General features: G+C 58.4%; 115 protein-coding genes, 2 rRNA genes and 1 pseudogene (2 of these 118 only partly in view). 49 read left to right on the plus strand and 69 right to left on the minus strand.

The genetic code is table 11. The annotated features are described in order from the left end of the window. The 3 genes from purH to GOV38_RS16455 form a co-directional block, all read right to left on the minus strand. Window positions 1-1213: the 5' portion of a bifunctional phosphoribosylaminoimidazolecarboxamide formyltransferase/IMP cyclohydrolase gene (gene purH / locus GOV38_RS16445; protein ID WP_171213021.1), read on the minus strand. 377 nt of this gene lie to the left of the window's left edge; 1213 of the gene's 1590 nt are visible here — the first part of the coding sequence; the start codon lies at window positions 1211-1213; its stop codon lies beyond the left edge, outside the window. 22 nt (window positions 1214-1235) lie between these two features. After that, window positions 1236-2975, minus strand: coding sequence for a heparinase II/III family protein (locus tag GOV38_RS16450; protein ID WP_171101582.1), 1740 nt, complete (start codon window positions 2973-2975; stop codon window positions 1236-1238). 88 nt (window positions 2976-3063) lie between these two features. Then, window positions 3064-4323: an RsmB/NOP family class I SAM-dependent RNA methyltransferase gene (locus GOV38_RS16455; RefSeq protein ID WP_171209180.1), complete on the minus strand. Its 1260-nt coding sequence runs from the start codon at window positions 4321-4323 to the stop codon at window positions 3064-3066. An 89-nt stretch (window positions 4324-4412) separates the two neighbouring features. Between GOV38_RS16455 and GOV38_RS16460 the strand changes: the two genes are divergently transcribed. The 3 genes from GOV38_RS16460 to GOV38_RS16470 are packed head-to-tail and all read left to right on the plus strand — an operon-like array spanning window position 4413 to window position 6378. Next, window positions 4413-4595, plus strand: a complete 183-nt coding sequence (locus GOV38_RS16460) for a DUF1674 domain-containing protein (protein ID WP_171101706.1) — start codon at window positions 4413-4415, stop codon at window positions 4593-4595. 56 nt (window positions 4596-4651) lie between these two features. Next, complete coding sequence (locus GOV38_RS16465; protein WP_171209181.1) at window positions 4652-5788, plus strand: gamma-butyrobetaine dioxygenase; 1137 nt, start codon at window positions 4652-4654, stop codon at window positions 5786-5788. After that, window positions 5785-6378: an HD domain-containing protein gene (locus tag GOV38_RS16470; protein WP_171209182.1), complete on the plus strand. Its 594-nt coding sequence runs from the start codon at window positions 5785-5787 to the stop codon at window positions 6376-6378. The genes GOV38_RS16465 and GOV38_RS16470 overlap by 4 nt, the downstream gene beginning before the upstream one ends. Here GOV38_RS16470 and GOV38_RS16475 read toward each other — a convergent pair. Together GOV38_RS16475 and dapB are read right to left on the minus strand one after the other, a co-directional pair. Beyond that, the gene (locus GOV38_RS16475) at window positions 6375-7043 is read right to left on the minus strand and encodes a DUF2306 domain-containing protein (RefSeq protein ID WP_171213022.1); all 669 of its coding nucleotides are present in this window, start codon (window positions 7041-7043) and stop codon (window positions 6375-6377) included. The genes GOV38_RS16470 and GOV38_RS16475 overlap by 4 nt on opposite strands. Before the next feature lie 39 nt (window positions 7044-7082). Beyond that, window positions 7083-7892, minus strand: coding sequence for a 4-hydroxy-tetrahydrodipicolinate reductase (dapB, locus tag GOV38_RS16480; RefSeq protein ID WP_171131989.1), 810 nt, complete (start codon window positions 7890-7892; stop codon window positions 7083-7085). Window positions 7893-7982: 90 nt separating this feature from the next. Between dapB and rbfA the strand changes: the two genes are divergently transcribed. From rbfA to truB, 3 genes are read left to right on the plus strand one after another with little or no spacing between them, the layout of a single operon-like run. Further along, window positions 7983-8378, plus strand: a complete 396-nt coding sequence (gene rbfA / locus GOV38_RS16485) for a 30S ribosome-binding factor RbfA (protein ID WP_171101588.1) — start codon at window positions 7983-7985, stop codon at window positions 8376-8378. Continuing rightward, entirely contained in the window at window positions 8375-9115 is a 741-nt protein-coding gene (locus GOV38_RS16490) for a phosphodiester glycosidase family protein (RefSeq protein WP_171209184.1), read from the plus strand. Before rbfA ends, GOV38_RS16490 begins: the two co-directional genes overlap by 4 nt. Before the next feature lie 54 nt (window positions 9116-9169). Then, complete coding sequence (gene truB, locus GOV38_RS16495) at window positions 9170-10078, plus strand: tRNA pseudouridine(55) synthase TruB (protein ID WP_171209185.1); 909 nt, start codon at window positions 9170-9172, stop codon at window positions 10076-10078. A 6-nt stretch (window positions 10079-10084) separates the two neighbouring features. Here truB and GOV38_RS16500 read toward each other — a convergent pair whose 3' ends face one another. Continuing rightward, window positions 10085-11533 carry a pyridoxal-dependent decarboxylase gene (locus GOV38_RS16500; protein WP_171209186.1) on the minus strand — a complete coding sequence of 483 codons (1449 nt, stop codon included), beginning with the start codon at window positions 11531-11533 and terminating at the stop codon, window positions 10085-10087. A 106-nt stretch (window positions 11534-11639) separates the two neighbouring features. On the opposite strand from GOV38_RS16500, the gene GOV38_RS16505 reads away from it, so the two are divergent. From GOV38_RS16505 to rpsO, 3 genes are all read left to right on the plus strand, one after another. Next, the gene (locus GOV38_RS16505; protein WP_171209187.1) at window positions 11640-12143 is read left to right on the plus strand and encodes a DUF1643 domain-containing protein; all 504 of its coding nucleotides are present in this window, start codon (window positions 11640-11642) and stop codon (window positions 12141-12143) included. A gap of 95 nt (window positions 12144-12238) precedes the next feature. Then, entirely contained in the window at window positions 12239-13234 is a 996-nt protein-coding gene (locus GOV38_RS16510) for a calcium-binding protein (RefSeq protein ID WP_171209188.1), read from the plus strand. A gap of 135 nt (window positions 13235-13369) precedes the next feature. Beyond that, entirely contained in the window at window positions 13370-13639 is a 270-nt protein-coding gene (gene rpsO / locus GOV38_RS16515; RefSeq protein WP_068336567.1) for a 30S ribosomal protein S15, read from the plus strand. Window positions 13640-13729: 90 nt separating this feature from the next. Here the strand turns inward: rpsO and GOV38_RS16520 are convergent, their stop codons facing one another. Next, window positions 13730-14146 (minus strand): hypothetical protein, encoded by a 417-nt coding sequence (locus GOV38_RS16520; protein ID WP_171209189.1) that lies wholly within the window; start codon window positions 14144-14146, stop codon window positions 13730-13732. Window positions 14147-14311: 165 nt separating this feature from the next. On the opposite strand from GOV38_RS16520, the gene GOV38_RS16525 reads away from it, so the two are divergent. Together GOV38_RS16525 and pnp are read left to right on the plus strand one after the other, a co-directional pair. Beyond that, a complete protein-coding gene (locus tag GOV38_RS16525; protein WP_171209190.1) occupies window positions 14312-15949 on the plus strand; it encodes a winged helix-turn-helix domain-containing protein in 1638 nt (545 codons plus the stop codon). A gap of 265 nt (window positions 15950-16214) precedes the next feature. Continuing rightward, window positions 16215-18362 (plus strand): polyribonucleotide nucleotidyltransferase, encoded by a 2148-nt coding sequence (pnp, locus tag GOV38_RS16530; RefSeq protein WP_171209191.1) that lies wholly within the window; start codon window positions 16215-16217, stop codon window positions 18360-18362. 99 nt (window positions 18363-18461) lie between these two features. Here pnp and GOV38_RS16535 read toward each other — a convergent pair whose 3' ends face one another. Further along, window positions 18462-18851: a MerR family transcriptional regulator gene (locus GOV38_RS16535; RefSeq protein WP_171209192.1), complete on the minus strand. Its 390-nt coding sequence runs from the start codon at window positions 18849-18851 to the stop codon at window positions 18462-18464. A 164-nt stretch (window positions 18852-19015) separates the two neighbouring features. Here GOV38_RS16535 and GOV38_RS16540 point away from each other — a divergent pair, with 164 nt between their 5' ends. Both GOV38_RS16540 and GOV38_RS22400 read left to right on the plus strand, forming a co-directional pair. Continuing rightward, complete coding sequence (locus tag GOV38_RS16540) at window positions 19016-19264, plus strand: hypothetical protein (protein ID WP_254430570.1); 249 nt, start codon at window positions 19016-19018, stop codon at window positions 19262-19264. Window positions 19265-19268: 4 nt separating this feature from the next. Continuing rightward, window positions 19269-19487, plus strand: coding sequence for a GDCCVxC domain-containing (seleno)protein (locus GOV38_RS22400; RefSeq protein WP_254430571.1), 219 nt, complete (start codon window positions 19269-19271; stop codon window positions 19485-19487). A 102-nt stretch (window positions 19488-19589) separates the two neighbouring features. On the opposite strand, the gene GOV38_RS16545 is transcribed toward GOV38_RS22400, so the two are convergent. From GOV38_RS16545 to GOV38_RS16555, 3 genes are all read right to left on the minus strand, one after another. Continuing rightward, window positions 19590-20024 (minus strand): glyoxalase superfamily protein, encoded by a 435-nt coding sequence (locus tag GOV38_RS16545; protein ID WP_171101599.1) that lies wholly within the window; start codon window positions 20022-20024, stop codon window positions 19590-19592. Window positions 20025-20201: 177 nt separating this feature from the next. Continuing rightward, on the minus strand, window positions 20202-21071 hold the full coding sequence (locus GOV38_RS16550) for a cation diffusion facilitator family transporter (RefSeq protein ID WP_171209194.1): 870 nt from the start codon (window positions 21069-21071) through the stop codon (window positions 20202-20204). A 73-nt stretch (window positions 21072-21144) separates the two neighbouring features. Then, entirely contained in the window at window positions 21145-21996 is an 852-nt protein-coding gene (locus GOV38_RS16555) for a bifunctional helix-turn-helix domain-containing protein/methylated-DNA--[protein]-cysteine S-methyltransferase (protein ID WP_171209195.1), read from the minus strand. A gap of 116 nt (window positions 21997-22112) precedes the next feature. On the opposite strand from GOV38_RS16555, the gene nth reads away from it, so the two are divergent. Together nth and GOV38_RS16565 are read left to right on the plus strand one after the other, a co-directional pair. Then, a complete protein-coding gene (gene nth, locus GOV38_RS16560; protein WP_171101602.1) occupies window positions 22113-22757 on the plus strand; it encodes an endonuclease III in 645 nt (214 codons plus the stop codon). After that, a complete protein-coding gene (locus GOV38_RS16565; protein ID WP_171209196.1) occupies window positions 22754-23743 on the plus strand; it encodes an adenosine kinase in 990 nt (329 codons plus the stop codon). Before nth ends, GOV38_RS16565 begins: the two co-directional genes overlap by 4 nt. A 7-nt stretch (window positions 23744-23750) precedes the next feature. On the opposite strand, the gene GOV38_RS16570 is transcribed toward GOV38_RS16565, so the two are convergent. From GOV38_RS16570 to GOV38_RS16580, 3 genes are all read right to left on the minus strand, one after another. Next, window positions 23751-24590, minus strand: coding sequence for a DUF547 domain-containing protein (locus GOV38_RS16570; RefSeq protein WP_171209197.1), 840 nt, complete (start codon window positions 24588-24590; stop codon window positions 23751-23753). Continuing rightward, window positions 24587-25960 carry a radical SAM protein gene (locus tag GOV38_RS16575; protein ID WP_171209198.1) on the minus strand — a complete coding sequence of 458 codons (1374 nt, stop codon included), beginning with the start codon at window positions 25958-25960 and terminating at the stop codon, window positions 24587-24589. Before GOV38_RS16575 ends, GOV38_RS16570 begins: the two co-directional genes overlap by 4 nt. A 143-nt stretch (window positions 25961-26103) precedes the next feature. Then, a complete protein-coding gene (locus tag GOV38_RS16580; RefSeq protein ID WP_171209199.1) occupies window positions 26104-26589 on the minus strand; it encodes an RNA pyrophosphohydrolase in 486 nt (161 codons plus the stop codon). 132 nt (window positions 26590-26721) lie between these two features. Here GOV38_RS16580 and GOV38_RS16585 point away from each other — a divergent pair, with 132 nt between their 5' ends. Then, window positions 26722-28749 carry an NADPH-dependent 2,4-dienoyl-CoA reductase gene (locus GOV38_RS16585; RefSeq protein WP_171209200.1) on the plus strand — a complete coding sequence of 676 codons (2028 nt, stop codon included), beginning with the start codon at window positions 26722-26724 and terminating at the stop codon, window positions 28747-28749. Window positions 28750-28775: 26 nt separating this feature from the next. Here the strand turns inward: GOV38_RS16585 and GOV38_RS16590 are convergent, their stop codons facing one another. Next, window positions 28776-29216: a DUF4399 domain-containing protein gene (locus GOV38_RS16590; RefSeq protein ID WP_171101608.1), complete on the minus strand. Its 441-nt coding sequence runs from the start codon at window positions 29214-29216 to the stop codon at window positions 28776-28778. A 229-nt stretch (window positions 29217-29445) separates the two neighbouring features. Here GOV38_RS16590 and GOV38_RS16595 point away from each other — a divergent pair, with 229 nt between their 5' ends. Continuing rightward, window positions 29446-30351, plus strand: a complete 906-nt coding sequence (locus tag GOV38_RS16595) for a LysR family transcriptional regulator (RefSeq protein WP_171101609.1) — start codon at window positions 29446-29448, stop codon at window positions 30349-30351. A 68-nt stretch (window positions 30352-30419) separates the two neighbouring features. Here the strand turns inward: GOV38_RS16595 and GOV38_RS16600 are convergent, their stop codons facing one another. From GOV38_RS16600 to GOV38_RS16615, 4 genes are read right to left on the minus strand one after another with little or no spacing between them, the layout of a single operon-like run. After that, the gene (locus GOV38_RS16600; protein WP_171209201.1) at window positions 30420-31322 is read right to left on the minus strand and encodes an OmpA family protein; all 903 of its coding nucleotides are present in this window, start codon (window positions 31320-31322) and stop codon (window positions 30420-30422) included. Then, a complete protein-coding gene (locus GOV38_RS16605; protein WP_171209202.1) occupies window positions 31319-31891 on the minus strand; it encodes a peroxidase-related enzyme in 573 nt (190 codons plus the stop codon). The genes GOV38_RS16600 and GOV38_RS16605 overlap by 4 nt, the downstream gene beginning before the upstream one ends. A gap of 9 nt (window positions 31892-31900) precedes the next feature. Further along, entirely contained in the window at window positions 31901-32611 is a 711-nt protein-coding gene (locus GOV38_RS16610; protein ID WP_171209203.1) for a GNAT family N-acetyltransferase, read from the minus strand. Further along, window positions 32608-33330, minus strand: a complete 723-nt coding sequence (locus GOV38_RS16615; protein ID WP_171209204.1) for a molybdopterin-binding protein — start codon at window positions 33328-33330, stop codon at window positions 32608-32610. The genes GOV38_RS16610 and GOV38_RS16615 overlap by 4 nt, the downstream gene beginning before the upstream one ends. A gap of 50 nt (window positions 33331-33380) precedes the next feature. On the opposite strand from GOV38_RS16615, the gene sfsA reads away from it, so the two are divergent. From sfsA to map, 4 genes are all read left to right on the plus strand, one after another. Next, window positions 33381-34070 carry a DNA/RNA nuclease SfsA gene (gene sfsA / locus GOV38_RS16620; protein ID WP_171209205.1) on the plus strand — a complete coding sequence of 230 codons (690 nt, stop codon included), beginning with the start codon at window positions 33381-33383 and terminating at the stop codon, window positions 34068-34070. Window positions 34071-34128: 58 nt separating this feature from the next. Continuing rightward, complete coding sequence (locus GOV38_RS16625) at window positions 34129-34383, plus strand: hypothetical protein (protein ID WP_171209206.1); 255 nt, start codon at window positions 34129-34131, stop codon at window positions 34381-34383. A gap of 6 nt (window positions 34384-34389) precedes the next feature. Beyond that, complete coding sequence (locus GOV38_RS16630; protein ID WP_171209207.1) at window positions 34390-34779, plus strand: hypothetical protein; 390 nt, start codon at window positions 34390-34392, stop codon at window positions 34777-34779. Window positions 34780-34898: 119 nt separating this feature from the next. Beyond that, complete coding sequence (gene map / locus GOV38_RS16635; RefSeq protein WP_171101616.1) at window positions 34899-35714, plus strand: type I methionyl aminopeptidase; 816 nt, start codon at window positions 34899-34901, stop codon at window positions 35712-35714. Here map and GOV38_RS16640 read toward each other — a convergent pair. The 4 genes from GOV38_RS16640 to GOV38_RS16655 all read right to left on the minus strand — a co-directional run bounded on the left by GOV38_RS16640 (window position 35699) and on the right by GOV38_RS16655 (window position 38398). After that, the gene (locus tag GOV38_RS16640; RefSeq protein WP_171101617.1) at window positions 35699-35881 is read right to left on the minus strand and encodes a hypothetical protein; all 183 of its coding nucleotides are present in this window, start codon (window positions 35879-35881) and stop codon (window positions 35699-35701) included. The genes map and GOV38_RS16640 overlap by 16 nt on opposite strands. Before the next feature lie 23 nt (window positions 35882-35904). After that, window positions 35905-36540, minus strand: a complete 636-nt coding sequence (locus GOV38_RS16645; RefSeq protein WP_171209208.1) for an HAD family phosphatase — start codon at window positions 36538-36540, stop codon at window positions 35905-35907. 89 nt (window positions 36541-36629) lie between these two features. Continuing rightward, window positions 36630-37190, minus strand: a complete 561-nt coding sequence (gene rsmD / locus GOV38_RS16650; RefSeq protein ID WP_171209209.1) for a 16S rRNA (guanine(966)-N(2))-methyltransferase RsmD — start codon at window positions 37188-37190, stop codon at window positions 36630-36632. Next, entirely contained in the window at window positions 37187-38398 is a 1212-nt protein-coding gene (locus GOV38_RS16655) for an NAD(P)/FAD-dependent oxidoreductase (RefSeq protein WP_171209210.1), read from the minus strand. The genes rsmD and GOV38_RS16655 overlap by 4 nt, the downstream gene beginning before the upstream one ends. Before the next feature lie 99 nt (window positions 38399-38497). On the opposite strand from GOV38_RS16655, the gene GOV38_RS16660 reads away from it, so the two are divergent. From GOV38_RS16660 to GOV38_RS16675, 4 genes are all read left to right on the plus strand, one after another. Further along, a complete protein-coding gene (locus GOV38_RS16660) occupies window positions 38498-38983 on the plus strand; it encodes a peroxiredoxin (protein WP_171209211.1) in 486 nt (161 codons plus the stop codon). 81 nt (window positions 38984-39064) lie between these two features. Next, window positions 39065-39310, plus strand: a complete 246-nt coding sequence (locus tag GOV38_RS22505; protein ID WP_171101622.1) for a glycine zipper 2TM domain-containing protein — start codon at window positions 39065-39067, stop codon at window positions 39308-39310. Between the two features lie 11 nt (window positions 39311-39321). Then, the gene (locus tag GOV38_RS16670) at window positions 39322-39669 is read left to right on the plus strand and encodes an EF-hand domain-containing protein (protein WP_171131937.1); all 348 of its coding nucleotides are present in this window, start codon (window positions 39322-39324) and stop codon (window positions 39667-39669) included. 27 nt (window positions 39670-39696) lie between these two features. Further along, complete coding sequence (locus tag GOV38_RS16675; protein ID WP_171101624.1) at window positions 39697-40008, plus strand: hypothetical protein; 312 nt, start codon at window positions 39697-39699, stop codon at window positions 40006-40008. Here the strand turns inward: GOV38_RS16675 and GOV38_RS16680 are convergent. The 4 genes from GOV38_RS16680 to GOV38_RS16695 are packed head-to-tail and all read right to left on the minus strand — an operon-like array spanning window position 40005 to window position 42751. Beyond that, window positions 40005-40298, minus strand: coding sequence for a 4a-hydroxytetrahydrobiopterin dehydratase (locus tag GOV38_RS16680; protein ID WP_171101625.1), 294 nt, complete (start codon window positions 40296-40298; stop codon window positions 40005-40007). The genes GOV38_RS16675 and GOV38_RS16680 overlap by 4 nt on opposite strands. Next, window positions 40295-41482: a GNAT family N-acetyltransferase gene (locus GOV38_RS16685; protein ID WP_171209212.1), complete on the minus strand. Its 1188-nt coding sequence runs from the start codon at window positions 41480-41482 to the stop codon at window positions 40295-40297. The genes GOV38_RS16680 and GOV38_RS16685 overlap by 4 nt, the downstream gene beginning before the upstream one ends. A gap of 46 nt (window positions 41483-41528) precedes the next feature. Next, entirely contained in the window at window positions 41529-42299 is a 771-nt protein-coding gene (locus GOV38_RS16690) for a glycerophosphodiester phosphodiesterase family protein (protein WP_171209213.1), read from the minus strand. After that, window positions 42296-42751, minus strand: coding sequence for a RidA family protein (locus GOV38_RS16695; protein WP_171209214.1), 456 nt, complete (start codon window positions 42749-42751; stop codon window positions 42296-42298). Before GOV38_RS16695 ends, GOV38_RS16690 begins: the two co-directional genes overlap by 4 nt. Window positions 42752-43081: 330 nt before the next feature. Between GOV38_RS16695 and GOV38_RS16700 the strand changes: the two genes are divergently transcribed. Next, window positions 43082-43867 (plus strand): VacJ family lipoprotein, encoded by a 786-nt coding sequence (locus tag GOV38_RS16700; RefSeq protein ID WP_171101707.1) that lies wholly within the window; start codon window positions 43082-43084, stop codon window positions 43865-43867. Beyond that, on the plus strand, window positions 43857-44465 hold the full coding sequence (locus GOV38_RS16705; protein ID WP_171131928.1) for a phospholipid-binding protein MlaC: 609 nt from the start codon (window positions 43857-43859) through the stop codon (window positions 44463-44465). The genes GOV38_RS16700 and GOV38_RS16705 overlap by 11 nt, the downstream gene beginning before the upstream one ends. Before the next feature lie 50 nt (window positions 44466-44515). Here the strand turns inward: GOV38_RS16705 and fliP are convergent, their stop codons facing one another. The 5 genes and pseudogenes from fliP to GOV38_RS16730 all read right to left on the minus strand — a co-directional run bounded on the left by fliP (window position 44516) and on the right by GOV38_RS16730 (window position 48792). Next, window positions 44516-45247, minus strand: a complete 732-nt coding sequence (fliP, locus tag GOV38_RS16710) for a flagellar type III secretion system pore protein FliP (RefSeq protein ID WP_171209215.1) — start codon at window positions 45245-45247, stop codon at window positions 44516-44518. Next, complete coding sequence (locus tag GOV38_RS16715; RefSeq protein ID WP_171209216.1) at window positions 45247-45534, minus strand: FliM/FliN family flagellar motor C-terminal domain-containing protein; 288 nt, start codon at window positions 45532-45534, stop codon at window positions 45247-45249. The genes fliP and GOV38_RS16715 overlap by 1 nt, the downstream gene beginning before the upstream one ends. After that, a complete protein-coding gene (locus GOV38_RS16720; RefSeq protein ID WP_171209217.1) occupies window positions 45527-46123 on the minus strand; it encodes an ABC transporter ATP-binding protein in 597 nt (198 codons plus the stop codon). Before GOV38_RS16720 ends, GOV38_RS16715 begins: the two co-directional genes overlap by 8 nt. Continuing rightward, window positions 46123-47238: pseudogene (locus GOV38_RS16725) on the minus strand (flagellar M-ring protein FliF C-terminal domain-containing protein); the annotation flags it as partial. The pseudogene GOV38_RS16725 and the gene GOV38_RS16720, both read right to left, overlap by 1 nt. Window positions 47239-47439: 201 nt before the next feature. Further along, on the minus strand, window positions 47440-48792 hold the full coding sequence (locus tag GOV38_RS16730) for an MmgE/PrpD family protein (protein WP_171209218.1): 1353 nt from the start codon (window positions 48790-48792) through the stop codon (window positions 47440-47442). Window positions 48793-49175: 383 nt separating this feature from the next. Here GOV38_RS16730 and GOV38_RS16735 point away from each other — a divergent pair, with 383 nt between their 5' ends. After that, window positions 49176-49505: a hypothetical protein gene (locus GOV38_RS16735; RefSeq protein ID WP_171209219.1), complete on the plus strand. Its 330-nt coding sequence runs from the start codon at window positions 49176-49178 to the stop codon at window positions 49503-49505. 16 nt (window positions 49506-49521) lie between these two features. Here the strand turns inward: GOV38_RS16735 and GOV38_RS16740 are convergent, their stop codons facing one another. Together GOV38_RS16740 and GOV38_RS16745 are read right to left on the minus strand one after the other, a co-directional pair. Then, complete coding sequence (locus GOV38_RS16740; protein WP_171101641.1) at window positions 49522-50022, minus strand: potassium channel family protein; 501 nt, start codon at window positions 50020-50022, stop codon at window positions 49522-49524. Between the two features lie 65 nt (window positions 50023-50087). Then, a complete protein-coding gene (locus GOV38_RS16745; RefSeq protein WP_171209220.1) occupies window positions 50088-50993 on the minus strand; it encodes a rhodanese-related sulfurtransferase in 906 nt (301 codons plus the stop codon). Between the two features lie 97 nt (window positions 50994-51090). Between GOV38_RS16745 and pncA the strand changes: the two genes are divergently transcribed. Then, on the plus strand, window positions 51091-51684 hold the full coding sequence (pncA, locus tag GOV38_RS16750; protein WP_171209221.1) for a bifunctional nicotinamidase/pyrazinamidase: 594 nt from the start codon (window positions 51091-51093) through the stop codon (window positions 51682-51684). A 2-nt stretch (window positions 51685-51686) separates the two neighbouring features. Here the strand turns inward: pncA and GOV38_RS16755 are convergent, their stop codons facing one another. Next, entirely contained in the window at window positions 51687-52211 is a 525-nt protein-coding gene (locus tag GOV38_RS16755) for a hypothetical protein (RefSeq protein WP_171101644.1), read from the minus strand. A gap of 161 nt (window positions 52212-52372) precedes the next feature. Between GOV38_RS16755 and pncB the strand changes: the two genes are divergently transcribed. Continuing rightward, window positions 52373-53665 carry a nicotinate phosphoribosyltransferase gene (gene pncB, locus GOV38_RS16760; RefSeq protein WP_171209222.1) on the plus strand — a complete coding sequence of 431 codons (1293 nt, stop codon included), beginning with the start codon at window positions 52373-52375 and terminating at the stop codon, window positions 53663-53665. Here the strand turns inward: pncB and GOV38_RS16765 are convergent. The 5 genes from GOV38_RS16765 to GOV38_RS16785 are packed head-to-tail and all read right to left on the minus strand — an operon-like array spanning window position 53662 to window position 60047. After that, window positions 53662-55113 carry an aldehyde dehydrogenase family protein gene (locus GOV38_RS16765; protein WP_171209223.1) on the minus strand — a complete coding sequence of 484 codons (1452 nt, stop codon included), beginning with the start codon at window positions 55111-55113 and terminating at the stop codon, window positions 53662-53664. The two genes, pncB and GOV38_RS16765, sit on opposite strands and share 4 nt — an antisense overlap. A gap of 32 nt (window positions 55114-55145) precedes the next feature. Continuing rightward, a complete protein-coding gene (locus GOV38_RS16770; protein WP_171209224.1) occupies window positions 55146-56744 on the minus strand; it encodes a dipeptide ABC transporter ATP-binding protein in 1599 nt (532 codons plus the stop codon). After that, window positions 56741-57556 carry an ABC transporter permease gene (locus GOV38_RS16775; RefSeq protein WP_171209225.1) on the minus strand — a complete coding sequence of 272 codons (816 nt, stop codon included), beginning with the start codon at window positions 57554-57556 and terminating at the stop codon, window positions 56741-56743. Before GOV38_RS16775 ends, GOV38_RS16770 begins: the two co-directional genes overlap by 4 nt. After that, entirely contained in the window at window positions 57553-58500 is a 948-nt protein-coding gene (locus GOV38_RS16780) for an ABC transporter permease (protein ID WP_171209226.1), read from the minus strand. The genes GOV38_RS16775 and GOV38_RS16780 overlap by 4 nt, the downstream gene beginning before the upstream one ends. Before the next feature lie 59 nt (window positions 58501-58559). Then, window positions 58560-60047, minus strand: coding sequence for an ABC transporter substrate-binding protein (locus tag GOV38_RS16785; protein ID WP_171209227.1), 1488 nt, complete (start codon window positions 60045-60047; stop codon window positions 58560-58562). A gap of 168 nt (window positions 60048-60215) precedes the next feature. Between GOV38_RS16785 and panB the strand changes: the two genes are divergently transcribed. The 3 genes from panB (at window position 60216) to glpK (ending at window position 63454) form a co-directional block, all read left to right on the plus strand. Further along, window positions 60216-61055: a 3-methyl-2-oxobutanoate hydroxymethyltransferase gene (gene panB, locus GOV38_RS16790; protein WP_171132303.1), complete on the plus strand. Its 840-nt coding sequence runs from the start codon at window positions 60216-60218 to the stop codon at window positions 61053-61055. Beyond that, entirely contained in the window at window positions 61052-61903 is an 852-nt protein-coding gene (gene panC / locus GOV38_RS16795; RefSeq protein ID WP_171209228.1) for a pantoate--beta-alanine ligase, read from the plus strand. The genes panB and panC overlap by 4 nt, the downstream gene beginning before the upstream one ends. 72 nt (window positions 61904-61975) lie before the next feature. Beyond that, window positions 61976-63454, plus strand: a complete 1479-nt coding sequence (gene glpK, locus GOV38_RS16800) for a glycerol kinase GlpK (protein WP_171209229.1) — start codon at window positions 61976-61978, stop codon at window positions 63452-63454. 6 nt (window positions 63455-63460) lie between these two features. On the opposite strand, the gene smpB is transcribed toward glpK, so the two are convergent. The 10 genes from smpB to GOV38_RS16850 form a co-directional block, all read right to left on the minus strand. Beyond that, window positions 63461-63937, minus strand: coding sequence for an SsrA-binding protein SmpB (smpB, locus tag GOV38_RS16805; RefSeq protein WP_171101653.1), 477 nt, complete (start codon window positions 63935-63937; stop codon window positions 63461-63463). Between the two features lie 58 nt (window positions 63938-63995). Further along, the gene (gene idi / locus GOV38_RS16810) at window positions 63996-64538 is read right to left on the minus strand and encodes an isopentenyl-diphosphate Delta-isomerase (RefSeq protein WP_171101654.1); all 543 of its coding nucleotides are present in this window, start codon (window positions 64536-64538) and stop codon (window positions 63996-63998) included. A gap of 162 nt (window positions 64539-64700) precedes the next feature. Next, window positions 64701-65114: a cytochrome c family protein gene (locus GOV38_RS16815; RefSeq protein WP_171209230.1), complete on the minus strand. Its 414-nt coding sequence runs from the start codon at window positions 65112-65114 to the stop codon at window positions 64701-64703. A 56-nt stretch (window positions 65115-65170) separates the two neighbouring features. Next, window positions 65171-66202, minus strand: a complete 1032-nt coding sequence (locus tag GOV38_RS16820; protein WP_171209231.1) for a P1 family peptidase — start codon at window positions 66200-66202, stop codon at window positions 65171-65173. A gap of 82 nt (window positions 66203-66284) precedes the next feature. Continuing rightward, entirely contained in the window at window positions 66285-67019 is a 735-nt protein-coding gene (locus tag GOV38_RS16825) for an SDR family oxidoreductase (RefSeq protein ID WP_171209232.1), read from the minus strand. Between the two features lie 56 nt (window positions 67020-67075). After that, window positions 67076-67495: an alternative ribosome rescue aminoacyl-tRNA hydrolase ArfB gene (gene arfB / locus GOV38_RS16830; protein WP_171209233.1), complete on the minus strand. Its 420-nt coding sequence runs from the start codon at window positions 67493-67495 to the stop codon at window positions 67076-67078. Window positions 67496-67758: 263 nt separating this feature from the next. Beyond that, a complete protein-coding gene (locus tag GOV38_RS16835) occupies window positions 67759-68403 on the minus strand; it encodes a queuosine precursor transporter (protein ID WP_171131875.1) in 645 nt (214 codons plus the stop codon). A 91-nt stretch (window positions 68404-68494) separates the two neighbouring features. After that, complete coding sequence (locus GOV38_RS16840; protein ID WP_171209234.1) at window positions 68495-69379, minus strand: esterase-like activity of phytase family protein; 885 nt, start codon at window positions 69377-69379, stop codon at window positions 68495-68497. After that, entirely contained in the window at window positions 69352-70215 is an 864-nt protein-coding gene (mepA, locus tag GOV38_RS16845; protein ID WP_171131871.1) for a penicillin-insensitive murein endopeptidase, read from the minus strand. Before mepA ends, GOV38_RS16840 begins: the two co-directional genes overlap by 28 nt. Continuing rightward, a complete protein-coding gene (locus GOV38_RS16850) occupies window positions 70212-71579 on the minus strand; it encodes an MFS transporter (RefSeq protein WP_171209235.1) in 1368 nt (455 codons plus the stop codon). The genes mepA and GOV38_RS16850 overlap by 4 nt, the downstream gene beginning before the upstream one ends. Window positions 71580-71708: 129 nt before the next feature. On the opposite strand from GOV38_RS16850, the gene GOV38_RS16855 reads away from it, so the two are divergent. The 3 genes from GOV38_RS16855 (at window position 71709) to yaaA (ending at window position 74924) form a co-directional block, all read left to right on the plus strand. Then, window positions 71709-71996: a YggT family protein gene (locus tag GOV38_RS16855; protein ID WP_171101663.1), complete on the plus strand. Its 288-nt coding sequence runs from the start codon at window positions 71709-71711 to the stop codon at window positions 71994-71996. Window positions 71997-72074: 78 nt separating this feature from the next. Then, a complete protein-coding gene (gene recQ, locus GOV38_RS16860) occupies window positions 72075-74114 on the plus strand; it encodes a DNA helicase RecQ (RefSeq protein WP_171209236.1) in 2040 nt (679 codons plus the stop codon). Window positions 74115-74147: 33 nt separating this feature from the next. Continuing rightward, complete coding sequence (gene yaaA / locus GOV38_RS16865; protein WP_171209237.1) at window positions 74148-74924, plus strand: peroxide stress protein YaaA; 777 nt, start codon at window positions 74148-74150, stop codon at window positions 74922-74924. Here yaaA and GOV38_RS16870 read toward each other — a convergent pair. From GOV38_RS16870 to GOV38_RS16890, 5 genes are all read right to left on the minus strand, one after another. After that, window positions 74921-77131: a response regulator gene (locus tag GOV38_RS16870; protein ID WP_171209238.1), complete on the minus strand. Its 2211-nt coding sequence runs from the start codon at window positions 77129-77131 to the stop codon at window positions 74921-74923. The two genes, yaaA and GOV38_RS16870, sit on opposite strands and share 4 nt — an antisense overlap. 66 nt (window positions 77132-77197) lie before the next feature. Further along, window positions 77198-79240 (minus strand): hypothetical protein, encoded by a 2043-nt coding sequence (locus tag GOV38_RS16875; RefSeq protein WP_171209239.1) that lies wholly within the window; start codon window positions 79238-79240, stop codon window positions 77198-77200. Next, complete coding sequence (locus GOV38_RS16880; protein ID WP_171209240.1) at window positions 79237-81999, minus strand: DUF4159 domain-containing protein; 2763 nt, start codon at window positions 81997-81999, stop codon at window positions 79237-79239. The genes GOV38_RS16875 and GOV38_RS16880 overlap by 4 nt, the downstream gene beginning before the upstream one ends. Beyond that, the gene (locus tag GOV38_RS16885; RefSeq protein WP_171209241.1) at window positions 81996-82871 is read right to left on the minus strand and encodes a DUF58 domain-containing protein; all 876 of its coding nucleotides are present in this window, start codon (window positions 82869-82871) and stop codon (window positions 81996-81998) included. Before GOV38_RS16885 ends, GOV38_RS16880 begins: the two co-directional genes overlap by 4 nt. After that, window positions 82868-83875, minus strand: coding sequence for a MoxR family ATPase (locus GOV38_RS16890; RefSeq protein ID WP_171209242.1), 1008 nt, complete (start codon window positions 83873-83875; stop codon window positions 82868-82870). The genes GOV38_RS16885 and GOV38_RS16890 overlap by 4 nt, the downstream gene beginning before the upstream one ends. A 64-nt stretch (window positions 83876-83939) precedes the next feature. Between GOV38_RS16890 and GOV38_RS16895 the strand changes: the two genes are divergently transcribed. After that, window positions 83940-84515: a DUF1285 domain-containing protein gene (locus GOV38_RS16895; protein WP_171131855.1), complete on the plus strand. Its 576-nt coding sequence runs from the start codon at window positions 83940-83942 to the stop codon at window positions 84513-84515. On the opposite strand, the gene GOV38_RS16900 is transcribed toward GOV38_RS16895, so the two are convergent. Further along, the gene (locus GOV38_RS16900) at window positions 84498-85448 is read right to left on the minus strand and encodes a DMT family transporter (protein ID WP_171209243.1); all 951 of its coding nucleotides are present in this window, start codon (window positions 85446-85448) and stop codon (window positions 84498-84500) included. The genes GOV38_RS16895 and GOV38_RS16900 overlap by 18 nt on opposite strands. A gap of 174 nt (window positions 85449-85622) precedes the next feature. On the opposite strand from GOV38_RS16900, the gene GOV38_RS16905 reads away from it, so the two are divergent. Further along, window positions 85623-86381 (plus strand): hydroxypyruvate isomerase family protein, encoded by a 759-nt coding sequence (locus tag GOV38_RS16905; RefSeq protein WP_171209244.1) that lies wholly within the window; start codon window positions 85623-85625, stop codon window positions 86379-86381. Between the two features lie 65 nt (window positions 86382-86446). Continuing rightward, window positions 86447-86677: a DUF2798 domain-containing protein gene (locus GOV38_RS16910; protein WP_171209245.1), complete on the plus strand. Its 231-nt coding sequence runs from the start codon at window positions 86447-86449 to the stop codon at window positions 86675-86677. Between the two features lie 50 nt (window positions 86678-86727). On the opposite strand, the gene polA is transcribed toward GOV38_RS16910, so the two are convergent. From polA to GOV38_RS16925, 3 genes are all read right to left on the minus strand, one after another. Then, window positions 86728-89526, minus strand: a complete 2799-nt coding sequence (gene polA / locus GOV38_RS16915) for a DNA polymerase I (RefSeq protein WP_171209246.1) — start codon at window positions 89524-89526, stop codon at window positions 86728-86730. A gap of 70 nt (window positions 89527-89596) precedes the next feature. Continuing rightward, window positions 89597-90058, minus strand: coding sequence for a hypothetical protein (locus GOV38_RS16920; protein WP_171101676.1), 462 nt, complete (start codon window positions 90056-90058; stop codon window positions 89597-89599). Window positions 90059-90149: 91 nt separating this feature from the next. Beyond that, window positions 90150-90326, minus strand: coding sequence for a zinc-finger domain-containing protein (locus GOV38_RS16925; RefSeq protein WP_171209247.1), 177 nt, complete (start codon window positions 90324-90326; stop codon window positions 90150-90152). A gap of 87 nt (window positions 90327-90413) precedes the next feature. Here GOV38_RS16925 and GOV38_RS16930 point away from each other — a divergent pair, with 87 nt between their 5' ends. After that, the gene (locus tag GOV38_RS16930) at window positions 90414-91406 is read left to right on the plus strand and encodes an ABC transporter ATP-binding protein (RefSeq protein WP_171209374.1); all 993 of its coding nucleotides are present in this window, start codon (window positions 90414-90416) and stop codon (window positions 91404-91406) included. Here GOV38_RS16930 and GOV38_RS16935 read toward each other — a convergent pair. After that, window positions 91403-91867, minus strand: coding sequence for a DUF1203 domain-containing protein (locus tag GOV38_RS16935; RefSeq protein ID WP_171209248.1), 465 nt, complete (start codon window positions 91865-91867; stop codon window positions 91403-91405). The two genes, GOV38_RS16930 and GOV38_RS16935, sit on opposite strands and share 4 nt — an antisense overlap. Window positions 91868-92113: 246 nt before the next feature. Here GOV38_RS16935 and GOV38_RS16940 point away from each other — a divergent pair, with 246 nt between their 5' ends. Then, window positions 92114-93052, plus strand: a complete 939-nt coding sequence (locus GOV38_RS16940) for a DMT family transporter (RefSeq protein ID WP_171101678.1) — start codon at window positions 92114-92116, stop codon at window positions 93050-93052. Between the two features lie 27 nt (window positions 93053-93079). On the opposite strand, the gene GOV38_RS16945 is transcribed toward GOV38_RS16940, so the two are convergent. After that, a complete protein-coding gene (locus GOV38_RS16945; protein ID WP_171131841.1) occupies window positions 93080-94192 on the minus strand; it encodes an S-(hydroxymethyl)glutathione dehydrogenase/class III alcohol dehydrogenase in 1113 nt (370 codons plus the stop codon). 130 nt (window positions 94193-94322) lie between these two features. On the opposite strand from GOV38_RS16945, the gene GOV38_RS16950 reads away from it, so the two are divergent. After that, a complete protein-coding gene (locus tag GOV38_RS16950) occupies window positions 94323-94613 on the plus strand; it encodes an I78 family peptidase inhibitor (RefSeq protein ID WP_171101680.1) in 291 nt (96 codons plus the stop codon). A 34-nt stretch (window positions 94614-94647) separates the two neighbouring features. On the opposite strand, the gene GOV38_RS16955 is transcribed toward GOV38_RS16950, so the two are convergent. Continuing rightward, window positions 94648-95373, minus strand: a complete 726-nt coding sequence (locus GOV38_RS16955) for an SDR family oxidoreductase (RefSeq protein ID WP_171101681.1) — start codon at window positions 95371-95373, stop codon at window positions 94648-94650. A 180-nt stretch (window positions 95374-95553) separates the two neighbouring features. Here GOV38_RS16955 and GOV38_RS16960 point away from each other — a divergent pair, with 180 nt between their 5' ends. The 5 genes from GOV38_RS16960 to GOV38_RS16980 are packed head-to-tail and all read left to right on the plus strand — an operon-like array spanning window position 95554 to window position 99760. Beyond that, on the plus strand, window positions 95554-96876 hold the full coding sequence (locus tag GOV38_RS16960) for an NAD(P)/FAD-dependent oxidoreductase (protein ID WP_171209249.1): 1323 nt from the start codon (window positions 95554-95556) through the stop codon (window positions 96874-96876). Next, window positions 96839-97384, plus strand: coding sequence for a hypothetical protein (locus GOV38_RS16965; protein ID WP_254430572.1), 546 nt, complete (start codon window positions 96839-96841; stop codon window positions 97382-97384). The genes GOV38_RS16960 and GOV38_RS16965 overlap by 38 nt, the downstream gene beginning before the upstream one ends. Beyond that, on the plus strand, window positions 97384-98607 hold the full coding sequence (locus GOV38_RS16970; protein ID WP_171209250.1) for an MFS transporter: 1224 nt from the start codon (window positions 97384-97386) through the stop codon (window positions 98605-98607). The genes GOV38_RS16965 and GOV38_RS16970 overlap by 1 nt, the downstream gene beginning before the upstream one ends. After that, on the plus strand, window positions 98604-99221 hold the full coding sequence (locus GOV38_RS16975; protein ID WP_171209251.1) for a DUF3833 domain-containing protein: 618 nt from the start codon (window positions 98604-98606) through the stop codon (window positions 99219-99221). The genes GOV38_RS16970 and GOV38_RS16975 overlap by 4 nt, the downstream gene beginning before the upstream one ends. Then, on the plus strand, window positions 99218-99760 hold the full coding sequence (locus GOV38_RS16980) for a DUF3833 domain-containing protein (RefSeq protein ID WP_171131829.1): 543 nt from the start codon (window positions 99218-99220) through the stop codon (window positions 99758-99760). Before GOV38_RS16975 ends, GOV38_RS16980 begins: the two co-directional genes overlap by 4 nt. Window positions 99761-99772: 12 nt before the next feature. Here the strand turns inward: GOV38_RS16980 and GOV38_RS16985 are convergent, their stop codons facing one another. The 5 genes from GOV38_RS16985 to GOV38_RS17005 are packed head-to-tail and all read right to left on the minus strand — an operon-like array spanning window position 99773 to window position 105999. Continuing rightward, window positions 99773-100855 carry an ABC transporter ATP-binding protein gene (locus GOV38_RS16985; protein WP_171209252.1) on the minus strand — a complete coding sequence of 361 codons (1083 nt, stop codon included), beginning with the start codon at window positions 100853-100855 and terminating at the stop codon, window positions 99773-99775. A gap of 3 nt (window positions 100856-100858) precedes the next feature. After that, entirely contained in the window at window positions 100859-102505 is a 1647-nt protein-coding gene (locus GOV38_RS16990) for an alpha-glucosidase (protein WP_171209253.1), read from the minus strand. 9 nt (window positions 102506-102514) lie between these two features. Further along, the gene (locus tag GOV38_RS16995; RefSeq protein WP_171209254.1) at window positions 102515-103663 is read right to left on the minus strand and encodes a carbohydrate ABC transporter permease; all 1149 of its coding nucleotides are present in this window, start codon (window positions 103661-103663) and stop codon (window positions 102515-102517) included. Between the two features lie 3 nt (window positions 103664-103666). After that, window positions 103667-104674, minus strand: coding sequence for a carbohydrate ABC transporter permease (locus GOV38_RS17000; protein ID WP_171209255.1), 1008 nt, complete (start codon window positions 104672-104674; stop codon window positions 103667-103669). Between the two features lie 56 nt (window positions 104675-104730). Continuing rightward, window positions 104731-105999, minus strand: a complete 1269-nt coding sequence (locus tag GOV38_RS17005) for an ABC transporter substrate-binding protein (RefSeq protein ID WP_171101690.1) — start codon at window positions 105997-105999, stop codon at window positions 104731-104733. A 214-nt stretch (window positions 106000-106213) separates the two neighbouring features. Here GOV38_RS17005 and GOV38_RS17010 point away from each other — a divergent pair, with 214 nt between their 5' ends. After that, complete coding sequence (locus GOV38_RS17010) at window positions 106214-107239, plus strand: LacI family DNA-binding transcriptional regulator (RefSeq protein WP_171209256.1); 1026 nt, start codon at window positions 106214-106216, stop codon at window positions 107237-107239. 10 nt (window positions 107240-107249) lie between these two features. Beyond that, window positions 107250-108560, plus strand: a complete 1311-nt coding sequence (locus tag GOV38_RS17015) for a GH1 family beta-glucosidase (RefSeq protein ID WP_171209257.1) — start codon at window positions 107250-107252, stop codon at window positions 108558-108560. Window positions 108561-108643: 83 nt separating this feature from the next. Here GOV38_RS17015 and rrf read toward each other — a convergent pair. Both rrf and GOV38_RS17025 read right to left on the minus strand, forming a co-directional pair. Further along, window positions 108644-108758: ribosomal RNA gene (gene rrf / locus GOV38_RS17020) — 5S ribosomal RNA — on the minus strand. 249 nt (window positions 108759-109007) lie between these two features. Then, window positions 109008-110570: ribosomal RNA gene (locus GOV38_RS17025) — 23S ribosomal RNA — on the minus strand; it runs 1353 nt beyond the window's last position.

The raw sequence follows: 110570 nt of genomic DNA on the forward strand, positions 1-110570 counted from the left end.
CGGGTGTCGGCGCAACCTTGGTCACCACTTTCAAGTCGTCCAGATCGACAAAGCCGTTGTCCTTGTCTTGCACCAGCAAGCCTCCGGCAACCTGACGCACGGTTTTTCCCGCTGCCCGCACATCGGGCAAACCTTCAGTTGTCAGCAAACGCAGGTTTTTTTTGGCGGCAAAGACCGCCTTGGCCTCATCACTTGCACCCGGGGCGATCACCACTTCGGTGAAGATGCCCGTGATCTCTTGCGCCGTTTCAGCGTCCAAGGGCCGGTTCAGAGCGATGATCCCGCCAAAGGCCGAGGTGCGGTCACAGTCGAACGCCGCTTTGTACGCTTCGGTCAGGGTCGCTCCGGTCGCGACACCGCAAGGGTTTGCATGTTTGATGATCGCACAGGCTGCACTGTCACGTGGGTCGAATTCGGCCACCAGCTCGAACGCCGCGTCGGTGTCATTGATGTTGTTGTAACTCAGTTCCTTGCCTTGGTGCTGAACAGCGGTCGCAACACCAGGGCGATTGGTGCCATCGGTATAAAACGCCGCCGTCTGATGACTGTTTTCGCCATAGCGCAGGGTCTGTTTCAACTCACCCGCTAAGGCGCGGCGTTTTGGGGCCTCAAGCTGCAGCGCATCTGCCATCCAGTTCGACACGGCGCTGTCATAGGCGGCGGTGCGGGCATAGGCCTTTTGGGCCAGCCACTGACGGAATCCATAGGACGTCTTGCCATAGTTTTCTTCAAGCTGATCCAGCAGCGAAGAATAATCTTCGACATCCACAACCACGTTCACAAATGCATGGTTTTTTGAGGCGGCGCGGATCATGGCCGGACCACCGATGTCGATGTTCTCGATGCATTCGTCATATTCCGCACCTTTGGCGACGGTCGCCTCAAACGGATAGAGATTCACCACCAGCAGATCGATTGCTCCGATGCCGTGTTCCTCCATCGCGGCGACATGGGTGTCATTGTCGCGCAAAGCCAACAGCCCGCCATGGACCATCGGGTGTAACGTCTTGACCCGACCATCCATCATTTCGGGGAAACCGGTGACGTCGCTGACATCCTTCACCTCAAGACCCGCTTCGCGCAGCGCTTTGGCCGTGCCACCGGTCGACAACAGCTCGACCCCGCGCTCGGCCAGCGCTTTGCCCAGCTCGATCAGCCCGGTCTTGTCGGATACGGAAAGCAACGCGCGGCGCACGGGGTGAAGGTCAGTCATGGGTCCAAAGGTCCTTTTGGCGTCAGTCGAAATCGGGCTCGTCCCGATGCAGGTCGCGCACGGCATAAGCTGTGTCTTGGGCCTTACGCAATGTCCATCGGATGCGCGTCGCATACTCCATTGCGCGCGCAGAGAGAACGATCTGTTTTGTCGCGCGGGGCTTTAAGCGGCCTTTTTCCAGGTAAACACTTGGTTCCAAAGATAACTTTCCACCACCATCATGACGGAAAACCCAGATCTCACCGCTTTTGAGCGCCATCGAGACAGCCGCACCACCCAGATCAAGCGCTGCATCCACGTCGGGATGCAGGTGCAGGCGGATGTCAAAGGCCACGCCCTGACGGCCAGAACTGTCCAGCGCCCGCTCGAATTGACGCTTGGCTTTGTCATTGGCTGTCAGCAAAATATCCTCGACCGCCAGCTCTCGACCGTCAAAGCGCAGTTCAAAGGTGCGCGCATGGGTCAGGCCAAACACTGCATTGTACCCATCATGCCCGGCTGTCAGCCTTGCGCCTTCGTAAGCTCCCTCAAGCTCGACCGGTACGTTTCGCGGACCATCTACCAACGCTTCATAGTCCGAACCCTTGATGGGGTCGGCAAGCCGCGCGCTGGAATACCCGTCAACGCAAAGCGTCGAGTGCGACGGTGTCGCGCGTCCGGCCCGGCGCCATTCCCGTCCAAAGCTTGTGCCTGATCCGCAGTTCACGATTAACGGCCTGCGTCCCGAGGTCAGCTCGAACGCAAGGGTCGATGCGTGGCCGTTATACGACGCCGTACCCGTTGGCGGTGGGCTTGCGTCGATAATAACCGTCGTACGCGCCGCCGAAAGGCGCGCAAATCCCATCGCCAGGGCATCGGAATGCTTGTGCTTTACCCCGCTTTGCGCCAGCGCCTGATCCAGCCGCCCTTCGACACCGCGCCCACCGCCGTGAAACCGACCCAACGCTCCATCCGCGTGACGCAGGTTGCGCAAAGTTGGCGCGATGCGTCGGATCGCATCGGTCTGGGCTGCCGGTGTGCCGCGTCCGACCTCGCTCAGCGCCGCCGAGGTCCAGGACAGGAGGGTGAAAACCTCCAACAGCTCTTCAGGGTTGCGGGTCGGGATCCCGCCCTGCTTGTCGATCTGGCGTTCGCATTCCTTTGCCAAAACCCGCAAGGCCGGGTCTGCAAACGCCTCGAGCCCCTCAAGCGCCAGCCCGGAATGGACCAACCCGGCCAGGGCCTCGAACCGGGGCAAACCTGGATTGGCGGCCTTCCACCGTTTTGACAGAAACCAGGATTGTTGCGCCAGCGACCGAAAGAACTGTTTGCTTTGCTGCTCGTCGGCACCACGCAACAGGAAAATCGCGTGGTTGATCCAGCGGGTCACCCGGCGGCCGGTCAGGTCAGGCGCCCAGCCCGGGCCCATGCCCTTGCCATGGGCGTCAATCCAACCCCAGACCCAGCGCTGCGCCTTTTCACGCGCGCGCATGTCGCCAACTGCGGCCAGATCATCCAGCCAGGTAAATCCTTGGCGCTCATCCTCGAACTCGGCATTTGGGGCGGCCACATCCCATAGCCCGGTGTCTTCGGCCTCGACCAGATACCCCGAGAACAGCAGGTTTCCAGCCACCAACTGCCGCCCGCGCGCATAGGATCCAACGGTGCGCGGTTCGGGCTGCACCACAAACCCCGACGCCGGTCTCTGCCGCTGAGCCAGCCGTGCGTAGAGCCGGTTCTGAAACCGTGTCCATCGGTTTGCCAAGGTGTCTGACTGTGACATGTCGATTGTTACTCTGCCCCCGACGCTCTGCTGGCGCGTGACCCAACGATAGACGGGTCAAAAGGTCAAGTCATCGAAAAGCGTGCGTTCACTTCGATTTGTTGAGGCAGGCGATGTAAAACCCGTCCATCCCACCGCGTTCGGGCCAATAATCAGGCCGCAAACGCAGGCCGCCCTCATCGGTGATCCAGGCCGGGTCCACCCCTGAAATGTCCAGCGCCTTGCGATCAATCTGCGCGTCGGGAAGCTGTTCCAACGCCTCTTCGATCTGCACTTCGCCCTCGTCGGGAAGCAGAGAACAGGTGCAATAGACCAGCCGCCCGCCCGGTTTCAGCAGACGCCATGCATGGCTCAACATCCGGGCCTGCAAATCAATGAGCCCGCCAAATTCGGAACCGTCCTTAGCGAATGGCAGGTCGGGATGGCGGCGAATGGTGCCAGTGGCGGAACAGGGTGCATCCAAAAGAATCGCATCGTATTCGCCCTGATGATCCAGCGCGTCGCCAGCAACGACCTTGGCCGACAGATGCGTCCGCGCCAGGTTTTCACGCACATGCTCAAGCCGTGCATCCGAGATGTCCAGCGCAGTCACTTCTGCCCCGGCTGCTGCCAGTTGCAGGGTTTTGCCACCCGGCGCCGCGCAAAGATCGAGGATCTTCTCACCCGGCTGCGGCGCAAGGACCTGCACCGGTACGGCCGCCGCCGCGTCCTGCACCCACCACGCCCCGGCCTCATAGCCCGGCAGTGTTGAGACCTGCGGAGCATCGCGCAACCGCAGTGATCCGGTGGGCAGCGCCTCACCATCCGGTGCCTGCCCTCCGGGTTTGTAGGTGATATCCAGTGGAGCGGCGTTGAAATGCGACTGTTCCATAGCAGTTACGGCATCCGCGCCCCAAGCCATCACCAGCGGGTCGCGCAGCCAATCGGGCAAACGCGGGACACGCATTCTGGGCCAGGCCTCGGGACCCTCAGCCGCAACCTTGCGCAGAACCGCGTTGACCAACCCTTTTAGCCGCCCGTGTTTGCGTGAGCGGCTGATGATCTCGACCATCGAGTTCACTACGCCATGCGCCGCCGCACCGTGGCACAGCTCGACCGTACCCAGACGCAGCGCGTTGTGCACGGTCAGCGCCGGGGTACGCTTCAGGTGATTTTCAAGCAGGCGGTCCGCCCGTTCCAACCCGCGCAGGGTTTCCAGCGTCAGACGCTGCGCACGCGCCCGGTCTTCGGGGTCCAGCCGATCCAGCGCACCCGCCGCCAGACATTCCGACAGCAACCTGCCTTCGCCCAGAATCTGATCCAGCAAATAGATCGCGCTGCGTCGCGCCGCTGTTGCGCTGTCGGACATGGATTCGCCTTTCATGTGACTTGTGCCCGCATTGCCAAAGGCGGTCGCGGGCGTATATCAAGCCCATGCCCGGAAAGGAACCCAATGTCATGACCAACACGCGCAAAGACCTGCCGCCTGCCGCCCAGCGCGCCTTGGCCGAAGCTGAAGAGCGCCGCCGCAAGGCCGAGGCAGAGGCCAAGGAGCAGCCAAAGGAATTGGGCGGTCGCGACGGACCCGACCCTGCGCGCTATGGCGATTGGGAAAAGAAGGGCATCGCCGTCGACTTTTGATCGGGCAAATCAGGCACGATCTGTTATCCTGGGGTGGCATCGGATCAGAGGTCACCATGCTGCACAGTGCCAGTTTCACCCCGTCTGTCGTCACACTCACATTCGCGGATATGTCCCAATCGCGCTTTCACGCCGTCTGGCTGCGCGACAACGCGCTTGACCCGGAGACGCGCGCGCCGGGCAATGGGCAGCGTCTGATCACGATCGGGGACATCCCGGCAGATACCGAAGTCAGCGCCGCTGAGGTTGTGGATGGAGCCCTGCGTGTGACCTTCCAGCCCGAGGGCAAAACAGTCACCTTCCCCGGCCAATGGCTGGTCGATCACAGCTATGACCGGGACACCGCCCTTGAAACCGGGCGCGTCGCGGAAGGTATCACCACATGGGAGCAAGGGCTGACCGCGCCCAGCGCGGATTGGGCTGAAGTACATGCAAACCCAGTGGCCAAGCGCAATTGGCTCGCGGCAGTTGCCGAGTTCGGCTTTGCCAAGCTGACAGGAGGTCCGACCGACCCCGGCGCGCTGCTGAAAGTGGCCGACCTGTTCGGCTATGTGCGCGAGACCAATTATGGCCCGTTCTTTGAGGTTCGGACCGAGGTGAACCCCACCAACCTAGCCTATACCGGTTTGGGACTGCAGGCCCATACCGACAATCCCTACCGCGATCCTGTGCCGACGTTGCAGATCCTCTATTGTCTGGAAAACTCTGCCGAAGGGGGCGATTCAATTGTTGTGGACGGGTTTCGCGCCGCCCAGAGACTGAGGGATCAAAACCCCAATGGCTTTGCCCTGCTGGCCGGATATCCGGCGCGGTTTGAATACAGCGGGTCCGATGGGGTTTGCCTGCGCGCACGACGCCCGATGATCGAGCTTGCACCAGATGGCGAGTTGATCGGCATCCGGTTCAACAACCGCTCCTCGGCCCCTTTTGTGGATGTGCCCTTTGATCAGATGGAGGCGTTCTATACCGCCTACAGGCAATTCGCGGAAATCATCGATGACCCCGCTATGGGCGTGGCGTTCAAACTGGAACCGGGCGAGAGCTTTATTGTCGACAACACCCGCGTGTTGCACGCAAGGCTGGGCTATTCCGGTGCCGGGTCGCGCTGGCTGCAAGGCTGTTACGCCGACAAGGACGGGCTGCTGTCAACGCTGGCGGCAATGCAGGCCCAACACCCGGAGGCGGCGGAATGAAGCCTGATTTTTCGACCCTGAATCAGGCCAATATCGTGGCATTTCTGGCCGACATCTTTGAACGACGCGGCAGTGAGGAATACCTGGGCGAGCCAGTCACCATGGCGCAGCACATGCTACAAGGCGCGACAATTGCCGAGCAAAACAACATGCCGGAAGAGATCATCGTGGGTGCGTTGCTGCACGACATAGGCCATTTCACCTCGGAGTTCGGCAGCTATCACCCAGATGACACCGAAGACCGTCACCACGAAGATGCCGGCGCTGCGGTTCTCGAACAGTTCTTTCCTTCGGTCATTACCGATTGCTGCCGTTATCACGTGGCCGCCAAACGGTATCTCTGTGCCACAAAGCCCGCGTATTTTGATCGTTTGTCTGCCGCCTCGGTCCACACTCTGGAATTGCAAGGCGGTCCGATGAGTGCCGAAGAGGTCGCCACGTTTCAGGCCAACCCCAACCTCGAAGCGATTATTCAGGTGCGGTATCTGGACGAAGCAGGCAAGAGCCCCGACATGGACACGCCGGATTTCGCGCATTTTGCCCCAATGGTGCAGCGTATGGTGGATCGGCACATGGGTGACCCGAACTAGGCGACCAAGTGACCCTGATGTGCCGCACCGCGCCGGGCAATCCAGATCTGAACCGCCAGCAGATACGGGACGAAAAACGCGAAATTCTGCACCAGATCGAAGGGACCCAGAAAGTCGGGCTGCGAGCCGAGCCCCCCGGTCAACAGATACCACAGCGTATAATGCACGCGGTAAAGCCAGGACCCCAATGCCAGCCAGAACAGGCGCAGCCCCCAGGCCCAATGACCCGCGCGATCACCGCTCAGGGCCATGCGCGCCACCATCAGGGCCGAAGTGAACAGGCAGAGGCCATAAAGAAAGAAGGCAACCGACATCACCGGGCCGCCAATCGTTCCACGCAGCGGGATATAGGTCATTCCGGCCAGAGCCGTGACCAGCGCCAAGGCAACAAGGCTTGCTCCTAATGCGCGATGAAACCGCGTAAACCGCAGCCGGATGGGTTTCAGCAGCTGCAATGGCACCAGAGCCACCAGCAACGTCCCCGCAATGATATGTACGATCATGGCCGCGTTGCCGACACTGGCGTCAGGCACGAACAGATAGCTTTCGCCCTGCGACATACCGGTCCACACCATGCCAAACCCGTGCAAAACAAAGGGCAGCAAGGTCAGGTAGAAGATGACCAGTAAGGTGCCAGTAGTCAGGCGTGTTTTTAGGCTCTGCATAAACCAAGTTTAGCGCTGGGGTATGGAGCGTCCATGGCGTTACAGGCCCAGCACATCCACCATGTCATATTGACCCGGTGCCTTTCCCTGGCCCCACAGCGCTGCCTTCAACGCCCCGCGGGCAAAGATAGCGCGGTCGGTGGCGAGGTGACGCAGGACGATGCGTTCTCCGGGCGCGGCGAACAGGACATCATGCTCTCCCACGATGTCGCCGCCACGAATGGCGTGAAAGCCGATATCGCCGCGTTTGCGTGCGCCGGTGATGCCGTCGCGGGCACGGTCTGCCACATCCACCAACTTGACACCGCGCCCTTCAGCGGCGGCCTCGCCCAGCATCAAGGCAGTGCCCGAGGGCGCGTCGACCTTGTGGTGATGATGGCCTTCGATCACCTCGATATCGAAATCCTCGTCCAGCGCTGCGGCGACCTTTTTGGTCAGCTGTACCAGCAGGTTGACCCCGAGGCTCATATTGCCCGCCCGCACGATCACCGCATGGCGTGACGCAGGCTCGAGCGCTTCGATCTGCTCCTCGGTCATGCCGGTCGTGCCGATGACATGCACACAGCGCGCCTGTGCGGCCAGGGCGGCAAATTCCAAGGTTGCCTCGGGCGCGGTAAAGTCGATCACCGCCTGCGCCTGTGCAAACGCCTCCAGCGGATCATCGGTCACGGTGACGCCCAGCGCAGGGCCACCCATGGCGACGCCCACATCCTGACCGACCCAGTCGTGACCGGCGCGTTCGACCACACCCACCAGACGCGCCTGATCGCTGTCTGTCACGGTTTTGATCAGCATCTGCCCCATACGGCCCGAAGCCCCTGTGATAACGATCCCCGGTATATGGGTCATGGCGATGTTCCCTTGCTGCAGTTCGCTCAAAGCCTCCTACCCGGTTCGCGCCCGCTTGGCAAAGCCCCGCTTTGCGCTTAGATCGGGGGCATGGCTAAGAACAAATTTCACGATGGCCCCGGCCCGTCCCAACGACAACTGCGTGTCGGCGAACTGATCCGCCGCACCCTGTCCGAGGTTCTGGCACGCGGAGATGTCCATGACCCCGACCTGAACCGCATGTCGATTACCGTGGGCGAGGTACGCACATCGCCCGATCTGAAGATCGCCACCGCCTATGTGCTGCCCTTGGGCGGCAAGGGGCAAGAGGATGTGATCGACCTGCTGGCGCGCAACAAGGGCGAGCTGCGGCGCGCGGTCGGAAAGAAGGTCGGCCTGAAGTTCTCGCCCGATCTGCGGTTCCGGCTGGATGATACGTTCGACCGGATGGACGACACCCGCCGCATGTTCGAACAGGACGCCGTGCGCCGGGATCTGGACGAGTGATCCGCACGTTTGTCATCCTTGGCGCTGTCCTTTGGGCCGCGCAAGCGGGTGCGGTTACCTGCGAAAGACAGACCCATGCGGACAAGCGCTATACCATTTGCGAAGTGGATGGCGCAGCCGATCTGCGTCTGTTTCTGAATGATGAAGACGGTGCGGTTTTGGGCCATTTCTCGTCGGTGAACGAGGTTTTGGCGCCGCAGGGCAAACGGCTGGCCTTTGCGATGAACGCGGGCATGTATCATGATGACCGGTCGCCAGTGGGTCACTATGTCGAAGACGGTCAGGAACAGATGCGCGTGATCGCCAATCCCGGCCCTGGTAATTTTGGCTTGCTGCCCAACGGTGTGTTCTGCATCCGCGAGGGGCGCGCCGACGTTTTTGAAACGTTGGCGTTCCTTGATCAGGCGCCACAATGCCGGTTTGCCAGCCAATCCGGACCCATGCTGGTGATCGACGGCGAGCTGCATCCAAGGTTTCTGCCCGATTCGACATCACGCTTTATCCGCAACGGGGTTGGTACCAGTGCGGATGGGTCTCGGGTGGTGTTTGCCCTGTCCGAAGACGCCGTCACCTTTTACGAGTTCGGCAGCCTGTTTCGCGACGTGATCGACACCCCGAACGCGTTGTTCTTTGATGGCAATATCTCTCGTATGTATGACCGTGCCAGCAACCGGTCGGATGCCGGGTTTTCGCTGGGCCCGATTGTCGGCGTAGTCGAAGATGCGCCGGGAAATTGACAGCGGCAGAGCGATCCGATAACCCGCCCGCCTTAGCAAAGATCAAGGTGCAGAATGGGACGCAAGCGCAAGGGCCGCGACATTTCCGGTTGGCTGGTGGTAGACAAGCCCGCGGGCATGACCTCAACCGCCGTGGTCAACAAGGTGCGCTGGGCGATGGACGCGAAAAAGGCGGGCCATGCGGGTACGCTGGACCCAGAGGCAACCGGCGTTCTGGCTGTGGCGCTGGGTGAGGCGACCAAGACCGTTCCCTATATCACCGACGCTTTGAAGGCTTACACCTTCACCGTGCGTTTGGGTCAGGCCACAAACACCGATGATGCCGAAGGCGAAGTGATCGCGCAAAGCGATGCGCGCCCGTCGGATGCTCAGATCAAACAAGCGCTGGGCCCGTTTCTGGGTGAGATCATGCAGGTCCCGCCCAAATTCTCAGCCGTGAAGATCGACGGGCAACGTGCCTATAAGTTGGCCCGCGAGGGCGAGGATGTGGACTTGGCCGCCCGCCCGCTTTGGGTTGAGGAACTGGTTCTGATCGACCGCCCCGACCCCGACCACGTGGTACTTGAGATGACCTGTGGCAAAGGCGGTTATGTCCGCTCGATTGCACGGGATCTGGGCGAGGCGTTGGGCTGTCACGGCCACGTCAAGGAACTGCGTCGCATCTGGTCCGGCCCGTTCGAGGTACAAGATGGTCTATCCATCGAACAGATCGACGAAATGGCCAAGACGACGGCGCTCGACGAGTACCTGCACCCGCTGGAAACTGGTCTGGCAGACCTGCCCGAGCTGAAATGCACGCCCGAAGGCGCCACACGCCTGCGCAATGGCAATCCGGGCATGGTGCTGGCCAGTGACGTGGATTATGGCGACGAAGCCTGGGCCTCGCTGGAGGGCAAGGCGGTGGCGGTCGGCATCTACAAATCGGGCGAGCTGCACCCAAGCCGCGTTTTTGTCACCAGTTGAGCCGCGTCAGGCCGCCTGACGCAACTGATGACCCAACCGCAAAACCTCGGACACCAAAAGCTCCAGATCCTGCGCCTGGGTGCGGTGATTGTTGACCGCCACCCGCAGGCAGTGTTCACCGCGCACTGTTGTGTCTGACAGAACGGCTGTGCCTTGCTCTTGCAGGCATAGCATGATCTCGGTGTTGACCGCGCGCAGCGCCTCGGGGCTGAGCCCGCCGGGATCATAGCGGAAACAGACGATATTGATGTTGGTGGGGAACATCAGGGCGAGGTCACTTTCAGCCTCGATCAGAGACGTCAGAACCTGCGCCTTTTCGATATCCTGATCGATCAGCCGGCCGAATTTCTGCACCCCGTGCTCGCGCAGCGACATCCAGACCTTGAGCGCGCGAAACCCGCGCGAGGTTTGCAGGCCATAATCATGCAAGAACGCAGCTCCGGCCACCCCCCTTGTCTGCGGTTTGAGGTATTCGGGCGTCAGGGTGAACGACGCATGGTGCGCATCGTGATCTCGGACCAAGGCGCAGCCAACTTCAAAGGGCGCGTGCAGCCATTTATGCGGGTCCAGCGCCACCGAATCCGCGCGTTCGATGCCTGCGACACGCCAACTGTTGTCATGGGCAATCGCGATCAACGCACCAATGCACCCGTCCACATGAAACCACAGGCCTTCAGCCTCGCAGAAATCGGCAATCGCGTTCAGGTCATCTATAGCACCGGTGTTCACGGTTCCCGCCGTTGCAATCACACAGGCCGGGGCGAACCCGTCCGCTCGATCCCGCGCCACCATGCGCGCCAATTCCCCCAGATCCATGGTCAGATCATCGCGCGTCGGAACGCGGCGCAGCGCCTTGTTGCCAAGGCCAATCGTTTCCAGTGACTTCTGGTGGCAGCTGTGGATCTGGTCTGACCCGTAATAGCGCAGCGGGCGTTCTATCGCGGCGACGCCCTCTTCGCGGATATCGATCCCCGATTTCACGTTTCGCGCCACGGTCAGGCCGATCATGTTCGCGACGCTGCCGCCACTCACCAAGGTACCGCTGGCCCCTTCCGGCAGCCCGATCATCTCGCGCAGCCAATCCACTACCTGCCGGTCGATCAACGCTGCTGCGTGATTGCCGCCCCCCAGGTTCGAGCCCTGAATGGCAGCCAGAAAATCGGCCATGGCACCGGTGAAATTGCTGGCCCCCATATACCAGCCCCAGAACCGGGGATGGATATTGCCCATCGGGTACTGCATCACCTGCGTTGTCACATCCTCCATCAGGTCGCCCATCGGCATCCCCTGCTGTGGTGCAGGGGTTTCGAACCCTCGGCGGATCTCGGGCGGCATGTCCTGCCAGATCGGGCGGTCCCGCACATCGCGCGTATGGTCCAGCGCCATGTCCAGCATTTCATGCGCCAGTTTGCGGGTCTCTTCCCAATCGGACGGGTCCAGTGTTTCAAATGCCATTGCTTCCCCCCAGAAAACGCAGATCAAATGCCAGCACGATAGCACAAGCGCGCGTTTGTAACATCTGCACTTGTCATCACCGGCCAAACCGGCGAAACCCATTGCGATGATCACCCGCTCCCACATCAAAGGCGACGCACCTTCGACCGCCGTTTATTCCGATTGCGAGGCCTATCGCTATAGCTTGACCCGCGTTTGGGATCCTGCCGGACGCAAGGCGCTGTTCGTGATGCTGAACCCCTCGACCGCGACCGAGGTGCAGAACGATCCCACGGTCGAGCGGTGCGAGCGGCGTGCCCGCGCGCTGGGGTTCGGCGCGTTTCAGGTGACCAATATCTTTGCCTGGCGCGATACCGACCCACGCAAGATGCGTGCCGCCGTCGATCCAGTGGGGCCCGAAAACGACGTGGCCATTCTGCAAGGTGTCGCCTGGGCCGATCAGGTGATCGCCGCCTGGGGTACCCATGGCGCACATCTGGAGCGTGGACTAGCGGTCGAGGCTTTGTTGCGCGACACCGGCCAGCCTCTGTTCCATTTGGGGCTGACCAAAGAGGGGCACCCCAAGCATCCTCTCTATATCGCCTATACCCAACAGCCAGAGCCTTGGTGACAAACGGTTAACCAAAACAGTAACTTAGCTTTGACCCACCAAGCTGACTGATGGGATAGTCCAGGCTCGGAGCAATGTGCTTTCGGAGGGTCCCCATGTTCCTGATTGGCTTGTTTGGATTTGCGGCGATCGGCGGCGCCGCCTATGCCATGGGTGACGTGTTCACCACCCAAGAGGCAGAGGATGACGATCAGATTGACGAAGGCGAAACCGACGAGCTGACGGAAGGTGAGTTTCTGGAGATCGACGATACCGATCCGGAAGAGACCGGGCAGGTCCTGTCGGATCATGATGGCCATCTGGTGATCGCCGGGGATGAAAGCGATGACGTGATCTCGGGGCAGGACGGCAACGACCAGATCAACGGGTATGAAGGCGACGATCTGCTGAACGGCGGTACCGGGAACGATGTGATCCACGGGGCCGAAGGCGATGACCTTCTGATCGGAGGTCAGGGCAATGATATCCTTCATGGCGAGAATGGCGACGATCATCTGTCTGGATCTGAAGGGGACGACGCCCTTTATGGCCATTTTGGCGATGATGATCTGAACGGCGATACCGGGCAGGATGAGCTGTTTGGCGGTCAGGGCGATGACATATTGGACGGTGGTGCTGGTGATGATGCGCTGCAAGGCGGTGGCGGGGATGACTACCTGACTGGTGGCGCAGGCGAAGACGTTCTGTTTGGTGGCGACGGGGATGACATCCTGTCGGGCGCGGATGAGGATCACATCCCCGAAACAGACTTCCTGAACGGTGGCGGAGGCGATGATATATTGCTGGCCGAGAGCGGTGACGTGGTCACCAGCGGTGCAGGAGCGGATGATATCTACATCACCACCGAAGCAGACCAAGACAGTGTCATGATCATGGATTTCGAGGTTGGCCAGGACAAACTGCTCATCACATGGGACGCGACCGAAACCCCCGAGGTCACGATCGAACAGGATGAAGAAGACACCAACCTGACCCATGTCGCGGTCGATGGGCAAGACGTGGCACAGCTTTACGGGGCGGAGGGCCTGACCGCTGCGGATATCGAATTCGTGACTGAGGCCCATTTGGATCAGTTCGTGTTCCGACCCTGAACCCATTGCCAATTGCAAAAATAGCGCCTATACGCGCCCATCCGCATTGGAATCGGTGCGGTTTTTCTCCATGGGCCTGTGCTGGACGACATCCCGGCCTGCGCCATCAACTCTAACCTGTCAAAGGAGACCCCGATGTCGATTACTGCCGCTGAAAAAGCACGCGTCATGAAAGAATTCGCAACCAAAGACGGCGACACCGGTTCGCCGGAAGTCCAGGTTGCCATCCTGACCTCGCGCATCAACACCCTGACCGAGCACTTCAAAACCCACAAAAAAGACAACCACGGTCGTCGCGGTCTGTTGAAAATGGTCGCCCAGCGCCGCAAACTGCTGGACTACCTGAAGGGCAAGGAAGAAGCACGCTATCAGGACCTGATCAAAAAGCTGGGCATCCGCCGCTAAATGCTTTTCGAATACTGATCTGAATCCAGTAGATACTGGTTCGAACGCCCGCTTTTTTTGACGGGCGTTTTTCTTTGGTTTACTCACAAGTCACAACCCGGTCGAAGGTTCGAAACCCAGAATATCAAACATCTTCTTCCCGGCGGTGTTGAATTTTTGGACCCGGCCACCGACGCGAAGTACTGTCAAGCAACGGAAACGTCCCTTGTCGGCGGCCATGGACACACAGACCTGGTCAGTGTCGGTTATTGCGAAGGCGCCCGCGCCTTGCCAACCTCCATTGGTCAATTCACCGCTGACGATGTTATTCGGGGCATAATAGAACCGAAAGGTCTTGTCCCCCGATTTGGCTGTAACTGTGTGACCGATCAAGATCTCCGCAATCTGGTCGGCGTTGAGCCGCTCTCCACCGTCCGCCAAAGCGTTCTCAAGATCTGTCTGAGCAAAAGCTGCGCTGCCGAAAAATGTGATCAATGCTGCTAGAATAGCTGAGTTCCGTCGTGCCATATTCTGTCTCCAATTCAAAAGCTGTAGTGTCGGGCAGGTCACCCGAGCCGAAAGGTAAGCAAAAGCAGGGCGCTAAGCTTGATGGCAAGCTGACATTTTCTGACATTCTGATAACAATCGCCAAAGCCCGTTGAGCGGTGGCAACGTCACGGGGTAAGTTATGATATGTACGAGTTTTTGGATTTCAGACTTGAACCGAAGAAGGGACTCAGCCGTGAGGGAGACCCGATTGCCCTTGAGCCCCAGGCCCTTTTGCTGCTGGAATTCCTGCTCAGGCACCGGGACAGGATCGTAAGTAAACAAGAGATCATAGATGAAATCTGGAATGGGGCTGCGATCACCGACGCCGCGCTGAATACGCGTATTCGGTCGGTTCGCAAAGCTCTGGGGGATTCAGCAGCCCGTTCCAACTTTATCAAAACTTTCCCCAAACGCGGGTTTCAATTCGTTGCACCAGTGCAGCCGGTTGCACCGCCTCCAGGTTTCGCGGAAACGCCCTTTAAACGCAGGGCCCTTTTGGCTGGTCTGATCATGAGCCTTGCACTTGTCGCGTTTGCAATTCTAGGTTTTCGCGATCCGACTACGTTGCCAGAGGGCGAAAAACCATCGCTAGCCGTCGTCAGATTTGACAATCTTAATGGCGAGAGCGCGGGACAGTACTTTGTCGATGGCCTTACGGACAATCTGATCGCGCAGTTGTCGCGCAATCGAGAGCTGTTCGTAGTCTCAAGCGCGACAATGTTTTCCTTTTCTGACGGTCAGTCGACACCCATCGAAATCGCAAGAGAGCTAGGGGTCAATTACGTTGTCCGAGGCAGTGTCCGACGCGAGGGCGATCTGGTGCGCATCAGCGGAGAACTGATCGACGTCGCGGCGAGCGAGACCATCTGGGCGGAAGCGTTCGAGCGTCAAATGACGGACATCTTCAGCGTTCAGGACGACATCAGCCAAGCCATCGCCGGTCGGTTGCTTCCGGAAATCTATCAGTCAGACGTGGTGCGATCACAGGATAAACCAACTCAAGACATCGGCGCATGGGATTTGTATCTGCGGGGTCGCGCACGACAGGCGGTGTTCTCGAAAGAGGCTCAGGAAGAAGCAGTCCAATTTGCACAAGACGCCATACAAGCCGATCCGAATTTCGCAGCGGCGCACAGCCTGCTGGCACGGGCTCTTGGAACAATCTTCTTTTTTCAGTGGTCCGATGACCCGCAGGATACGTTGGTTTCGGCAACCCAATCCGCAAGACGCGCGATAGAACTGGACGACCAGGACGCGCAGGCTCATGCGGCGCTGGGGTATATCTATCGCTTTACGGGCGAGGTCGATCCGGCCATTGCAAACTTGGAACGCGCTGTTGCGCTGAATCCGAATGACGCGCGTATCCGGCTAGAGCTTGCACATACATTTGACTGGTTTCGGATGCAGGAACGCGCATTGCCCGAGATTGAAATGGCGATCAAACTCAGCCCGCGCGATCCTTTGTTGCAGAACATGCTCTTTTACAAAGGACATATCCTGTTTCACCTTGGGCGCCACAACGAAGCACTGGAGGTTGCGCACCAGTTGGGCGCTGTCGCGACCAGCAATACGTGGCGGCTGTTTCATCATTTGCTGAGCGCCGCGAACCTGAACGAGTTGGGTCGGGGTGAGGATGCGCAGAAGGCTGTCAACGCTGCGTTGGAGATAAATCCCAACCTGTCAATTTCAGCAATGCAACGGCAGTTCGCAGGCTCGAAGAACCATCCAGAAAACCGACGGATATGGTTGTCCAGCCTGAAGCAAGCTGGCGTTCCGGATTGATCGCTGCGCCGGATTTGACGCGCTGATGCAGGAAAACGGCTGAATTAACAGTTAAACTGGCTTGTGCGTGCAACTCTGCGCGTTTTCTTTGGCCGTCGTTCCCACTTCCCTTTATCCCCAAACTCCTGTATGCGCCCAGCATCTGAGACGTTGTGCCCTGACCCCGGCACTCGAATGGAAGATAAAGTGGGGTCGGCGGCAATGGGGCCGCCACGCAAAACCGGAGACCCGCAGGGGCGGGAGTGCTCCGTTCTAGGATACGCATATGTTTAATGTAACGAAGAAATCAATGCAGTGGGGCGAAGAGACGCTTACACTGGAAACCGGCAAGGTTGCCCGTCAGGCGGACGGCACCGTGATTGCCACGCTGGGCGAAACCAGCGTCATGGCCAACGTGACCTTTGCCAAGCAACAAAAGCCCGGTCAGGACTTTTTTCCGCTGACCGTCCATTACCAAGAGAAATACTATGCTGCCGGTAAGGTTCCGGGCGGCTTCTTCAAGCGCGAGGCGCGCCCGACCGAGAAAGAGACGCTGACCGCGCGTCTGATCGACCGTCCGATCCGCCCGCTGTTCGTTGACGGTTTCAAAAACGAAGTTCTGGTGATGTGCACCGTTCTTTCGCATGATCTGGTTAACGACCCCGATATCGTGGCAATGATCGCGGCTTCGGCTGCGCTGACCATTTCTGGCGCGCCGTTCATGGGCCCGATCGCCGGTGCCCGTGTTGGTTTCGTGGATGGTGAATATGTCCTGAACCCAACTGTGGACGACATGCAGGACCTGCGCCTGAACCCTGAACAGCGTCTGGATCTGGTTGTCGCTGGCACCAAAGACGCCGTGATGATGGTAGAATCGGAAGCCTATGAGCTTTCTGAGTCCGAGATGCTGGGCGCCGTGACCTTTGCGCATGAGCAAATCCAGCCGGTGATCGACCTGATCATCTCACTGGCCGAAGACGCCGCCAAAGAGCCGTTCGAATTCGCGGCGCCGGATTACTCGGAGCTCTACGCCGCTGTTTCGGCTGCCGGTGAAGAGCAGATGCGCGCCGCCTTTGCGATCACCGACAAGCAAGAGCGCACCGCTGCTGTTGCTGCGGCCCGTGAAGCGATCAAGGAAGCGCTGACCGAGGAACAGCTGGAAGACGCCAACCTCGGCTCGGCGATGAAAAAGCTGGAAGCTGGCATTCTGCGTGGCGACGTCGTCAAAGGCGGCAAGCGGATCGACGGTCGCTCGACCACTGATGTCCGCGCGATTGAGGCTGAAACCTCGCTGCTGCCGCGCACCCATGGTTCCGCCCTGTTCACCCGTGGTGAAACACAGGCGCTGGCCGTGACCACACTGGGCACCGGTGACGACGAACAGTTCATCGACGCGCTGCATGGCAACTTCAAATCGAACTTCCTGCTGCACTATAACTTCCCGCCCTATTCGGTTGGTGAAGTGGGCCGCGTGGGTTCGCCCGGCCGTCGCGAGATCGGCCACGGCAAGCTGGCATGGCGTGCCTTGCAGGCGGTTCTGCCCGCGCCAACTGACTTCCCCTATACAATCCGCATCGTGTCCGAGATCACCGAATCCAACGGTTCCAGCTCGATGGCATCGGTCTGCGGCGGTTCGCTGTCGATGATGGATGCGGGTGTTCCCCTCAAGGCACCGGTTGCCGGTGTTGCGATGGGTCTGATCCTGGAAGATGACGGCGACTATGCGGTTCTGACCGACATTCTGGGTGACGAAGACCACCTGGGCGACATGGACTTCAAAGTGGCAGGTACCGAAAACGGCATCACCTCGCTGCAGATGGACATCAAGGTTGCAGGCATCACGCCAGAGATCATGGAGAAAGCCCTGGCGCAAGCCAAAGACGGCCGGATGCACATCCTGGGTGAGATGGGTAAAGCTCTGTCCGAAACCAACGAGTTCTCGGTCCACGCCCCGCGCATCGAGACCATGAACATCCCCACCGACAAGATCCGTGAAGTGATCGGTTCGGGCGGTAAGGTCATCCGCGAGATCGTGGAAACCTCGGGTGCCAAGGTCGACATCAACGATGATGGCGTCATCAAAATCGCCTCGCCCGATGGAGAGTCGATCAAGAAGGCCTATGAGATGATCCACTCGATCGTCGCCGAGCCGGAAGAAGGTCAGATCTATACCGGGAAAGTGGTCAAGATCGTCGATTTCGGCGCTTTCGTGAACTTCTTTGGCAAGCGCGACGGTCTGGTCCATGTATCCCAGATCGAAAATCGCCGCCTGAACCATCCGTCGGATGTTCTGAAGGAAGGTCAGGAAGTAAAGGTCAAGCTGCTGGGCTTCGACGACCGCGGCAAGGTTCGCTTGTCGATGAAAGTGGTCGATCAGGAGACGGGCGAAGAGGTCGTGCCTGAGAAGAAAGAAAAGAAAGAAGACGCAGAGTAATCAGCTCTTTTTCGAATGATAAAGGCCCCGGTGGAAACGCCGGGGTCTTTTTTTGCTCTCTAAAGCGCAACGAATGGAAGTTTTGAGCCCAAAGTTTCACTAGTCGGTACGCAGTTTTGAGAGCATGGGGCAAGAGACATTCCCGCTGTCACAGTTGGCTGTGAGTTCGTTCAGCGCCGCTTCCAATCGCTTCAGCTCGTTTATCTTTTCACGCACATTGAAGATATGAAGCTCAGCCAGCTCTTTTACGGATCGGCAATCCTCTTCGTCGCCTTCGGACAGGCTGAGAAGCGTATTTGTATCGGCTAGCGGAAAACCCAAATCACGGCATTTTTTCAGGAAACGTAGCCTTCCAACATCGTGCGCGGAGTACATCCGCCGGTTGTTAGTTGCCCGTAGTGGTTTGGGCACGATCCCTTCGCGTTCATAGTAGCGGATCGTTTCAATGCCGACACCGCTTTGCCGGGATGCTTCCCCAATCGCAAACATGTTAGTTTTCCCGTCTTGATCCTGTAGCGACTACAGAAGTTATACAAGAGGCTGACATTTCGACAACTCCAGCCAGTCAAGGGAATGAAATGCAGAAGCACCTTAGTGTTAGTTACCTGGGATCACTGTCAGCACTCGGCGTCGCGACTTGCTGTGTATTGCCCATGACAATGATGCTGCTGGGACTAGGAGGCAGTTGGCAAGCCATTTTCGGAAAGATCGCGGCGGCAAGCTACTACGTACTGGCGATTTCGACGGCGCTTGTCGCTATATCGTGGCTTGTGTCTTATCAGCGCGGCTCCTTAGCAAAGTTGAAATGGTGGCTTTCGGGGACGACCGCAATCACCGCGTTAGCTTGGGTCGTCGTCTTTAACGAAACTCGGATCAACGATTACCTGATAATGCAGATGTGAAACAATGACAGAGCAAACTGTAGTGCTTGAAAGCACCCTGACGTGCCCGAAATGCGGTCACAGCGAAACCGAAATAATGCCGACGGATGCTTGCCAGTGGTTCTATGAATGCAAGTCTTGCGCCGTAGTCTTGAAGCCGTTGGAAGGAGATTGTTGCGTCTACTGCTCCTATGCCACGGTGCCTTGCCCGCCGATCCAGAATGGCGATAGTTGTTGCGGATAATAAAGTCAGATTTGTCCGTGCTATGGCCACTTAGCTCAGCAACACCCACGCAGCAATCTGCGCGGGTGCTTCTCTCAAAGAACCAGAACACCACTTGACGCATCACTCCGGGCGCACGACAAGCTGCGGTTCGCCGTTTGATGTGTGGCGCGGGGATCGTCCGTCCCAGCCTATGTCGCCTGTGACGCGGTGGCGGAAGGATGAGAAACTGTCGAATGTCACCACGTCCACGGGGTCGTCGAATTGCAAGGTCAGGCGACGGTGTTCGCCGTCTCCTAGCATTGTCATCCCGCGGATTTCGGCCGTAAATGCCTGACCCAGATAGTGGCCGGACACGCGGTCTCCGACGCGCAGATGCAGCCGGTTTCCCGCTTGTGCGTGCAAGGTGTTCCAGTCTCGGGCGCCATGTTGATGAGCGATAAGTTCCAGTGCCTTGCTGTGCGTGATGTCTACTCCTTCGGCAGACAGGTGTTGGCGCAGCCGTTTGGCCTGCGTTTTTAGGTCTTCGATCGAAGGGATCGGTTTTGACACGGTCATGTTTGCCTCGTTTCCTAAAACGGGCGCGAAGTCAGGACGGTGTTCGCATTGCCATCCGCGCGCCTGGAAAAGGGCAACAGATGTTTGGTCAAGCGGGTTTCACCAAAGCCAAAGGGCCGCGAACGGCAGGAGACCCGAACCTGCCCGCCTTTTGGCATTCGCCGGGCGGCCTGTCAATCAGACCGCGTTGTGCAGCTCGCTATCGGGTTCAAGATGGATGACAAAGACCGATCCGGGAAATCTGTCTTTCAGCACCGCTTCGATCTGATCGCAGATGTCATGGGCCGCGGCCACGGTCATACCGCCTTCGACCACCAGATGAAATTCGACAAAGATCATGTTTGCGGACCTGCGACCGCGCAGATCGTGGTATTCCAACGCGGGGCCCAAATTGGCCTCGATAATGGACCGCACCGCCTTCAGGTCGGGTTCAGATAAGGTGGCGTCCATCAGCCCATCGACCGATTTACGGATCACTTTCCAACCTTCCCAAAGGATGTTCAAAGCAACCAGTATGGCAAGGATCGGGTCAAGGATCAGCCATCCGGTTGCAAGCGCAAGCAGCAGGCCGAGGATCACCCCCACCGAGGTGATGATGTCGGTAAAGATATGCTTTGCGCTGGCCTCAAGTGCGGGTGACGCTTGCCGCCGTCCGATCTGCAACAGCATGAACGCCCAGGCTGCGTTGATCGCCGTGGCCAAAGTGTTGACCACCAGCCCCAAGGTCGGGGTGTCGTGCAACTGCGGCGATGGCAGAGCCATGATCGCCTCGCGCAGGATCAGCAACGCTGCCAGAACGATCAGTGTGCCTTCGACCACCGCCGAAAGGTATTCGGCCTTTTTATGACCAAACGGGTGTTTCGCGTCAGGCGGCTTGCCCGCGACCCAGACGGCAAAGAACGCAAGCAGCGCTGCCACCACGTTGACCACGGATTCCAAGGCGTCCGACAGCAGGGCAACCGATCCTGTCAGGTGCCAGGCGAAAAGCTTCAACGCCAATACCGCGATGGAAATCGGGATCGACCACAGGGCGAATTTCTGGATCATCAAGCCGGTTTCTTGCTGCCTCACTCTTTGTGTAGCATCCAGGCGCCGGTTCCGCCTGTCTTTTTTGCAACGATCAGGCGTCGGCCTGCGCGGCCTCATAGGCCAACATCGCGCGTTTGACCGGCAAGCCCCAGTGATACCCGCCCAAACCGCCCGATTTGCGCAGGGCGCGGTGGCAGGGGATCAACCAGCTGACCGGGTTGCGCCCGACCGCCGTTCCCACCGCCCGCACCGCCTGAGGTGTGCCGACGCGTTGGGCAATCTCGGAATAGGTGGTGACCTGACCCGAAGGAATGTGCATCAGCGCCTCCCACACCTTGATCTGCAAAGGTGATCCGATCAGGTAGAGCGGCGTCGGCTCCAGCCGATCACTGGCCGCGCCAAAGGCGCTGAGCACCCAAGGGCGCAGGCGCATCGGATCTTCGACAAACTGTGCCTTGGGCCAGCGCGAGATCATGTCCTCCATCGCAGCTTCTTCACCAGTTTCAGCGCCAAAGGCTATGCCGCAGATACCCCTGTCGGTTCCCATGACCAATGCCGGGCCAAAGGGGCATTCGAACCAGCCCCAATAGATCGTCAGCCCGTCACCTTTGCGGGCGTATTCACCGGGGCTCATGGATTCCCACTTCAGGAACAGATCGTGCAACCGGCCGCTGCCGGACAACCCGACGTTATGGGCGGTTTCCAATGTCGTGAACCGCTCGCGCAGCAGCGCCTTGGCGTGGCCCAGCGTCAGATATTGCTGGTACCGTTTCGGCGATACCCCGGTCCAGCGCGAGAACAGACGCTGGAAATGCGCCGGGCTCATATCCATCTGGCGGGCCAGATCTTCGAGGCTGAGGGATTCGCCGCCTTGATCGATCAATTCGATCGCGCGGCGCATGACGTTGTAATGGTATCCGCTTTCGGGGGCCTGGACGTTCATTTCACACCTCATCTGTTGATCCAGACCTTAGCGCGCAGGCCCCGCCCCCGCGACCCGGAACTTGCGCATTGGCTTAGGGCTTGTGTCACAGGGCCATGGGCGGCATTAAGGCTCGGATGGCAAAGCAACTTGATTATCACACGATCCGCGAGATCTTTACACGTTTCCAGCAGGCCGATCCCGAACCCAAGGGCGAGTTGGAGCATGTGAACGTCTATACTCTGGTCGTTGCTGTGGCCCTGTCTGCGCAAGCAACAGATGCGGGCGTCAACAAGGCCACGCGCGAATTGTTCAAGATCGCCGATACGCCGCAAAAGATGCTGGATCTGGGCGAAGAAGGTCTGATCGAGCATATCAAGACCATCGGCCTGTTTCGCCAGAAGGCCAAGAACGTCATCAAGCTCAGCCGCATTCTGGTCGAGGACTATGGCGGTGAGGTTCCCAATTCCCGCGCCGCGCTGCAATCGTTGCCAGGTGTCGGGCGCAAGACGGCCAATGTAGTGCTGAACATGTGGTGGCGCCAACCGGCACAGGCCGTTGACACGCATATCTTTCGCGTCGGCAACCGCACGGGCATCTGCCCCGGCAAGGATGTGGACGCGGTGGAACGCGCCATCGAAGACAATATCCCTGCGGATTTTCAACTCCATGCGCATCACTGGCTGATCCTGCATGGACGCTATCATTGCAAGGCGCGCAAACCGATGTGCGGAACCTGCATCATCCGCGATCTCTGCCAATTTGAGGATAAGAACTTATGAAAACCTATCAGCTCACCGGTATTGGAAATGCCGTTGTGGACGTGATCTCTCAGGCCGATGACAGTTTTCTGGAACTGATGGGCATTGAGAAGGGTATCATGCAACTGATCGAACAAGAGCGCGGCGAAGTGCTCTATGCGTCGATGGAAGGGCGGGTGCAGACGCCGGGCGGGTCGGTGGCCAATACCATCGCGGGTGCCGGTGCGCTGGGGCTGGAGTCGGCCTTTATCGGGCGCGTCCATGACGATGCGCTGGGGCGGTTCTACGCCGATGCGATGAACGAAGACGGTGTTGATTTTGTGAACCCGCCGGTGCCGGGTAGAGAGCTGCCGACCTCGCGCTCGATGATCTTTGTGTCGCCGGATGGTGAGCGGTCGATGAACACCTATCTGGGTATTTCGTCCGAACTGTCCTCGGCAGATGTCTCGGCGGATGTGGCAGGAAACAGCCAGATCATGTTCCTCGAAGGCTATCTGTTCGACAAGGAAAAGGGCAAAGCCGCGTTTCTTGAGGCAGCGCGCGCCTGTCACAAGGGTGGCGGCAAGGCCGGGATCGCCATTTCCGACCCGTTCTGCGTGGAACGGCACCGGGTCGATTTCCTTTTGCTGATCGAAAATGAGCTGGATTTTGTGATCGGCAACGAGGCCGAGATCAAATCGCTGTTCGAAACAGATGACCTTGAAGACGCCTTGGCCAAGACCGCGCAGATCTGCCCTCTGGTCGTCTGCACGCGTTCAGGTGATGGCGTTACGATTTTGAACGGCGAGGCGCGTTTCGATGTGCCCGTCGAAAAGGTTGTGCCCGTGGATGCCACCGGTGCAGGCGATCAGTTCGCGGCGGGCTTTCTGTTCGGCATGGCCACCGGTCGCGATTACGAGACCTGCGCCAAGATCGGCAACGCCTGCGCGCGCGAAGTGATCAGCCATATAGGCCCGCGCCCCAAGGCGAACATGCAGGATCTGCTGCGCGCTGAAGGGTTGCTGTAACCAACCCTTACAGGCCCGGAGCCGCGTCGTTCAGGGCCCAATCATATTCATAGGCATTGACGCGCCTTGCCTGTTGCAGCCGTGTCCGAAGCTCGGGCTCGGCGGCCTTGGAAATGGCTGCGATGACGGCTTGTTCATTCGGCCCAAAATCCTCGCGGAACCAGATATAGATCTTGGACAGGATCAGCCGCCCGCGATCATCAAACCGAACGCCGCGCGGGTCATTGACATAGGCGCGCTCGGCTGCCGCCAGATCCCGCTCCAACGTGCCCGCCTGCCATGCCCGGTCCATCAGGTTCGGGCACCCCACAGCGGCGCAGTTCAGCGCATAATGGATGCGTGGTTCCTGAAAGGTGGGGCGGATGATCCGATGTTCGATATCGTTCAAGGTCAGAGTTTGACCTGACACAACGGCAACCGGGCGGTTCCACGGGCCGATTGACAGCGGGCCCTCGCTGATATTGCGAATGGATGCCACCGGGTAGTTTTCAAGCACCAGATCAACGGTGATCGCATTGAAGAGGTTGATCCAATAGGCCAGCTGCTGATCGCGGGTCAGAGTGGCGGGATCAACCGCTTGCAAGGTATTCAGATAGGCCTCAAGGCGCGCGCGGTCAGCGGCAGACACCTGGCCATACGCCACTCGGTTCACACCGCTTGCATCGGTGGACACATAAGTGGAAAGAAACCTGTCCCACTCAGAATGACTGACCCTGGTACCGGGAGGGTCCGCCAACCGCGTCAGAGCACTGTTCTCGAGCGGCGTTGGCGCGGGCAGAGCCAAACGCTCGACACTTGCACATGCGGCCAGCAAGGGCAGCAACAGGCATAAGATAAAAGCTCTCACGACGCATCCCTCTGCCGTTCGCGCATCGCGCGCATCTGACCCTTGAGCCGTTTCAGAGGGGCCAGTGACGGGTCATCCAGTTGCGGAAGGTCCGGGCGGCTGGACAAGCCCTTTCGGGTTGGGTTCCACCAGAAAGACCCCATTTCGCTGTCCACCTGATCTGCCTCTGCCAGCTGCGCATCGCGCTGAGCGTTATGCGCGCACATCGACATCGGGCCGTTTGCGGTGGCCACCATGAAAACGCAGGAGGCGCAGCGATCCTCCTCTAACGCGTCAGCGGCCATGAAATTGTGAATGAACACCGCCTGCCGCCGGGCTCGTCCCCTCAGCAAGCCACCACCCAATCGCAGAGCGCATCCCGCCAGGTGCAATCCCGCACGCAGCGCTAAAAGAGGCCTGCGCAAAACAAGGCGCTTTACCGCCTCGGCCGTGTCGATGTGACCCTGATTGGACTCGTCATATTGCTCGAGCGCGTCGATCACCTGATGGACCAAAGGCGCGTTCGACAGCAGTGAGACCGCTCGACCACCGGCCGACACCACGCTGGCATATCGGTTGCAACGGGAATGACCGACGGATGCCGTGTCAAAGTGCAACGGGGTTTCATACCCGTCCTCAATCGCTTTGCTCACAGAGGCCTGCGTGATACCCTCGGGCCGAGCGCGCAGAACGCCACGACCGGTATCCGCCTGCATCTGGAACGAGACAAAAGCGATTTCAGGTTGGTCCCGCATGAACCGCGCCAGCGCAGGCAGCTCGGCAAAGTTTCCCGCGAAAACGGTTGTGTTGAACAGAACCCGCAAGCCCAATCCCCGTGTCCGGCGAATATAGGATCGGCGCACCCGGTTCAGTTCGGTCTCGGTTTCAAAGCCATTGCGCTCTTGCGTCAGATCGACGTGAAAGGCCACGTCATCCAGCCCGGCTGCGGCCAGTCGTGCCAACATGGCCCGGCTGGTGCGAATACCGTTGGTCATCAGGCAGGATCGCATTCCAAGACGGTGGATTTCGCGACATAGCGCTTCCAGGTCCTCGACCTTGCGCAGCGTCGGATCACCGCCGGTCAGTTGCACCGAGGTTCCGGGCCCATAGTGACTGTGGATCGACTCGAGCCGCGCAAAAAGGACCGAGAGAGGCGGGTCATAGGTCAGCTCGGCGCTGTCGGACAGGTAACACAGCGTACAGTCCAGATTGCACCGCTGAGTGACTTCAAGCGCCACGCAGGCGATGGGATAGAACCGGCCCGCGGTCTGGCCCGGCCCGTATTCACCCGAGGACCACAGACCGTCCCGCAAGGGGGCACGCCGGTCAGAGCCGACAAACCGGCGTCCGGCAGGAGCAAATTTAGCGGGGCTGAGAGCAATGTCTTTCATGCCTCAAAGCTAGAGGCCTGTTCCAAACCAGGCTATCCGCCCTCACGCCAAGTTGTCAGCGCATGAGTTTCGGTGAGCCAATCCAGTTGCGCATGAAACATTTGGACTGAATCCGCAGTGGTTTGGACCGTTTTGCTGTCACATCAGGTCAAATACCCGTCAAATGCCGCTATCACCTGAGCGTAAACGTCTCGTTTAAACGGAACGATTTCGTCGACCAATTGGCTAGGGTCTTGCCATTTCCAACGGGTGAATTCCGGATGTTCGGTTTCGATATCGATCTGATCGTCGCGCCCGAGGAATTTCAGCAGATACCATTTCTGCTCTTGCCCGCGATAGCGGCCTTTCCAGATCTTGGGCACGATATCATGCGGCAGATCATAGGGAAGCCAGCCTTCGGTCTCGGTCACGATCTCGACCAGATCCGAGGTCACGCCGGTTTCTTCCCAAAGTTCACGCAACGCCGCATCGCGCGGGTCTTCGCCCTTGTCCACCCCGCCCTGCGGCATTTGCCAGGCATCCTTGTGGCGGTCACTGCGTTGACCCACAAAGATCTTGCCATCGGCATTCATCAGCATCAGCCCGACACAGGCGCGATAGGGCAGTTTGGCGATTTCTTCGGGGGACATGCGCGGCCTCTTGATCTGTGCGCCCTCTAGTAACAAGCCCCGGCCTGACCGCAAAGGGGGTGACGTCAGGTTTCGCGTGACAGTCGCGCAACGCCCAGCGATTGTCTTTGCGAAATAAGGGAGAGTTTCACGATGACCGCGTACCCGAACATGCTGGCCCCACTGGATCTTGGCTTTACCACGCTGAAGAACCGCGTGTTGATGGGGTCGATGCATACGGGGCTTGAGGAAACCGGCGACTGGAACCGCGTGGCCGAGTTCTATGCCGACCGGGCACGCGGTGGCGTGGCGCTGATGGTCACGGGCGGGATTGGTCCCAATCTGGAAGGCTCGGTGCTGCCGGGGGCGGCGATGATGACCTCGGACAAGGACGTCGCGAACCATTCCATCGTGACCGACCGCGTACATCAGGCCGGTGGCAAGATCGCGATGCAAATCCTTCATGCCGGGCGGTATGCCTACGGCCCCAAATGCGTGGCCCCCAGCCCGGTGAAATCTCCGATCTCACCGTTTCCGCCAAATGAATTAGACGAAGACGGGATCGAAAAGCAGATCAGCGACATCGTGAACGCAGCCCGGCTGGCCCAGAAGGCGGGTTATGACGGGGTCGAGATCATGGGGTCCGAGGGGTATTTTCTGAACCAGTTCCTTGTCACCCATACGAATAAGCGAGAGGATCGCTGGGGCGGATCATACGAAAACCGGATGCGCCTGCCCATCGAGGTGGTGCGCCGCACGCGCGAGGCCGTCGGCACCGATTTCATCATCATTTACCGTCTGTCGATGATCGATTTGGTGCCCAATGGCTCGACCCATGAAGAAGTCGTCGAACTGGCGCAACGGATCGAAGCGGCTGGCGCGACGATCATCAACACCGGCATCGGCTGGCATGAGGCGCGGATCCCCACCATTGCCACCAGCGTCCCGCGCGCGGCTTTTGCATGGGTGACCAAAAAGCTGATGGGCAAGGTTGGGATTCCGGTAATCACCTCAAACCGGATCAACACGCCCGAGGTCGCCGAAGAGGTTCTGTCGACCGGATGCGCCGATATGGTGTCGCTGGCCCGACCAATGCTGGCGGATGCGGACTTTGTGAACAAAGCCATCGCAGGGCAGTCTGCGCAGATTGCGCCTTGCATCGCTTGCAATCAGGCCTGCCTGGATCACACGTTCAGTGGCAAGCTGACCTCTTGCCTGGTCAATCCGCGCGCCTGCCACGAGACGGAGCTGGTTATCGAAAAGGCTGATACCCCCAAAACCGTTGCCATTGTCGGGGCCGGCCCCGCTGGCCTGTCCACCGCAATGACCGCAGCCCAGCGCGGTCACAGTGTTACCCTGTTTGACCGCGCCGCCGAGATCGGCGGTCAGCTGAACATGGCCAAACAGGTGCCCGGTAAGGAAGAGTTCTGGGGTCTGGTCGATTGGTACCGCACTATGATGGACGATCTGGGTGTTCAGGTGGAACTGAACCGCGAGGTCGCGGCCGATGACCTGACCGGTTTTGACGAGGTGGTGATTGCCACCGGCGTCACCCCCCGCGATCCGGCGATTCCGGGGCAGGACAGCGACAATGTTCTCAGCTATGTCGACGTACTGCGCGGCAAGGCCGAGGTGGGCAAAACCGTCGCCGTAGTTGGCGCAGGAGGAATCGGGTTTGACGTCTCGGAATTCCTGCTGGAAGACGGCCACAGCGCCACAACCGACCTGCCGCTATGGATGAAGGAATGGGGCGTGACCGATCCAGAACAGCACCGCTCGGGCCTTGCGCCCGAAGGCCCTCAACCCGCCGCCCCGGCGCGTCAGGTCACGCTGTTGCAACGCAAGAAACAGGCGCATGGCAAAGGGCTGGGCAAAACAACCGGCTGGATTCACCGCGCCACCTTGAAGATGAAGAACGTCAATTTCGTTGGCGGTGTGAACTATGAACGCATCGACCAGCACGGCCTGCATGTCAGCTTTGGCGAAGAGCGCGCAGACCCAACATTGATTGCAGCTGACACGATCGTGCTCTGCGCCGGTCAGGTCTCGGATCGCAGCCTGGCAGATGCCCTGATCGAACGCGGCATCACCCCCCATGTGATCGGAGGCGCAGACGTCGCCGCCGAACTGGACGCCAAACGCGCAATCAATCAGGGCACCCGGCTGGCGGCGGGTTTTTGATGGTCTGACGCCAGCAAAGAAGCGCCCTACTCCACCGCGACCGTGATCACCTCGGAGACAATCGGCGGGGAGTGTGGGACGTGGCCCGCGTCGCCCAGCACCAATTGCAATGTGTGCTCACCGGGCGGCAGGTCCAGTGTCACTTCGGTCTGCCCGCCTCCAAAGTGGACGTGATTGTCGTCTGCGGGCAGCCCATAGGCCAGCTCATCTGCACCGTCTTCACCTTGCCCAATCGGGGGGCGGTTGATCAGCAGGTGGTGGTGGCCGGTGTTTTCGACCTCGGTCCCGGCGGGCGCCACACCCATGCCCTTTAGCCCAAAGACCACTGTGACCGGCGATGAAACCGTGTCGCCATCCGCGAGATTGGCGAAATAAACAATAGCGTCCGGGTTCGAAGGCGTTGGTCCGCCCGCCATTGCAAATGTGGCAGACGCGCATAAGGCTACTGCGATTGATCTGAGTGTCATATTTCCCTCCCAAGGCCATAAATTTGCCGTCTGCATCATAACACAAATCGATAAGCACCTTGAAAATAAGGTGATTGGCATCGATCTGGCCTGAGAATTACGACTGTTTCCTCGTTTCCCAAGCGCAAACGATCAGAATTAAAACCCTTATATTATCCCATGTCTGCCAAGTTCTCGCCCAGATTGTACGCAAATGTGATCATCGAAAAGAAGACCTGGGAATGAGAGTATGGACAGACTGACCGAAATGGAGGCCTTTTCCAACGTGGTGGACCAGGGTGGCTTCACCGACGCGGCGAAAAAGATGGGAATCTCCAAATCGGCCGTGTCGAAGCACGTGTCGAGCCTGGAAGCACGGCTGGGCGCACGCCTGTTAAACCGGACAACACGTCGGGTGTCACCGACGGAGATCGGATTGGCGTATTATGATCGAGCGCGGCGGGTGTTGAACGACGCAGGCGAAGCAGATGCGATGGTGACATCGATGCAATCGGCCCCTTCGGGTCTGTTGCGGATCAGTGTTGCCACGGATTTTGGGGTAAACCACCTGTCACCGGTCTTGTCGGGCTTTTTGTCTGCCTATCCCGACATCACAGTGAACATGGTGCTGAACAACCGTTACGTTGAGCTGATCTCGGAAGGGTTTGACGTGGCAGTGCGCATTGGTGAGTTGGATGACAGCACGCTGCGGGCCCGCAAACTGACCGAAACGGTCAAACGTATGGTTGCAGCACCCAGCTATATCGAACAGTTTGGTCGCCCGCAAAAGATTGACGAGTTGAACGAGCACAAGCTGCTGCATTATTCCAGCCAGTCTTCTGGCAATGTCTGGAGACTGACAGCTCCGTCGGGTGAAAAGCGCCAAGTGCGCACGGCGGGCTGGCTGAGCGTGAATGACGGCCAATCACTGTTGAACGCAGCAATCTCGGGGCTCGGTATCGCTTATCTGCCCAGCTATCTTTATGCCGATGCATTGAAAGCGGGTGAAGTTGTGGACGCGATGCCGACTTTGCCGGACGAAGTGCAAGGCATCTACGCCGTATACCCGCCCGGCCGCTTTACGCAGCCCAAAGTCCGGGCCTTCATCGATTTTCTTGTCGAGTCCTTCAATGAAAAGGGCCCGATGAACTGGTAGAATTCTCCCTGTGGCACCTCACAACCCGCGCTTACTTGCGCGGGTTTTTTTTGGCCAGCGCAAGTTGGTCAGTTAATCAGCAATACCGCCTCGACACGGCGGTTGGTGTCACGTCCTTCGGGGGTAGCGTTTGATGTGATAGGGGCCAGATAGCCCGCGCCGCGCGCTTCCACCCGGTTTCCGTCAATCCCAAAGGTCTCGATCAGCCGCGTCCGCACCGCTTGGGCCCGTTCCGTGCTGACGGTGATATTGGCCTGCAAGTCACCAGTATCATCCGTATGCCCGACCAAAGCCAAACGCACATCGGGATTGTCGGACAGATAGTTCGACAGCAGTTCAAGCGACTCGTATGGGCCCTCACCCAGGGAAAACTCGCCAGTTGGAAAATGCAGATCGGCCAGTATGACGTGACCATCACGGATCAGATCAGCCAACAGACCTTGCGATCCGTCCACGGTTTCTTCAATCACCAGCGCTGGCGTAGACGGAGCATCCACAGGGGTCACCCGGATCATTTGCAAGTACCCGTCAGGCGGGTTGCGACTGACCAAAAGGCTCAGCACATCGTCCCCGAGGGCAGCAGACAGAATGCGATAATCCTGGATGGCCACATACATATCTGGCGTAGGTACAACCTCGGTAGCAAAGCGAAAATCAAACCCGCCGCATTCACGCGCTTCGCACTCGAACAGAATCTCATAGCCTTGCGCGATCAATTGATCCCGCAATGGCGCCAGTAATTGCAGTGTTGTGCTGGCACCCGCCTGCAAGCGCCATGTCAGGCGTTCGACCCGGCCCTCGACCTGGCGCACAGGGATTTGGCCGTCAGAAAAAACACCTGTGGGCAAGTCATAGCTGTCCAACGTGCTGGTGCGATCCGACACTTGGCGAGCGCTGGACGGCAAGGTCAGATCCTGTGCCAGAACCGGTTTCGCCAAAAGCGCAAAACATAAAAGAAGAAAGCGGATCATCTGAATTGTGCGTGATACTCTGGGTTCGGGACCATCGCCGTTGCACTGGCGACACGATTGGTCATGTTAAAAAAGCCCGCCACATTGGCAATATCCCAGATGTCGCGATCACTGAAACCGGCATCGCGCAGGCTCTGTCGGTCCGACTCTTCAACCGACGCGCTGGATGTGGTCATTTTCGCTGCAAAATCCAGCATCGCGCGGTGACGAGGGTTCAGCGGGGCGATTTTGTAGTTCATCACCAGCATTTCACCCAATTCCGGTTCGCCAGACAGTTGACGGACAGCCGCCCCATGCGCAACCAAACAGTAAAAGCATCTGTTGAGGGACGAGACGACAACCGCAATCATCTCGCGTTCCAGTTTGGACAACCCGCTTTCGGCCAGCATCAAATCGTTATACATCGCCGTAAAAGCGTTCAGCTTTTCGATATCAAAGGCATAGGCACGCAATACGTTCGGCACCATCCCAAGTTTTTCGACACAGATGTCGAAGTATTTTTGTGTTTCCGGAGGCAATGGATCGACCATCGGCAGGTTCAGCGCCGTTGGCATTGCGTCTTGTTTCATATGCCCTCCTTAGACCTGCAAGCGGTAATGATAGGTTCCAACCAACTCCATCCCAAGCGAACTGTACAGACCGTTGGCCCCAACATTTTCCTGTGTACAGATCACGCTTAGGGTTTTGGCCCCGTTCTCCAGCGCCCAAAAGGCCGCAGCGCGCATGGCCCATTTGCCCAAACCCTGGCGGCGATGGTCAGATAGGATTTCCAGCGCATGTACCATCGCAACCCCATCTTGAGCTGCCACAAAACCGGTTCCAGCGGGTTGATCCTTATGCCGTATCAAAAGACCCGTTTTAGGGCCGGCTGCCCGATCCATCACAGCCAGACGTGCAGGGCCGATCCCGCCCCGCGCCCAGATCTCTCGCATGATCGCCAGAGGCTCCCACAACGTGAAAACGGTAACGCGCGGGATCGGCACATCGGTGAGATGTTCGACCGGGCATGAATAGATATTCACCGGGTCCAGAACCTCATAGCCGCGATTGGCCAGCTGTTCGTCCAGCGCTTCATCCCCGGGCCAGACACAAAACAAGCGTTTTTGGCCCATACCCAGCATGGCCTGTTCCGCGGCGTCTATGTCTGCTTCTGAGAACGCGCCAATCCGACTGGCCGCTGACACGCGCGAGCCACCGCCCTGACCACGGCGTAGCCTGAATGGGTCATCTTGGATGAATTCAGCCGCAGGCCAGGTGCCGTCAACGATTTTCGACCAGTCTTTACTCAAAGCTCAAGATCTTTCGCCAGTCGCGTGATTGCAGCGTCGATGCGCGCACCTTCGACGCCTCTGACCACAACGTTTGCGCCAAAAACGCCGTTGACCTGAAAGGGGTAACACCCAATCGACAAGTCCGGGAAGTCATCTGCAAGGCTGCCCAGCGTCGCGGCGATATCGCCCTCGCCCCGATCCACCCGCAGAGTCTGAGACAAAAGCGGGCTGCCACCGGTCAGCTTGGGCAGAACACTGGCAACCATGGCTTCGAACACCGATGGGACACCGGCCATCACATGGACATTGGCGATGGTAAAGCCCGGCGCGGTCGAGACCGGATTCTCGATCAACTCGGCGCCGTCGGGAATACGCGCCATGCGCAATCTGGCCTCATTCAACTCTGATCCCGACTTTGCATAATGCGCTTCAAGCAAGGCGCGCGCATCGGCGCGGACGTCAATTGGGGTGTCAAAAGCGCGGGCGATACAGTCGGCGGTGATGTCGTCATGGGTGGGACCGATACCGCCGCTGGTAAAGACATGATCATACGCCTTTGACAGCGCCTGAACCGCGCTTTCGATAGCGGCTGCGTCGTCCGAGACAATCCGAACCTCTTTCAAATCAATCCCCTGCTTGGTCAGCTCCTGCGCCAAAAAATGCATGTTCGCGTCGCGGGTCCGGCCCGACAGGATTTCGTCACCGATGACCAGCATGGCTGCGGTTGGATTGGCCATGGCGCTGTCTCCTCTTGATCGGCTGTTTGGGCAGGTATAGGCCCTTGGCCATGCGATTTGAAACCCCCCTTGTCCCCGCCCGACTGATCCGCCGCTATAAACGCTTTCTGGCCGATTGCAGCTTGGAGGACGGGCGCGAGGTGACAGCCCATTGCGCCAATCCCGGCAGCATGATGGGGCTGGCGGAACCCGGGCAGAAGATCTGGCTGGAGCCCAATGATGACCCCAGGAAAAAGCTGAAATTCGGCTGGCGCCTGGTCGATCATGAAAACGGGCATTTCACCGGTGTCGACACCTCAGTGCCAAACCGCGCGCTGCGCATCGCGCTTGAGGCGGGGCAGATCCCTGAACTGGCCGCCTATGAAACCGTCCGGGCCGAGGTGAAATACGGCGAAAACAGCCGCATTGATTTCCTGCTGACCCAACCGGGCCTGCCGGACGCCTATGTCGAGGTCAAAAGCGTCACCCTGTCGCGCCAGCCCGGTCTGGCCGAGTTCCCCGACAGCGTCACCGCCCGCGGCACCAAACATCTGGGTGAACTGGCCAAAATGGCTGCGCAAGGCCACCGCGCGATCATGCTGTATCTGGTACAACGCACCGACTGTGACCGCTTCGCGCTGGCCGCAGATATCGACCCGGCCTATGCGGCGGCTTTCGACGCCGCAACCGGGGTCGAGCGGATGGTGTGCGGCACACGGATTTCACCCGAGGGGGTTTGGGTCGAAGGGTATTTGACTTGAGATGCACGATCTGTGACCGTCCAATACCAGAAAGCCAATTCGATTGTTCCAAGGCATTATGACACATAAAAAGGTTTGGGAATCTCTCCTTCTTTACTCAACCCGAAACTCTCAACCAGTTGATATCTATCTGAATGCTCCGCGCCCGGCAGGATATGCCGAGTTCCGTCAGCGGTATGCTTACATGGTGGCCGACATTGATGAGTCTGAGTATCCAGCATACATCCATTTCGGCTACAGAGATATCGCGCGTATGAAGAAAGAGAACCTACCAGATATATTTACTGGCGAGTTGGGTTTGATCTTTGTGTAAGGCGAAATGCATGACCTGCTAACTCAGTTTCAACTCGGTCGTACACGATTCAAAGAAGTAGAGCTACGGGAGTATGACCAGAAAACACCTTTTCCCGGAAGGCGTTGGTTTTTCATGCATATTCGAGAAAACCGAAAGACCTTCGTACCTGAAAAGTCTGTAAGTATTCATCCGGCTGGCACTAAAGGAAAGGCCTGGAGGGCGCATCCTGAAGGTGACAACAAGCTTGCCATTGACCCGACCAACGCCAGTGATCTGGATCTTTGGATTGATCGCAGTATCAGAAATCGGGTGTTTTTCTCGGACCAACTGAAAGTCGCGATCAAAAACTCGGGCCTTAGCGCGCGCTGGCTGGGGTTTCGGCCTTGCGAAATTGTGAAGCCCGGCGGTGCTTGAATTCTCGTGATACTGCGTCACCATTATACATCGAAACACCGCGACTCTGCGCCCTCTGGAACTTTCTGCGCAAGCAGCGTAAATAGCTCATTGCGCGCAACAATTGGAGCCAAGCGTCGATGAAAGAGCATCGTGGCCGTCTGACGAAGGACGGTATCCGCATCTATGAACAGGGTGACTTTGCCGGGATGCACGCGGCAGGGGCTCTGGCGGCGCGCATTCTGGATGATATTGCCGATCACGTCTTTCCCGGCCAGACCACTGGCGCGATTGACGGGATCATCACTCAGATGGTGGAAGAGGCCGGAGCGACCTCGGCCACGATCGGGTACAAAGGTTATGAACACGCCAGCTGTATCAGCGTGAACCATGTGGTGTGCCACGGCATCCCCGGGGACAAGCGTCTGAAAGATGGCGATATTCTGAATATCGACGTGACCGTAATCGTCGACGGCTGGTTTGGCGACACGTCGCGCATGTATGTGGCCGGCAAGCTGCCACGCAAGGCCGAGCGGTTGATCCAAGTGACCCATGATGCGCTGTTCAAAGGCATCGAGATGGTCAAACCCGGCAATACGTTCGGCGATATTGGCCACGCCATTCAGGCCTATGTCGAGGCCCATCGTATGAGCGTCGTGCGCGATTTCTGCGGCCACGGGCTGGGTCGTGTGTTCCACGCACCGCCCAATGTGCTGCATTACGGTCGCCCGGGCACTGGCGCGGTTCTGGAAGAAGGCATGTTCTTTACCATCGAGCCGATGGTCAATCTGGGCCGCCCGGAAACCAAGACGCTGGCCGATGACTGGACGGCGGTGACCCGGGACAAATCTCTATCGGCACAGTTCGAGCATTCGGTGGGTGTAACAGCGGACGGGGTCGAGATCTTTACCTTGTCACCCGGTGGCAAATACCACCCGACCTATTCTTCGTCCTGATCCAGGGCCTGATCCCGAAGCACCTTCAACAGCATCGTCTCGGCCCCCCATGGCGTGACCGCATCATGGATGAACACCGGTGCGCGCCGGGGTTTGGGCTCGGGGCCTGTGGCGGCCTCGGTCTTTTGTGCTGGCACCCAGAAGGGCGGAGTTAAAGCTCGGTCCATGTGCTCAGTTTAGCACGGGTCGTTCAAATCCCCAAAAGTTCTGGCACCTCGGCCATGTCCCGAAAGACCTCGGCCCCCAGATCCGCCAGCTTCTCGCCTCCACCCTCGGGCGCATAGGCCAAACAGCGCATATTCGCGCGCATCGCAGCGGTCACACCGCTGATGCTGTCTTCGATAACGACCGGCGCACTGGCGTCGAAATGACGTGCAGCGGTCAGGAACAGGTCGGGATCGGGTTTTGCAGTCTTCAACACATGCGCCGAGAACATCGCATCTTGGAAACGATACAGCAGGTCGTTTTGCCCCAGGGTAATACCCATCTTTTCGGGGCTGCCATTTGAGGCAACGCAGAATGGCACCTCTTTTTGGTCCAGCGCGGTCAACAGATCAGGCACACCCGGCATCACCGTCACGCCCTGGCGCAGACGACCATAGATAGCGGCATAGATCTGATCGACCCAATCCTCGGGCAGGTCCGCCCCCATCTGGCGCGCGACCTCTCCTGCACCTCGCATGGTGCCGCCCACAAACAGCTGGTAACTATCGTCGATGGTCAGGTTCAGCCCATAGCTGTTGAGGTTCGCAATCAGCACTTGGTTGGTGATCGGCTCACTGTCCACCAGAACACCGTCACAATCGAAAATCACCAGATCATGCATGAGGGGTCTCCAACTGTTACCGCTCAGCCCTAACCGAGCTTGGGCGTTGTGGCAATTTGATAAGCAGCGACAAATCGCCAGTGTCCGTTTCAGTCTGAAACATCGCGCCACATCAATGAGATATGGGTATCGCCATATTTGCGAGTATCGCGCAGATTAAACCCCGGCGGGGCGGCCATCGGGGCGTTTTCTTCCCATACGATCAGGGCGTCACCTGCGACCCAGCCCCCGGCTAATGCGGCCGCGATCGCTTTCTGCCCCAGGCTTTTGCCATAAGGAGGATCCAGAAAGATCAGGTCGTAAGGCGCATCGGGGTTGTCACCAAGTTTCAGCGCAGTGCGGCGCAGTAGATTGGTGCTGTCCGCAGCTTGGATCAGGTCGATATTCTTGCGGATCAGACCCTGCGCCACGCGCCCATCATCCACGAAAGTCACGTGATCGGCACCCCGCGACAAAGCCTCAAGCCCCAGTGCTCCGGTGCCGGCAAACAGGTCCAGCACGCGCAGCCCGTCGAAGTCGATTTGATGGCTCAAAACGTTGAATAGGCTTTCGCGCACCCGGTCGGTGGTGGGGCGCAGATGTGCGCCCGCATCGCCCTTGCCGACCGAAGCCAAAGCGCGGCCACGGAAGTCTCCGGCGATGATCCTCACGCTTTAAGCAGCGGTTTAAGGTCGGCGTCGGGGTCGGCCACAACCGCCGGATCAGCAGTCTTACCGGCGTCGATCAGACGTTTGCCAACCATATAGGCCCGAGGGTCGTTCATCGCATCAACGGCAATCAACTGGTCACCCCTATAGTACCAGAACGACACGGTCTGGCCCTCGCCCTGACGTGTGACGACACGATCATAACCTGTGTTCAGCCCGGCGATTTGTAACTTGACGTCATACTGATCCGACCAGAACCAGGGCGTGGCCACATAATCCTTGGCCGCACCCAGCATGTTCTGGGCCACGATTTCAGCCTGATCGATGGCATTGGGCACGCTTTCCAGTCGAATGCGTCCCTCTCTATGCGGAAATGAGGCGCAATCCCCCGCCGCCCAGATCGACGGGTCTGAGGTACGGCCATGAGCATCGGTCTTGATCCCGTTGTCCAATTCCAGCCCGGCCATTTCGGCAAGAGCGGTCGAAGGAACGATGCCGACACCGACAACAACAAGATCAACTTCCAACTCTGTTCCATCGGTAAGAACAGCGCCGGTGACCTTGCCGTCATGGCCAACCAAATGGTCCAGGCCGACGCCCTCACGGATATCAGCACCATATTGCGTATGCAGGGTGCGGAAGAAATCGCTGGTTTCCGGGGCCGCGACGCGCTGAAGGATGCGATCTGCCATTTCGACCAAGGTCACCTTGACCCCACGCTTGGCGCAGACGGCTGCGGCCTCAAGCCCGATATACCCACCGCCCACGATCAGGGCGCGGGCGCCTTCGGTCACAAAGGGGCCCATATCATCAACATGGGCCAGATCGCGCACCACATGCACGCCCTCCAGATCGCCACCGATTGCAGCGGGCAGGCGTCGTGGCTCGGACCCGGTGGTAAGCGCCAGTTCGTCATAGGAAATCACCTCACCCGCGACGGTCACGGTCTTGGCCTGTGGATCAATATCAGTCACGGGCTGACCAAGGCGCAAGGTGATGTTGTTTTCCGCGTAAAAGCTTTCGGGTCGCAGAAACAGACGCTCCAGCTCCATTTCGCCAAGCAGATAAGCCTTGGACAAAGGTGGGCGCTGATAGGGCAAATGAGGCTCGGCCCCGATCAGGGTGATTTCGCCATCGAACCCGTCCTTGCGCAATCTGGCAACCAACGATGCTCCGGCCTGTCCGGCCCCGATCACAACAAAATGGCTCATGTGTCTCTTACCCTGTCAAATTCACGTGGTCTCGTTCACAGGACCACCTATATTGCGTCGCAACACAACTCTGCAAATCCAAACAACAGGAGCTGAAAAATGATTTCCAGTGGAGACACCCTTCCCGATGCCACATTGACCCAATTGGGTGCGGAGGGGCCGGAAGAGGTTCGGATTTCAGACAAGACCAAAGGACGCAAAGTGGTGATCTTTGCGGTTCCGGGTGCGTTCACCCCAACGTGCCACTCGGCCCATGTGCCCAGCTTTATCCGCACAAAGGATCAGTTTGACGCAAAGGGCGTTGATGAAATCATCTGCATCTCGGTCAACGATCCTTTTGTCATGAAAGCCTGGGGCGAAGCGACCGGTGCTGCGGATGCGGGTCTGACTATGCTGGCCGACGCGACGTCTGAATTCACCAAAGCCATTGGTATGGATTTTGACGCACCGCCTGCGGGGTTGATCGCACGCTCCAAGCGCTATGCGATGCTTGTCGAAGATGGCAAGGTAACTGCGTTGAACCTGGAAGAAAGCCCAGGCGCATGTGAGATTTCGGCAGGCGAAGGTCTGCTGGCGTCAATCTAAGCCCCGGCGGCGCGGCAAATTTAACTTGCGGCGGTTCTTTGGTATGCAAGTATCAAAGTGATGCAAACCGGAGAACCGCGAATGAAACTCAAGTTTATTGCGTTTGGCCTGGTCAGCGCTGGCACCTTGGCCGCATGCGGGCCCGCCCCGACCCCTCAGCAACAAGCCGCGCGTCAGCACGAGATCGCATGCCTAAGCGGAACGCTTGGCGGCGCTTTGATCGGCGGGGCGATTGGAAATCAGTTCGGCGGTGGATCCGGCAAAGCAATTCTGACTGCCGCAGGCGCTGCTGCCGGTGGGGTCAGCGGTCAACGTTACGCTTGCTGAGGAGAACCCGGATGAAATACGCAACCGCAATTCTGGTGTTTTTGGGTCTTGCAAGCGCTGGCGCCGCCGAGACAACGGCCGAGTTGAACGAAGCCGAATTGAAGGCCATCGACACAAACAATGACGGCTTCCTGTCCAAAGACGAATTCGACGCGTTTTCCGACTATGCGTTTCAGGAAATGGATGACGACAAGAACGGCACGCTGGGTCAGGCCGAAGCGACAAAATTTCTGGACATCAAGCAATTCCAAAAGGTTGACCGAAACAACGACAGCGTTATTTCTCGTGAGGAATACAACAATCAGATGAACGCTGACTTTCAGGCAGCGGATCAAGACGGAAACGGCCGGCTGGATTGAGCCCCGGTATTTTGACGGGAGTGTATTATGAACAAATGGATCGGCCTCGGGGCCGTGTTGTGTTTAGCAGCCTGTGACGTGCCTCAGGCGCCGACTTTTGTCGGTGCCGACGGGCAAACGCGGATCGAGATCAATACCAGCGGCTTGACCTGTTTTGAAACCCGGTGCCTGGATATTGATCCCCGTGCGCGCAGTGTACGGTCGATCGGAAATCGCACCACGCGCATACCCGGCAATATCGATGTTAGCAGCGGCTCCGTCACACCCGCTGAATTCCGTCAAATGGCACAGGTTGCTCTCTTGGCCGGCGGGCAAGGGTCACAATCGGATCGCGACTAAACCAGCGCGTCCATCTTGCGTGCCAGTTTGGCGTCCAATGATGACAACCCACCCACATCGTGGGTGGACAATGTGACCTCAACCGTCTTGTAGACGTTGAACCATTCGGGATGATGGTTCCACTTCTCGGCCCAGATCGCCACTCGGGTCATCCATCCGAACGCGTCAACGAAATCATCGAACGTAAAGGTCTTGGTCAGGGCATCTCGGTCTTCGACCATCATCCAGCCATTTCTGAATAGCGGGTCCAGCAAAGGGCCACGCGCCTCGGTCGACAAGAGTTCACTCATTGCTGTTCCTCCGGGTTTGCCTTTTTGAACGGGCCGTAATCCGTCAGGATTTCGATCTCTTCCCCCACAGCTTGGGCTTCGGCGTCCAGATATTTTCGGATCGCATCCGCAAATCCCGCGTCACCAACCCAGTGAACGCTATGCGTCAGTGTTGGTAAATAACCCCGCGCCAGCTTGTGTTCGCCCTGCGCCCCGGCCTCGACCCGTTTCAAGCCCTGGGCGATGGCGAAATCGATGGCCCGATAATAGCACAGTTCGAAATGCAGACAGGGATGATGTTCAACACAACCCCAATAGCGACCGTATAGGGTTTCTCGCCCGATGAAGTTCAGCGCGCCAGCAACCGGATATCCGTTGCGTTCCGCAATGACCAAAGCCATGTCTTCGGCCATGGTTTCATGGGCGATATCAAAGAATTGCCGCGTCAGATAAGGCGCACCCCATTTGCGTGCACCGGTATCCTGATAAAAGCGCCAAAACGCGTCCCAGTGTTCTGGGTGCAGGTCGTCTCCGGTCAGAGTGTGGATCTGGCCGCCAAACGCGGTGGCCTGTTTACGCTCTTTTCGGATGTTCTTCCGCTTGCGCGACGACAGTGCTGCCAAGAAACCATCGAAATCGGCATAGTCTTCGTTCAACCAATGAAACTGTTGCGACTGGCGATGCATCAACCCCATCTGCGCGCCCGCAAGCGCTTCGGCCTCGGTGCAAAACGTGGCATGGAGCGACGAAACCTGGTTCTCGGCCGCCAGTTGCACTGCGCCCTGCACAAGCGCTGACATGCCCACCACGTCATAGCCCGGTCGCACCAGAAAGCGTCGTCCTGTGGCGGGTGTAAAAGGCACCGCTATTTGCAGCTTGGGATAGTAGCGACCACCCGCGCTTTCATAGGCATGGGCCCAGCTGTGATCGAAGATATACTCACCCTGACTGTGGCTTTTGGCATACATCGGTGCGGCGCCAATCAGCATCCCGTCAAGATAGGCTGTCAGATATTGCGGCTGCCAGCCGGTGCCACGCCCGACCGAGCCGCTTTCTTCCAGCGCCATCAGAAACCGGTGCGTTGTAAACGGATCCAGCGGGCGTCCGCCCTCTGCGGCCTCGGGACAGGCGCAACTGTCCCAGTCCGCCGCCGAAATCTGCGACAGCGAGCTCAGAATCCGAACTTCGACTTGTGATTGATCCATGTGCCCTCAACGCCCTGGCTATTATCTGTGGCCGAGGCAAATCGGTTCAAGCCGAATGTTCGGCCAGATACCCTTCGAATGTCACATTATCGGCAACCAGACGCGCCTGTGCCTCTTCTTCGGGCGAGCGGATCGTCCAACACAGGATCGGAACGCCTCTTGCCTTCAGCTCGGCCACCCGCGGGCGCGAGAGATCTTTGGCCTCGTGGCTGATGAAACTCGCGTGAGCCCGGTCGAAATCCGGGATACCACGCAAGTGGTCACAGACGGTTTCAGGCAAAAGCTCGACCTTGGGCTGATAGGAACACGTCACAATACCGCGCGGGATGTCCGGAGCCAGACGGGCCAGTTCGACAACACTGTGCGGGTTGAAGGACATCAGCGCCACAGGCCCCTGATACCCTTGCAGGGCCCGCACCGTCGCGGCCTCGAGCGCGCCGATATTCGGCCCCATCGCACCGTCCTGATCCTTAAGCTCGATCAGCAACGGCACGCGCCCCGCCACAAGAGTCAGCACATCTTCCAGGCTTGGAATACCCGCGCCGTCCCCTTTCAGCAGGGCCGTTTGTTGCGCCTGCCGTGCCGGGATTTGCTGGATCGGGCCAGGCTGGCCGGTCAATCGCGTCATGTCATAGTCGTGAAAGACCATGGCCTGCGCGTCCGAGGTCAGCTGCAGATCAATCTCAATCCCATATCCGGCCTCAATCGCAGCCTCGATTGCGGCCCGGCTGTTTTCCGGGCGCGCGTTTTCGATATCGTGCAAGGCACGATGCGCAATCGGTACCGAGAGGAAGGCCTCTGGCAGCGCGGGTCTCATTGGACTTCGAAAATGCCTTCGATTTCAACCGCCACACCCAACGGAAGCGCGGCTGCGCTGACAGCGGAACGGGAATGGCGACCGGCCTCGCCCAGCGCTTCGACCAGAAAATCCGAGGCTCCGTTGATGACTTGTGGCTGTGCGGTGAAATCCGGCGTCGAGTTCACAAAACCGGTCAGTTTGATCACACGCACCAGCTTGTCGATGTCACCCCCACACGCCGCTTTGACCTGAGCCAACAGGTTGATCGCACAGGTTCTTGCGGCTGCGGCACCGGCCTCGACATCCATCGTGTCGCCCAGCTTGCCTGTAATGAGTTCACCATCCATCGAGATCTGGCCCGAGACATAAACGATGTTCCCAACGCGCACGAAAGGCACATAATTCGCCGCCGGAGCGGGCGCATCTGGCAAGTTGACGCCCAGGCTTTCCAGTTTTGCTGCAATGCTCATGTCTTGTTCCTCTTCCTCGCCAAGTTCGACTCGGGCGGACGCTAACCGGGAAGCGCCTAATCGGAAAGCGGGAAATGCAAACCTGCTGTCAAAGTGACACTCTGAGCATGAGTTCACTCATTCTTGATGCTGCAAGTTGGTCTCACTTTACGACAAACCCTTAAACGCGTTAAACGCAAGGAGTTTCAATTCACACTTGGAACGTTTATGTGACCTCGGATTGCGCCTTTGCGCGGCAAGCCTATTATTGTTTGAATGACCGGCATCGTAAGACCGGGCTTTTTTGGAGTGGCAGGAACAGTGTCTCGTCTCAGTCTTCTGAAAACCCTGATGGTGCTGTCCGTCGCGACCTTTTTGTCTGCCTGTGCCAGCCAACCCGCAGACGAAGCTGCTCGGGGCGAAGTATTTGACCCTTACGAAGGCGCCAACCGCTCGGTTCATAAGTTCAATCTGGGTGTTGACCGGTTTCTGTTCCGCCCGGCGTCAAAGGGCTATGTCAAAATCGTCCCGGATCCGATGGTGACCAGCTTTAGCACCTTCGCCGAAAACATCTCGCTGCCCGGGCAGGCGATTGACTATCTGTTGCAGGGCAACCCCAAACAGATGGGCAACGCTCTTCTGCGCTTTGTGATCAACATGACCGTTGGTGGCCTGGGCTTATCCGCGCCTGCTGACGAATTGAACCTGCCACCTGTGGATACCGATTTCGGAGAAACGCTTCACGTTTGGGGATTTGGGGAAGGCGCGTATGTCGAGCTGCCTTTCTATGGCCCCTCAACCACTCGCGACGCGGTGGGTGTAATCGTCAATTTGTTCTCGAATCCCATCAACTTCACCCCCGTGCGGCCCGCCGACAATTTGGGCGTCTATGCCGAAGTTGTAAGACGCATGGGCGACCGCGGTCGGTTTTCAGATACGGTCGACTCGATTTTGTACGACAGCGCAGACAGCTATGCCCAGGCGCGCCTGATTTATCTACAAAATCGTCGGTTTGAACTGGCGAGAGATGATGAAGACTCCTATTTGGGTCTATATGATGACCCATATGCCGATATTGGCACCGACCCTGTCAGGGACCCTTTCCTAGACCCTTACGAGGACCCCTATGCCGAATAATGTTTTGAACAGACGTCAATTTGTTTCGACCTCATTCGCTGGTCTAGCGGCGACACTGCTGCCCCTTCCCGCCTTTGCTTTGACTGAGGCAGAGGCCACGCAGCTGGTGAATTCAGTGGTCGCCGACATCACCCGCGTTATCGACTCCGGTAAATCCGAAAACGCGATGCTGCGCGATTTCGAACGGATCTTCGTGGAATACGGTGATGTGCCGATCATGGCCCGCTATGCGCTCGGTGTCGAAGCTCGCAGCGCGTCCAATGCTCAGATGCGTCAGTTCACCAAGGCGTTTCAGGGTTACATCTCGCGCAAATACGGTCGTCGTTTCCGCGAGTTCATCGGTGGCGAAGTTACCGTTCTCAATGCACGCAAAATCAAAGCGGGTTACGAGGTTAGAACATCAGTGAAACTGCGCGGCTCGGCACCGTTCGAGGTGACGTTCCTCGTTTCCGATAAATCGGGCCGCGGTAAGTTCTTCAACATGTTCATCGAGGGTGTGAACCTGCTTTTGACCGAAAGAACAGAGATCGGGGCCCTGCTGGATGCACGCAAAGGCAACCTCAATCAGTTGATCAAAGATCTGGATTCAATCGGTTAGGGTTTCCCGCCCTGATGCGTGACCAGAGCCGCGAGGCGAGACTGGACGGGTCAGGGCACATAGCTGCGCACCAACGCGCCTGCGATCAGTGCCCATCCATCGGCAATCACAAAAAACGCCAGTTTGAATGGCAGCGCAACAGTGGCTGGCGGCACCATCATCATGCCCATAGACATGAGCACAGCCGCGACAACCAGATCGATGATCAAAAACGGCAGAAAGACCAGAAACCCGATCTGAAAGGCGCGTGCGATTTCCGAAAGCATGAAAGACGGCATCAAAACCGAAAGCGGGGCGTCCGGGGTCGGCTGCAGGGTGTCGCCGTTTGGACGCAAGGCAGCCATCGCCTGGAATGTATCCGCATCCAGCCGCGCAGCCATGAACTCACGAAACGGCACCATCGCCCGCGTCAACGCGGGCTCTACCTCCAGCGTTTCTTCAATCATTGGCTGGATGCCGGTGACCCAGGCTTCGGTAAATACCGGCTCCATGATGAAATAGGTCAGGAACAGCGCAAGGCTGACAATCAACATGTTCGGCGGTGATTGCTGCAATCCGATCCCTTGCCGTAAGATCGAAAGGACCGTGATCAGAAACGGGAAACAGGTGATCATGATCGCCAAACCCGGCGCCAGGCTGAGCACCGTGATCAGCAGGATCAACTGTATTGATCGGGCGGAGATGGATCCGCCCTCGCCCAGCGACACGGACAGTTCTTGCGCAACCGCATGTGACGGCATCATCAACAGCGCCAGAACCGGTAGCCAGGCCAGGAAGCGCATTATCCGATCCCGTTTTGAAGATCTGAGGTTTCGGTCAAACGTACTGCCAGCTGACCGGCTTGGTCCCCCTCCATCTCCTCCAGCAAACCTCTGGCGACCAGTTGATCACCAACATAGAGATCGACAGGATCCTCGATCCGCTTGTCCAGGGTCAGAACCGCGTTCTCACCCATGCTCAACAGATCTCGGATCAAAGGGCGCGCGCGGCCAACGGATACCGTTACCTCAATTGGGATGGCCTCGAACGGGTTGGGTTTGTCCTGGGTTGTGTTTTGCGAGTCAGTCATGGGTCAAAGCCTCTTTTGCTTCAAACAGATAGGCGTCAAAAGCCGCCGCGATGGTGGACAGCAACGCGATGTGGTCAATCTCGCGACGCTCCTGCCCGACCTGTAATGCTGCCTGCCCCGGCATCAAGCCGGGGTCTTCGACGACCTGAGCTTTGGAGGGCAGACCTTCTGGCAGCAAGTCATCGATCAGCGCGGCTGTTCCCTGAGGCACGCGCAATTGAATGGGTTGCGCGATTTGGTTGCGCGCCATCTCGACAAGCTGTTCGATCAGTCTGCGCGCAAAACTCTGATCCAGCGCTTCCGGCAAAACCGTCTGGACCAGGCTTTCGAACATCGGCTCAAGCGAAACGGTCATCCGTGTCAGCGCTTCGTGATAGGTGAACGACACATCCGCCAAGGCCGCTGACAAATCGCCCGTAAGCTTGTCGCGGCCTGCGTCCCGAGCTTGAGTGGCGTCGTCCCAACCAGCACCATATCCGCGCTCGAATGCGATCAGGCGCTGTTCCTCCAGTGCTTCTTCATCCAGAAGATGCAACGCACTGCCACCAACCTGAGTGGTGAAATCCTCGAGAAGATGCGCAATCGACATCAGGCCGTCTCCTCGCTTTCCTCAAGCCAACTGCGCAGTATCTCGACCGTTTCTTCCTGCTTGTCTCCAATCATCGAGCGCAAACGGTCGACGGCATCGTCACTGCGTGCCTCGGACAACGCTGGAACATTCTGAGCCGGCTGTCCTGGCAAAGCCGTGAATTCCTGCCCGTCATCTGCCGCAATCTCACCAACCAGCGGCGCATCGCCGGTGTTCGCTGTGGCGGGGGATGGCAAAGCCGGGGCTGCCTGATTGGTCAGGATCGGTCGGATCACGAACAGAGCCAAAACAAGAGAAATAAGCGCCAAAACCGCCATCTGGATCAGAGACATCACGTCCAGATGGATGTTCTGCCACAGCGAAGAAGCCACCAGGGTTCCAGCCGGTTCGACCACCGGCAGGTCCAGCGATTTGAGGGTGATCACATCGCCCCGCTCGGCGTCGTACCCAACGGCCGAGGCCACCAGTTCTTCCAACGCGTCAAGTTCAGCCTGCGGCATCGGCTCGAACCCCGCATCGGTCTGTATACCATTGACCAACACCGCAACGGTCAGCCGCTTGATGGCGCCGGGTGCCCGATGAACCTCGAGTTCGGTCTCGGAGACCTCATAGTTCACGCGTTCACGGGTTTGGGTCGCCGTCGAGTTGGATTCGTCCCCTCCGGCACCGTCACCATCTGGCAGGTTCGACGCGACCGTCACATCAGACGACTGGTTGCGCGCGCTGTCCGAGCGTTCTTCAACATCGGTGCTGATCGCCACCCGGCTTTGTGGATCAAACCGCCGTTCACGGATCGATTCAGTTTCGGTCACCGTATCGACGCTGACCTCGACCACCGCGTTTCCTGCGCCAACCCGCGCCTCGACCAAACGCAAAACGCGTTCGCGCAACTGGCGCGCCTTTTCATCCGCGCTATCCCCGGCCACTGGATCATCCTGCGCACCGATCACTGCGCCGCTCGAATCGATCACGGCAACGTTTTCGGGGGCCGAGCCGCTGACAGCCGAAGAAACAAGAAATCGGATCGCTTTGGCCTGGTCGCCAGTGATCTGCGCGCCCGACGCCACCAGATAGACCGAAGCAGTCGGGGTCACACTGCGCTGAAACGGGTTGGCGACACCGATGCGACGCGCGTCGGATACACCGCTTGCCGATGCTGAAGCTTTGTTGAAACAGAGTGACGCGACTCGCAGTCAGATCTCTGAAATGTTTACCCTATTGGACGATTTACACAGGTCAGATGAGGCTGTGTTGGAATAGCGGGAAAGCTTTTTTAGTCTCTAACACGTAAGAGTACGCCGACAAATTCTGATCGGTCATATTCCGGGCGGATCGTAAATAAGATGTGCGAGGTCGGAAAACCGGGATTGTTTTGAAGGTAGAGACAACACGGTCGCGCAGATCTGAGAGGCTCTGGTCCGGCCTAACACCGGCACGGCAAATTCATTGAATTTGGCGACAATTTCATCCCGGCCAAGCGGCTCTTCTGCTCCGCCACGGGCGTTGATGTCGTCGGATTCATAGACCTGGCCGTCATTCGTCATCAGTTCGACATCGGCCCATCGGCCCAAAGGGAACCGCGCATTGTGGCGGTCACGTTCAGAAACGGTGATCCGCTGGACAAGCTCTGCCACCGACAGGTCTGCCAGCCCGGCGCCCGAGATATGTTCGACACCAATGCGACCGTGCACAGCGTGGGCGGCCACCGCAAAAGGCAGCGAATATTGTGCCTGCGATGTTGTCTTTGGCATACCGGGGAACAGGCGGGCGGCCTCATGAAAGCTGAAGACTCTCAGTTCTTTGATCTGCTCATGAGACAGATCATGTTGCTGCATCAACTGGCGTACTCCGTCAATCGCAGCATGGGCCCAGCGGCAGATCGGATAGGGTTTGATATACTGATCGTCGATCAGCCAATCCGAACCCAGATCCGACCAAAACTGTGCGACATCATCGTCTTCAAGCGTGATGGCAGGTGCACCGGTAAACCCGCGCTCTGCCAGAACTGATGCAGACAGGCCCACCATTGCACCCCATCCAGATCCGTCATGCAACATTGTTGGATTTGCGATCTCGCGCATCATTTGACTGCGCGGACCATGATATTCAGCGATCCCCAGAGCATGGCGCAACTGATCTGGGGTCTGCCCGCGCAGCCGTGCAGCCATGGCCGCCACTCCCAGCGCGTTCCAAGCTCCTGATGTGTGATAGTCGCTGACGCTGTGATGCAAAGCCAAACCCGCGCGCCCGGCAATCTCGTAACCTATTGTCATGGCGGCCAAGGCCTCGGGCCCGCTCAACTCTGGTCGCTGCTCAGCCAAAGCGGCCAAAGCTGGCACGATTGCAACACCGATATGACCCTTGGTGGGGTTGTATCCGTCATGAGCGTCGAGGTTGTCAGTCTGCGTCGCTGTCGCATAGGCCGCCCCCGCCAAACTGACCCGGCGCCCATCGAACAACATGCCTGCTGAAAATGCTGGATCGGAACTGGCGTAGAGCAATGCCGCTGTGTCGCGCGCGATCACACCAGCCTCCATCGGGGCCGCACCAATCAGAACACCCAGCGTATCCAGAAAAAGCAAAGCTGCGGTTTCTAGCGTAGACCCCGGTATCGCATTGGTTGGAGTATTCAGCGTCAGCTCGGCGACGCGGCCAAACGTATCGTTCATGATCAAACCCCCAAACAAGTGCATGTACAGGAATTCAGCCACAGGACCGGCCGGGAATATGATCTGATCCCGACGTGAAATGTCGAGAACCGCGCGGATTAGACGAAATAGACCCGAAAGTCTGACAAATTCAGGCTCTGAATCAGCAAATTTGTGCTCAATGACAGAAAACGCGCAAAGACGTGAATCCGTTTGGGTTGAAATGCCAAAATCGCACCCTTCATTGAGGTAAGACACGCAAAAATGCGTGCACGCGAAGTCGAATAACGACGGGACAGGCTGTTTGGGTATCGGCAAATCAAGTGTCGAAACTAACGGTATTCTTGAAAAAGTTCCACAAATGTTCTATATTTGTTCCTGTGTGGAACGGAGGTATTCGAGCGATGACAAATGCTGCCCGTCAAAGCTGGTTCGATGCACCCAGCAACGACTACCACCTGTTACCGGTCACCGACCGGCAAATGCGCTATGCCCGTGCCATTGCAGAAAGATCAGCTCTGGATATCCCGGTTGAGGCGCAACGCGATCGGAAGTCCATGTCTGCCTGGATTTCAGCTCATAAACCGGAAGATACGTCACCGTTTGCGAACTACCCAACAGGCAAACAGATTGCTTTTGCAGAACGTATCTCTCGCAGCAAACGGCGACCGATCCCTGCGGAATGCTTCAAAGACAAGCAGCTGATGTCGCGCTGGATCGATCAGAACAAATAGATCTGCTTCGCTTCTTTCAATGATTGTGTTCGCGAGAATAGATAGCAACAGCCGCCGCGACGAACATGCCCAGCAGGATGTAGCCCGTCACCGCTTCGGCCACGGCCAACCCGCGGCACAAACCGGTTGGAGACATGTCGCCATACCCGACTGTGGTGAAAGTAACATAAGAGAAATACAGAATATCCGCCGGTCCACCCGCGCCAACGACGCAGTTGTCGTTATAGCCAAACGCGCCATAAACAGCGGCAAATAGGAAGGGGACAACCTGAATAAAGGAAATCCCCATCAGCAATAGCAACCGCCGCGGCGATTTGACCTGAGTAACGTAGAACCAGGATTGCGACGCGATCCAGATCAGCAAACCGACCGACGCCAGGGTTCCGATTGTATCGCCTGCAGTGGTCTCATTCAGGCGCGACAGGCCAAACCACGCGATAAAGCTGGCCAGCATCAGGCCAAGCGCTGCGAGTAGAGTGGATTTCCATTCCTCAAGGGTTCTGGGTTCGCGGGACATGAACGCTCCGGCACGGGGTTACAAGCGGGATCATCTGGAATTCAAAACTCGGCTGCAAGCCAAATTCAGTCCGTTCCCAAATGCTCATCCCCGCGTTTGCGGGCCAAGAGAATCTGTTTTTGGCGTTCGCGAAACCGCATCTTGTCCTGTTCCGAGGTCTCATCAACACACTGATGACAGGCAACACCATGTTCGTATTCAGGGCGCTTTACATCTTCGGGCAGGATTGGGCGGCGGCACCCGTGACACAGTTTATGCGGCCCTTCGACCAGACCGTGCCCCACCGAAACACGGTTGTCGAAGACAAAGCACTCACCTTGCCAAGTACTTTGCTCAGCGGGCATTTCCTCGAGGTAGCGCAAAATCCCACCCTTGAGGTGATAGACATCCTCGACCCCCTGCCCCAACAGATAATTGGTGGACTTTTCGCACCGAATACCACCGGTACAGAACATGGCGACGCGCTTGTTGTGGAACCGGTCTTTGTTGGCCTCCCACCAGGTGGGAAACTCGCGAAAACTGGCTGTCTCAGGGTCTATTGCGCCTTCAAATGTCCCAATCGCCACCTCATAGTCGTTGCGCGTGTCGATCACCACCACATCGTCAGAGCGGATAAGTTCGTTCCAATCCTCTGGTTCGACGTAATGTCCGACACTGGCCCGTGGATCGACATCGGGTTGCCCCATGGTGACGATCTCTTTCTTCAGCCGCACTTTCATTTTGCCAAAAGGTGGGTGATCCGACGTCGCCTCTTTCCATTCCAGATCTGCGCAACCAGGCAGCGCACAGATATGGGCCAGGACCGCGTCAATGCCAGCGCGAGGGCCTGCAATTGTCCCGTTGATGCCTTCGCGTGCCAGCAGCAAGGTACCTTTGACCTTCTGGGCGCGGCACAACTCGATCAATGCAGGACGCAAAGCATCGGGATCATCGAAACGCGTAAAGTGATAGAGAGCTGCGATAGTATACATGCGCGCGATCTACTCCTGACGCGGATCAGACGCAAGAGACCGCATTGACCTGGCCCGTCCGGCCACCTACCGATACATGCAGTAACAGGAGACCGAAATGACCCATGCTCTGATCGTGATCGACGTACAGAATGATTTCTGCCCGGGTGGTGCTTTGGCCGTGGCGGGCGGGGACGAAATCGTTGCGCCGATCAACGCCATGATGGATGATTTTGAGGTCGTGATCCTGACGCAAGACTGGCATCCGGCGGGTCATTCCTCATTCGCCAGTTCGCATCCGGACAAATCACCTTTTGAAATGACTGAAATGCCATATGGACCGCAAGTGCTTTGGCCCGACCACTGCGTTCAAGGCACCAACGGCGCGGCGTTTCACTCTGGCCTTCGCACAGATGCAGATCTGATTATCCGCAAAGGGTTCCGGCCAGCGATCGACAGCTATTCGGCATTTTTCGAGAATGACCAGTCAACGCCCACGGGGCTGCAAGGCTATCTGAACACACGCGGGATCACCGCGTTGACAATGGTTGGCCTGGCCACGGATTTCTGCGTTCATTTCTCAGCCGTTGATGCCGCAAGGCTTGGCTTTGACGTCACCGTGCGTCTTGATGCATGTCGCGCCATTGATATGGACGGATCTTTGGCCGCTGCCGAACAGGCTATGCGGGAAGCCGGTGTGAAACTGATCTGAGATCAGGGATTTGCACCTTGTGCAGCCAGCAATTTTAGCAGCGCAAACAGAATCAGGGCGACACCAATCGCAATCCCAATCTTAGCCGCAATCGGGCGGCGTTGCGGCTGCGTTTCTGTTTGATCGGCGACCGGCGCAAATTCCTTACGTCCAGATGCCGGCAGAGGCTGCGCGTTTCGGGTCTGTTCCAGAAAAGACCAAAAGTCGAAATCCCCACAGTATTCGCCCTGAACACCCATGTTGCGAATATTGGTAAACAGCCGCTTTAACACGCGCTGGCGCGCTTCGGCGTCTTCGGCGCGATAGAAGCCTCGTCCAACACCGGTCTCACGCGTTTCCAGGCTGAAACCCGACTCCAGGAATATCCTGCGGATCTTGGGAGACGCAGAGCGAAGCGCTTCAGCTGTTTGGAAGTCGCGGAAGACCGCGCGCACGGGGCGCGTTCCTGTCATCGACGCGAAACCATGTTCCGGGTCAACCTCATCAGGCGCAATCGTTACAATATCAAAGTCGTAATTCAGACTCATCCACAACTCTTAACTTTCACCATCCCGCCCATAACCTACTGGGCAAGGAGCACTCGTATTAAGCCCGCAATGTGACTTGTCCTTGGCATTGTTCCCAATTCCGCGACTCTTGCCAATTGCCGTTCAGATTGATCTAACGACAGAAATGGCAGGAGCTCCTCATGGTCGACATAGCGACACGGGTGTACAATCATAAATGGAAAATTGACCCAATTGTACGTTCTTTAATCGACACAGACTTCTACAAACTGCTCATGTGCCAGTCAGTGTTTCGAAATAAGCCCCAAACGGATGTGGTTTTTTCGCTGATTAATCGGTCGAATCACGTTCCGCTCGCCCGATTGATAGACGAAGGTGAGCTGCGCGAGCAACTTGATCACATTCGGTCGCTCAGCCTGAGCCGTGGTGAAAGCACCTGGCTAAGGGGCAATATGTTCTATGGAAAACGGCAGATGTTCCGCTCGGATTTCATGGAATGGTTCGAGAATATGCGCCTGCCCGCCTATCATCTCGAGCGCCGCGGGGATCAGTATGAACTGACATTCGAAGGCAAATGGCACGAGGTCATGCTGTGGGAAATACCGGCCCTGGCCGTGTTGATGGAGCTGCGGTCGCGCGCTGTTCTGAATGGCATGCGCCGGTTCGAATTGCAGGTGCTGTATGCCCGCGCGATGACACGCGTGTGGGAAAAAATCGAGAAACTGCGTCAAATCGATGGTCTGGGAATCGCTGATTTCGGCACCCGGAGGCGCCACTCATTCCTGTGGCAGGATTGGTGCGTGCAGGCCATGATCGAAGGATTGGGGTCTGCCTTTTCCGGCACATCCAATTGCCTGATCGCGATGCGGCGCGAGGTTGAGGCCATCGGAACCAACGCGCATGAGTTGCCCATGGTCTATTCCGCGCTGGCCGATACGGATGCGGAACTGGCCCAGGCCCCCTATGACGTTCTAAGCGATTGGCACGATGAGCACGAAGGGAACCTGCGTATCATCCTGCCCGACACCTATGGTACCAAGGGCTTTCTGGATCGCGCGCCAGATTGGCTGGCGGGTTGGACAGGTATTCGCATCGACAGCGGCGATCCGGCCGCCGCAGCTAAAATTGCCATAGACTGGTGGAAGGATCGTGGTGAGGATCCGACGCAAAAACGTGTCATTTTCTCGGACGGGCTGGATGTGGACAAGATCAAAGAACTACACAGACAGTTCTCCGGGCGGGTCAATGTCTCATTTGGATGGGGCACGCTGCTGACCAATGACTTTCGCGGCTTGGTACCCGATGACGCGCTCGCGCCGTTTTCACTGGTGTGCAAGGCGGTGTCAGCCAATGGTCGGCCGACGGTGAAACTGTCGGACAACCCGGAAAAGGCCATGGGCCCCAAAGACCAGATCGAGCGCTATAAACGGGTGTTTGGCGTCGGCGCGCAGCAGGCGATCGAGGTCATCGTCTAGCCGTGATAGGCAGCCACCGTTTTCAGTTGCGAAAAGCCATAGAGCGCCTCGAACCCTTTTTCGCGGCCATGCCCGGATTTTCCGACGCCACCGAAAGGAAGCTCAACCCCGCCCCCGGCGCCATAGTTGTTGATAAAGACCTGCCCGGAGTGCAGCGCTTTGGCCAGACGCATCTGGCGGGCGCCGTCCCGTGTCCAGATGCTGGCGACAAGGCCGTATTCGGTCGAATTCGCTATGGTTAGAGCCTGTTCTTCCGTTTCAAACGGGATCATAACCTGCACGGGGCCAAAGATTTCATCCCGGGCCAGAACGTGATCAGGTGGTACATCGGCAAACAGTGTAGGTTGGATATAGGCGCCGCCTTCTGGTGCGTCGCCAACAATTTCACCCTGCGCGGCAACCGTCAGATCCGCGCCCTTTTCTAGGAACGCGCTGACAATCTGTTTCTGCCGCTCCGAGATCAATGGCCCAACCCGCAGGTCTTGCATCGCAGGGCCAACAGTCAGCGCCCCATAGGCCTCGGCCATGCGAGTTTTGACCTGCTCATAGACCCGGCGCTGCACCAGAATCCGCGAAGAAGCCGAGCAGGTTTGCCCCGCATTCTGAATGCCTGCATTCACCAGAAAAGGCAGCGCCGCATCCAGATCGGCATCGTCAAACACCAGTTGAGGGGATTTACCGCCCAACTCCAGGGTCACCGGCACCACGTTTCGCCCTGCGGCTTGCTGGACCAAGGCGCCGGTGGCAACAGATCCGGTGAAAGAGATATGGTTGACGCCCGGATGCCCGGACAAGGCGGCCCCGGCCTCGGCCCCCAATCCGGGTACGACATTCAGCGCTCCGGCGGGCAGCCCAGCCTCGACCGCCAGATGCGCGAAGGCAAGTGCCGTCAAACAGGCCTCTTCCGCCGGTTTCAACACGCAGGCATTGCCCATTGCCAGCGCCGCCCCGACCGAGCGTCCGATGATCTGCATCGGATAGTTCCACGGCACGATGTGGCCCGTCACCCCATGTGGTTCGCGTAGGGTGTAAACGGTATAGCCATCCAGATAGGGGATCGTTTCACCCATCACCTTATCGGCAGCACCGCCGTAGAACTCGCAATACCGCGCCAGCGCGATGGCATCGGCACGCGCCTGCGTCAGCGGCTTGCCCACATCCAGCGCTTCCAGCGCGGCCAGATCTTCGACCCGGTCCAGTACCAATTGCCCCAATCGGGTCAGAATGCGCCCCCGCTCTAACGCGGTCATGCGCCCCCATTCCCCGTTCATCGCCGATCGCGCCGCCACAACCGCAGAATCGATATCATCAGACGACCCGCGCGCGATTTGGCAGATTTCGCCCCCATCCGAGGGATTGATCAAAGCAAGCAACTGGCCAGAGCGCGCCGGAACCCAATCCCCTCCGATCAGGCACAAGCTAGGGTCAAACCATGGCTGCTGGGTCATTTTGCTCTCCGTTTCGTCTCTAAAAAGGGTATTCAGGCCGTTTTTACGTGGATATCTGGTAGTTTTGGCGCGGCGGCGATCAGCGTTTGGGTGTAAGGATGTTGAGGGTTCGAAAACACCTGTTCCGTTTCGCCCTGTTCGACGATCTTGCCTGATTGCATCACCAAAACCCGGTCAGTGATGGTGCGCACAACGCTCAGATCATGGCTGATGAACAGGTAGGTCAGGTCATAGGCGGCGCAGAGGTCCGCCAGTAAATCCAGGATTTGCGCCCGGACCGAGACATCTAGGGCCGACACTGCCTCATCAAAGACGATCAGTTCGGGGCGCGTGATCAGCGCACGCGCAATGGCGATGCGCTGTCTTTGCCCGCCCGAGAATTCATGGATGTACTTCCCCGCATCATCGGGGCGGAGGCCCACGGCGGTCAGCATTTCAGCGATACGCTCTTGTCGTTCTGTCCCAGTCGGCGGTGCTTCCAGCAAGTGAAACGGCTCTGTGATCAGCCGGGCAACCCGGTGGCGGGGGTTGAAACTGCCATAGGGATCCTGAAACACCACCTGCATTTTACGACGCACGGCCAAGTTGGGCCGGTGACCAGAAAAGACCGGCTGCCCATCCAACAGGATTTGCCCGGATTGCACCTCTTCTAAACCCAAAATCGCCCGCGTTAGGGTCGATTTTCCACAGCCGGACTCGCCAACCAGGCCCAACCGCTCACCACGGTTCAGGGTAAAGCTGACGCCGTCAACCGCACGGTGAGAACCCGGGGTGTCGAACAGCCCTGTGCGCGGTAGGCGGTATTCCCTGACAACTTGTGTGACCTCCAGCAGCGGTTGCGGGCTTGCCGGATCAGGCAGGTTGACCTGATGATCCGACGCCTCGAACAGCATCCGGGTGTAGGGGTGTTGCATATTTTGCAATAGGTGCTGGGTCGCCCCACGCTCGACCACTTCGCCATGGCGCATGACAGTGATCTGATCGGCCATTTCGGCCACGACGGCCAGATCATGAGTGATCATCAGCAAGCCCATACCATATTCGCGCACGAGGTCTTTCAGCAGATCAAGGATCTGGGCTTGGGTGGTCACGTCCAGCGCGGTTGTCGGCTCATCTGCGATCAGCAGCTTGGGGCGCAGCGCGATGGCCATGGCGATAACCACGCGCTGACGTTGCCCGCCCGACAATTCGTGTGGATAGCGACCAAGAGGGAAGCGGTCTGGCGGTAGGCCGACCCGTTCCAACACCTCTTGGGCGCGCGCACGCGCCTGAGTCGGTGGCATGGCTTTATGGATCAGGATGGTTTCCATCACCTGATCGCCGATGGTTTTCACTGGGTTCAGCGCTGTCATCGGCTCTTGAAACACCATGCCTATCGCGGCACCGCGAAGGGCACACATCTGGGCCTCGGGGCGATCCATAAGTTCCTGACCGTCCAGTTCGATTGTCCCGGTCGCGTCGGCTCCGTTCGGCAAAAGCTGCATCACAGCAAGCGCAGTCATCGACTTGCCAGACCCGCTTTCACCGGTGACCGCCACGATCTGACCCGGATCGATGGAAAGGCTGACATCCTTCAGGATCGGCTGGCCGTGAATCGACAACGAGAGGTTCTGGATCTGAAGCAAACTCACGCCCGTGCCACCCGAATTCTTGGGTCCAGCCAGTCGCGGAGCCCATCGCCCAACAGGTTCAACCCCAGCACAGTGACAATGATCGCCAGACCGGGAATCAGAGCCAAATGTGGGGCAAAACTGACCATTGTCTGCGCATCGGCCAGCATCCGCCCCCAGCTGGGCGTGGGCGGTTGTGCACCCAGACCGACATAGGACAGCCCCGCCTCGGCCAGGATACCCAGGCTGAACTGGATGGTGCCCTGAACGATCAGCAGGTTGGCCACATTGGGCAGGATATGTTCGGCCGATATCCGCGCGGCACCTTTGCCTGCCACACGGGCGGCCAGAATAAACTCTCGCTCCCACAAGGACAGGGCCGCGCCTCGGGTGATGCGGGCGAAGACGGGAATGTTGAAGATGCCGATGGCGATGATGGCGTTGATCGCACCCGCGCCAAAGACGGCAGTGATCAGGATCGCAATGACCAGCGAGGGGAAGGCAAAGACCAGATCATTGCCGCGCATGATCACTTCATCCAACCACGACCCTTTGCGCGCTGCAGCGGTCAGGCCCAAGGGTACGCCCAGCGCCATGCCGATGCCGACCGCCACCAAGGCCACGGCGATCGAGGTGCGCGCACCCACCATGATCATCGAGAACATGTCACGCCCGAAATGGTCGGTGCCGAACCAGTGTTGCGCGTTCGGAGTCTGCAACTTGTCGGGGATGTTCAGTGCGGCGTGGTCATAGGGCGTCCAGACGAAGGAAACCAACGCTGCCAGCACCACCAGCGACGACAGCGCCGCGCCAAGGATCAGGTTGCGGCTCATGTCCTGCTCCTCAGCCTTGGGTCAACGGCGGCATAGGCGAGGTCGACCAGGAAATTCACCGTGATCACCGCAAAGACCAGCAACATGACCACGGATTCGACCACGATCAGATCGCGGGCCGAGATCGCCTGAAACACCAGCCGTCCCAGTCCCGGCAGATAGAACACCTGTTCGATGATGATCGAGCCAGCCAGCAGGAACGAGAATTGCAACCCGATGATGGTCAGCACCGGGATCAGAGCGTTGCGCACGCCGTGCCGCCACAGCGCTTGGCGACGCGTGAGACCCTTCGCGCGAGCGGTGCGCATGAAATCTTCGGCCAGTATGTCCAGCAGCGACGACCGCATGACGCGCGCAAGGATCGCCGCCTGCGGCAAGGCAAGTGCAATCGCGGGCAGGGTCAATGAATGCAGGCCGGTCCAGAACCCATTGTCCCAACCCGCGAAGCCTCCGGCATTGAACCAGCGCAGGTTGATAGCAAAGATCAGCACCAGCATCATAGCAAACCAGAAATTTGGAACGGCGATGCCCAGCTGCGTTGCGCCCATCACTGTCAGATCACCCGGTTTGCCCCGACGTGCAGCGGCGTAGATCCCCGCTGGAAAAGCAATGAGGGTCGACAGTGTCAGCGCATAAAGCGCCAGCGGCAGCGACACCCATAACCTGTCAGCAATCATCTGCGAAACCGGCGTGCGATAGGTGTAAGAGGTGCCGAAATCTCCGACCAACATCCCGCTGATCCAGTTGAAATACCGCTGGGTTTTTGACACGTCCAACCCCAGCTCGGCCCGCAGTGCCGCGAGTGTGTCCTCTTGCGCATTAACCCCCAGCATGAACGAGGCCGGATCACCCGGTGCAACCTCGATCACAGCGAAAATGACAACCGAGGCAACGACCAGGCTGACAAGCAAGGATAGCAATCGTTTGAGAGTGTAGCGCAGCATTACTGCCACGTTAGGGGCGCGGGTCGGGCGGGTCCAGCATTATGACCCGCCCGGTTTGGTTATTCGCTCCAGCTGATGGCGCTCAGGTCGATGGCCGCTGTGGGAGCGTTCTCCCACAGGCCCTGAACGCCTGCTTTGGCCACCCCAAGCTTGGCCAGTTGGAACAGGTAGCCGTTGACATAGTCATCCGCGATCAGACGCTGCGCCTCACCCATCAGCCGGGTACGTTCATCCGGATCCGTCGTCGAGTTCAGTGTGTCCATCAGCGCCTGAAAATCCGTGCTATCATACTGGAAATAGTATTCAGGCCGCGCATAGATGCCGATATCCATCGGTTCGGTATGGCTGACGATCGTCAGGCCGAATTCTTTGCCTTTGAACACCGATTCCAGCCATTGGGCCCATTCCACATTGATGATCTCAGCCTTGATCCCGACCTCGGCCAGCTGAGCCGCGATGATCTCACCACCCCGGCGCGCATAGGATGGCGGCGGCAGGTGCAATGTGGTTTCAAACCCATTGGCAAAACCCGCTTCGGCTAACATCGCTTTGGCTTTTTCGGGGTCATAAGCCGAATTTCCTGTCAGATCGACATAAGCCGGGTTGTGCGGTGCAAAATGGGTGCCGATCGGCGTGCCATATCCAAACATTGCCCCGTCAATGATGGCTTGCCGGTCAATCGCGTGGGCAAGTGCTTGGCGCACACGAATGTCGTCAAACGGTGCTTGTTTGTTGTTTGTGGACAGGATCGTTTCGCCTTCTGTCGATCCGGCCAACACCTGAAAGCGCGGATCTGCTTCGAACTGCGGAAGATTTTCAGGTGCCGGGAAATTGTCGAACACGTCCACATCTTCGGCCATCATGGCCGAGAACGCCGCAGTTGGGTCCGAGATGAACTTGAACGTTGCAGTCTCTAATGCAGGCTGTTCGCCCCAGTAATTTGGGTTGCGGTTTAGCGTGATGCTGTCGCCTTGCACCCAGTCGCCAAAGGTATAGGCACCGGTGCCCACTGGGTTGGTCTTGATATCATCAATGCTTTCGGGTGCGACGATGACCGCATCGCCCCAGGCCAGGTTAAACAGGAAATTGCCGTTCGGCTCGGACAGGGTGATCTTGACCGTTAAGGGGTCAACAACCTCGACGCTTTCGATCCCGGCAAACAGCGCCTTTTGCGCGTTGGCACTGTCTTCTGCTGTCGCGCGGTCCAGACTGAACTTGACGTCTTCGGCATCCATCGTCGATCCGTCATGAAACGTCACCCCGTCGCGCAGCGTAAAGGTGTAAACGGTGCCGTCATCCGAAATCTCCCATCCTTCAGCCAGGCCCGGAACCACGGATCCGTCGCCCATAAATCGAGTGAGGCCTTCGAAGATGTTGGTGTAAACGACCGAATCAATGGCCTGCGCCGCGGCGCTGGTCGGGTCCAGATGCGGTGGCTCAAGCTGCATCGCGATGGTGATGTCCGATTTCGCCAGCGCCTGTGACGCAAGCAATGTAGCGCCCAGCGCAAGGGCTGATGCGCAGGTGCGAACCGAGTACAGTGTCATGGCAATTACTCCCCATTGGAACAGGTTGGGCCGCTGGTTACGGCTCTTTCTGAGACCAATGTTCCTTTAAACCTTGGGTCAATCAAGAAAATGTTCGCGCAACCGGGCTTTCGCTGCACCTGCGGCATCTGCTATGCCGCGCCGCAGTATAACCCCGGAGGAGCGATCATGAGCGCCACGGCCCGCAAAAAAGCCCCCAACGCCGAAGACATTCGCGCCCGCAAAGGTGGCCTGCCTCTGGTCAGTCTGACAGCTTATACGACGCCAATGGCACGGCTGATGGATGACCATTGTGACTTTGTGCTTGTGGGCGATAGCGTTGGCATGGTGCTGCATGGGCTCGACTCCACCCTTGGCGTAACCATGGAGATGATGATCTTGCACGGTCAGGCGGTTGCCCGGGGTTTGGACAAGGCGATGATGGTCATCGACATGCCATTCGCCACTTATGAGCATGACCCTGCCGAGGCGTTTCGCAATGCCGCCCGTCTGATGGCCGAAACCAGGGCTGGGGCGGTTAAACTGGAGGGCGGCGTCGAAATGGCCGAAACCATCCGTTTTCTGGTTCAACGCGGCATTCCGGTAATGGCCCACATCGGGCTGACGCCACAGTCGATCAACACTTTGGGCGGATACAAAGTTCAGGGGCGCGATGATCAAGCAGACGCAGTCTTGGCCGATGCCCGTGCAGTAGCGGAAGCAGGCGCGTTTTCCGTTGTGTTAGAGAAGATTCCGCAGGGATTGGCCGACAAAATCACAGCCGAAATTCCAATCCCCACGATTGGCATCGGCGCGTCTGCCGGGTGTGACGGGCAAATCTTGGTGGTCGACGATATGGTTGGCTTTTTCACCGCGTTTAAGCCGAAATTCGTCAAACGCTATGCCGAGCTTGGGCCGTTGGCCGAGGCTGCCATCGCAGAATACGCAGCCGAAGTGCGTGACCGCAGCTTTCCTGCGGCGGAACATGTCTTCGCGGATCAGGCCCCTGCCAAAGGTATCAAGTCATGACGGTGCCCATTCTACGCAAGCTTTCGGAACTACGCACCCTGACCCGCGACTGGCAACGCAAGGATGAAGTGATTGGGGTTGTTCCGACAATGGGCGCCTTGCACCAGGGTCACCTGTCGCTGGTCGAGGCCGCCAAGTCCGGGTGTGACCGGGTGATCGTGACGATCTTTGTGAACCCCAAACAGTTCAACAATCCCGAGGATCTGGCGAACTATCCGCGGACCGAGCTTGAAGATTCACAAAAGCTGCTGCCCTATAAGGTCGATGCGATCTATGTACCCGACCCGGATGAGATCTATCCCCAAGGGTTTTCGACCACAGTGACCGTGGGCGGATTGACTGATGTAATGGAAGGTCCGTTTCGACCGGGACATTTTGAAGGGGTGGCCACAGTTGTGGCGAAACTCTTCCTGCAAACTCAGGCGGATCGAGCCTATTTCGGGGAAAAAGACCATCAGCAGCTGCTGGTTGTGCGCCGTATGGCACGGGATCTGGACATCCCGATTGAGGTTATCGGATGCCCAACTGTGCGCGAACCTTCCGGCCTTGCGATGTCGTCGCGCAATCTGCGTTTGTCTCAAGAGGGGCTGGCCATAGCAGCGCACAAACATGCGATCATGAAAAGAACCGCTGCAAAACTGTCTGCTGGACACGATTTTGCCGATCTGGCAGAGCAGGCCAAGACCGATTTGCTCCGGGCAGGATTCACCGAAATCGAGTATTTCGACCTGCGCTGCGCCGAAACCCTTGAGGCTTTGACCAAAGCCAGCAGGCCCGCGCGTCTGTTTGTGACGGCTTGGGCAGATGGCGTCCGACTGATCGACAATATCGCGGTTGACCCCGCCTGATTTCTGCTCTGGCCCCTGCGGCAGTGTTTGCGCTAAAGTCCGGCGGAACGAGACTTCAGGGGGAGAGCAGCCATGACCTATATTCTGGCAATCGATCAGGGCACCACATCATCACGGGCCATTCTGTTTGACGCCAAGATGCAGCGTGTGGGCACTGCGCAGCAAGAATTTCCTCAGCATTTCCCGCAGGAAGGCTGGGTCGAACATGACCCCGAAGATATCTGGAACAGTGTTGTGGCCGTCTGCCGCGAGGTGATCCAAACCGTCGGAATTTCCGCCGACCAGATAGCCGGGATCGGCATCACCAATCAGCGCGAAACCACGGTGATCTGGGATCGCCACACAGGTCAGGCCATTCACAACGCCATTGTCTGGCAAGACCGCCGCACATCCGAGATTTGCGCCACCCTGCGCGAGGCCGGATCGGAAGAAGATGTCACCGCCCGCACCGGACTGCTGCTGGACCCGTATTTCTCGGGCACCAAAGTCAAATGGCTGCTGGACGCTGTACCCGGCGCGCGAGACCGTGCCGCCGCCGGAGATCTGCTCTTCGGAACAATCGATACCTTCCTGATTTGGCGCCTGACCGAGGGTCGATCGCATGTCACGGATGCCAGCAACGCGGCCCGTACCTTGCTGTTTGACATCCATCAGGGCGAATGGAGCGCTGAGATTTGTGATTTGCTGGATGTGCCGCGCGGCATGTTGCCTGCGGTACAGGACTGCGCCTCGGACTTCGGGGAGACAACGCTGTTTGGCGGCACGATTCCGATCCTTGGCGTGGCCGGTGACCAACAAGCTGCAACAATCGGGCAGGCGTGTTTCGAGCCGGGAATGCTCAAATCGACCTATGGTACAGGCTGTTTCGCGCTGCTGAACACGGGCGATGCGCCGGTGATGTCGAAAAACCGCCTGCTGACAACCATCGCCTACCAGCTGGACGGAAAACGCACCTATGCGCTGGAAGGATCTATCTTTATCGCCGGTGCCGCTGTGCAATGGCTGCGCGACGCCTTGCAGATCATCGACAACGCGGCCGAAAGCGGTGAGTTGGCGGCGCGTGCGGATACCACTCAGAATGTCGTTCTGGTTCCCGCCTTTACCGGTCTGGGCGCGCCCTATTGGCAGCCGGATTGTCGCGGGGCGATGTTTGGCCTCACCCGAAACTCGGGCCGGGCCGAGATTGCGCGCGCCACGTTGGAAAGCATCGCCTTCCAGACCCGAGACTTGTGGCACGCAATGCAAAGCGACTGGGGCGCGGATACGGATGTAACCTTGCGGGTCGATGGCGGCATGAGCGCGTCGGATTGGACCATGCAAGGCCTGTCGGACATTCTGGGCGCCCCGGTGGATCGTCCGGTCATGCAGGAAACAACGGCCCTGGGTGCCGCCTGGCTGGCCGGGATGCGCGCGGGGATCTACCCGCAACAGGATGAGTTTGCGGCAACATGGGCTCTGGACCGGCAATTCCAGCCCGCAATGGCGGCTGACAAACGTGATGCGGCCTATGCGCGCTGGCAACGCGCAGTTGCGGCGGCAATGGCGTTCTGAACAGGCTTAGCTATGGTCTTTCATCAGGCGCTGCTTTTGGCGTGACCAATCGCGCTTGGCCTGCGTCTCGCGCTTGTCATGGGTCTTTTTACCCTTGGCGATGCCGATTTTGATTTTGGCCCGGCCCTTGTGGTTAAAGTACAAAACCAGGGGCACAAGGGTCATGCCCTTGCGTTGCGTGGCGTTCCACAGATCCGACATCTGCTTACGCGAGACCAGCAGCTTGCGACGGCGGCGTTCTTCGTGCTTGAAGGTTTTCGCCTGCTCATAGGGCGCGATATAGCTGTTGACCAGCCACAGCTCTCCGTCATCGACCGAGGCATAGCTGTCGGCGATATTCGACCCGCCTGCACGCAGGGATTTAACCTCGGACCCTTCCAGCACGATCCCGCATTCAAGATCGTCCTCGATTGCGTAATCGAAACGGGCCCGCCGGTTTTCGGCGATCACTTTGTAATTCGGGTCTGTCTTCTGCTTGGCCATGACGCGTTGATGTAGGCGGCTTGGCCCGTCCATGCAAGACAGGCTGATGCGTCAATGGTCAGGAATTGGCGGAAATAATCAGGTCTGGCCCGAAAATCGTATCCGCATGATTGTGCAGATAGATCTTCAACCACGGGGTAAACCTGTCGGGGTGGCGTTTCACCTCGGCCAGAAGGTCATGGTAGTCGACCCAACGGATATCCATCACTTCGTCAGGGTTAGGCTCGATTTTCAGCGGCCCGCGCACATGGGCCAGAAAGACATCGACCACCTCATTCTCGATCAGGCCATTGCCCACATCCGCATGATATTCCAGGCGGTGACGGTATTCGGGGTAAAGGCCGGTGATCCCCAACTCTTCGCGCATCCGCCGCACGGCGCAGGCTGATGGCACCTCGTCCCAATCGGGATGGGTGCAGCAGGTATTCGCCCACAAACCGGGCGTGTGGTACTTGCCCATGGCACGGCGCTGCAGAAGGATCTGGGTTCCACGCACGACAAACACGGAAACGGCCTTGTGCCGCAGACCCTTTTTATGGGCTTCCAGTTTTTCAACAGGGGTCAGAACGCCATCGACCCAGGCCGGGATCATGATACCCATCTGTTGTTCTCTCTTGTTACTGGTCCAAGTTTTGAGGTGCATAGACCTGATCAACTACTGATGCTTCCAAACTGGTGGTGATCTGCCCAGCAATCAACAGCACGAAAGGCCGCAGGGGGGTGCGGCCTTTCAGAAAGATCAGAACTGGATCAGTTGGCCGAGTTATTCGCCCGAAACGCTGACGATATAGGCATAGACATCCTCGGCCCCCGATTTCAGGCGGAACGTCATTTTGGACTTGGCCGAGGTTTCCCCCAGATAGTCTTTCAAAAAGGCTTTCGGGTCTTTGGTATATTCCACAAAGCTTGCTTCGTCCCAAACCAGCCCGTTTTCACCAGCGGCCACGATACTGTCGCCGTATTTGAAATCCTCGACCGTTCCCGCAGTCCGACCCGCGACGCCGTAGAGGTTAGGCCCGGTCTTGCCACCCTTGACGATGACCTCTCCGGCAGGATCAGCGATCAGGTGGCAGGATTTGCATTTGTTGAAAGCCTTCTTACCGGCTTCTGCGTCCCCTTCGGCAAAGGCGGGCATGGCCAGCAGACCCATCAGCGCAGTGGCGAGAATGCGATTCATTTGAAAACTCCACGTTCTTTCAGCTTATGCAATAGGTGCTGTGCGCAGACGAAGAGTCAACGCGCGGATTGCCGCGCGTCAGGGTCGTTCAGCTGCGTCCAGCACGGCAATAGGTCCCCGGGTGCAGGAGTCGCAAAGTAAACCGCCCGCGCAATCGCGCGCGCCAGACACAGCGACGCGACATGGCCCAGCATCGCCATGACAGACGGATCAACCTTTTGCGCCCGGGTGCTGACGCCGAAAACAAGATCTCCGTCACCCGGTGTATGGGCCGGAAGCACAGCGCGCGCGATCCCGTCATGGGCCGCTGTTGCAAGCCTTTGGCATTGCGCTTTGGTCAGGGCAGCATCGGTTGCGACAATCGCAATTGTGGTGTTCGCTTGATCGGGTTTCGCGGGATGCATAGCCTGCGCCTTGCGGCTGGCGGGGAATTCGCCAAGCCCGGATGCGGGATCTGGCCCCAGCCCGCCAAACTCGGTCCCAATCTCGAACGGTGCGGCCCAGAAATGGCGATCTTTAGGCGTGGTCACGCTGCCCATAGGATTGGCAGCAACCAAAGCCCCGACAGTAATACCGTTTTCCAACCTGCAAGAGGCCGAACCGAGCCCCCCCTTGTGCATCGCCGCAAGCGCTCCTGTTCCCGCTCCGACCGAGCCCAACGAAAACTGATCCGAGGCCGATCGATAGGCCGCAGCCCCTAGCGCGCGATAAGGGTTATCATCCCAATCCTTGTCGCCACCGTTCAGCAGATCAAACAGGATTGCGCCGGGAACAATGGGCACGATGGCCTGACCCACCTGAAACCCGCGACCATGCGCGCGCAACATATCCGAGACGCCAGAACAGGCATCCAATCCAAAGGCAGAGCCGCCGGAAAGAGCGATGGCATCCACATGTTCAACCGACTTGTCCGAGGCCAGCAAATCAGTCTCACGCGTTCCTGGTGCACCACCCATGACATGCACCGAGGCCACTAATGGCGCATCGGCAGTCAGCACCGTTGTACCCGATTTCAGAGCATCGTCCTGCGCATTGCCGACGAGTATACCGGGGACATCGGTGATCAGGTTTCGGGGTCCGGGGGTCATGTTTGCCTTTTTTGTTAGATCAGAAGCGCGCTATCGCGCGCTGCCTCCGGCGGAGGTATTTTGGAACAGAAGAAGCGGTGAATCAGATACATCGGCCACCATCGACTTCGAGCGCTGTGCCTGTGATCATGCTGGCCTCGTCCGAGCAGAGAAAACAGGCCGCATTGGCCATGTCTTCTGGGGTTGAGAAGCGGCCCAACGGGATGGTCGAGAGGAACTTGGCGCGGATCTCGGGTGTGTCTTCACCCATAAAGGATTTCAACAGCGGGGTTTCCCCTGCCACCGGGCAGATCGCATTGACGCGGACACCTGTGGGGGCGAGTTCAACGGCCATGGTTTTGGTGGCCGTGATCATCCAGCCTTTGGAGGCATTGTACCAGTTGAGATTGGGGCGCGGCGACAGGCCTGCGGTGGAGGCGACGTTGAGGATTGCGCCAGAGCCGCGCGCCTTCATCGCCGGAACAAAGGCGCGGGCAGTCAGGTAGACGGATTTCATGTTGACGGTGAAGACCCGGTCGAAATCGTCTTCGGTGACGTCTTCCAGCGGGGTGGGCAGGTGGGTGACGCCAGCATTGTTGACCAGAATGTCAATCGGACCGGATGCATCCGCCATGGCCTGAACCGATGCGGCATCACCGACATCGACTTGTTGGGCGGTCGCCTGCGGGCCGAGTTGATCAGCCAGGTCAGCGGCTGCCGCGCTATTGATATCCGCGATTACAACACGCGCGCCTTCGGCCAGGAATTTCTGCACAATCCCGGCACCAAAGCCGGATGCGCCGCCTGTGACGATAGCGGTTTTTCCCTCTAACCTCATACGTTTGGTCCCCCTTTTACCGGGTCAGATTAGCGCCGCGCTTGAAAGATGCCAGATCAATCTTCTGACACTTTGCCCCGCAGCGCTTTGACATCGCCGCGGGCCTTCTTTGCCGCAAGCCTGCGTTTGACCGACCCATAGGTGGGTTTGGTGGCGATCCTGCGTTTGGGCTTGACCAATGCTCGGGTGATCAGCTCTGCTAGCCGCGCGCGGGCGATTTCTCGGTTGCGGGCCTGACTGCGGGTCTCTTCACATTGGATGATGATCGCACCGTCTTTGGTCCAGCGCCGCCCGGCCAGTCGCTTCAGCCGGGCCTTAACAGGGTCGGGCAACGCGGGCGAGCGCGCGGCTTCGAACCGCAACTCGACAGCGGTCGAGACCTTGTTGACGTTTTGCCCGCCGGGACCGGAGGAGCGGACAAAGCTCTCGGTCATCTCCCAATCTTGCAGGATGATATCGTCGGTGATGCGCAACATGGGGGCGACCTTAACCGGCGCGTGCGAAAACAGAAAGGGCCGCCCCGGTGGGACGGCCCTTCGAAAGTTCAGGAGGTCGGGTCGGTTAGATCAATCGACCAGCCGGAGCAAACGCTCCACCAAGGGCTGCCCTAGCAGGCGGTCCCCCCGGTTGTTCCGACACCTCTCTCCAATCTCTTTCTTGACACTGGATCACCTCCTTTTCTATCTGTTGCGGTTAATTTTGAGCGTGGCACAAGTTGTGCCAATCTCAAAGCACTTTTTTACGCAGGCTGTGCTGTCAGCCGACCCACGATCACTTTGAACGGAATCAAGGCGATCAGGGCCAGAGACAGTTTGACCAGCCAATCAGCGAATGCCAGCGTCACCCAAAGCGGCGCCATCGGACCGGTCAGCATGAAGGGCACAGGCTCCCACGCCCAGTTGATCGCAGCGTCGGCATTGGCCCCGAAGAAGGTAACCGAGGCCGAGAAAGCCAGTGTGAAGAAAATCGCGGTATCCAGGGCCGATCCCACAAGGGTCGAGACCAGCGGCGCGCGCCACCATTGACCGCCGCGCATGGCGTTGAACACCGTCACATCGGTCAGTTGCGCGATCAGGAAGGCCGTACCCGAAGCCACGGCGATGCGCAGCGGCACGGCGGCGTAGGTAAAGCCATCGCCTTGCAGAATGATCTGGCTGCCGATCAATGAGCAGATGATACCGGTGATGAACCCAGCAAAGACAACCTTGCGGGCAGGACCCACGCCATAGACGCGGTTCATGATGTCAGTGACCAGAAAGGCCAGCGGATAGGTGAAAGCACCCCAGGTCAACAGCCCGTCAAGGATCAGGAACTGGACCAAGATATTGGACGCCACAACAATGGTGGCCATGGCAATGATGCCGGGAATAAAGCTGCGTTGCATGTTTTGATGCCCGTTTTGACAAGGTAGCGGCGACTTGGCCAAGGGACCGTCCCAAGGCAAGCCGTGCGTTTAGACCTTTGCCAAAGGCCTGTCAATCGGGCAGCAGATATTCCACCAGCTCGGTGCGTTGCAGGGCCAGGAAGTTGTCATCCGAGATCATGGTGGCGCGCAACCGGTCTTGCCCATCGCGCCATACCGACAGCCCTTCGAGGTTGTCATGGGTACCGGTGCCGGTTTCAAACAGGATTTCCTCGGACCTGGGGCTGTCGTCAACGATGTCCCACCGGCGCAAGCGCGAGCGAAAGCCCAGTACCGAAACGGCCCGCTCGAGCACGTAAAGCCGCCCATCCGGGCCGAAATCAGCCGAAACAGGCTGAAATTTGCCCCGTGCAGGCAGGCCAAACGGGCTGGACCAAGCCTGACCATCCCAGCGATAGACCAATATGTCGCCATTTGCGGCCCGGCTTTTCTCGGTCAGGGCTAGCAGGCGGCCCTGATCGTCTATCGCCAGACTTTCGAACGACCCGTTCCGGGACAAAGCGTCGAACACCTTTGGGCGCCGCAGAACTTTTGATCGAGCGTCGGGCGCTTTGAAATGGGCCACCCGGTGGACGCCTTCGAACGAGATGAAGAAGCTGCCATCGCCTGCCAACGCAAGCCCCTCGGAATCGCCTGCCGCCCCTTTCATGATCTGGCCTGTGCTGGATAGCACGGGCCATTGATCCTGCACGTCAATCGCCGAGATCTGATCACCCTCACGCGTGATCCGGGCGGTCAGCATGAGGGCGCGGTCGCTGAGCGCCAGCATCTGGTGGCCATTGTCCGAGATGTGCAGCGCTGAAAACCCTCCGAACCAATCCGCCGGGTGGCGCCAGGCATAGCTTTGCAGATGGGTGGCGGTCTTGACCTCAACCGCCCAGGCGGTTCCGACCCACAGAAAAGCTGCGATCAGTTGGACTGCAAGACGGCGGCGCATTGTTGGGGCAGATCCGCCAGAACATATTCACGTCGTTTCTTGGGGGCCGGAGCGTTCGGGTCCGGCGGCGGTGGGTTCAGGATGTTCTGCACCCACTGCTGTGCTTCGGCACACCCATCGCCCTTTGGTGGCGGATCCTGGTTGACGCAGCCTTTGGACCCTCTGGGACAGTTCAATCGCACATGGAAGTGATAGTGATGCCCCCACCAGGGGCGGATCTTGCGCAGATAGGCTTTGTTGCCTTTTTCGTCATTGCACATCTGCACCTTGGCACCCGGAAAGACAAAAATCCGCGCCACGCGCTTGTCTTTGGCGGCCGCACGCAGCACTGCGTGATGCTGTTTGGTCCAATTTCCGTTTACATAGGCCCCGTTGGCGCGGCGCAGGGAAATGGACGAGATATTCTCGCGTGCGCTGCGGCTCAGGCGCATATTGTCGCCGGGCAGCATCCAGATATCGATATCCAGCCCCAGCTGATGACTGCGGTGACCGGATGTCATCGGCCCGCCCCGCGGCTGGCTGATATCCCCGATATAGAGCCCATTCCAGCCCGGTTGTTTGGCCGCAAAACGGCTGAGGTCCTGCACATAGTCGATGGCCTCGGGGTGCCCCCAATTGCGGTTGCGCGACAGGCGCATGGCCTGCCAAGTCGGTCCCGTCTCGGGCAGTTGCACTGACCCCGCCGCGCATCCGCGCGAATAACTGCCAAAAGCGGCTGCTTTCTGGGTAGAACCCGCCTTTTGAGCCCCGAACAATTGTTTGGCCAAAGGCTCGGCCCCGGCGGTCTGTGCAAAGAAAAGCGCCGCTATGAGTATGAAAAAACGTCGTAAAATCATCTGCTCTGATCTCCTTCCGCCTTTACCCAGCGCATTAGGATCAACCCCAGGATAAACAACAAAATGATCGGTGACACCCCCAGACGTGCACTGCCGGTGACCGTTGTTGCAATCCCGATCAGCAAGGGCGCCGCAAAGGCCGTTGCGCGCCCTGACAGACCATAAAGCCCAAAGCTTTCGACCGGAGCGTCCGGATCTGTGTGACGCACCATCATGGACCTGCTGGCAGATTGCAGAACACCACCCATGCCGCCGATCAGGATACCGCATCCGAAAAAGACCATATCCGGCAGGCCCGATCCTTCTGGCAAAGAGATCCCGTAGATCTGAGTTCGGTCCATCGACACGACGGTCAGACAAACAAAGATCAGCACCCAGATCGCAACAAGAATGACGGGTTTAGGGCCGTACTTCTTGTCGAGCTTGCCACCAATCCAGGAAAAGATGGCCGAAGCCAGAACGCTTACGATTCCAAAGACCCCGATCTTGATCAGATCCCATTCCAGCACAAGGCGCGCATAGACGCCACCAAAGCTGTAAAGCCCATTCAACGCATCGCGATAGAACATGGACGAGCCCAGATAGGTTGCCAGGCTGACCCGGTGGCGCAAGTCCGAGATGGATTTCCCCAGCAATCGCAACGCCTCGCCCAGACTGCCATGTTTGCAGCTGTCGGGATCATCGCGAACCCACAGGAAATAGGGCACCATAAACAGGATGAACCATGCAGCCGTAAAGGGCCCGACAAATCGGGTGCCTTCCTGCGCGGCTGCATTCAGGCCCAGAGCAGGCTCTAACCCGATCAAAGTCTTGCCATTGGGTTGTTCGACAAACAACAGCAGCATGATCGCCAGTGAGATCAGACCGCCGAAATACCCAAAGGCAAAGCCTGACCCCGAGATCTCGCCGACTTCGTTGTCATCCCCCAGATCAGGCAACTGAGAGTTGATGAAGACCAGTGCATATTCCGCGCCTACAAAGCCCAGACCAAAGGCGGACAGCATCAGCCACATGTTCGAGCCATCCGGCATCGTGTACCACAGCGCCGCCGAGCCCACGACATACATCACCGAAAACCCGAAAATCCATGGGATACGCCGTCCGGTCACATCGGCCATGGCACCCAGCAGAGGCGCACCAAATGCGATGACAAGGCCGGTGATCGTCAAGCAATTTGCCCATACGGTCTGCGCCCGCGCCGCTGCGGCCTGCGCATCGAGCCCGGTGCCCGAGAAATACCCCGCTGCAACGCCCGCAAAGTAAGGACCAAAGACAAAGGTGACCAAAAGCGAATGGTAAGGCTGACTGGCCCAGTCAAAGAACCACCACCCCCAGATGCGCTTGCGCTTGGAAATTACCGCCATGCCTGTCCCTGCTTATCGTTGACTTCATAAGACGAGGCTTTGGACCATTTCGCAAGCGTTCTGTTGGCGCAGACTTGCTCTTTGCCGCGCGGCGGCTTAGGTCTCAGGTCATACGAAAACGGAGTTTCTATGCTGTCGCTGATCCAAATCCTGCTTCTGATCCTGGACATTGTCTGGTTCATAATCCTCGTCCATGTGATCATGAGCTGGCTGATCAACTTCCAGGTGCTGAACCTTCATCAACAACTGGTGGCACAGATCTGGTATGGGCTGAACCGCTTGCTGGAGCCGATATACGGACCAATTCGGCGCATTCTACCGAATATGGGTGGATTGGATCTCACACCGCTGGTTGTCTTGATCATCGTCTATGCACTGCGGATTATACTGGTCAATAACGCGGTCTATTTCGTCTGACCACTTGTTCACTGAATCTTAGTATGTGATGGTCCTGTCTTAAGAGCAGATAAACACTAAAACAGGGCACCCAAGCAGATGCTAGACGCCGCACCCTTGTTGCGAGATGTCTTTGGATTCGACTCCTTCCGCCCCGGGCAGGAAGAGATTGTCGAGGCCGTGACCGCCGGTGAAAACGTGCTGGCCATCATGCCAACGGGTGGCGGTAAATCCCTGTGTTTTCAACTCCCTGCCCTGCAGCGCGACGGGGTGACTGTGGTCATCTCGCCCTTGATTGCCCTGATGCGCGATCAGGTGCGCGGCTTGCAGGAAGCCGGCGTTGCAGCGGGTGCTCTGACCTCGGGCAATACCCAAGAAGAAACCGACGCCGTTTGGGAGGCGCTGGAAGAGGGTCGGCTGAAGCTCCTTTACATGGCACCCGAGCGTCTGGCCGCAGGGTCAGCACTTGGGATGCTGCGGCGGATCAATGTCAGCTTGATCGCGGTGGATGAGGCCCATTGCGTCAGCCAGTGGGGCCACGACTTCCGCCCGGACTATTTGCGGATCGGGGAATTGCGGCGTGCGTTGGATGTGCCGCTGGCGGCATTCACCGCCACAGCCGATGCGGAAACGCAGGATGAGATCGTCCAAAAGCTGTTTGACGGTGTAGCCCCACGCAAGTTCCTGCGTGGCTTTGACCGTCCCAATATTCATCTGGCCTTTGCCGCCAAGGACGGGCCGCGCAAACAGATCCTGGATTTTGCCGCTGCGCGAAAGGGTCAATCCGGCATCGTCTATTGTGGCACCCGCAACAAGACCGAAGTGTTGGCGCAGGCCCTTCGCGCTGAAGGGCATGTGTCCTGCCATTATCACGGCGGGATGGAGGCGGAAGACCGCCGCACCGTGGAAACCCGGTTTGCACGTGAAGACGGTCTGATTGTCGTGGCGACGGTGGCCTTTGGAATGGGGATCGACAAACCCGATATCCGCTGGGTCGCCCATGCGGACCTGCCCAAATCCATCGAGGCTTATTATCAGGAAATCGGCCGCGCTGGCCGTGACGGGGCACCTGCTGAAACGCTGACCTTGTTTGGCCCGGATGACATCCGCCTGCGCCGGTCCCAGATCGATGAAGGCCTGGCCCCGCCCGAACGACGCATGGCCGATCATGCGCGATTGAATTCTTTGCTTGGGCTGGCCGAAGCGTTGCAGTGCCGCCGTCAGACCCTGCTGGGATATTTCGGGGAAAACACCGAACCCTGCGGGAATTGCGATCTGTGCAACAGCCCACCCGAGGTGTTCGACGGTACCACACCTGTCCGCATGGCCCTGTCTGCCATTTTGCGCACCGAGGAATGGTTTGGCGCAGGTCATCTGATCGACATCCTGCTGGCCAATGAGACCGACAAGATCCGCGCCCGCCGCCATGATGCGCTCTCGACCTGGGGGATCGGCAAAGACTGGTCGCGCCCGCAATGGCAGGCGATTTTCAGGCAGATGATGGGGCATGATCTGGTGCGCCCCGACCCCGACCGTCACGGCGCGCTACGCATGACCGAAGCCGCGAAACCCATTCTGAAAGGCGAGGCGCAGATCAACCTGCGCAAAGATACGATCCGCAAGGCCACGCGCCGCCCGGCGGTCAAGGCCATGGTGGCCGAGGAGGACGCGCCGCTGTTGTCAGCGCTCAAGGCCAAGCGCCGCGCCCTGGCCGAGGCCGCGCGGGTTCCGGCTTATGTGATTTTCCCCGATCGCACCCTGATCGAGATGGCCGAGAAGCGCCCGATGACATTGGACGAAATGGCTCGTATCGGCGGCGTTGGCGCCAAAAAGCTGGAACGCTATGGCGATACGTTCCTTGAGGTGGTCGCGGGCGAGGCCAAAGCACTGCATCCTGCGCGCCGCAAGCTGGCGGGTCGTGAACAGGGCGAGATTTATGATCGTCTGCTAGAAGTACAGTCGCAATTGTCGCGCGGCCCCGAAGGGATCGACAAACCGCTGACTTGTTCAGCCGCGCAATTGGCCAAGGTGGCGCAGATGCGCCCGGACGACCCGCGCGGGTTGGAACAGCTGTTGGGTGATCGCCGTCACGAAAGGTTTGGCGCCGCGTTTCTGGACGTGCTGCAACAGGCGAGCTAGATACGGCGGGTCAGGCAAGAAAAGAGGGCGGACATGCTGGTTGTTATCTCGCCGGCCAAGCGGCTGGATTGGGCAGAACGGAACGTGGATGTCACGCAACCCGATTTTCAGGATGACGCCATTCGGCTATCGAAAACCGCGCGGAATCTGACCCTGGGGGATCTGAAAAAGCTGATGGACCTCAGCGATGATCTGGCCCGTCTGAACCGCGATCGATATCGGGCTTTTTCCGACGCACCTGATGCAACGACCACCCGCCCTGCGGCGCTGGCTTTTGCCGGGGATACCTATCAGGGGCTGGAGGCCACGTCGTTGGACGCCGATGAAATGGCCTGGGCACAGGATCACCTGAGGATTCTATCCGGCCTTTACGGCGTGTTGCGCCCGCTGGATGCCATTCAACCCTATCGGCTTGAGATGGGCAGCAAGCTGAAAACGCGGCGCGGCAAGAACCTGTATGAGTATTGGCGCGATCAACTGAGCAAGGCTTTGAACGCGCAAGCCGCCGAGATGGGCAGTGATGTTCTGGTCAATTGTGCCAGTCAGGAGTATTTCGGCGCGGTCGATCTGAAAGCGCTGAAGCTGCGTGTGATCACTCCGGTCTTTATGGAGGACAAGGGGGGCACGCCCAAGATTGTGAGCTTTTTTGCCAAAAAGGCGCGCGGCGCGATGGCGCGCTATGTGGTGCAGCATCGGCTGACCGATCCCAATGCCCTGGTAGAGTTTGACACCGGCGGATACGCCTATCGCCCCGATCTGTCCGAGGCGGACAAGCCGGTTTTTGTGCGACCCTATCAAGCCCAAGGCTAGCTTTCAGCGCCTTCGGTTTGGGCCACCGGGCGGGCGTCTTCCGGACAATGGGTCTTGATCATTTCGTGGATCAGCGCCTTGTGCAGCGGCTTGGTCAGGTAATGATCGAGCCCCGCGGCGAGAATACCCTGATCATCGCCTGCCATGGCATGCGCAGTCAAAGCAACGATCGGAACCCTGCGCCCCGTTCCAACTTCGCGTCGCCGGATTTCACCAGTGGCCTCTTTCCCGTCCATCTTCGGCATCGAGATATCCATAAAAATCAGATCGGGATCGAACGCGGCATGAGCCTCAATCGCCTCAAGCCCGTTGCTGACAAATCTAAGCTCGATGTCCAGATCCTTGGTCATTTTCTTCAGGATCAGCTGATTGGTTTTGTTGTCTTCCGCTGCCAACACCTTCATGCGCCGATGGCCATCGGTGTCTGGGCCGCTTGATGGCGCGGCAGGTTCGCCCGCCCGTTTCTGAGGCTCGAACACAGGGGCGCCAAGCGCCATCAAACGTGAAAAGAGTTCGGCCCTTGGGATCGGTTTCTGCAAAATACCTTCGATCAGCCGGTTCGCCGGGTCTGCATGGATGACGCCCGGGTTGGCCGACATTACGACAATCGGCAGATCCGACCAGTTTCGTTCGCGCAACATGGTCGCAAGCTCCAGCCCCTCCATATCGGGCAGGTCCTGATCGCAGAGCACCAGGTCGATTGTATCATCCACCGCTCGCAGCGCCTCTTCTCCGCTGGTGCATACCGTCACGCGGGACCCCAAACGGCTGAGTTGCTTGGTGAGAATGGCGCGGTTCACCGCAAGATTTTCGACCACCAGAACATGCTTCAACCGCCCGGCCAGATCAGGCGGCGCCGGTTGCGGGCCTTCGGCAGTGGGCAGAGAAACCCGAAAGCCGAAACAGGAACCCGCGCCCTGTTCACTCTCTACCCAGACCTTTCCACCCATCATCTTGATCAGCCGTTCAGTGATCGCCAGACCCAGTCCTGTGCCTTCAAACTGACGGTTGCGCTCATCCTCGACCTGATTGAACTCACCAAAGATATGTCCGATCTTGTCCGCCGCGATCCCAACGCCGGTGTCTTCGATAGCCACATGAATATCGCAGCTTTGCTGATCGGGATTTGGCACTCCGGTCACCCGGATCAGCACGTGGCCGTCCGAGGTGAACTTGACCGCATTGCCAACCAGATTGGTCATGATCTGCCGCAGACGTCCCGGGTCGCCGACGAACAGCGTGGGCAGGAACAGGTCATAATCGACCAGCAGGGTCAGCCCCTTGTCGCGCACGCTGGGTTGCAGCAACATTGCGACCTCAAGAATGCACCGCTCCAGATCAAACTGCTCGGGGTGCAGGGTCAGTTTGTCAGCTTCGATCTTGGAATAGTCCAACACGTCGTTGATGATAACCAGCAGCGCCTCCCCCGAGTTGCGGATCGTATTGACGTAAAGCCGCTGTTCCTCGGCCAAAGGCGTTTCTGTCAGCAGCTCGGTCATGCCGACGATCCCGTTCATCGGAGTTCGAATTTCGTGGCTCATATTGGCCAGAAACGCCGATTTCGCGCGGTTCGCGGCCTCGGCCCGTTCGCGCGCGGCGTTCAGTTCGGCCTCATGCCGGACCGAAGAGGTGATGTTCAGCGCCAGGCTGACCACATCGCCACCACTGCCACGCTGGTCGATCAGACGAACATACTCTCCATACCACAGCTGTATGACCACCGGTTCGGGGTTGAGACTGGCCCACCGGCTTAACATCCGCGCTCGCCACTCAGCCACAGGTTCGTCGCCGATATCGACAATGCCTTCATCCGTCAGAAGCTGAAGAATGCGGCGGTATTCTATGCCGGGCGAAACTTCGTCCAAACCTTCGAACACGCTCAGGTAAGCGGTATTGGCGCTGATCAACTGGCTGTTCTCGTCGAAAAAGGCAAAGCCATCCTGAATGGTCTGAATGGAATGCCACAAGCGGCGTTCGGCCACTTCGATCTTGGCATTGGCGACGGTCAGATCGGATTTGACCTTTTCATTCTCGCCCCGCACCGTTTCCACTTCGGCCTGCGTCTCACCGATCTGGCGGGTCAGGGCCAGCGCATGACGACCCAACTTGCGGTTGGCAGCGGAAAGCTCGGCCTGTTTGAGGTGCAACAATCGTTCTGCCGCAAGCCGCGCGCGCCGTTCTTGGGCCAGTTTTTCTGCAAGGCTCATGTCATGCTCTTCCCGGGTTAGCTGCGTGCAGCATCCCGGGAAGCGGTGAAAAAGTGCTTAAAGCGGTTACGAACGCCCTTCGCGCAGCCATCCCGCCAATAAGAACCCACCAGCCAGCAGCAGCGCCAGCCACGGTGGGAACAGGCCCGCTTGGGTGACATCTCGGGTTTCATAGGCGTCGCGCGGGGTCAGACCGATCCAGCCGCGCCCTGCCGCCGGTCGCCCCGCGCGGACATTGCGAATGGCAGGCAGGCCGTCTTCGACCCGGATCACGCCCCCCCGGAGGCTGGCCAGATGCGGTTCCAGTATCTCGGACGTTGCAATAGTGCGTTCGAACTCTTTGGGCGCTGCGGGGCCAAGACCAATCACGGCAGAATGCTCACCCTCTTCCAGACGATAAAGGCCAATTTCAGGGCCGAAATACTGGACTTCGAAGCGACCGGGCGAGACTTCGTTCAGGTTGATCTGCAGGCTCTCACCATTGGGCCGTGTGATCGTGACCGGGCCAATCTCTTCGTTCAGGGTCTGGCGAATGATGCGCATGGTTTGGCCGTTGGCTTCGGCCCACAGGGCTTCTTCCTCAAGCTCGGGCTCTTTCATCAGCCAATGTGCAAGACGGCGCAGAAGTTCCAACTGCGGACCGCCGCCGTCAAATCCGCGACTCCACAGCCAGGCATGATCCGACGCCAGCAAGGCGACGCGGCCTTCGCCTGCGCGGTCCAGAACCAACAGCGGGCGTTCATCCACTCCGGTCATCAGCACTTCGCCCGTCCGGGGCCGCACATCGATCTGACGCAGCCATGCGCCCCAGCCATCCGACGCGCCCAAATCGGTGGTGACCGGGTGACGTTCGCCAAGCTCGGACACCATGGGGACAAAGCGTTCCTCGATCACCCGCGCGGTAGGCTGGGCAGGCAGAACCGGCCCAAGCGGTGATCGAAAGATGCTGTCGGCGGTGGCGAAATCAGGACCGGCGGCCACCAGCACGGCCCCGCCGTCGTTGATATAGTTGTTGACGTTATCCAGATAGATCGCGGGCAGGATGCCCCGGCGTTTGTAGCGGTCGAAGATGATCAGATCAAAATCGTTGATCTTTTCCAAAAACAGCTCTCGGGTCGGGAAGGCAATCAAAGACAGCTCATCCACAGGCACGCCATCCTGTTTTTCGGGTGGACGGAGAATGGTGAAATGCACCAGATCGACCGAGCTGTCGGATTTCAGAAGGTTGCGCCAGGTCCGCCCGCCCGGATGCGGCTCGCCCGAGACCAGCAGCACCCGCAACCGGTCACGCACACCGTTCATCTGGATCAAGGCAGTGTTGTTGCGGTCGGTCAGCTCGCCTTCGGCCTGCGGCACACTGAATTGGATCACATTGCGTCCGCCATGGGGCAGCGCAACAGGCACTTCGATATCGCTGCCGATGGGCATGGTAAAGGTCTGCGGCGCACCACCGTCAATCGAGATCTCAAGCGGTGCTGTTGTAGCACCTGGGGGCACCGTGCCGCTGTCTTCGATCCTGAGCGTCAGGGTGACCGGCTCGCCAATGATGGCAAAGGCCGGGGCGTTGCGCACAATCAGCCTGCGATCCCAATCCTCGGCCCGACCGGTTTGCAGCAGATGCATCGGGGCAGGCAGATCCGGGGCCTGATCCACATCATGCACGATCCCGTCCGAGACGACGACAATTCCCGCAATCCGCGCCCGGGGTTCTTCGGCCAGGGCCGCGTTCAAAGCCGCCATCACCTGTGTGCCCTCATCCCCGTCGCTGTCGCCAACGGGGATACGGCGCAATTCGGTGTTTGCGCGGCTTTCGATCTCTTCCGCCAGCGCGTCTGCGGTTTGCACCGTCTGTTCGGCCCGGTCTGACAGGGTTTGGCTGGCGCTTTGATCTTCGATCATCAGCACGATGTCGGTCAAAGGCGCGCGGTCTTCGATTTGATAGACCGGCCCGCTGAGCGCGATCAGCACCACAATCGCTGCCAGACCGCGTAAGGCCCAACCGGACAATCCACGCCAGAGTGCGACAGCAATCCCGCCCAGCGCCACAGCGCCCACGATGGCCAGAACCGGCCAGGGGATCAGCGGATCAAAAAGAAGCGTTCCGTTCATTGTCCCAACCTGTCCAAAAGCGCAGGCACATGGACCTGATCGGATTTGTAATTCCCGGTCAGCACATGCATCACCAGATTGACACCAAAGCGATTGGCCAACTCGCGCTGCCGTTCACCGGCATAGCCACGACCCACCGGCAACAAGGCCTGCCCATTGCGATCCACAGCCCAGGCGCTGGCCCAGTCATTGCCGCCAATGACCACGGGTGTCACATTGTCGTTCAGATTGCGGAAGGGCATCCCTTCGATCTGCTCGGCATCGGGCGGCGCGGCCTCGACCCAGACCTCGGTGCCCATGTGTCGGCCCGGAAAATCCTGGAGCAGGTAGAAGGCCCGGGTCAGCACGTGATCCTTCGGAACAGGCTCTAGCGCGGGGATATTCAGCGGACCTGCCAGCTGTTGTAACTTCCGGCCATTGGGACTGGAGGCCCCGAAACTGGCGACATTGGCGTCCCGCGTGTCAAACAGGATCATCCCGCCCGACCGCAGATAGGTGTTGAGCTTGGCGTAAGCCTCAGCCGATGGCTGCGGTTGATCGGGGGTGATGGGCCAATAGAGCAACGGGAAGAACGCCAGTTCATCTCGTTCAAGATCAACCCCAATCGGGTCAGCAGGCTCGACCGACGTACGGAAATACAAGGTCTGAGCCAAACCGCGCATCCCGGCTTGAGCAACCTCGTCCACCTGCGCATTGCCGGTCAGGACATGGGCCAGAACAAGCTCATGCGTCGCTTGCAGGGCAAATTCGGTATCCTCGGGGGTTTGCGCTTGAACCTCTGGCACCAGCAGCAAGCCACCGGCCAAAACGGCTGCGGCGCGCGCCAGCCCCAAACGCCCTGACAAAGCCAGCGAGGCGACGATGTCGACGGTCAGCAACAGAAGCGCGAGGCTCAAGAGCAGCCCGCCAATTGGCGTCTCGGTGCTGATCTCTTGTCCGCGGATCGGGATATCTGCAGGCCAAACAACCGGGCTCAGCACCGAGTCCTCGGACAGAACGTTCAATGCGAGCTTTTGCTTGCCGCTTTCATAAAGCCCGGGGCGCAGTTCGGGCCCGATTGGATCCGAGATCAGGCTGACACCATCCACACCGGGTAAGTTACCTGCATCCGACAGGGTGCCGAAACCGTCGAGAACCTGAATAGGCTCCCATGTTGTGCCCTGCAACTGCGCCTCTTGCCGCGACTTGGCGGCAGAGGCGACAGCCAGACGGTCCAGCATTTCGACAAACAGGCCCGACAAAGGCAGGCTGGACCATTCGGCGTCTGCGGTGACGTGAAACAGCACAACTTGCCCCAGACCCAGCGCCTTGCGGGTCACAAGCGGCGTGCCGTCTGATAGCGAAGCAATCACCCGATCCGCCAGATTAGGGTCTGGTTGCGCCATGACTTGCGTGGTGACAGACACATCCGCAGGAATGTTCAGACCGAAAAAGGGCGAATCCTCGGGGAACGGGGCCAGGCCTTTGGCTTCCCCCCAGCTCATCGCTCCCCCGACGGAGCGGCCCCCGCTGCGCAGACGCACCGGTAGCAAGGTATCCTCGGCGGCGCGGCCCAGATCACTGGCGGCCATGCGCGGGCCTGCAAAGCGCAGCAGCAAGCCGCCCTGTTCCACCCATTCGGTCAGCGCAACCTCTTCGGCGGCGGCCAGAGTGGCGACATCTGCAAGAACGATCACATCCGGGTTGGCGGGCAGAACATCCAGCAGGCCGCCATCGACAAAATCAGCGGTGGGGATCAGAACCTGTGTCAGGTAGTGCAACGGCGACAACAGCTCGAGCCCTTCACGGTCAAGCGTTCCTGCGATCAAAGCCACTTCGCGGCGACGCAGGCTGTCATCGGTCAGCGTAACGGCCCCTGCAGCGCGTTGGCCCTGAATTTCAAACCGCGTGATCCGGGCGCGCAGCTCGGAAGGCAGGACAATCTGCGTTTGCGCCCGGGTGGTGTCGCTTTCAAACTCCAGATCAACCGAATGCAGCACGCGCATGGTGCCTGCCGGATCGCGACCTTGCGCCAACACGGTGACGGTATCGGCCGGGCCGGGTTCCGCGCGCAGCACAGTCAGCGCGATGGCTCCGTCCTGATAGGTTGCAGGCGCAATGGCCATGACCGGGGACGGAGATTGAAAGACTGTCACATCCCCCCGCGCCTGCAATGCGTCGACCATCTGATCTTGACTGTCATAGGTCAGGCGGTCGCTGAACCAATGCGTGTCAAACCCACCATCAACATCATTCAACGACTGGATCGCCGCATCTAATTGCTGAGGTGTGGGCTGCCACGGCATCGGCACAAGCCCGGGCAGTCGTCCACGCCATGCCTCAGCCGCCTGGAAAACCGGCGCTTCCGGCTCGGTCAGGCGCAGGATCGAAACCGGGCGCCCAGCCCGACCCGCCTCGGTCAGCTGCGCGTCGATCTGATCCAGCGTGGCCGACCAGCGGGTGGCCCCGGCCCAGCTGCCATCCAGCACCAGCAACAGGGGTCCTGAGCCGGTCTCGTCCCGTGACGGGTTCAGAACCGGACCGGCCAGACCGATGATGATCGCCGCTGCCGCCAGCATCCGCAGCAGCAAAAGCCACCATGGTGTGCGGTCCGAGACGCTTTCTTCGTCCTTCAGCCCCAAAAGCAGTGTTACCGCCGGGAACAATCGACGGATCGGTGCAGGCGGTACGGCGCGCAGGATCAGCCACAGGATCGGCAGGGTCAGCAGACCAAGCAAAATCCACGGCGCAGTGAAACCAATTCCTGCGAGAACCGTCATTGCACACCCCCATCCAGCGCGCGATAGAGCCACAATAGCGCCGATTGCGCACTGTCTTTGGAGTGGTGCAGACCCAATTGCCAACCGGTGGCGCGGCATAGCCGGGCCAGGTCATCCTTGCGCCGGGCCAGTCGGTCCAGATAACGGTCGCGCAGGTCGCCAGCCTTCAATGTCTCGTGCCGGGCGGTACCGCCAACGCTTTCAAAGATCGTCCGCCCACGGAACGGGAACGCTTCTTCGGATGGGTCGAGAATTTGCAGCAAAACACCCCGTACCCCGCGATCAGCGGCCTTGGTCAGGGCAAGCTCGACTTCACCGAGCGGGCCCAGAAAATCAGACAGGAACACAGCGCGGGCATGAGGGATCATGGCTTTGTGTTCCGGCGGTGCGTAATCCGCCTCGGCATCCTCAGACCAGGCTTGCGCCAGGCGAACGATCTGCGCGTTACCGCGTCGAGGCGGCAGGCTTGTACCAGTAAGCCCTACACGCTCACCGCCGCGCACCAGCAGGATGGCCGCTGCCAGACCCAGCAAACGTGCGCGATCGGCCTTGGTCGGCAGCATCTTATCCGACGCAAAACGCATCGATGCCCCCTGATCGACCCAAAGCATAACGGATTGCGCAATCTGCCATTCGCGCTCGCGGACAAATTGCTGATCCCCGCGGGCCGAACGCCGATGGTCGATCATACGGCGGCTGTCGCCCAGTTGTGCCGGGCGATATTGCCAAAAGTCATCACCCATACCCGACCGACGCCGCCCGTGATCGCCCAGCAGCACCGTTCCGGCCAAATGCTCGGCGCGCGCCAATAGCGGCGGCAGCCGGGACGCCTCGGCCTCGGCTCTTTCGCGAAGAGTCAGCGCCGCATTCACGCTGCGGCCTCGGCCCGGATCAGACCACGAGCCGTTGTCTCAATCAGATCAGCCAGACTGTCACCCCGCGCACGGGCAGCGAAGTTGAGCGCCATGCGGTGGCTCAGCACCGGGCGCGCCATGTCCAGAACATCATCTGCATTGGGGGCCAGCCGCCCTTGCAACAGCGCCCGGGCGCGCACCGTCATCATCAGAGCCTGCGCCGCACGCGGCCCCGGACCCCAGGCCACCGTCTCGGCCACACGCTCGGAAACACCGGACTCTTCCGGGCGGAAGGCACGGACCAGATCGAGGATCAGTTCAACCACCGATTCTCCCACGGGCATCCGGCGCAACAGAACCTGCGCGGCCAGCAACTCTTCCTTGCTGAAGATCTGATGCGCCTCGTCTTCTTCAACGCCGGTGGTCGCGAGCAAGATATCGCGTTCGGTCTGGCGGTCGGGATATTCCACATCAATTTGCACCAGAAACCGGTCAAGCTGCGCTTCGGGCAGCGGATAGGTCCCTTCCTGTTCAATCGGGTTTTGGGTGGCCAAAACGTGGAATGGCGTGCCCAGACTCCGATCTTCGCCAGCGACGGTTACAGTCCGTTCCTGCATGGCCTGCAGAAGCGCCGATTGGGTACGCGGGCTGGCGCGGTTGATCTCATCGGCCATCAACAGCTCGCAGAAGATCGGGCCGGGGATGAAACGGAAGCGGCGTGTACCGTCTTCGGCGGTATCCAGAACCTCGGACCCAAGGATATCTGCCGGCATCAGGTCGGGAGTGAACTGGATCCGATTGCCATGCAAACCCATCACGGTCGACAGAGTTTCAACCAGCCGTGTCTTTCCCAACCCGGGCAAGCCGATCAACAAAGCGTGACCGCCACACAACAAAGCGGTCAGGGTCAGGTCAACGACCCGCTCTTGCCCGATAAAGCGACGGGTGATCGAGGATTTCGCCTCTTGCAGCTTGTTTTCCAGCGCTTCGATCTCGACGACGAGGTCGGCAGGTTCGGACATGAGGTTCCCTTCCGTGAACTGATATGGTTGAAGTGTATCGCGCTGAGAGGAAATGGCAAAAGCAATGAGCGGACAAAAACCCGTGACCCCTTCGCCAGACGGTCTGGCGGCTTCGGTCAAAGCGGCCAAAACTCGTGGTTTACCGCCCGTTCATCTGTGGAATCCCCCGTTTTGCGGCGATTTGGACATACGCGTCGCCAAAGATGGCACTTGGTCTTATTTAGGGTCACCGATCCGGCGGTTCGAGCTTGTGAAGCTTTTTTCGTCAATTCTTAAGAAAGAATACGGCAAATACTATCTGGTCACCCCGGTTGAGAAGGTGGGAATCACCGTTGAGGATGCGCCTTTCATCGCCGAAGACTTTGACCAGATCGGTTCGGGCGACGGCCAGGTCCTGCGGTTTACCACTTCTGTCGGTGATCAGGCCGAGGCCGGCGCAGACCACCCGATCCGCATTGAGATTGACCCGGATACAGCAGAGCCTTCGCCCTATATCCTGATCCGCAGTAACCTTGAGGCGCGTATCGACCGCAAGAGCTTTTACCGGATGGTGGATATCGCCACCCATCATGAGGGCTGGTTTGGCGTCTGGTCCGGCGGCCAGTTCTTTGGCTTGATCCCGTCAGACGACCTTGGCTGAGCGAGGAGCGCGGTCCTGCGCGATGAACACCGCCATGGCAACAATTGCAGCGCCCAGCGCGCGGGTCCAATTCCAGTCTTCTCCCAGCGCCAGCATGATGACCATGACATAGAACGGCGCCACATTGATGTGAAACGAGCTGAGCGCGACGCCGATTCTGCCAACAGACGAAATGAACAAGACCTGGCTTAGGCCCATGGCGAGCAGCGCATAGATGGCCAGCATACTCGCCTGATGCAGATCCACAGGAGAGGTCGGCAGAACGTTGATACCAAGCCCTGCCATCAGCGAAACCAGTACCACCGCTGCCAAAAGCCCGCCCGTGAAGGTGATTGTTGTGCGCCCGGTAAAGCTGAGGTCTGGAAAGTCGCGGACGGTCATCATACTGGCCCAGCAAAACCCTGCTGTTGACAGCACGGCGCAGGCTGCACCCAGCCCCAATTGGGCGGGCGCCAGCGCACTGGTGGCAATCAAACCGCCCACAACCGATACCACGACACCCAGAGCGAAGTTCCACCTTAATCGCCGAGTCCCCGATGCAAGCTCCAACAGCGTCGCCATCAAAGGCGCGCACGAGGCAATAATCGCGACGGTCACGGGATCCGTGAGTTTCTGCGCCAGGATCATCAGGAACATACTTGCACCAAACCCAAAACTGCCAACGATCATGGCCCGCCCCCAACGCGCGGATGCCACGCGGCGCGGGCCGTCGATGATCAGCCAGATCGGAAACATAACCGCAACGGCCAAAGCCAAGCGCCCAATCAAAAGCGCCACGGGCGGCCATGTCTGCAGCAGAATTTCGGCTGCTGGAAACCCCGCGGCCCAGGTCACCATCGACGCCACGGCCAACCCGTTGCCAGACAAGGCCGCATTGCGACCGCTGGGTGCCCCGAAGGACGACCCGCGTGCAGGATCAGGGCTTATCGCCATGGGTTTCGCTCTTTTTGCAGGCAGGACAAAGATGAATTGATTCGCCCCGTTGGTCTGATTGTCAGGAAGATGCGCCTATATTTCTGGTCGATTTTCGACAATCTGTCGTTTTCCATCTCTTTCCCTGTGACCTATCCCCGGATAGAGTTTTTCGACCGCCACCCGAGACCGCTCATGCCAAAATTTGCCGCCAATCTTTCGCTGCTCTTTGCCGAGCTGCCCTATCTCGAACGGTTCGCCGCCGCCGCACAGGCCGGGTTTGACGCGGTCGAGATCCTGTTTCCCTATGATCTGGCGGCCAAGGAAACCCGACGCGCCCTTTTGGCCAATGGGCTTGACCTGATCCTGATCAACGCACCCCCGCCCAACTATACGGGCGGAGAACCCGGCTATGCTGCAATCCCCGGCGGTGAGGCGCGGTTTCAGTCCGACATCAAACGGGTGCTGCGCTATGCTCAGATCCTGCGACCCCGGATGATCCACATCATGTCCGGTGCGGCCTCAGGGTCCGAGGCCGAGGCGAGTTTCGTCCGAAACCTGCAATGGGCCGCAGATTTCGCCCCGGATCAAAGATTTACGATCGAGCCGCTGAACCCTGTTTCACAGCCTGGGTATTTCCTGAACAGTTTTGATCTGGCGGCCGAAATTCTGGATCGAGTAGATCGGTCCAATATCGGTCTGCAATATGACAGTTTTCACGCCCACATGATCCACGGTGACGCGCTAGAGATTTGGCACCGTTATCACGACCGCTTCATCCATGCGCAGATCGGTGCGGCTCCGGACCGCTCAGAACCCGGGCGCGGTCCCACGGATTTCGCGTCGCTGTTCGAGGCGATGGATCACAGCGGCTATACCGGCCATGTCAGCGCCGAATACACCCCATCAAAACCGCTGACCACGCAGACTTTGGGCTGGATGCGCGCGTCCTGAGATCGCCACTGGCGTTTTTTTAGAAAATATCGCAGATCAATGGGGCCTGAACTCAAGGACCGCCCATGATCCCTGCACGTTTTACCCGCGCACTGTTCAGCCTGATCATGTCAGGTCTGATGTCCTGCATCGTCACCGGCATCGCAACAGTTAAAGCAATTGGGTTCGGACCCAGCACCTTTGGCGATTGGATGGCGGCCTGGGCCTTCTGCTGGCCCATCGCCTTTACCGTTATCCTGTTGCTGGGGCCCACCGTGCAACGGTTCGTCAACGGGCTGGTCAAACCACAGGATTGACCCGCTGCGAAGAGGGCCCATCGGGCCTGATGAGCAGCGCTCCCGGACCGCTAATGCGCCTCGGCCCAATTGGCGCCCTGGCCTGCATCCACATCCAGCTTCACGTCCAGTTTCACCGCCGGATCTGATGCGCCTTCCATGATTTCCTTGGCCACCGAGACCAGCTGATCCACCGCGTCTTCGGCCACTTCAAACAGCAATTCGTCGTGGACTTGCAATAGCATCTTCGCGGGCAGCCCGTTGATAGCATCGGGCATCCGCACCATCGCACGTCGAATTACATCCGCCGCCGTCCCCTGAATAGGCGCGTTGATAGCCGCCCGGCGCGAGAACCCGGCATGTGGGCCTTTGGCGTTGATCTCGGGCGTATGGATTTTCCGCCCAAATAGGGTTTTCACATAGCCATGCTCTTTGGCAAAGGCGATAGTGTCATCCATATAGGCTCTAATGCCCGGAAAACGTTCGAAGTACCGGTCGATGAACCCCTGCGCCTCAGCCCGCGGGATGCGCAGGTTGCGCGCCAGGCCAAAGCCGGAAATGCCATAGATCACCCCGAAATTGATCGCCTTGGCCTGACGTCGGATATCCGGCGTCATCTCGTCCAACGGCACGTCGAACATCTCGGACGCGGTCATTGCGTGAATATCCAGCCCATCCGAAAACGCCTGCTTCAACGCCGGGATATCCGCGATATGCGCCAGGATCCGCAGCTCGATCTGACTATAATCCAGGCTGACCAGCACATTGCCCGGCTCGGCGATAAACGCCTCACGGATGCGCCGCCCTTCCTCGGTGCGCACCGGAATGTTCTGCAAGTTCGGATCGGTCGAGGCCAGACGACCGGTATTGGCCCCGGTGATCGAATAAGAGGTATGCACCCGCCCCGTATCGGGGTTGATATGGGTCTGCAAGGCGTCCGTATAGGTCGATTTCAGCTTGGACAGCTGCCGCCAGTCCAGCACCCGGCGGGGCAGTTCATGCTCGGTCGCCAGATCCTCAAGAATATCCGCACCGGTCGAATATTTCCCCGTCTTACCCTTCTTGCCACCTTCCAGCCCCATCTTGTCAAACAGGATCTCGCCCAGCTGCGCGGGTGAGCCAACATTGAAAGTCTCACCGGCCAATTCGTGAATTTCAGCCTCTAATCCAGCCATTTTCTGCGCAAAGGCGTTGGACATGCGGCTCAGCACATCGCGGTCGACCTTGATACCATGCATCTCCATTTCTTTGAGAACCGGCACCAGAGGACGCTCCAGCGTCTCGTAAACGGTGGTCACCTGCACTTGATGCAGTTGCGGCTTGAACAGCTGCCACAGGCGAAGGGTGATATCCGCATCTTCGGCGGCATAGGCCGTGGCCTCGTCGATCGGAACCTTGTCAAAAGTAATGGCTGATTTGCCCGAGCCCAGCAGTGGTTTGATCGGGATCGGTGTGTGGCTCAGGTACCGTTCCGACAACATATCCATTCCGTGCCCATGCTCGCCACCGTGCATGGCGTAGGACATCAGCATCGTATCATCGATCGGCGCAACCTCGATGCCGTAGCGCGCAAAAATCTTGGCGTCGTATTTCATATTCTGCCCGATCTTCAGGATCGACGGATCCTCAAACATCGGTTTCAACAGAGTCAGAGCCTGATCCAAAGGCATTTGCCCTTCGGCCAATGCGTCCGAACCGAACAGATCATCCGCAGCCCCATCCCTGTGGGTCAGCGGGACATAGCAGGCCGCACCGGGCTCGACACACAGCGAAATGCCCACAAGATCAGCGATCATCTCGTTCAAACCCGTGGTCTCGGTATCCACCGCAACCCAACCGCGCTCATAGGCCGTATCAATCCACGTCTGCAAAGCGTCCGCATCGCGCACGCATTCATACTTTGACGCATCGAAGGCCAGGGACTCTTCTTCTTCGACTTGAGCCGCTGGTGCAGGAATGTCAGCGATCACGGGGGCCTCGGCACCCAGCTTATCCGCAATCCGCTTGGTGAGGGTGCGGAACTCCATCTCGACCAGAAAACCCAACAAGGTTTCTGCGTCCGGGTCTTTCACCTCGAGATCATCCAGAGTGAAATCCAGCGGCGTGTTCTCATCCAGTTGCACCAGTTTCTTCGACAGCTCGATCTGGTCCCGCTTTTCGATCAGCGTTTGCCGGCGTTTGGGTTGCTTGATCTCTTCCGCGCGGTCCAGCAACGTTTCCAGATCGCCATATTCGTTGATCAACAAAGCGGCGGTTTTCACACCAATGCCCGGAGCCCCCGGCACGTTATCGACCGAGTCCCCAGCCAGCGCCTGAACATCCACCACCCGTTCTGGGCCCACGCCGAATTTCTCAAACACCCCATCCCGGTCGATGCGCTTGTTTTTCATCGCGTCCAGCATCTCGACGCCATCGCCGACCAGTTGCATCAGATCCTTATCAGAACTCACGATGGTCACGCGACCACCTGCTTCGCGGGCCTGAACTGCAAGCGTTGCGATGATGTCATCGGCCTCAAAGCCTTCAAGCTCTTTACAGGCGATGTTGAAGGCGCGGGTGGCTTCGCGGGTCAGGGGCATCTGCGGGCGCAGATCCTCGGGCATGGCCTCACGGTTGGCTTTGTAGAGATCATAGAGATCGTTTCGGAACGTGTGCGAGCCTTTGTCGAAGATTACTGCGACGTGGGTCGGCGCATCCGGCCCGGCGTTCCCTTCGACATATTTCTGGAGCATATTGCAGAACCCCGAAACAGCGCCAATCGGCAAACCATCGGATTTCCGCGTCAGTGGCGGCAACGCGTGATATGCCCGGAAAATAAAGGCCGATCCGTCGATCAGATGCAGGTGACACCCTTTTCCGAAATTGCTCATGCGCGCGCTCCCTGATTGTCAGGGACGGTTCTGCCACAGGCCTGCGCGGGTGGCCAGTCAAGAACGCAGGTCAGCCACCAAAGAGGCCGCTGAACACGTCCGAGAAACTGTTCAAAAGCGCCATGACAAGCAAGACGCCCAAGAAAGCGAAAACCGCAAAAGCAAAAAACTGGAATAGGATCGCACCGATGCCAATTGCCACGCCAGCAAGGGCGGGTCGTCTTCTTTCATGGCGCAGGAAACCGATCGCAGACAACACGATGGCCAATCCGCCCAGCATCGCTACGCCGATCTGCAGCAGATCATCCAGATCCCGGGTCGGCGCGACGGGTTCGGGCTGATCCAGACCAGCGGCTGCGCGCAACGTGGATTTTCCGATTTCGGCGGCCAGTTCGCCCAGCGTCACACCCGCTGAATGCTGAGGTGCAAAAGGCCCGGCCCAAAACACAAACAGCGCGGCAAACAAGGCCAGAGCACCCACACAAAACCCGATCCATCCAAATACCGGATTGGCCGTATCATCAGCAGTCATCTTGATCCTTGCCTCTATGCGGACGTGTTCCAACACAGTGCTTGCTGGACGATCACGGCAAGAATTTGACGCTTAGCGCCAGAATTGATGGTTAGATTTGCTCTGTGCCCTTCAGAACATACTTGCAATCGCAATAGGGGCATTCGACCCAGCCGGTATCTTCCGGGATTTGCAGCCAGACGCGCGGATGACCCAATGCGCCTTCACCGCCGTCGCAGGCAACGCGAGAGATTTCCACAATCTTGGTTTCCGGCGCTTCGATGGTCACGGCTGGCGATCCTTCTTCGGTTGTCGGCCTCGCGGGCATGTACTAGGTGCGTTTATGAGCGATGAGCAAACCGGGGGCAAGAGCCACATGAGCGATGCGGCAATCACAATCGAGGGGCTGCGCAAAACCTATCGGGGTGGCAAGGGCCAGCCGGAAAAACAGGCGCTTAAAGGCATCGATTTGACCATCCCGCGCGGCTCGGTCTTTGGGTTGCTGGGGCCAAACGGGGCTGGAAAGTCGACGGTGATCAACATTCTGGCCGGGCTTGTGGTCAAATCCGCCGGTCATGTGTCGATCTGGGGCTTTGATCAGGACAAGCACCCGCGCCAGTCCCGCGCCGCCATCGGTGTCATGCCGCAAGAGCTGAACCTGGATCCATTCTTTACCCCGCGCGGAGCGCTGGAGGTTCAGGCAGGGCTTTACGGGGTACCCAAAGCCCAGCGCCGCAGCGATGAGATTTTAGAGCTGGTGGGCCTGAGCGACAAAGCCGAGGCCTATGCCCGCACATTGTCGGGCGGGATGCGGCGTCGGTTGCTGCTGGCCAAGGCACTGGTGCATCACCCCAAAATCCTGGTCCTGGATGAACCCACGGCGGGGGTGGATATCGAACTGCGTCAAATGCTGTGGACCAACGTGCGCAAGCTGAACGATCAGGGTATGACCATCATCCTCACCACGCATTATCTGGAAGAAGCACAAGAGATGTGTGACGAGATCGCTATCATCAACCATGGCCAGAAGATCGCACAGGACAGCACGGCCAACCTTCTGTCGCGCATGGACAGCCGCACGATGGTGATCGTTCCCGACAGTCCGATTGTTGATCTTCCGACAACCGATGGGGTCGAAGCCGCGCTTCGCGATGATGGCAGCCTTGAGCTCAACTATCGCAGCGCCCAAACCACCGCCGAGCAGGTTCTGGAGGCAGTTCGCGCCGCAAATATCCGAATTCGTGACGTGCGCACCGAAGAAGCCGATCTTGAGGATGTGTTCCTTGCGCTGACCTCAGCCCGCGCCGATGATCCCCCGGCAGATGATCACGATCAACCGCGCCGGGGCATGCACCGCGTCAAACTTTAGACTCGATCGACACGCGCCTGATAGCAATTGTTGCGCGCGGACCGGATGTGGATATAGGCCACGTCGGGGCGCGCAAAGATTTCGTCGATCTTGGCGCTGATCTGATCCGTCGGCGTGACCGCTCCGGTTCCATAGATGATACGGTCATTGGTGCCATATCCCTTGATCAGATAGTCGGGGGAAGAGGTCAGTATTTCGGGCATGTCATCGCCTCTAAACAGATCGCAAGGATCCGCACACAGGAATATCGGGCCGGTTTCTGCATAAGGATGTGTCTCTAAAAAGGGACGATGTGCCAGTATCAGCATGTCCCGGCCTTCTGGGATTTGGCGCAGGCAATGACGACACGGGTTACCAGCACCATCGGAAATGGCACGCTCGGGCACCGCGCCATAGGCGTCAGGTCCTCCGGCCTGAAGGCGACGTACATCTTGAGTGGGCAAGGCAGTGATCTTGAACATGTCTGGTCTCCGGTTTTTGCCAGACTGCCTGAATCCAACACCTGCAGGCGACCCGCATCTTGCGCATTTCGAGCGTCTATCAGCCATGTCGTGTTGATCCCTGAGCATATCAGCCTTGCAGTGTTAGCGGTAAAATAAGGGCTATGCGGATGGGTCAAATGTGTTTACTCAAAAAGGCGATGCAGCCCGGTTTTCAACGCTGCGGCGAATAGCAACCACACCGACACTCCGCCCGAGGCCATGTTCATGAGCACTCAAAACACCACCCTTAAGGGACTTGGTTTCGCGTTTCTGGGATTCGCGGTTTTCGCCAGTCATGACGCACTGATCAAAGTGCTGGGCGGAACCTATTCGGTGATGCAGATCATCTTTTTTGCGACCCTCTTTTCCTTTGTCCCGATGGCGGTAACCATCCTGACTGATCGAGCCACCGGAAACTTCCGCCCTCATCATCCCTGGCTGGTTCTGCTGCGATCCGGCCTGATGGTCATGGGCATGTCCTGTGCGTTCTACGCCTTTTCGGTTCTTCCGCTGGCCGAGGTTTATTCACTGCTGTTTTCCTTTCCCCTGATCGTCACCGTTTTGTCGATCCCGATTCTGGGAGAGGTCGTGCGCATACAACGCTGGGCCGCCGTTGGTGTTGGCCTGATCGGTGTTCTGATCGTTTTGCGCCCGGGTGCAACAGATATCACTCTGGGCCACATTGCTGCACTGACGGCAGCGTTTTGCAGTGCCTTCTCTTCGGTGTTGGTGCGCAAGATTGGAAATGAAGAGCGTTCGGCCGTTCTGATCCTTTATCCGATGCTGCTGGCCATCGTGGTAATGAGCCTGCTGCAACCGGCTGTGTATCAACCACCATCACTGCTGCATCTGGCAATGATGGCTCTGGTTGGTCTGTTCTCGGTTATTGCGCAGCACCTGATTATCCTGGCCTATCGCGCGGCCCCTGCTGGCGTCGTGGCCCCCAGTCAATACAGCCAGATCATCTGGGCCACATTGTTCGGAATGCTGTTTTTCGAAGAACAGCCCGACGCTTGGGTGGCTGTTGGCGCATCAATCATCATCGCGTCGGGTATTTTTGTGGTCTGGCGGGAAAGCCGGTCGAACACAACCTCGGTCAATACCCCGGTCCTCCGGGTGCGCTCACCGCGGGCGGATACTGGTGCGTCGCGGCCGGGGAAATAGTTCCCCCGGCCTGCTTTGCCTCAAACTCTAGTACACCACCACGGACCGGATGCTTTCCCCTTTGTGCATCAGGTCAAAGCCGTGGTTGATGTCGCTAAGCCCCATCGTGTGAGTGATCATCGGGTCGATCTCGATCTTACCGTCCATGTACCAATCGACGATCTTGGGCACATCAGTCCGGCCCCGCGCGCCACCAAATGCTGTTCCGCGCCAAGATCGGCCGGTGACCAGCTGGAACGGTCGGGTCGAGATTTCGGCCCCCGCAGGTGCCACACCAATGATGATGGATTCGCCCCATCCCTTATGGGCCGATTCCAGCGCATCGCGCATCACGCCCACATTGCCCGTCGCGTCAAAGGTGTAGTCGGCACCGCCCTTGGTCAGATTGACAAGATAAGGCACCAGATCTCCTTCGACCTCGGTCGGGTTCACGAAATCGGTCATGCCGAATTTGGTGGCCATCTCGACCTTGGCAGGGTTCAGATCGACACCCACGATCTGATCCGCACCCGCCAGACGCAGGCCTTGGATCACATTCAGACCGATGCCGCCCAGGCCGAACACAATGGCGCGGCTGCCAATCTCGACCTTGGCGGTGTTGATCACCGCGCCGATGCCCGTAGTCACACCGCAGCCGATATAGCAGATCTTGTCGAACGGCGCGTCCTCGCGCACCTTGGCCAAGGCAATCTCTGGCAGGACAGTATGGTTCGAGAAGGTTGAGCAGCCCATGTAATGCAGGATCGGGTCACCATCCAGAGTCGAAAACCGTGAGGTACCATCCGGCATAAGACCCTTGCCCTGCGTCTCTCGGATCGCTTGGCACAAGTTGGTTTTGGGATGCAGACAATATTCGCATTCGCGACATTCGGGTGTGTAAAGCGGGATCACGTGATCACCCGGTTTCAGGCTGGTTACACCTGCGCCCACCTCAAGAACGACGCCTGCGCCTTCATGACCCAGAATGGCGGGAAACAGACCTTCGGGATCAGCGCCCGACAAAGTGAACTCATCAGTGTGGCAAATCCCGGTGGCCTTGATCTCGACCAACACCTCGCCCGCCTTGGGGCCTTCGAGGTTCACATCCATCACTTCCAAAGGTTTACCCGCCTGAACGGCGACGGCTGCACGCGTGCGCATTGTGCTTGTCTCCCTGTCTTCTTTGTTTCGACCCTGCGTCAATTGAAGGGTATTTTCAACTGCGCTTTGATGGCTGGTGAACTAAACCTTTGATATTCAAGAAACGACATAGCCAGAATAAGGAGCGCCAATGTATAGATTTTTTCCCATTCTGATCTTGCTTTCCGCCTGTTCCGAAACACCGTCAGAACAGCAATCGCCGCGCCTGCCGTCCCGCGCCCCCTCGGTCGATCTGGCGTTTTGTCTGGGGGATCCTTTTGCGGGTTCGATCGGCCAACCGGTCCAGACCATCCAAGCCGCGCTTCCGGAACGGTCGCGTGTGTTGGGGCCGAACGATCTGATGGCACAGGATTACCGTATTGATAGGTTGAATGTTTTTGTCGATGACGACGGGATCATCGAAAATATCACCTGCGGATAAGCTGACACGAAGGCGTTTTGAGCTTTATTAGTGCCTATTTCCCGCGATAAACCAGCCAGTCTGGCAGATAGTCGATCACGCGGATTACCCAGGAAAACGGAGCCGGAAAATCGGTGCGGAACCGTCTGCGCGCCATGGCTTTGATCACGCGTGAGGCCGCGTCTTCGGGCGTCATCAGCATTGGCATTTTGAATTCGTTCTTGTCGGTCAATCGGGTCTTGATGAACCCGGGGTTGACGATGCGCACAGTGACGCCACTGCCCGCAAGATCATGGCGCATGGTTTCGGCCAGCGAAATGAGCGCGGCCTTGCTGGCCCCATAGCCGATTGCGGCAGGAAGCCCGTGATACCCTGCAAGCGACCCGATCAAAGTGATCTCTCCTCGGCCTGCCGCTACAAAACCGGGTACTGTTTCTCCAAGAACGCGTACTGCGCCCATATAGTTCACATCGCTGATCCTGAGCGCGGTTTCCGTGTCCCACTCAGGGCTACGCATCGGATCATAGGCTCCGGCGTTGTACACAAGGCCATCGATTGCCCCCGCCTGGGCAACCGCGCTGCGTACAGCGTTCAAATCAGTCACATCCATGGGGATAAAGCGCGCATTGGGCAGGTTGGCGCAGATTTCGGCCAAGCGCTCGGCGTTGCGCGCGGACAGGATCAGATGCGCACCTTTATCGCTCAGCTCTTTGGCCAAAGCGCGACCCAATCCCTCGCTTGCGCCGATGATCCAATAGGTTTTGCCCTCAAAGCTGCTCATGCGTGAACCGTTCCAGTTGATACGTTAGGTTTTACGGCCATGCGGCAGCTTTGGATCAGCCCTGTATTCGCTGACCCGAAGTCTTAACATAGTGCATTTGTTAAAAAACATCTAACCTGATTGATCCATACCCGTTTACGATGCGTATCTTATTGTAAAACGTCAGTTAACGAGGCTGGAATGTTCGACGAAACCCGGGGTGCCCGGAAAAAGATTGCAATTGTTGGAGCAGGCATTTCGGGGCTTTCCGCTGCGTACTATCTGTCAGAAAACAACGACGTAACACTGTATGAGGCCGAGCCTAGGCTGGGCGGACATGCCCGAACGGTACTGGCGGGCAAGAACGGCGATCAGCCGGTGGATACCGGTTTTATCGTGTTCAACTATGTGACCTACCCGTATCTGACCAAGCTCTTTGACGAGCTGAACGTGCCCGTCACCAAAAGCGAAATGAGCTTTGGTGCCACGATCGACAATGGCCGCATCGAATACGGGTTGAACAACCTGCGCACGCTGACCGCGCAAAAGCGCAACCTTGCGCGGCCCGCCTATTACAAGATGATCGCCGATATCCTGCGCTTCGGCAAAGAGGCGCCCGAGGCCGCCCAAGATGACGACACCACAATCGGAGAATTGGTAGACCAGTTGCGGCTGGGCCATTGGTTCCGCCACAACTATCTGATGCCGATGTGTGGCGCGATCTGGTCGACACCAGTGGAGTTCGTGGATCAATTCCCCGCCCGCTCGCTGGTGCAGTTCTTCCGCAACCATGCATTGCTGGCCAGTGGACGCGCCAATCAACACCAGTGGTACACGGTCAAAGGCGGCAGCGTCGAATATGTGCGCCGGATCGAGGCTGTCCTGCGCACGCGCGGTGCCGATATCCGTCTTGGCGCACCAGTGCAGGCGGTTGAACGGCACGATCTGGGCGTCACCGTGCGCAGTCAGGGGCAGGCCGATCTGTTCGACGAGATCATTCTGGCCACCCATTCAGATCAGTCTCTGGCCATTCTGGGCGAAAACGCCACGCGGGCCGAGGCCGCGGCGCTGGGCGCGATCCGCTATCAGCCCAATACCGCCATTCTACATTGCGACCCCGGGCAAATGCCGCGCCGGCGCGCGTGCTGGTCCAGTTGGACCTATCGCTCGCAAAAGGGCAATGTTGGGGTCACATATTGGATGAACCGGCTTCAGAATATCCCCGACAGCGATCCGCTTTTTGTGACGCTGAATGCCGGGTCAGAAATTCCCGCGGACGAAATCTATGACCAGGTCGAATTTGCGCATCCGGTGTTCGACAAGGCCGCGCTGAAAGCCCAAGGTCAAATTCGCGAGATGCAGGGACAGAACCGAACATGGTTTGCCGGTGCGTACAACCGGCATGGTTTTCACGAAGACGGGATTGCCAGCGCGATGCATGTCGTCGACCAGTTGAATGGCACCCCGCAACCCATCGGAGCTGACAATGGCATTCTCAAAGAAGATCCAGCCATTCCTGCATAGCACTAGAACCGCTTGGCTGGGCGTATTTACTCTAACGATCCTGCTGCTGGCACCAATAGGTCTGGCAGCATCACCGATTCCGGGTGACCTCAAGGACCCCAAGCAATTGGGAAGCGCGACGTTTCGCTTTCTGGGGCTGCCTCTCTATGACGCCAAACTGTATACACCCGCCGGCGCCGCGTTCAGTTGGGACGAGGATTTCGGGCTTCAACTGACCTACCGCAAGAACCTGAAGCAAAAGGCGTTGGTTGAATCGACGCTGGAAGAAATCACTCGCCAGGGCAATTCAGCGCCGACGCAAGCGCAATTGGAGGCGTGCTTTCAAGCGGTCAGCAAGGGCGACAGCTATTTGGCGGTCTCCAAAGGCCCGAACGAGGTTGATTTCTGGCGCAATGGCAGCAAGACCTGCTCACTGACCTATCCCGGGGCGAAACGGTCATTCATGTCGATCTTTCTGGGCGACAATTCGCGATCGGCAAGTTTTACCCAGCAGTTGAAGGGCCAGTGATGCTGTATCCGCGTGTCAGCCTGTATGCGCTTATGCTGGCTGCGGCGGGCATACCGCTTTACATCCACCTGCCGCGATTTGCGTCGGTCAATCTGGGATTGGGTCTGGCGGTGATCGGAACGGTCTTGCTGGCCATCAGGTTGGTGGATCTGGTGCAAGATCCCTTGATCGGCTGGGCGATTGATCATTGGCCCAACGCTCAGATGGTGTTCGCAGCAACAGCGGCACTGGGGTTGGCCATTGGCTTTCCACTGCTGTTCAGCCTTCCGGAGGGTACAAGCGTGATGGCTCTGGTGGCTGTGCTGATCCTCTTATTCTCGGCCTATAGCCTCGGAACCATCCTGCTTTATGGCCGCAGTGCAACCCTGGCGAAAAAGGCCACAGCACATGAACTGATGCGGCTGGCCGCATTCCGCGAAGGGGGTCAATTGACTGGCGTGATCCTGGCCGCCAGCGCACCAGCTGTGTTCGTGGCGCTTGGGGCGGCTTCACAAGGCTATCCGGCCTTTGGCCTCTTCTTGGGAGCGCTGGCTTTGGTTACGCTGGCTATAACGCTGCCGATCTGGCGGCGTACTCCGGTAACGGGGGATGGCCTGTCCTTTGCCGGTCTCGGACAGGCCGGAGCGTTGCGATTGCTATTGCTCGCCCTGGTCAACAGCCTGCCGGTCGCCATCACCTCGACCCTGTTTCTGTTCTTTGTCGAAGATCGCCTGCAACTGCCCGGGCAAGCAGGCCCCCTGCTGATCCTGTTCTTCCTTAGCGCTGGCGTCAGTGTTCCGCTTTGGGCACGGCTAAGCAACAGGATCGGGCCGAAACAGACTCTGATCATTGCCATGCCGCTGTCTATCGCAGGCTTCATCGGCGCAGCCATGCTGTCGACCGGAAATCTGGGCGGGTTTGCCCTGATCTGCATCGCATCTGGGGCCGCGCTTGGGGCCGATATGGTGGTTCTGCCCGCCATGTTCTCGGTCGTTCTGACCCGCGCCGGGCTGAACGCGTCAGCCGCCTTTGGCATCTGGTCTTTTGCGGGCAAACTGGGTCTGGCCCTGGCTGCCTTTTTCACTCTGCCGCTGCTGGAACGCAGCGGATTTGTCCCCGGACAAAGCAATTCGGCTGAGGCGCTTGAGGTTCTCACCCTCGCCTATGCCGTTCTTCCCTGCATCCTGAAACTCGGCGCGTTTGGATTGGTTCTGACGCTGCCGACGGAGGTCACAGTCAAATGAAACTCCTTATTATCCTTCTCTTCGCAATACTTGCCGTGATCATTGGCAAAGCCCGCTTCCTCAGCTTCCGGTCGCAGGAACCATCAGATTATGCCAGCACCGGGCCCGAGTTCTCGCTCAAGGAAAACCTGAATGGCGAGATATTGTCAGAAGGCCTGATCTATGGCCCCAACGGCAAGATGTCGAACAGCTTTGTTGCACGTATGGTCGGCGAGTGGGACGGAAACGCGGGCACTCTGACCGAGTATTTCACCTATTCCAACGGCAAGCAGATGACCCGCAAATGGTATCTAACCCTGGGGACCGGCAATACATTCATCGCCACCGCTGACGATATTGTTGGCGAAGGGCGTGGCGTGATCTCGGGCGCGACTGTCAAGCTCAGCTATCGGATCATCCTGCCCGAAGACGCCGGAGGGCATACTTTGGACGTGACCGATTGGATGTATCTGACCGAAAACGGCACGATCATGAACCGGTCCGAGATGCGCAAGTTCGGGTTGAAAGTTGCCGAGCTGGTGGCAACCATGCGCCCGGCACCCGAAATCAAGCAAGCCCATCTGAATGGCGCCAACGGGTACGACTCCACAACTGAAACGAGGCCGCTGCAATGATCTCACGTCGCGTTCTGATCGCTGTGGCTGCCCTTGTCGGGCTGGCCGTTCTCTCGGCCTGTGCCGCAAAACCCCGTGTGCCCAAAACGTTCTTGTCCGACCGCAAGCTGAACCTTGAGGAATTCTTCGAGGGTGAAACCGTAGCTTATGGGCAGTTTCAGGACATTCTGGGCAACGTTCCTCGGCGGTTCACAGTCGAGATCGACGGTACCTGGGACGGAGAGACACTGACCCTGGTTGAAGATTTCGTCTATGACGACGGTGCAACCGAACAGCGGATCTGGACCCTGACCAAAACCGGCGACGACACCTGGACGGGCACAGCGCCGGGCGTTCTGGGTGAGGCGACCGGCGTTGAACGGGGCGATACGTTCAATTGGAAATACAAGATCGACCTGCCGGTCAAAGACGGTACGATGCGCGTGAATTTTGATGACTGGATGTGGTTGCTGAGCGATGATCGCCTGCTGAATCGAGCCTATGTCTCACGCTTTGGAGTGCGATTGGGCGAAGTGGTATTGTTCTTCGAAAAGAAGTGATGACCGCGCCCTTTAGCTCCGCAGCGACAACCCGTCGTGGAACAGATGGACCTTCGCTGGATCAACGGTCAGTTTGACCGACTTGCCACGCAGATCTGTTGCGATCCCCGGCAGTTTGGCCACCAGACCTTCGGCCCCCGGCTGGTCCGTGAAGTAAAGCAGCGTAACCTCACCCAAGGCTTCGACGAAATCCACCTCACCCTCAAAGAACGCGGGTCCTTCGCCGGGGGTCATATCTTCGGGCCGGGCACCCACATTGACCTTCAGGCCCTTTTTGTCGTCGGTTGTCGGGATCGAGGACACCGCAACTCCCCCTGAGTCCAGCGCAACTGTCGTGGTCTCACCCGTTTCGGTGATGACGCCGGGCAGCAGGTTCATGGACGGTGATCCGATGAATTGAGCCACAAACTCGTTGTCTGGCGTCTCATACAGTTCCAGCGGCGTACCGACCTGCGCGATGCCCTTATTCGCCAGCACCACAATGCGGCTGGCCAGGGTCATGGCCTCGACCTGATCGTGGGTGACATAGATCATCGTGCTATCCGGCATCGCCTCTTTCAGGCGCGCAATCTCGATCCGTGTCGCGACGCGCAGCGCAGCATCCAAGTTCGAGAGCGGTTCATCAAACAGGTAAACCTTCGGGTCGCGCACTATGGCCCGACCGATGGCGACACGCTGACGCTGCCCGCCGGACAGTGCTTTGGGAAGGCGGTCCAGATAGGGTTCCAATTGCAGGATCGAGGCGGCGCGTTCGACAGCCGTGTCAATCTCGGCACTGGGCATTTTGGCGATCTTCAATGCAAAGGCCATGTTCTCGCGCACCGTCATATGCGGGTAAAGCGCATAGGACTGGAACACCATCGCAATGCCGCGTTGCGCAGGCGGCACCTCGTTCATCACCTGACCTTCGATCTCAAGCGTACCGCCCGAGATCTTTTCAAGCCCCGCAATCATCCGCAATAGGGTCGATTTTCCGCAGCCAGAGGGACCGACGAATACAATCAATTCGCCTTGTTCGATATCAAGATTGATATGTTTCAAGACATCTACTGCGCCATAGGTCTTGGCGACATCTGTGAGTTTAAGTTCCGACATGACCTACCCCTTGCTTTGAACCATGAGGCAGAATTGCCCCGCCTCTAGCGTCAGGGTGTCAGACCCACCCAGATCCTGCCCGATGACATGCCACGTGCCGGCAGGCTGCGCGGCCTCACCCGTTGCGTCGCCGAGGTTGAAGACGCAGAACACCCGTTCTGACCCATTTTCGCGGACAAAGCTCAGAACAGGACCGTTCTGCGTCATGTCCACTTGATCCCCAGTCGCCAAAGCAGGATGCGCATGGCGCAAGGCAATCGCGCGACGATAGTGATGCAACATCGAGGAGGGATCGGCTTCGAGCCGATCAACCGCTCGCGTTGCCTGATCCGAACTGACCGGAAGCCAAGGCTCACCCGTACTGAACCCGGATTGTTCGTCCTGCGCGGTCCAGACCATGGGGGTCCGGCAGCCGTCGCGCCCCTTGAACTCGGGCCAGAACTCTATGCCATAGGGATCCTGAAGCCGTTCGAACGGCACATCTGCTTCGGGCAGACCCAGCTCTTCACCTTGATACAGGCAAGCCGAGCCGCGCAGGCACATCATCAACACCGCATGTTGGCGGATGGCTGCGTCGTCCAGCCCCCAGCGCGAAGCGTGGCGTGGCACGTCGTGGTTTGAGAACGCCCAGCAGGGCCATGCATCGCCAGCCTTTTGCGCCAGCTGATCGAATACCTGTTGGGTATAGGCCGCCGTCAATGCGCGTTTCTCAAGGAACTCAAAGGCATAGCACATGTGCATGCGTTTATCGCCGGTGGTGTATTCACCCATGATCTCAAGGCCACGTTGCGCGTCGCCGATCTCACCCAGACAGGCGCGGCCTTCGTATTCGTCGGTCAGTGCTCGCAGCCGTTCCAGGAAGGCAACGTTTTCAGGCTGGCTTTTGGAATAGAGGTGATCCTGATGGTTATACGGGTTGACCTGCGGCGCAATCGTGGCGTTGCGCTGATCCATCGGCAAGGGCGGATTATCCCGCAGCTCTTTGTCGTGGAAATAGAAGTTGATCGTATCCAGACGGAAGCCATCAACGCCCAGATCCAGCCAGAACCGCGCCACGTCCAAAAGCGCATCCTGCACCTCACGGCAGTGGAAGTTCAGATCCGGTTGCGAAGACAGGAAGTTGTGCAGGTAGTATTGCTGACGTCGCGTATCCCATTGCCAGCCGGATCCACCAAAGATCGACAGCCAATTGTTCGGCGGCGTCCCGTCGGGTTTGGGATCGGCCCAGACATACCAATCGGATTTCGGATTCTCACGGCTGGCGCGGCTTTCCACGAACCATGGGTGCTGATCCGAGGTGTGCGACATCACCAGATCAATCATCACTTTCAGGTTCAGGGCATGGGCCTGATCCAAAAGCGCCTGAAAATCCTCCATCGTTCCGAACATCGGATCAACGTCGCGATAGTCGCTGACGTCATATCCAAAATCCTTCATCGGAGATTTGAAGAAGGGCGAGATCCAGATCGCATCAACGCCCAGGGACGCGATATATTCCAACCGGCTGGTGATCCCTTTCAGATCGCCCACCCCGTCGCCGGTGCTGTCCTGAAAGCTGCGCGGATAGATCTGGTAGATCACGCCACCACGCCACCAATCGGCTGCGGCTTTGGTTGATTTTGCGGGATCAACGGAGTTTTGCACGTTCATAACACGCCTCTATTTAACGGAACCGGCCAACAGACCGCGAACCAGATATTTCTGCATTGCAAAGAAGACCACGAGCGGCACCGCAATCGAAACGAAAGCCGCCGTGGCAAGGATTTCCCAGTTTCCACCGCGCGTGCCCAACAGTTCAACAATGCGGTTGGTCATCACGGTGGTCTGCCCTGTCGCATCGATCAGGAACACTTTGGCCACCAGCAGATCGTTCCATGTCCACAGGAACTGAAAGATCGCAAACGAGGCCAATGCCGGAAAGCTGAGTGGCAGGATCAGTTTGGTGAAGATCTGGAATTCAGTAGCACCATCGACCCGGGCGTTTTCGATCAGGTCGCGGGGCAGCCCGGCCATATAGTTGCGCAACAGATAGATCGCCAATGGCATCCCAAAGCCGGTATGGGCCATCCAGACCCCAAGATAGCCTTTGCCGATCCCGATATTGAGGTGGAATTTCAGCAAAGGTATCAGCGCCAGCTGCAATGGTACCACCAAGAGCCCGACAACTGCCGCGATCAACAGGGCCCGGCCCGGGAACTCCATCCACGCCAGCGCGTAGGCCGCAAAGGCTGCGACCAGAATGGGTATGATCGTAGCCGGGATCGTCACGGTCAGTGTGTTAAAGAACGCCTTGGCCATACTGTCGGTGCTGCTCTCATCCAGCAGTACTTTTTGATAATTGTCGGTGGTGAATTCGGGCGGCAGCTCGGCTGTCACGAAGATACGCGCACCGCGATTGCCGGTGAATTCTTCCGTATTCTCCATCCGGTAGTTGCCCTGCGCGTCCACGGTGACGGTGCCACCGCGCCGCATCTCGGCCACATCACCCGGCACAAAGGCATCCACATCGCGTGAGCTGACACCCCAGCGTGAGATGGTGGCCTGGTCTTCTGCGCCAAACAGTTGGCCTTCGATGACATAGACACCGTTTTCCAAAACCTGTGTTTCTGGCGCGGCACTGCGCAGTGTCAGGTTCTGTTCTGATGGAAACAGCGATCGCCACCAACCACTGGTCGCGATCTGATCCGCCGTCCGAAAGGACGACACCAGCAGACCCAGTGTGGGAAGCACCCAAAGGGCCACAAGAGCGACAACGGACAGGTGCACAACCCATCTGAGCGCCGGTTTGGTTCCTGCAATATCGCTCATGGGTTACTCCATTTCCTTGCGCGCATTGCGCACGTTCCAGATCAGGATCGGGGTGACCAGCAGCATGATGACCATGGCCGAGGCCGACCCCACACCCCAATCATTGGCGCGGAACAATTTGTCATACATGTAATTGGCCAGAACCTGCGTCTCCCACTGCCCGTTGGTCATGGCAAAGACGATGTCAAAGACCTTGAGCACGGTGATGGTGATCGTCGTCCAAACCACAAGGATGGTGGTTTTGATCTGAGGCACCTTGATCTTGAAGAAGATCTGGAACGGGTTGGCCCCATCCAGAATTGCGGCCTCGACCGTTTCTTCCGGAATACCGCGCAAAGCGGCAGACAGGATGACCATGGCGAAACCGGTCTGAATCCAGACCAACACGATCATCAGAAAGAAACTGTTCCAAAACGGAATGGTCAGCCAAGTCTGCGGTTCGGTCCCGCCAAAAAAGATATAAAGCGCGTTCAGGATACCGATCTGATCCTGTTCAGCCGGGCGCGCGTCGTAGACCAGTTTCCAGATGACCGAGGCGCCTACAAATGAGATCGCCATGGGCATAAAGATCAATGACTTGGCCAGATTTCCCCAGCGGATCCGATCCGTCAGCTGAGCCACCAGCAGTCCAAAGGCAGTCGACATGGCGGGCACAACAATCAGCCAGAACATGTTGTTGCGCATGGCTTCCCAGAACTTCGGCTCGGCCGCCATCTGGGTATAATTATCCAGACCAACCCATCTGTACCCGCCACCGGGCACACGTTCCGTGAGCGACAGGCGCAAGGTTTCAACCACCGGGTAGGCCAGATACAGCCCCAACGCAGCCATGGCCGGGAACAGAAACAGCCATGGCCGGATCATGTTCGCGCGGTTGATGTTGCGGCCCGCATTCGGGCCCCGCGGCGGGAACAAGACTTTGTCCAGAAACTGATTTGATAGGTAGAAATAGCCAACACAACCCGTCACGCCGATGGCGATGGTCAGCAGGCCTTGGAGTGCCGGTGTCATGATGCCCTCATTCGCATGGCATCCGGGGCGGCCTGGTGACCGCCCCAGTGCTTAGGTTACTTCGCGGCGTCCCATGAGGACTGGATTTCATCCGCGACGTCTTGCGCAGATGCGCCGCCGGCATAATCAACCATACCGGTCCAGAAGGTTCCGGCACCAACGCCACCTGGCATCAGGTCAGACCCGTCAAAACGGAAGGTTGTTGCGCCCAGAAGAATGTCATTCATCTTCTTCAGAGTCGGATCAGAAAAGACCGAGGTATCGACACCCTTGTGCGGGGTTAAAAAGCCGGTCAGGGCCATCCAGGTTTCATGCGCTTCCGGCGTCTTCAGATACTCGATCAACGCATGCGCACCGGGGCTGTCATTGGTGATCGCCCAAAGGGTACCGGCACCCAGCACGGGGCTGCCCAGGTCCTTGCTTTCATAGGCCGGGAAGTAGAAGAAATCGGCATCTTCACCCACAACCGTTCCTTCCGGGAAGAAGGCCGGGATGAACGAAGCCTGGCGGTGCATGTAGCACTGTGGTGGTGAGCTGAACAGGCCTTTGGGGCTGTCGCGGAAATCTGTTGTTGCAACAGCTCCGGCACCACCTGCGACGTAATCATCGTTACGTGCAAAAGCACCAAATTCCTCGATCGCGGCCACAACCTTAGGATCGTTGAACTTCAGCTCGTTCGAAACCCACGCATCATAGTCTTCCGGAGCCAGAGTGCGCAGCATCATGTCTTCGACCCAGTCCGTTGCCGGCCAACCGGTCGCGCCGCCGGACCCCAGCCCGATACACCAGGGCGTTTCGCCATCGGCCACGATCTGATCCGTAAGCGCCTTAAGCTCTTCCATGGTGGTCGGCACTTCATATCCGGCGTCTTCGAAATTCTCAGGCACAAACCAGACCAGCGACTTTACATCGACCTTGTAGAAGAAACCATAAAGGTCCTCTTCCCCGTCCAGGCCCGCATATGTCCCCAGATCAACCCAGGACTGACCGGCCGCATAGTTGTCGCGGATCCAATCGTCGGTGCCTTCGCTCAAAGGTGTCAGAAAACCCGATTTCGCCATGTCAGCCGCCAGGCCCGGTTGCGGGAATACTGCGATGTTGGGGGCCGATCCTGCTTCGGCATCGATACGGATCTGCTGCTCGAAACTGTCCGATCCGACATAGGAATATTCATGCCCGGTGGCCGCGGCGAATCCATCCAGGACCTTTTCAACGTTTTCCTGATCCGGCCCCAGCCAAGGCCCAAAAACCGTAACTTGTTCGGCTTGCGCGGCGCCCGCCATCAGGGCGAGCGTTGCCGCACCTGCGTAAAGCGAGTGTTTCATAGATTGTCCTCCCAACTTTTTCTATCGCGCCCAATGTTTTCAAAGCGCTTTGGATACTCGACGTTATCCGCTAACATTCGGTCTCTGTCAACATTCTGTTTGCAGAGGCCTGTAAACTTAATATTTCGCTGTATTTCCCCAAAACAGGTTGACGGAGCGCACATTTGCCAACAAAACAGGAACGATCACATGTTTGAAGGCGCTTTGAAAGTCGATGAACCTAAAGCAACTGTCGGAAACTCTTGGCCTCTCGCAGACGACGGTCAGCCGTGCGCTGAACGGGTATCCCGAGGTGAAAGAGGAAACGCGCGAACGGGTTCAGGCAGCGGCGGCCAAACATGGCTATCGGCCCAACAGCTGGGCCAAAGGTCTGGCGACCGGTCGATCCATGGTGATCGGACATGTGATTCCCAGTTCATCCCAGCATGAAATGGTGAACCCAATATTCGGAGATTTTGTCGCTGGAGCCGCCAAGACATATGCCGATCATGGCTATGATATGATGTTTTCGAACGCCGAAGATACGTCTATCGAAAAAGCCTATCGCAACCTGTTTCAACGTGGCGCGGTTGATGGCGTTGTTCTGCAAGGCCCCAAGGTCAACGAACCCCGGATCGAGGTTCTGACTCGTATGGGCGTGCCGTTCATCGTGCATGGCCGCTCGACCGGGGTGACGTCGCCCTATGACTGGATCGACGTGAACAACAAACGGTCCTTTCAACGTGCGACGCAGTTTTTGATCGATTTGGGCCATCGGCGGATCGCGTTGATCAACGGTCTTGAGGATATGGATTTCGCAAAACGGCGCCGAGACGGGTATCTTGCGGCGCTGATAGATGCAGGGTTAGAGCCGATTCCGAGCCTCATGCGCAGCGCCGAAATGACCGAAGTCTACGGCCACCACGAAACCCGTGGAATGTTGCAATTGGATCATCCGCCATCCGCGATCCTGTGTTCATCCATGATTTCGGCGGTCGGAGTGCGCCGCGCACTGGACGAGGCCGGTTTACGCATGGGGCAAGATGTTTCAGTGATCGCCCATGACGATGACCTGTCTTATCTGAAAAACGGTCAGGATGTTCCCATCTTCACCGCCACACGGTCCTCGGTCCGAATGGCCGGTGAATTGGCCGCAGAAATGCTGATCAACCGAATCCAGGCACCATCCGAACCGGTAATGACGCAATTACTCGAGGCTGAGCTGGTCGTAGGACGCTCGACCGGGCCCGCTCCAAACTAGGTTTACTAAAATGAAGAACACACGTGCGGATTTCCCCAAGGATTTCCTGTTCGGGGTCGCGACCTCGGCCTATCAGATCGAAGGGCATGAGTTCGGTGGAGCTGGCCAAACACACTGGGACAGTTTCGCCGCGACACCAGGCAATGTGGTGCGTTGCGAAAACGGTGATCGAGCCTGTGAACACTATCATCGATACGAACAGGATTTTGACCTGATCCGCGATGCAGGTTTTGACTGCTATCGGTTTTCCACCAGTTGGGCGCGTGTCCTGCCAGAGGGGCGCGGGCACGTGAATCAAGATGGTCTGGACTTCTATGATCGGCTGACGGACGCGTTGTTGGAACGCGATATCAAGCCCTGCGCTACGCTTTACCATTGGGAGCTTCCATCGGCGCTGGCTGATCTTGGCGGTTGGCGGAACCGCGACATCGCAAGTTGGTTTGCCGACTTCACCGAGATCATCATGTCTCGCATCGGCGACCGTATGTATAGCGTTGCAACGATAAATGAGCCGTGGTGCGTCAGCTGGCTCAGCCATTTTGAAGGGCACCATGCGCCCGGAATGCGAGACATCCGCGCAGCTGCACGCGCGATGCACCATGTTCTTCTGGCGCATGGTTGCGCGATCGAGGTGATGCGCGGCCTCGGCGTCGGGAACCTGGGCGCGGTGTTCAATCTGGAGTGGTCCGAGCCGGCAGATCAAAGCGATCAGGCGCGTTACGCGGCCGAAATCTATGACGGGATCTACAATCGGTTTTTTCTAGGGGGCGTTTTCAAAAAGGCATACCCCCAGGTGGTTTTAGACGGATTAGAGCCACATTTGCCCTCCGGTTGGCACGATGATTTCGACACAATCGGTCAGCTGGTGGATTGGGCTGGTGTCAATTACTACACACGAAAGCTGATCGCCTCCGCCCCTGGACCGTGGCCAGGCTATTCAGGGGTTGAGGGGCCATTGCCGAAAACTCAGATGGGTTGGGAAATCGAGCCTTCCGCTTTGACCCGGTTTCTTCTCCGCACCGCACGAGAATACACCGGGGATCTTCCGCTCTTCGTCACCGAAAACGGTATGGCCAGTGCGGAACACCACAACGACGCGGCGCGCATAGACTATATCGATCAACACCTAACGGCTGTTCGCGATGCGCAGAACCAAGGCGCACCCGTCAAAGGCTATTTCCTTTGGTCCTTGCTAGACAATTACGAGTGGGCCCTTGGGTATGAGAAACGGTTTGGATTGGTCGATGTCGACTTTGAAACCATGGAACGTACACCCAAAGCGTCTTTCAATGCACTGAAACAGTCATTGAGTCGCAGATAACGCGAGCAATTTGCACGGGTCGGGAATTCAGGCTTTGGGATATTACTCGTATTAGAGAGATTTGTGTTTTGGGTTTTTTCTAGGTTTGGCGGTGACCTACTCTCCCGGGGCTTAAGCCCAAGTACCATTGGCGCGGCAGTGCTTAACTTCCGGGTTCGGTATGGGACCGGGTGTTTCACTTGCGCTATGACCACCAAACCGAGGAAAAGCCCCATGTCGACTTTCTTGCGAAGCAAGAAAGCGACAGGTGGCAGGCAGCGTCTTTTGCTTGCAAAAGGCGCGTTGCCACTCGGTTGTATAGTCAATCAACACCGTGCAGTCTGCTTTTGCAGACTGTCACGCGCGGGAGGCAGCGTATTCGTTTACGAATGCGCGGTCCCGCAACAAGTTGTCCATGGTCAAGGTTGGTGTATGCTTCTGGTTTGATTTATCTTTCCATTACTGGATCAAATCAAGCCTATCGGGCGATTAGTACCGGTCAACTGAACGCATTACTGCGCTTACATCTCCGGCCTATTGACGTGGTGGTCTTCCACGGCCCTCAGGGAGACCTTGTTTTGAGGGGGGCTTCCCGCTTAGATGCCTTCAGCGGTTATCCTGTCCGATCATAGCTACCCAGCACTGCCGTTGGCACGACAACTGGTCCACCAGTGGATCGTTCACCCCGGTCCTCTCGTACTAGGGGCAACTCCTCTCAAGTCTCCTACACCCACGGCAGATAGGGACCGAACTGTCTCACGACGTTCTAAACCCAGCTCACGTACCTCTTTAAACGGCGAACAGCCGTACCCTTGGGACCTGCTCCAGCCCCAGGATGAGATGAGCCGACATCGAGGTGCCAAACACTGCCGTCGATATGGACTCTTGGGCAGTATCAGCCTGTTATCCCCGGCGTACCTTTTATCCGTTGAGCGATGGCCCTTCCACTCGGGACCACCGGATCACTATGGCCGTCTTTCGACTCTGCTCGACTTGTCAGTCTTGCAGTCAGGCTGGCTTCTGCCATTGCACTCAACGAGCGATTTCCGACCGCTCTGAGCCAACCTTCGCGCGCCTCCGTTACGCTTTAGGAGGCGACCGCCCCAGTCAAACTACCCGCCACGCAGGGTCCCGGATCCGGATAACGGACCGCGGTTAGACATCAAGCAGAACAAGGGTGGTATCTCAAGGGAGGCTCCACCGGAACTGGCGTCCCGGTTTCAAAGCCCACCACCTATCCTGCACATGTTGTGCCTGATGCCAGTGCGAAGCTGTAGTAAAGGTGCACGGGGTCTTTCCGTCTAACCGCGGGAAGCCTGCATCTTGACAGGCAATTCAATTTCGCTGAGTCGATGTTGGAGACAGCGGGGAAGTCGTTACGCCATTCGTGCAGGTCGGAACTTACCCGACAAGGAATTTCGCTACCTTAGGACCGTTATAGTTACGGCCGCCGTTTACCTGGGCTTCAATTCAAGGCTCTCACCTCTCCTTTTAACCTTCAGGCACCGGGCAGGCGTCAGACCCTATACGTCGTCTTGCGACTTCGCAGAGCCCTGTGTTTTTAATAAACAGTCGCCACCCCCTGGTTTGTGCCCCCAGCCCCTAGTTGCCTAGGAACCGGGCCTCCTTCTCGCGAACTTACGGAGGTATTTTGCCGAGTTCCTTCAACATCGTTCTCTCAAGCGCCTTGGTATGCTCTACCAGTCCACCTGTGTCGGTTTAGGGTACGGTCTGATGGAGGGCTATTTCCAGGAACTGCTCAGCAGCCCAACCAATCCGATAAGGTTGAACTACACCTGCAATCCGTCACATCCTCCTGGCTCAGGAATATTAACCTGATTCCCATCGCCTACGCCTTTCGGCCTCGGCTTAGGGGCCGGCTTACCCTGCTCAGATTAGCTTTAAGCAGGAACCCTTGGACTTTCGGCGAGAGTGTCTCTCACACTCTTTGTCGCTACTCATGTCATCATTCTCACTAGTGATCTCTCCACGGGATCGCTCACGCGCCCGCTTCATCGAAAAGATTCAGAT

It is taken from the genome of Ruegeria sp. HKCCA5839, from assembly GCF_013035585.1.
Taxonomy (GTDB): Bacteria; Pseudomonadota; Alphaproteobacteria; order Rhodobacterales; family Rhodobacteraceae; genus Ruegeria.

Excerpts from the sequence above, each read along its gene's own strand:
- GOV38_RS16450 (WP_171101582.1), bottom strand. The coding sequence starts at position 2,975 with ATGTCACAGTCAGACACCTTGGCAAACCGATGGACACGGTTTCAGAAC.
- GOV38_RS16455 (WP_171209180.1), bottom strand. The coding sequence starts at position 4,323 with ATGTCCGACAGCGCAACAGCGGCGCGACGCAGCGCGATCTATTTGCTG.
- GOV38_RS16460 (WP_171101706.1), top strand. The coding sequence starts at position 4,413 with ATGACCAACACGCGCAAAGACCTGCCGCCTGCCGCCCAGCGCGCCTTG.
- GOV38_RS16465 (WP_171209181.1), top strand. The coding sequence starts at position 4,652 with ATGCTGCACAGTGCCAGTTTCACCCCGTCTGTCGTCACACTCACATTC.
- GOV38_RS16470 (WP_171209182.1), top strand. The coding sequence starts at position 5,785 with ATGAAGCCTGATTTTTCGACCCTGAATCAGGCCAATATCGTGGCATTT.
- GOV38_RS16475 (WP_171213022.1), bottom strand. The coding sequence starts at position 7,043 with ATGCAGAGCCTAAAAACACGCCTGACTACTGGCACCTTACTGGTCATC.
- dapB (WP_171131989.1), bottom strand. The coding sequence starts at position 7,892 with ATGACCCATATACCGGGGATCGTTATCACAGGGGCTTCGGGCCGTATG.
- rbfA (WP_171101588.1), top strand. The coding sequence starts at position 7,983 with ATGGCTAAGAACAAATTTCACGATGGCCCCGGCCCGTCCCAACGACAA.
- truB (WP_171209185.1), top strand. The coding sequence starts at position 9,170 with ATGGGACGCAAGCGCAAGGGCCGCGACATTTCCGGTTGGCTGGTGGTA.
- GOV38_RS16500 (WP_171209186.1), bottom strand. The coding sequence starts at position 11,533 with ATGGCATTTGAAACACTGGACCCGTCCGATTGGGAAGAGACCCGCAAA.
- GOV38_RS16505 (WP_171209187.1), top strand. The coding sequence starts at position 11,640 with ATGATCACCCGCTCCCACATCAAAGGCGACGCACCTTCGACCGCCGTT.
- GOV38_RS16510 (WP_171209188.1), top strand. The coding sequence starts at position 12,239 with ATGTTCCTGATTGGCTTGTTTGGATTTGCGGCGATCGGCGGCGCCGCC.
- rpsO (WP_068336567.1), top strand. The coding sequence starts at position 13,370 with ATGTCGATTACTGCCGCTGAAAAAGCACGCGTCATGAAAGAATTCGCA.
- GOV38_RS16520 (WP_171209189.1), bottom strand. The coding sequence starts at position 14,146 with ATGGCACGACGGAACTCAGCTATTCTAGCAGCATTGATCACATTTTTC.
- GOV38_RS16525 (WP_171209190.1), top strand. The coding sequence starts at position 14,312 with ATGTACGAGTTTTTGGATTTCAGACTTGAACCGAAGAAGGGACTCAGC.
- pnp (WP_171209191.1), top strand. The coding sequence starts at position 16,215 with ATGTTTAATGTAACGAAGAAATCAATGCAGTGGGGCGAAGAGACGCTT.
- GOV38_RS16535 (WP_171209192.1), bottom strand. The coding sequence starts at position 18,851 with ATGTTTGCGATTGGGGAAGCATCCCGGCAAAGCGGTGTCGGCATTGAA.
- GOV38_RS16540 (WP_254430570.1), top strand. The coding sequence starts at position 19,016 with ATGACAATGATGCTGCTGGGACTAGGAGGCAGTTGGCAAGCCATTTTC.
- GOV38_RS22400 (WP_254430571.1), top strand. The coding sequence starts at position 19,269 with ATGACAGAGCAAACTGTAGTGCTTGAAAGCACCCTGACGTGCCCGAAA.
- GOV38_RS16545 (WP_171101599.1), bottom strand. The coding sequence starts at position 20,024 with ATGACCGTGTCAAAACCGATCCCTTCGATCGAAGACCTAAAAACGCAG.
- GOV38_RS16550 (WP_171209194.1), bottom strand. The coding sequence starts at position 21,071 with ATGATCCAGAAATTCGCCCTGTGGTCGATCCCGATTTCCATCGCGGTA.
- GOV38_RS16555 (WP_171209195.1), bottom strand. The coding sequence starts at position 21,996 with ATGAACGTCCAGGCCCCCGAAAGCGGATACCATTACAACGTCATGCGC.
- nth (WP_171101602.1), top strand. The coding sequence starts at position 22,113 with ATGGCAAAGCAACTTGATTATCACACGATCCGCGAGATCTTTACACGT.
- GOV38_RS16565 (WP_171209196.1), top strand. The coding sequence starts at position 22,754 with ATGAAAACCTATCAGCTCACCGGTATTGGAAATGCCGTTGTGGACGTG.
- GOV38_RS16575 (WP_171209198.1), bottom strand. The coding sequence starts at position 25,960 with ATGAAAGACATTGCTCTCAGCCCCGCTAAATTTGCTCCTGCCGGACGC.
- GOV38_RS16580 (WP_171209199.1), bottom strand. The coding sequence starts at position 26,589 with ATGTCCCCCGAAGAAATCGCCAAACTGCCCTATCGCGCCTGTGTCGGG.
- GOV38_RS16585 (WP_171209200.1), top strand. The coding sequence starts at position 26,722 with ATGACCGCGTACCCGAACATGCTGGCCCCACTGGATCTTGGCTTTACC.
- GOV38_RS16590 (WP_171101608.1), bottom strand. The coding sequence starts at position 29,216 with ATGACACTCAGATCAATCGCAGTAGCCTTATGCGCGTCTGCCACATTT.
- GOV38_RS16595 (WP_171101609.1), top strand. The coding sequence starts at position 29,446 with ATGGACAGACTGACCGAAATGGAGGCCTTTTCCAACGTGGTGGACCAG.
- GOV38_RS16600 (WP_171209201.1), bottom strand. The coding sequence starts at position 31,322 with ATGATCCGCTTTCTTCTTTTATGTTTTGCGCTTTTGGCGAAACCGGTT.
- GOV38_RS16605 (WP_171209202.1), bottom strand. The coding sequence starts at position 31,891 with ATGAAACAAGACGCAATGCCAACGGCGCTGAACCTGCCGATGGTCGAT.
- GOV38_RS16615 (WP_171209204.1), bottom strand. The coding sequence starts at position 33,330 with ATGGCCAATCCAACCGCAGCCATGCTGGTCATCGGTGACGAAATCCTG.
- sfsA (WP_171209205.1), top strand. The coding sequence starts at position 33,381 with ATGCGATTTGAAACCCCCCTTGTCCCCGCCCGACTGATCCGCCGCTAT.
- GOV38_RS16625 (WP_171209206.1), top strand. The coding sequence starts at position 34,129 with ATGACACATAAAAAGGTTTGGGAATCTCTCCTTCTTTACTCAACCCGA.
- GOV38_RS16630 (WP_171209207.1), top strand. The coding sequence starts at position 34,390 with ATGCATGACCTGCTAACTCAGTTTCAACTCGGTCGTACACGATTCAAA.
- map (WP_171101616.1), top strand. The coding sequence starts at position 34,899 with ATGAAAGAGCATCGTGGCCGTCTGACGAAGGACGGTATCCGCATCTAT.
- GOV38_RS16640 (WP_171101617.1), bottom strand. The coding sequence starts at position 35,881 with ATGGACCGAGCTTTAACTCCGCCCTTCTGGGTGCCAGCACAAAAGACC.
- GOV38_RS16645 (WP_171209208.1), bottom strand. The coding sequence starts at position 36,540 with ATGCATGATCTGGTGATTTTCGATTGTGACGGTGTTCTGGTGGACAGT.
- GOV38_RS16655 (WP_171209210.1), bottom strand. The coding sequence starts at position 38,398 with ATGAGCCATTTTGTTGTGATCGGGGCCGGACAGGCCGGAGCATCGTTG.
- GOV38_RS16660 (WP_171209211.1), top strand. The coding sequence starts at position 38,498 with ATGATTTCCAGTGGAGACACCCTTCCCGATGCCACATTGACCCAATTG.
- GOV38_RS22505 (WP_171101622.1), top strand. The coding sequence starts at position 39,065 with ATGAAACTCAAGTTTATTGCGTTTGGCCTGGTCAGCGCTGGCACCTTG.
- GOV38_RS16670 (WP_171131937.1), top strand. The coding sequence starts at position 39,322 with ATGAAATACGCAACCGCAATTCTGGTGTTTTTGGGTCTTGCAAGCGCT.
- GOV38_RS16675 (WP_171101624.1), top strand. The coding sequence starts at position 39,697 with ATGAACAAATGGATCGGCCTCGGGGCCGTGTTGTGTTTAGCAGCCTGT.
- GOV38_RS16680 (WP_171101625.1), bottom strand. The coding sequence starts at position 40,298 with ATGAGTGAACTCTTGTCGACCGAGGCGCGTGGCCCTTTGCTGGACCCG.
- GOV38_RS16685 (WP_171209212.1), bottom strand. The coding sequence starts at position 41,482 with ATGGATCAATCACAAGTCGAAGTTCGGATTCTGAGCTCGCTGTCGCAG.
- GOV38_RS16690 (WP_171209213.1), bottom strand. The coding sequence starts at position 42,299 with ATGAGACCCGCGCTGCCAGAGGCCTTCCTCTCGGTACCGATTGCGCAT.
- GOV38_RS16695 (WP_171209214.1), bottom strand. The coding sequence starts at position 42,751 with ATGAGCATTGCAGCAAAACTGGAAAGCCTGGGCGTCAACTTGCCAGAT.
- GOV38_RS16700 (WP_171101707.1), top strand. The coding sequence starts at position 43,082 with ATGGTGCTGTCCGTCGCGACCTTTTTGTCTGCCTGTGCCAGCCAACCC.
- GOV38_RS16705 (WP_171131928.1), top strand. The coding sequence starts at position 43,857 with ATGCCGAATAATGTTTTGAACAGACGTCAATTTGTTTCGACCTCATTC.
- fliP (WP_171209215.1), bottom strand. The coding sequence starts at position 45,247 with ATGCGCTTCCTGGCCTGGCTACCGGTTCTGGCGCTGTTGATGATGCCG.
- GOV38_RS16715 (WP_171209216.1), bottom strand. The coding sequence starts at position 45,534 with ATGACTGACTCGCAAAACACAACCCAGGACAAACCCAACCCGTTCGAG.
- GOV38_RS16720 (WP_171209217.1), bottom strand. The coding sequence starts at position 46,123 with ATGTCGATTGCGCATCTTCTCGAGGATTTCACCACTCAGGTTGGTGGC.
- GOV38_RS16730 (WP_171209218.1), bottom strand. The coding sequence starts at position 48,792 with ATGAACGATACGTTTGGCCGCGTCGCCGAGCTGACGCTGAATACTCCA.
- GOV38_RS16735 (WP_171209219.1), top strand. The coding sequence starts at position 49,176 with ATGACAAATGCTGCCCGTCAAAGCTGGTTCGATGCACCCAGCAACGAC.
- GOV38_RS16740 (WP_171101641.1), bottom strand. The coding sequence starts at position 50,022 with ATGTCCCGCGAACCCAGAACCCTTGAGGAATGGAAATCCACTCTACTC.
- GOV38_RS16745 (WP_171209220.1), bottom strand. The coding sequence starts at position 50,993 with ATGTATACTATCGCAGCTCTCTATCACTTTACGCGTTTCGATGATCCC.
- pncA (WP_171209221.1), top strand. The coding sequence starts at position 51,091 with ATGACCCATGCTCTGATCGTGATCGACGTACAGAATGATTTCTGCCCG.
- GOV38_RS16755 (WP_171101644.1), bottom strand. The coding sequence starts at position 52,211 with ATGAGTCTGAATTACGACTTTGATATTGTAACGATTGCGCCTGATGAG.
- pncB (WP_171209222.1), top strand. The coding sequence starts at position 52,373 with ATGGTCGACATAGCGACACGGGTGTACAATCATAAATGGAAAATTGAC.
- GOV38_RS16765 (WP_171209223.1), bottom strand. The coding sequence starts at position 55,113 with ATGACCCAGCAGCCATGGTTTGACCCTAGCTTGTGCCTGATCGGAGGG.
- GOV38_RS16775 (WP_171209225.1), bottom strand. The coding sequence starts at position 57,556 with ATGAGCCGCAACCTGATCCTTGGCGCGGCGCTGTCGTCGCTGGTGGTG.
- GOV38_RS16780 (WP_171209226.1), bottom strand. The coding sequence starts at position 58,500 with ATGCTGCGCTACACTCTCAAACGATTGCTATCCTTGCTTGTCAGCCTG.
- GOV38_RS16785 (WP_171209227.1), bottom strand. The coding sequence starts at position 60,047 with ATGACACTGTACTCGGTTCGCACCTGCGCATCAGCCCTTGCGCTGGGC.
- panB (WP_171132303.1), top strand. The coding sequence starts at position 60,216 with ATGAGCGCCACGGCCCGCAAAAAAGCCCCCAACGCCGAAGACATTCGC.
- panC (WP_171209228.1), top strand. The coding sequence starts at position 61,052 with ATGACGGTGCCCATTCTACGCAAGCTTTCGGAACTACGCACCCTGACC.
- glpK (WP_171209229.1), top strand. The coding sequence starts at position 61,976 with ATGACCTATATTCTGGCAATCGATCAGGGCACCACATCATCACGGGCC.
- smpB (WP_171101653.1), bottom strand. The coding sequence starts at position 63,937 with ATGGCCAAGCAGAAGACAGACCCGAATTACAAAGTGATCGCCGAAAAC.
- idi (WP_171101654.1), bottom strand. The coding sequence starts at position 64,538 with ATGGGTATCATGATCCCGGCCTGGGTCGATGGCGTTCTGACCCCTGTT.
- GOV38_RS16815 (WP_171209230.1), bottom strand. The coding sequence starts at position 65,114 with ATGAATCGCATTCTCGCCACTGCGCTGATGGGTCTGCTGGCCATGCCC.
- GOV38_RS16820 (WP_171209231.1), bottom strand. The coding sequence starts at position 66,202 with ATGACCCCCGGACCCCGAAACCTGATCACCGATGTCCCCGGTATACTC.
- GOV38_RS16825 (WP_171209232.1), bottom strand. The coding sequence starts at position 67,019 with ATGAGGTTAGAGGGAAAAACCGCTATCGTCACAGGCGGCGCATCCGGC.
- arfB (WP_171209233.1), bottom strand. The coding sequence starts at position 67,495 with ATGTTGCGCATCACCGACGATATCATCCTGCAAGATTGGGAGATGACC.
- GOV38_RS16835 (WP_171131875.1), bottom strand. The coding sequence starts at position 68,403 with ATGCAACGCAGCTTTATTCCCGGCATCATTGCCATGGCCACCATTGTT.
- GOV38_RS16840 (WP_171209234.1), bottom strand. The coding sequence starts at position 69,379 with ATGCGCCGCCGTCTTGCAGTCCAACTGATCGCAGCTTTTCTGTGGGTC.
- mepA (WP_171131871.1), bottom strand. The coding sequence starts at position 70,215 with ATGATTTTACGACGTTTTTTCATACTCATAGCGGCGCTTTTCTTTGCA.
- GOV38_RS16850 (WP_171209235.1), bottom strand. The coding sequence starts at position 71,579 with ATGGCGGTAATTTCCAAGCGCAAGCGCATCTGGGGGTGGTGGTTCTTT.
- GOV38_RS16855 (WP_171101663.1), top strand. The coding sequence starts at position 71,709 with ATGCTGTCGCTGATCCAAATCCTGCTTCTGATCCTGGACATTGTCTGG.
- recQ (WP_171209236.1), top strand. The coding sequence starts at position 72,075 with ATGCTAGACGCCGCACCCTTGTTGCGAGATGTCTTTGGATTCGACTCC.
- yaaA (WP_171209237.1), top strand. The coding sequence starts at position 74,148 with ATGCTGGTTGTTATCTCGCCGGCCAAGCGGCTGGATTGGGCAGAACGG.
- GOV38_RS16870 (WP_171209238.1), bottom strand. The coding sequence starts at position 77,131 with ATGAGCCTTGCAGAAAAACTGGCCCAAGAACGGCGCGCGCGGCTTGCG.
- GOV38_RS16875 (WP_171209239.1), bottom strand. The coding sequence starts at position 79,240 with ATGAACGGAACGCTTCTTTTTGATCCGCTGATCCCCTGGCCGGTTCTG.
- GOV38_RS16880 (WP_171209240.1), bottom strand. The coding sequence starts at position 81,999 with ATGACGGTTCTCGCAGGAATTGGTTTCACTGCGCCGTGGATTTTGCTT.
- GOV38_RS16890 (WP_171209242.1), bottom strand. The coding sequence starts at position 83,875 with ATGTCCGAACCTGCCGACCTCGTCGTCGAGATCGAAGCGCTGGAAAAC.
- GOV38_RS16895 (WP_171131855.1), top strand. The coding sequence starts at position 83,940 with ATGAGCGGACAAAAACCCGTGACCCCTTCGCCAGACGGTCTGGCGGCT.
- GOV38_RS16900 (WP_171209243.1), bottom strand. The coding sequence starts at position 85,448 with ATGGCGATAAGCCCTGATCCTGCACGCGGGTCGTCCTTCGGGGCACCC.
- GOV38_RS16905 (WP_171209244.1), top strand. The coding sequence starts at position 85,623 with ATGCCAAAATTTGCCGCCAATCTTTCGCTGCTCTTTGCCGAGCTGCCC.
- GOV38_RS16910 (WP_171209245.1), top strand. The coding sequence starts at position 86,447 with ATGATCCCTGCACGTTTTACCCGCGCACTGTTCAGCCTGATCATGTCA.
- polA (WP_171209246.1), bottom strand. The coding sequence starts at position 89,526 with ATGAGCAATTTCGGAAAAGGGTGTCACCTGCATCTGATCGACGGATCG.
- GOV38_RS16920 (WP_171101676.1), bottom strand. The coding sequence starts at position 90,058 with ATGACTGCTGATGATACGGCCAATCCGGTATTTGGATGGATCGGGTTT.
- GOV38_RS16930 (WP_171209374.1), top strand. The coding sequence starts at position 90,414 with ATGAGCGATGCGGCAATCACAATCGAGGGGCTGCGCAAAACCTATCGG.
- GOV38_RS16935 (WP_171209248.1), bottom strand. The coding sequence starts at position 91,867 with ATGTTCAAGATCACTGCCTTGCCCACTCAAGATGTACGTCGCCTTCAG.
- GOV38_RS16940 (WP_171101678.1), top strand. The coding sequence starts at position 92,114 with ATGAGCACTCAAAACACCACCCTTAAGGGACTTGGTTTCGCGTTTCTG.
- GOV38_RS16945 (WP_171131841.1), bottom strand. The coding sequence starts at position 94,192 with ATGCGCACGCGTGCAGCCGTCGCCGTTCAGGCGGGTAAACCTTTGGAA.
- GOV38_RS16950 (WP_171101680.1), top strand. The coding sequence starts at position 94,323 with ATGTATAGATTTTTTCCCATTCTGATCTTGCTTTCCGCCTGTTCCGAA.
- GOV38_RS16955 (WP_171101681.1), bottom strand. The coding sequence starts at position 95,373 with ATGAGCAGCTTTGAGGGCAAAACCTATTGGATCATCGGCGCAAGCGAG.
- GOV38_RS16960 (WP_171209249.1), top strand. The coding sequence starts at position 95,554 with ATGTTCGACGAAACCCGGGGTGCCCGGAAAAAGATTGCAATTGTTGGA.
- GOV38_RS16965 (WP_254430572.1), top strand. The coding sequence starts at position 96,839 with ATGGCATTCTCAAAGAAGATCCAGCCATTCCTGCATAGCACTAGAACC.
- GOV38_RS16970 (WP_171209250.1), top strand. The coding sequence starts at position 97,384 with ATGCTGTATCCGCGTGTCAGCCTGTATGCGCTTATGCTGGCTGCGGCG.
- GOV38_RS16975 (WP_171209251.1), top strand. The coding sequence starts at position 98,604 with ATGAAACTCCTTATTATCCTTCTCTTCGCAATACTTGCCGTGATCATT.
- GOV38_RS16980 (WP_171131829.1), top strand. The coding sequence starts at position 99,218 with ATGATCTCACGTCGCGTTCTGATCGCTGTGGCTGCCCTTGTCGGGCTG.
- GOV38_RS16985 (WP_171209252.1), bottom strand. The coding sequence starts at position 100,855 with ATGTCGGAACTTAAACTCACAGATGTCGCCAAGACCTATGGCGCAGTA.
- GOV38_RS16990 (WP_171209253.1), bottom strand. The coding sequence starts at position 102,505 with ATGAACGTGCAAAACTCCGTTGATCCCGCAAAATCAACCAAAGCCGCA.
- GOV38_RS16995 (WP_171209254.1), bottom strand. The coding sequence starts at position 103,663 with ATGAGCGATATTGCAGGAACCAAACCGGCGCTCAGATGGGTTGTGCAC.
- GOV38_RS17000 (WP_171209255.1), bottom strand. The coding sequence starts at position 104,674 with ATGACACCGGCACTCCAAGGCCTGCTGACCATCGCCATCGGCGTGACG.
- GOV38_RS17005 (WP_171101690.1), bottom strand. The coding sequence starts at position 105,999 with ATGAAACACTCGCTTTACGCAGGTGCGGCAACGCTCGCCCTGATGGCG.
- GOV38_RS17010 (WP_171209256.1), top strand. The coding sequence starts at position 106,214 with ATGAACCTAAAGCAACTGTCGGAAACTCTTGGCCTCTCGCAGACGACG.
- GOV38_RS17015 (WP_171209257.1), top strand. The coding sequence starts at position 107,250 with ATGAAGAACACACGTGCGGATTTCCCCAAGGATTTCCTGTTCGGGGTC.